The following is a 114486-nucleotide window of genomic DNA, read 5'->3' as shown; positions in this document are numbered from 1 at the left end:
GTCGTAGAGCAACCCGGCCCAGAACGCCGATAGCGCCGGCAGACGGCCCCACGGGCCACCGTCGGAGCCGCGCATCTCGAGATAGCGCTTGAGCCGCACCTCCGGGAAAATCGTCGAAAGATGGTTGGCCCAGTCCGACAGCGTCGGGCGTTCCCCGGGCAAATTGTTGTTGCGGCCATCGAAGAAGGCGCGGAACGAGGAGCCCGAGACGTCGATGTAGTCCTCGTCGCGCTTGACGAAATACATGGGCACGTCGAGCGCGTAGTCGACATAGCGCTCGAAGCCCATGCCGTCCTCGAATGCCCACGGCATCATGCCGGCGCGCGCGTTGTCGGTGTCGCGCCAGATCTCGGACCGGAAGGAGAGAAAGCCGTTTGGCTTGCCCTCGGTAAACGGCGAATTGGCGAACAAGGCGGTTGCGGCCGGCTGGAGCGCGAGCGAGACACGCAGCTTCTTGACCATGTCCGCTTCGGAGGAGAAGTCGAGATTGGTCTGTACCGTGCAGGTCCGGTACATCATGTCGAGGCCGTACTGGCCGACCTTCGGCATGTAATTGGTCATGATCTTGTAGCGGCCCTTGGGCATCACCGGGATGTCGGCGCGCGACCAGGACGGCGTCATGCCGAGGCCGAGGAAGCCGATGCCGAGCGGCGTTGCGATCTCGCGCACCTGCGCCAGATGCGCCATCAGCTCACTCTGGGTCTGGTGCACGTTCTCGACGGGGGCACCCGAGAGTTCGAACTGCCCGCCAGGCTCGAGCGAGATCGCGCCGCCGCCAGTGACGTCGTAGAGGCCGATGATGTTGCCCTTCTCCATGATCGGCTCCCAGCCGAGCAGGAGTTTCATGCCTTCGAGCAGCGCGCCGATACCGCGCGCGCCCTCGTAGGGCACCGGACGGTGGCCTTCGAGCGTGAACGGCGTCTTCTCGTGCTCGGTGCCCATGCGGAATTCGGACGGGTCCTTGCAACCAGCCTCGAACCACGCGACGAGTTCGTCGCGCGATTGCAGCGGCGTCATATCGATCTGGTCTCGCGCCATATCAGACTCTAATCAAAAGCGCTTCGATCGAACGCGCGTGGGTGACAGGGATGGTCCGCGCAGCCACCGGCTGCACGGACGAGCTGGTTTGCCGCGCGATCATCGCAACGGCGTGGTTTCGTTGACGTGGGCAGGCGGCAGTTTCATCTCGCCGCACGAGCAGCCCAGACGGTCGAGCAGACCGCTGAGCTTCACGGCATCCGCATCGGACAGCTTCGAACCGACATATTTCTCGATCGCGGCCGAATAGGCGCCCCACATCCGCTTCTGCAATTCGCGGCCGGCTTCCGTGATCTCCACGAACTGGCCGCGCTTGTCGATCTTGCATTCACGCCGCGAGGCGAGGCCTTCGTCGACCAGGCGGTCGATCAGCCGCGATGTCGAATATTGCGGGATCAGCATCTGCCGTTCGAGTTCGACCGGCCGGAGCTCGCCCGAGGGCGCCCGTGACAGTTCGAGCAGCGCGTCATACCATGCGAGCGGCGGGAAGCCGGCCTTCTTCAGGTCCTGCTCGACGCAATTGAGCACACGGCTCTGCACCCGCATCAAGCGGATCCAGGCGGAAGTCGCCTCGGTCGATGGTTTGCGTTTCATGGTCCCGCTCAAGCTCGTCGCCCGTCTCTTACCCTATTCGATGCACCTGCATCAATCTTGACTATTTCAAGCAGATGCATGTAGTCGTTCTTTCGCCTGAACCAAGCAACAAGAGGAGGAAATTCCATGAAATTGTACTATTCGCCCGGTGCGTGCTCGCTGTCCCCCCATATCGCGCTCCTGGAAGCCGGCCTGCCCTATGAACTGGTCAAGGTCGATATTCGGGCCAAGAAGCTCGAAAACGGTGAGGATTATCTGAAGCTGAACCCCAAGGGCCAGGTCCCTGCGCTGGGCCTCGATAGCGGAGAGATCGTGACCGAAGGCCCGGTGATTGTCCAGATGATCGCCGATCAGGCCTCAGCCAAGGCGCTGGCGCCGGCCCACGGCAGCGCCGAGCGCTACAAGCTGCTCGAATGGCTGAACTTCCTCACCTCGGAGGTCCACAAGAGCTTCGGCCCGATGTTCGCGCCGACGCTGAACGACGAGGCCAAGGCCTTCTTCAAGGACCGCGTCATGGGCAAGCTGAAATACATCGACAGCCAGCTCGCCGGCCGCGACTACCTCATGGGCAAGCAGTTCACGGTGGCCGACGGTTATCTCTTCACGATGCTGACCTGGGGCGACCGGATGAAGTTCGACCTCTCGGCGATGCCGAACCTTGCCGCGTACAAGACCCGCGTCGCGGCGCGGCCGCAGGTGCAGGAAGCGATGAAGAAGGAAGGGCTGATCCAGGCTGCCTGAGGCACACATGCGAAAGGCCGGATCGAGAATCCGGCCTTTCGTATTTTTCATCCCGGCTACGGTTCAGAGAATCACGCCGCCGCCTTCTTTGGCGCGAAGCGGCCGTAGAAGGTCTCGCCCTTCGCCGCCATCTCTTCGAGCAATTTCGGCGGGGTGAAGCGCGATCCGTATTTCGCCTCCAGCTTGTGGCAGAGTTCGACGAACTTCTTGGGACCCATGAAGTCGATGTAGGACAGCGTGCCACCGGTGAACGGCGCAAAGCCGAAGCCGAGGATCGAGCCGACATCCGCTTCGCGCGGATCGGTGATGACGTGGTCCTCAACGGTGCGCGCGGCCTCCACCGCCTGCACTACCAGGAAGCGCTGCTTCAACTCCTCGACGTCGAGGGTATCTGGGTCGAGCTGCTTGGGCTGCAGCGCGGACAAGCCGGGCCACAGGCTCTTCTGTCCCTTGCCCTTCTCGGGGTAGTCGTAGAAGCCCTTGCTGTTCTTGCGGCCCAGACGGCCCTGCTTCTCGACCATTTCCACCATCAGCTTCTTCTGATCGGGATTGATGGCGTTGGGGCCGAGATCGGCTTCCGTCGCCTTCATGATCTTGAGCCCGAGGTCGAGCGCGACCTCGTCCGACAGCGAGAGCGGGCCGACCGGCATGCCGGCCATCTTGGCGCAGTTCTCGATCATCGCCGGCGGCACGCCCTCGAGGAACATCTCGTTGCCCTCGGCGACGTAGCGGCCGACGCAGCGATTGGCGAAGAAGCCTCTGGAGTCGTTGACGACGATCGGCGTCTTGCCGATCTGCCGGACGTAGTCGAGCGCGGTCGCGATCGCGAGATCGCCGGTGTTCTTGCCCTGGATGATCTCGACCAGCATCATCTTCTCGACCGGCGAGAAGAAGTGGATGCCGACGAACCTGCCTTGGTCCTTGAAGGATTCCGCCAGCGAGGTGATCGGAAGCGTCGAGGTGTTGGACGCGAAGATCACGTCCGGCTTCATGTGCTCCTGCGCCTTGGCAAAGGTATCAGCCTTGACCTTGCGGTCCTCGAACACGGCCTCGATGACGAGATCGACGTCCTTGAGCGCGGAATAGTCCGCGGTCGCCGTGATGCGCGCGAGCAGCGCTTCTGCGTCGCCGGGCTTGGCGCGGCCCTTCTTGATCTGCTCCTCGATCACCTTTTGCGCATGCGCCTTGCCCTTGTCGGCGCTCTCCTGGTCGCGATCGATCAGGACGACGTCGAGACCGGCACGGGCTGAGACATAGCCGACGCTCGCGCCCATGAAGCCGGCGCCGATCACGGCGATCTTCTTCACCTTGGTCGGCGGCACATCCTTCGGACGGCGCGCGCCCTTGTTGAGCTCCTGCATCGACAGGAACAGGCTGCGGATCATCGCAGCCGCTTCCTTCGAGCGCAGCACCGAGGTGAAGTAGCGCGACTCGACACGGAGCGCGGCGTCGATCGGCAGCTGCAGGCCCTCGTAGACGCAGCTCATGATCGCGCGTGCGGCCGGATAATTGTCGTAGGTCTCGCGGCGATAGATCGCGTTGCCGGCCGGGAACATCATCATGCCGGCCTTGGAGAACACCGGACCGCCCGGCAGCTTGAAGCCCTTCTCGTCCCAGGGCGCAACAGCCTTGCCGCCGCCCTTGATCCAGTCCTTTGCCGCCTTGACGAGGTCGGCGGCGGGAACGATGGCGTGGATCAGATTCAGCGCCTTGGCTTTCTCGATCGTGACCGGATCGCCCTTGAGCAGGATCGTCATCGCGTCCTGCGGCGGCACCAGGCGCGGCACGCGCTGCGTGCCGCCGGCGCCCGGGAACAGGCCGACCTTGACCTCGGGCAGACCGAGGCGGGTCTTGGGATTCTCCGCCGCCACGCGATAGTGGCAGCACAGCGTAATCTCGAAACCGCCGCCGAGCGCGAGGCCGTTGATCGCCGCCGCCCACGGCTTGCCGGAGGTTTCGATCGAGCGCAGCACCTGCGAGAAGCGCCGGCTCTGCTCGAACAGCATCTGGTTCGCGGCCGTCTCGCCCTGCTCCCCAAACACTTTTGCGTAGGCCTGATTCATGCCCTCGAGCATGGAAAGATCGGCACCCGCGCAGAACGCCTCCTTGGCGGAGGTGATGACGACCCCCTTCACCACGGCGTCGGCCGTGGTCGCCTTGACGATCGCGTCGAGCTCGCTGGTCGATGTCTCGTCGAGCACGTTCATCGAACGGCCCGGGATGTCCCAGGTCACGAGCGCGATGCCGTCGGAATCGGTCTCAACCTTGAAGTTCTTGTAAGCCATGCTGGTTGCTCCCTGCCCTTAGACGCGTTCGATGATGGTCGCGGTGCCCATGCCGCCGCCGATGCACAGCGTCACCAGTGCGGTCGCCTTGTTGGTGCGCTCGAGCTCGTCGAGCACCGTCCCGAGGATCATGGCACCGGTCGCGCCGAGCGGATGGCCGAGCGCGATCGCACCGCCATTGACGTTGATCTTGGCGTTGTCGATTTCGAAGGCCTGGATGTAGCGCAGCACAACCGAGGCGAAGGCCTCGTTGAGCTCGAACAGGTCGATGTCCGACTTCTTCATGCCCGAGCGCGCGAACAGCTTTTCGGTGACATCAACCGGACCGGTCAGCATCATCGCGGGCTCCGAGCCGATATTGGCGAATGCGCGGATCCTTGCACGCGGCTTCAGTCCGTACTTGCCGCCGGCTTCCTTGCTGCCGAGCAAAACGGCGCCGGCACCATCGACAATGCCCGACGAATTGCCGGCGTGGTGCACGTAATTGACGCGTTCGATTTCCGGATGCGACTGCACCGCGACGCCATCGAAGCCGCCCATCTGCGCCATCATCGTGAACGCCGGCTGCAGCTGCGCCAGCGACTGCATCGTCGTCGAAGGACGCATATGCTCGTCCTTGGCGAGGATGGTGAGGCCGTTGATGTCCTTCACCGGGACGACCGACTTGTCAAAGCGGCCTTCTTCCCAGGACTTCGCCGCACGCTGCTGGCTCTGCACCGCATAGGCGTCGACGTCGTCACGCGAGAAGCCGTATTTGGTCGCGATCAGATCGGCCGAGACACCCTGCGGCATGAAATAGGCCGGCACTGCCATCGAGGGGTCCATCGGCCAGGCGCCGCCGGAAGCGCCGATGCCGACGCGGCTCATCGATTCGGCGCCGCCGCCGATCACGAGCTCGTGCTGGCCGCTCATCACCTGGGCTGCGGCAAAATTCACGGCATCGAGGCCGGAGGCGCAGAAGCGGCTGATCTGGACGCCCGGCACCGCTTCGCCGAGGCCCGCCTTCAGCGCGGCAAAGCGCGCGATGTCGGAGCCGGCTTCGCCGACCGGATCGACCACGCCGAGAATGACGTCATCGACGGAATCTTCGGGGAGGTTGTTGCGGTCCTTCAGCGCCTTGAGCGGCACGGTCGCGAGCGCGAGCGCGGTGACTTCGTGCAGCGCGCCGTCCGCCTTGCCGCGGCCGCGCGGGGTGCGGACGTGGTCGTAGATGAATGCCTCAGGCATGACGCCCTCCTGATGTGATGATCTTGTGGTCGTGATCCGGTCGCAGCGAAAGCGGCTTCAGAACGCTTCCGCCGGCAGTTCCATGATGGTGGCGCAGCCGGCCTGGATGCGCGCGAGATTGGCGGCGGTCTCCGGCAGCATCCGCTCCATGAAAAAACGGCCGGTGACGAGCTTGGTCGAGAGATAGGGCGTCGCACCGCTCTCGGCAATCTTGGCTTGCGTCACCTTCGCCATCTTCGCCCACATATAGCCGAGCGCGACGAAGCCGAAGAGATTGAGGTAATCGGTTGCGGCGGCACCGGCATTGTCGGGCTTGGCCATCGCGTTCTGCATCAGCCAGGTGGTGGCCTGCTGGAGATGGCCGAGCGAGGCCGAGAGCGGAGTGATGTAGGGCTTCATCGCCTCGTCGCCGCCGTTCTCCTTGGCGAAGGCCATGACCTCGCCGAAGAACGCCATGATGGCGCGGCCGCCGTCGCGCGGCAGCTTGCGGCCGACGAGGTCGAGCGCCTGGATGCCGTTGGCGCCTTCGTAGATCATGGCGATGCGGGCATCGCGCACGAACTGCTCCATGCCCTGCTCGGCGATATAGCCGTGGCCGCCATACATCTGCTGCGCCTGCACCGCGTTGGCGAAGCCGTAATCGGTGAGAAAGCCCTTCAGCACCGGCGTCATCAGGCCCATGTGATCATCGGCGGCCTGGCGGTCCTTGGGATCCTCGGAGCGATGGGCGACGTCGCTCTTCAGCGCGGTCCACATCACGAAGGCGCGCGCGGCCTCGTTGAAGGCGCGGATCGACAGCAGCGTGCGGCGCACGTCGGGATGGACGATGATCGGATCGGCCGGCTTGTCCGGCGCCTTGGCACCGGTGAGCGAACGGCCCTGGATGCGATCCCGCGCATAGGCGACCGCGTTCTGATAGGCCACTTCCGACTGCGCGAGACCCTGCACGGCGACGCCGAGGCGGGCCTCGTTCATCATCACGAACATGCCCTGCATGCCCTTGTTCTCTTCGCCGATCAGCCAGCCGGTGGCGTTGTCGTAGTTCATCACGCAGGTGGAATTGCCGTGAATGCCCATCTTGTGCTCGATCGAGCCGCAGACCACGCCGTTGCGTGCGCCGACCGAACCATCGGCATTGACCAGGAATTTCGGCACCACGAACAGCGACACGCCCTTGATGCCGGCGGGCGCGCCCTCAATGCGGGCAAGCACGAGGTGGATGATGTTGGGCGCGAGGTCATGCTCGCCGGCCGAGATGAAGATCTTGGTGCCCGTGATCTTGAAGCTGCCGTCGGCCTGCCGCACCGCCTTGGTGCGGAGCATGCCGAGATCGGTGCCGCAATGCGGCTCGGTCAGGTTCATGGTGCCGGTCCACTCGCCCGCCACCATCTTCGGCACGTAGGTCTGCTTCTGCTCCGGCGTGCCGTGGACGATCAGCGCCGCGGTCGCGCCCATGGTGAGGCCGCCATACATCGAGAACGCCATGTTGGCGGAGATCTGGAATTCGTTGACCGCCTGGCTCAACGTCACCGGCAGACCCTGGCCGCCGAACTCGGTTGGTGCCGACAGGCCGAGCCAGCCGCCCTCGGCGACCTGCTTGAACGCCTCCTTGAATCCCGTCGGCGTGGTGACGCTACCGTCATCGGCGCGCTTGCAGCCTTCGAGATCGCCCACGCGATTGAGCGGCTGCAGCACTTCTTCGGCGAGCTTGGCAGCTTCGCCGAGAATGGCTTCGCGCACGTCCCTCGACGCGTCGGAGAAGCCGGCCAGATTGTCGTAGCGGTCGATCTGGAAGACGTCGTTGAGCAGGAAGTTCACGTCTTCGACGGGGGCTTTGTAGATCGGCATGGTGGTCTCCCGGCAGGCCTTGAAGTGACGGTATTGGCTTAGGATTGAGTGGCGGCAAGCTGTTCCGCCATCAGGCGATGCAGCATGTTGATCGCCTTCAGCGGCCGCACCATCACCTTGAAATGCGTGATGCGCCCCTCGCCGTCGAAGCTGATGATGTCGACGCCGTTGATCTCGATGCCGTCGATCATGGTCTTGAATTCGAGCACGGCGCCGCTCTCACTCTTCCATTCACCGACATAGCTGAAGCCGGGACCGCCAAGCACCTTCTCAGCGCTGGCCAGATATTTGAAGGTGATGTCGCGGCCGCGCTGCGGCGCGTGCACGACAGGGCTTTCGAAGACGGCGTCGGGATGGAGCAGGTCCCAGAGCGCTGCCCGGTCATGCGACTTCATGTAGCCGTACCAGGACTCGAGGCCGGTCATTCAGGTGCCTCCCTAAAAGGCTCGGGCAAAAAACGCGAAAACAACCCCATGCACAGTAGCGCGAAGGTTGACTCCATTGGGGTTTTCGGGGCGGTTTTTGCCCTCGTTATCGGGTCGCCTCATATGCACATTGACGCATATGCGCCGATGCGCATAAAGTCAAGCCAATTGGTTAAGATCGACAACAGGAGGACCGGGTCATGGCTTTGGGCGACGCAATCCTCGCTTGCCTGACGGAACGTCCGATGACGGGCTACGAGCTCGCCAAGACATTCGATTCCTCGATCGGCTTCTTCTGGAAGGCCGACCACCAGCAGATCTACCGCGAGCTCTCCAAGCTGCGCGACCGCGGCTACATCCAGGGCCGCGAGGTCGTGCAAACCGGCAAACCCAATAAACTGATCTATACGCTGACTCCGGAGGGCCGAACAGCGCTGCGGCACTGGGCCGCGCGGCCAAGCACGCCCCCTTCCATCAAGGACGATCTCCTGGTGCGGTTGCATGCGCTCGACAGCATCGGCCTCGAGCCCATGCGCACCGACCTGATGGCCCGGCTCGAGCACCACCGCGATCGCCACGAGAACTACGAGCGCATCCTGAAGAAGCGCTTCCCGGAAGGGGCGGCGTCCGGCGTGCTCGACCTCGGTAACCTGCTGCTGCTTCAGCTCGGCGCCCGGCACGAGCAGATGGTGGCCGATTTCTGCGAAGAGGCGCTCGAGGCCCTGTCGGCGATGAGCGCAAGCGGCACCGTGGTGCCGCTGGAGGATGGCAAGCGCGAGGGCAAGGGCTGAGGGGCTGGCCAGACGCCATGACGTGCCGTTGCGTATTATTCCGCTGTCATCGCCCGCCTTGTGCGCAATTGCGCACGGGGGCGGGCGATCCAGTATTCCAGAGGCTGCGCGGCTGGAATCGAGAGGCTGCGGGTACTGGATGCCCCGCTTTCGCGGGGCATGACAGCGGTGGGTGTCGCACCCCGCCGCCCAACTTTAAGACACCGTCAACGGGTTCCTTAACCCGTTATTTACCGTAACAGACAAAAGTCGGTTTTCGAGGCAGACGACCCGCGCCAAATCCGATTGTCTTTGCAACCGGCACGCGAGGGAAGACTGGAGGCGCCGGATGGGGCGCCGGAGTCGGAACCGGACAGAGTCATGAATTCGCGCGTATCGTGGAGTGTTGACGGCATCGATCCATCCGTCCGGGAGCGGGCCGAAGCTGCTGCGCGTCGCGCCGGCATGTCACTCAACGATTGGCTGAACTCCACGCTCGGCGAGACCGCCCCGCCAAACTTTCGCGGACTTTACGACCAGCGTCCGCAAGCCCAGAACGTCCCGAGCCAGGTACCGACTCAAGTACCGAGCCAGGAAAGCCGCGAAGTTGCCGACATCCACCAGCGGCTCGACGCCATCACCCAGCAGATCGAGCGGATTTCAAAGCCCGCGCCGCGGCAAGATTCTTCGCGACAAGATACTCCGCGACAAGACGTTTCGCGCGAGCAGGGCGTTGCGCGCCAGCTCAACGACGCGATCTCGCGGCTCGATGCAAGGCTGTCGCAAATCTCAAAGCCGCAGCAGGCTCCGGCACCACGACAGGCCCCCGTTGAAACGCGCCAGCGCCAGGCCGATGCGGTCGAGCGCGCGGCAGCACAGGTCTATCGCAACTCACCGCCCCTGAGCCCCGCTTCGTTCGACGTCGCGGTGGCCGAGATCACCGCACGGCAGAGCGAGCTCGACGGCTTTACGCCCAGGCAGATGCCGCCGCGCGCCGCGCCGCCGATCGCGCCCGCGGCAGCTCCTTACGCGCCCCCGATGGCGCCGCCCGCGCCTGCCTATGCTCCGCCGCCACCCCAGCCGGGGCCGGATTTCTCTGCGCTTGAGCGCCATCTGCTCAAGATCACGAGCCAGATCGAATCGCTGCAGCGCCCTGACAATACCGAGCAGGCGATCAACACGTTCCGCAGCGAGCTTGCGGAGATCCGCAACGCCATCACCGAGGCGATGCCGCGCCGCGCGATCGAATCGATCGAGAACGAGATCCGCTCGCTGCATCGGCGCATCGACGAGACCCGCTCCAACGGCACCGACGGTCAGGTCCTGTCCGGCATCGAGCACGCGCTGTCCGAGATCAAGCAGGTGCTCCGCACGCTGACGCCGGCCGAGCAGCTCACCGGCTATGACGAGGCGATCCGCAATCTCGGCGCCAAGCTCGATCTGATCCTGCGCGCCAATGACGATCCGTCGACGGTCCGCCAGCTCGAAGGCGCGATCTCGGCGCTGCGTGGCATCGTCTCCAACGTTGCCTCCAACGAAGCGCTGGCACGGCTCTCGGACGACGTGCAGCTGCTGTCGTCCAAGGTCGACCAGGTCACCCGTGCGTCCGGCCAAGGCGACAGTTTTGCGGTGCTGGAACAGCGCATCGCGGCGCTCACCGCCGCTCTGGAAACGCGCGAGCGCCCTCAACCATCCGAGAGCAGCGAGCAGCTCGAAAGCGCGATCCGCGCCCTGTCTGACCGTTTCGATCGCATGCAGGTCGGCAACGACTCGGCTTCGACCTTCGCTCATCTTGAACAGCGGGTCTCGTATCTGCTGGAGCGGCTCGAGGCCGCCTCCGATCCGCGCAACGGCAATTTCAGCCGCGTCGAGGACGGGCTGCACGACATCCTGCGCCACCTGGAGCGGCAGCAGGCGACCTATTCCGCGCTGGCCGAGAGCCGCAACTCCGCGCCGCCCGCCGATTCCGGCATGGTCGATCTCGTCAAGCGCGAGCTCTCCGACATCCGCTTCAGCCAGGCCGAGACCAACCGGACCACCCAGGATTCGCTGGAGGCCGTCCACAACGCCCTTGGCCACGTCGTCGATCGTCTCTCGATGATCGAGGGCGATCTTCGCAATGTGCGCACCGCGCCGCCCGCCCCTGCGGCGCAGCCGATGCCGATGCCGATGGCCGCTCCCATGGCGCCCGCGCCGATGGCGCACGAGCCGCGGCCGCAGCAACAGCAGCACCCGAAATACGATCCGAAGCCCGAGCTGCCCAATCCAGCCGCCGCGCAGGCGGCGCACGCCGCCTTCGCCGCCGCGCCGCGCGAATTCCAAGCCGCCGCGCCGGCGGCGCCGCCGCCGATGCCGATGGCACCGCCGGTTCCGCCACGCGCGATCAGCGAAATCCTGGAGCCGCATACCGCGCCCACGCGCGCCGCGCTTGCGCCCGAACTGCCGCCGGATCATCCGCTCGAGCCGGGCACAAGGCCGGGTGCACGCATCGCCACGCCGTCCGAGCGCATCGCTGCGTCCGAAAGCGCAATCAGCGAAATCCCGGCCGCGCCCAAGGAGCCGGTGTCGTCGTCGAGCTTCATCGCTGCCGCGCGCCGCGCAGCGCAAGCCGCCGCCGCGCAGCCACCCGAGAAAACCGGCCGGGCCGCCAAGGCGTCTGCCGGTCGCGCCAAGGACAAGGGCCAGGAAGGCGGGTCGACCATCACCTCGAAGATCCGCTCGCTGCTGGTCGGCGCGAGCGTGGTCGTGATCGTGCTCGGCACCTTCAAGATGGCGATGAACCTGCTCGATGGCAGCAGCTCGTCGCCAGCGCCGCAGGCGATGGAGAATACGTCGAGCGAGCCCGCGCCGCGAGCCCTGCCGTCCATTGAGAACAAGCCCGCCGCGCCAGAGCAGGTCACGCCCTCGATGACCTCGCCGACGCCGATCGGAAAGCAGTCGCAGAACAATGCCGCGCCGGGGTCCGTGACGAGCCCGAGCGGCACCGCTTCGGTCGAAATCCCGCAAACCGCGGCGCCAACCCCGCCTGCGGCGTCGAGCGACGTCACCGGCGCGCTGTCGGGCACGAGCCGCGCGAAACTCGCGATGATCCAGGTGCCGCCGACCGAAAAGCTGCCTGACGGCATCGGTGGCCCCGGCTTGCGCACCGCCGCGATGAAGGGCGATGCGACCGCGGCCTACGAGATCGGCGTGCGCTTTGCCGAGGGCAAGGGCGTGGCCGCGAATTACGACGAAGCCGCCAAATGGTACGACCGTGCGGCGCAGGCCGGCGTCGTGCCCGCAACCTTCCGCCTCGGGACACTCTACGAAAAGGGTCTTGGCGTGAAGAAGGACGCCGACATCGCCCGCCGCTACTACACGCAGGCGGCCGAGCGCGGCAACGCCAAGGCGATGCACAATCTCGCGGTGCTCGACGCCGATGGCGGCGGACGCGGAGCCAATTACAAGAGCGCGGCACTGTGGTTCCGGAAGGCCGCCGACCGCGGCGTCGCCGACAGCCAGTTCAACCTCGGCATCCTCTATGCCCGCGGCATCGGGGTCGAGCAGAACCTCGCCGAGTCCTATAAATGGTTCACGCTCGCCGCCGCCCAGGGCGATGCGGACGCGGCCGGCAAGCGCGACGACGTCGCCAAGCGGCTCGACCCGCAATCGCTCGCCGCCGCCAAGCTCGCGATCCAGACCTTCAGCGCCGAACCGCAGCCCGACGACGCCGTCAATGTTGCGGCCCCGAACGGCGGCTGGGACAGCGCCCCGCAGGCCAACGCGAAGCCTGCGCCGAAGCCGGTTGCCGCCAAGCGCGCGGCCTCGGCTGTGCATTAATCGGTTTAGTACGCTTTCTCCTCTTGTCGTCGCCCGGCTTGACCGGGCGACCCAGTATTCCAGAGGCGTCGGTTGGATACGGAGAAGCTGCGCCATAGTGGATGCCCCGGTCAAGCCGGGGCATGACGGCGGAGAAGGTGGCGGAATGCTCGGTTCGCTGCGAGCCGTGATCTGATCTCTCTTAGCCCATTCACCACGCCTGAAATTCCTGGTCCCGCCGGCCACCGAATTCCGCTATTGAAGGGCGCGGCAATCGTTCTGCCCTCCTGCGAGCATTCCGCGCAATCGATCCGTCTCGCGGGAAGCGTGGTCTCTCGATGCAGCTCTATCTCCCGATCGCCGATCTTCCGGTCAATGTCTTCCTCGTGCTAGCGATGGGCGCGGCGGTCGGCTTCGTCTCCGGCATGTTCGGGATCGGCGGCGGCTTCCTGATGACGCCGCTTCTGATCTTCATCGGCATCACGCCGGCGGTCGCGGTCGCCTCCGTCGCGAGCCACATCGCCGCCTCGTCCTTTTCCGGCGCGCTCGCCTATTGGCGGCGACGCGCGATCGACCCGGCGCTGGCAAGCGTGCTGTTATGCGGCGGCGTGACCGGGACGGCGCTGGGCGTGTGGACCTTCACGCAGCTGCGTGCGCTCGGCCAGCTCGATCTGATGATCGCACTGTCCTACGTCGTGCTGCTCACCACCGTCGGCAGCCTGATGTTCTCCGAAGGCCTGCGCGCCCTAATGCGGACCCGGCGCGGCGCGGTGCCGCCACGACGCACCCACAACTGGATCCATGGCCTGCCGCTGAAGATGCGGTTCAAGCGTTCCAAGATATACCTCTCGGTCATTCCGGTCGTGATCATCGGCGTCCTGATCGGCTTCATCGGCGCCATCATGGGCATCGGCGGCGGCTTCATCCTGGTGCCGATCATGATCTATCTGCTGCGGGTGCCGACCTCGACGGTGATCGGCACCTCGATGGTCCTGACGCTGGTCACGATGCTGTTTGCGACCCTGCTGCATGCGGTGACCAATCACCTCGTCGACGCGGTGCTGGCGCTGATCCTGATGGTCGGCGGTGTCACCGGCGCGCAGTTCGGCGCACGCGCCGGTCAGAAGATCCGCGGCGAGCAGCTGCGGCTGCTGCTCGGCCTCTTGATCCTCTCGGTCGGCGTTCGCTTCGCCATCGAGCTGGTGATCCGGCCCGAAGACCTCTTCACCATCCGCGAGCTGGGGGTGAACGGATGATGCGCACAGCTCTCGCGGTCCTGCTCGTTCTGCTGCTCGGCTCCGTCGCACGCGCCGAGCGGCTGATCGTGTCGGTCTCCAACCATCGCGTCACGGTGACGCCGAATTATTCCGGCGAGGAGCTGGTGCTGTTCGGCTCGGTCGAGAAGGACGCCTCCACGCCCGCCGATCGCAAGAGCTACGATCTCGTCGTCACCGTGATGGGCCCGCGCGCCGAGATGGTGACGCGGCGCAAGGAGCGCACCTTCGGGATCTGGATCAACACCGACTACCGCCAGTTCCTGGAGGTGCCGAGCTATCTCGCGCTATTTGCCAACCGCTCCTTCGATGTCATCACCTCGCCCGAGATCGCGCGGCGTCAGCAGATCGGGCTTAACAACGTGCTGCTGACCCAGCGTGTCAGCGGCGACTATGCCGATGTGGTGCCTAACGACGTGTTCCGCTCCGCCTTCATCCGCCTGCGCACCCAGCGCGGTCTCTACCGCGAGGATCCGAGCGCGGTGACATTCCTGACGCCGACGCTGTTCCGCACCGGCATTCCGCTGCCGGCGGAGGTGCCGATCGGCACTTACGAGGTGGAGATCAAGCTGTTTGCCGACGGCGCGTTCATCGGCAAGACCGAGACCGCGTTCGAGATCGTCAAGGTCGGCTTCGAGCAGTTCGTCGCCACCACCGCGCGGCAGAACGGCCTGATCTACGGCCTCGTCACCGCCGCGATGGCGCTGATGACGGGATGGATGGCTTCGATCGTGTTTCGCAAGGATTGAGGAGACTACGCTCTCTCCTCTCGTCGTCGCCCGGCTCGACCGGGCGACCCAGTATTCCAGAGGCCTGCGTTAGGCGACTCGCTCTCACAATTACCGCCGCGGCGTACTGGATGCCCCGGTCAAGCCGGGGCATGACAGTCGGGGCTACGGCGCCTGCACCACCGTCGGCACGCCGGGCTCGAGCAATCGCAGCCGCGTCCCGAAGCCGAGCACGTCGAAGGTCTTGCGTAGATCCTCGCTGTTCTGGCGGAAATGCGCCCAACCCTCCGTATGAACCGGCACGATCATCGCATCGGGGAAGGCGCGCGCGGTCTCGATGGTGTCGTTGGTGTCCATGGTCAGATGGAACGGCCCGCGCGTTTGCGCGGCGCCGGCGAAAGGCATCACCACGCCGCATTTGAAACGGCGCGCGACCTCGGCGACGCCGTCGAACCAGGTGGTGTCGCCGCTGATGTAGACCGATGTGGTGTCGGTCCGGCTCGACGACACCACGAAGCCGATGACGTCGCCTGACAGCGGCTCGATGCCGGCCGGCCCGTGACGCGCCGGGGTCGCAGTAATCGTCAGCGAGTTGCCGTCACGATCTTTCAGATGCGCCGTGCCCCACGGCGCCAAACCTTCGACATGCCCGCCGAGGCGCTGCGCGCCGGCCTCGGTGGTCAGCACGCGCTTCACATGTTTGAGAAAGTCGCGGCCGGAATTGTCGAGATTGTCCGAATGCTGGTCGTGGCTGAGCAGCACGGCATCGATCGGGCCGATCGCATCGGCCTTGAGCGCAGGGCCGATCGTCTTCTCCAGCTTCACATGCGGCAGCTGATAGGCGGTGTGCGCGTCATCGAAGGTCGGATCGGTGAGCAAACGGAAGCCATCGATCTCGATCAGCGCAGTGGGACCGCCGATCAGGGTGATGGAAATGGGCATGATGGACTCCTCTTACGAGACGGATTTGGCGGGCCGCGTCACCAGGTAGATGCCGAGTGCGACCGGGATGATTCCGAGCAGATCGCGCGCCTCGACATGTTCGCCGAGCACGAGATACGCAAACAGCATGCCGAGCGGCGGCATCAGGAAATGATAGGCACTGGCAGCCGTCGCGCCACACACTTTCAAGAAATGAAACCAGAGCCAGTACGCCAGGATCGAGCCGCCGAGCACGAGGAAGGCGAAGGCGCCGATCAGGCCCGGCGTGAAGTCGATGGCATGAACGTCGGCGAAGGTGAGCGCCACCGGCGTCAGCACGATGCCGGCGGCAAGATTCTGCACGCCATTGCCGACCCACAGCGAGCCCTTCGGCGCGAGCAGCTTGAACAAAATGGTGCCGGCAACGAGAGAGGCGAGCGAGGCCAGCGTGAACACGATGCCGTGCAGCGAGTCGGTGCCGACCGCCAGGCGGTGCCAGACGATCAAGGTCACGCCGATGATTCCGAGCAGGAGGCCGCTCGCCTTGCGCCAGGTCATGCCTTCGCCGAGCAGAAGCGCGGCGAGGCCCGCCGTGAACACCGGATTGGCCGACACGATCAGGCCGCCGAGGCCGGCGGAGACCGATTGCAGTCCGGTGTAGCCGAGGCCGAGATAGAGCGCGTTGTTGGCGACGCCGAGCACGGCGAAGATCGCGGCATCGCGCCAGGACAGCGACCAGTCGTCGCCGCGGACCAGCGTGGCACCGAGGATCAAGATGCCGGCGAGCGAGAAGCGCGCGGCGAGCAGGATCAGCGGCGGGCAATGGGTCACGCCGATCTTGCCGGCGACGAAGGCGTAGCTCCAGAGCAGGCAGAACAGGCCGATGGCCAGCGGCAGCGTGTTGAAGCGGCTGCGCGGAACGGCAAGCGAAGGGGCGAGCGACATGAGGGGCATTCTCCTGAGCCCTCGATCTAGGGAGCCGGCTTGTCATTTGGAAATTAAATGATTAACTTCCAGCCAGTGGATTTTCGAATGGAGGCAGCCATGCTCGATCTGGAGCTCCTGCGCAGCTTCGTGTCGGTGGTCGATGCCGGCGGCTTCACCCGCGCCGGCGAGCGCGTCCATCGCACCCAATCGACCGTCAGCCAGCAGATCAAGCGGCTGGAGGAGGATGTCGGCCAGGTCCTGCTGCATCGCGACGGCAAGGACGTGCGCCCCACCGAAGCCGGCGAGCGGCTGCTGTCCTATGCGCGGCGGTTGTTGTCGCTTGCGGAAGAGGCGCGCGACGTGCTGCGCCAGCCCGACGGCGAAGGCGCAATCCGGCTCGGCATCCCCGAGGACTTTGCGGCGTATCGGCTGGCGAAACTGCTCGGCGCGTTCTCGCGCTCGCATCCGGGCCTGCGGCTCGATGTGCGCGCCGACCAGAGCAAGAATCTCGCCCGCGACCTCGATCGCGGCGAGCTCGATCTGGCGCTGTTCAAGCGCGCGGCCGGTGAGAAAGGCGCGATTGCGGTGTGGCCGGAGCAGGTGCACTGGGTGACCAGCAAGAGCCATCCGATCCACGCCGATGTCGCCTCCGTGCCGCTGATCGGCTTTCCGCTCGGCTGCCTCTACCGCGCCGGCGCCATCCATGCGCTGGAAAGCGCGGGCCGCATTTGGCACATGTCCTATACGTCATCGAGCCTGGCCGGCATCCAGGCCGCGGTCGCGGCCGGCATGGGCTTGAGCATCCTGTCGGAGATGGCGATCCAGTCCGACCACCGCGTGCTGAGCGCGAAGGACGGCTTTGCGCCGATCAACCGGACCGAAGTGGCGCTGATGGCCGCGCCGGGCGCAAGTCCCGCGACGTTGCGGCTGGCAGATCGGCTGGCGGAGTTCTGCGACGACGTGCAGGCGAAAGCGGCTTAGCTGCACCGTGACGCGGCGATCGCGTGGACGCGGCGGTCGCCGAGCAGGTGCGCGACAAAACCGTTCATTGGAAAGATCTTTGCAAACGCCACATCGCGGATGCTGAGGCCGCCGGCGTAGGCGCCGAAGGCGGGCATCACGGCACGCTCGCCGTCACAGGCGAAACAGCGGCGCTCCATCGAGCGGCCGCGCGCGGAGACACGCGCCTTGGGATGAAGATGGCCGGCGATCTCGCCGCTCGCGCCCGTCGGCTCGTGGCGGAAGGTGATCGGACCGATCGCAACTTCGTCGGCGACGGTGCCGCCGAGATCACGCGGCAGCGCCGGATCGTGATTGCCTGAGATCCAGATCCAGTCGCGGCCAGCCTGCAAGGCGGCGACCGCGTCGCGATCCTCCGCCGACAGCCGTCCATGCGCCGTGCGATCGTGAAAACTGTCGCCGAGCGCGATGACGATTCGGGGATCATGGCGGGAGATGACAGCAGCGAGACGACTGAGCGTCGCGATGGTGTCGTAAGGCGGCAGCAGCACGCCGCGCATGGCGAAGCTGGAACCTTTTTCCAGATGCAGGTCGGAGACGACGAGCAGGCGCTGCTCTTCCCAGAATAGCGCGCCGGAGAGATCGGCCGCGAAGGTCACGCTGCTGATGCTGACATTCGAAACGCGCATGTCCTCGATATCCCCTGAAACCAGCGCGCCTGCCCCCACGTCAAAACCTGCTGTTATCCCATCGCCTCTTTGACGAGCTCGTCGGCGGCCTCCGCCAGGAGCTCGTCTCCAGCTTCGCCATAGACTGACTCGCGGCCGATTTCCAGCATCACGGGGACGGCGAGCGGGGAGACGTGGTCGAGTTCCCGATGCGTGATGCGGCCCCGGATGCGGGTGAGCATGTCGCTGAGGCGTCGCAGATCGAGCAGGCCAGTGGCGGCATCGGCACGGGCGGCGCGCAACAGCACGTGATCGGCCTGGTGCTTGCGCAGGACGTCGTAAACGAGATCGGTCGAGAACAGCACCTGACGGCGGCTCTTCTCCTCACCGGTGTGCCGCCGCGCAATCAGGCCGGAGATGATCGCGCAATTGCGGAACGTGCGCTTCATCAGCGCGGATTCGGCAAGCCACGCTTCGAGGTCGTCGCCGAGCATGTCGGGATCGAACAGCGCGTCGAGGTCGATCCTGCCGTCCCGGATCATGGAGGACATGTCGCCGAGCGCCCAGACCGCGATCGCATATTCATTGGCGACGAAACCGAGCGGCCGGGCGCGGGCGCGCTCCAGCCGGCGCGTCAAGAGCATGCCGAGCGTCTGATGCGCGAGACGGCCTTCGAAGGGATAGCAGACGACGTAATGCTTGTTGGCGCGGGGAAAACTCTCGACCAGCAGCTCGCGCACCGCCGGCACGCGCGAGACGTCCTTTTGCAGCGACAGCCAGTCGCGCACCTGCTCCGGCAAGGCGCCCCACGCGCGCCCGTCATCGAGCAGGCGGCGAACCCGTTCGGCAAGATAGGTCGAGAGCGGAAACTTGCCGCCCATATAGGACGGCACCTTCGGGTCCTTGTCGTTGGCGCGCGAGACATAGACCTGGTCTTCGACCAGGGTTTCGTAGCGCACCACCTCTCCTGAGAACACGAAGGTGTCGCCCGGGCTGAGACCCTCGATGAAGGCTTCCTCGATCTCGCCGAGCAGCCTGCCGCCGCGCGCGATCACGCCGGTCGACCCGCCTGCTTTTCCTTGACCTCCGCCGCGCGAGCGCACCAGCCGCACCTTGAGCATGTCGTCCTCGACGATGGTGCCGACATTCATCCGGTAGCTCTGCCGCACCCTGGGATTGGCGACGCGCCAGCGTCCCTCCTTGTCCTGCTTGATCCGCGCGAAACGCTCATAGGTCTTCAGCGCGTAGCCGCCGGAGGCGACGAAATCGACCACGTCGTCGAAGTCCTGCCGCGTGAGATCGGCGTAGGGCGCGGCGGTGCGGACCTCACCGTAAAGCTCGTCGGAGAAAAACGGCTCGCCGCAGGCGCAGCCGAGCACGTGCTGGGCCAGCACATCGAGCGCACCCAGGCGCAGCGGCGGCGTGTCCTGCGCATTCTCCGCGATGGCGTCGATCGCGACGCGGCACTCCAGCACCTCGAATCGGTTCGCGGGCACCAGCACCGCGCGCGAGGCTTCGTCGAGCCGGTGGTTGGCGCGGCCGATGCGCTGCATCAGGCGCGAGGAGCCCTTGGGCGCGCCGATATTGACGACGAGATCGACGTCGCCCCAGTCGACGCCGAGATCGAGCGAGGAGGTACAGACCACGCCGCGCAGTTTGCCCGCCGACATCGCGTCTTCGACCTTGCGGCGCTGGGCGACGTCGAGCGAGCCGTGATGCAGCGCGATGGCAAGATTGTCGTCGTTCATGCTCCAGAGATTCTGGAACAGCATCTCGGCCTGGCTGCGGGTGTTGACGAAAACCAGCGTGGTCTTGTTCGCCTTGATCAGCTCGTAGATCTCGGGAAGTGCGTGGCGCGCACTGTGGCCGGCCCAGGGCAGGCGTTCGCGCGTGTCCATCATCTCGACCAGCGGCGGTGCGGCGCCGCCGGCAAGGACGATGTCGGCCGCCGCTTCCTTGCCGCCGGGCTGCGGCACCAGGAAGCGCGCCAGCGATTCAGGCTCGGCCACGGTCGCCGACAGGCCAATCGCCCGCATCTGCGGCGCCAACCGCCACAGCCGCGCGAGTCCAAGCGACAGCAGATCGCCGCGCTTGGACGTCACCAGCGCGTGCAGCTCGTCGAGCACGATGCGCTTCAAGGAGGAAAACAGGAACGGCGCGTCGTCGGAGGACAGCAGCAGCGCAAGCTGCTCCGGCGTCGTCAGCAAAATGTCCGGCGGATAGCGCCGTTGCCGCTGCCGCCGCGACGTCGGCGTGTCGCCGGTACGGGTCTCGATCTTGATCGGCAGCGCCATCTCGGCGACGGGGCGCTCGAGGTTGCGCGCGATATCGACCGCGAGCGCCTTGAGCGGCGAGATGTAGAGCGTGTGCAGGCCGCCGGTGCGTTGCAGACTGCGGCCGGTGGAGATCACCGATTTCGCCGAAGCTTTGGGCGCGGAGCTCAGCTCGACCAGCGTCGGCAAGAATCCCGCCAGCGTCTTGCCGGCGCCGGTGGGCGCGATCAGCAATGCGGATCGGTCCTCGTGCGCCTTCTCCAGCAGCGCCAATTGATGCGCGCGCGGCGACCAGCCGCGGGCCGCGAACCACGCCTTGAAGCGGTCGGGCAGCAGCGCGGCAGGTTCGACCGGGATTTTGCGGATGCGGGGCGGCACGGCATCACAGGTAAGCCGTGGGGACGGGTTCGTCGAGGGGGTGAACGACGAGGGCGATACTGCCGTTCCCTCTCCCCTTGTGGGAGAGGGTGGATCGCCGCGAAGCGGCGAGACGGGTGAGGGGTATCTCTCCGCGAAAGAGCATCGTTCGAGTACGCGGAGAAAGCCCCCTCATCCGGCGCTTCGCGCCATCTTCTCCCACAAGGGGAGAAGAAAGCGCCCCTACTCCGACATCGGCTTGTCGGAGATGTCCCAGTCCTTGCCGGTGAAGGTGGAGATGAAGAGCGTCTTCATCGGCGTGTAATCGTCAGGCGTGTAGTCGTAAGTGACGCCGTCGAGGAAATAAGGCGAGTGGAAGCCTTTGAGGTTGGAAGCCTGCTTCAGCACGTTGGCGCGGGTGAGCTCGTCGCCGCAGCGGCGCAGGATCTCGCCCATGGTGACGGCCTGGCCGTAGCCGGCGAAGGCGATGGTGTTGTCTTGATCGATCGCCGGCGTGTACTTCTTGCGCAGCTCCTCGAACGCCATGACGTCGGGGTCCTTCTCCCATTTGGGCAGGCCGACTTCCTTGTTGTAGCGGATGGCGACGATGCCGGCGGCGTTCTCGAGGCCCGCGGCATTGAGGATGGAGCGGCCGGTCGAGCCGGCCGACAGCAGCTGCAGCGGCTTCCAGCCGAGCTCGGCTACTTTCCGGATCGACTGCGACGAGGCCTTGCCGGTGGAGATGTTGTAGAAGACGTCCGCACCCGACTTCGAGAGGTTGATGAGCTGGGAATCGACCGTCGGATCGGTCAGATCGTAGGTCTGCTCCATGATCACCTTGGCGGTGCCGCCGGCGTCTTCCAGAACCTTCTTGAAGGGGCCGAGGAAGTCGCGGCCGAAATCGTCGTTCTGGTACAGGATGCCGACCTTCGCGTTCGGCTTCACGCTGACGACGTGCCGCGCCAGGATCCGCGCCTCGGTCGGATAGAGCGGCAAGCCAGCCATCGTCCATTTGAACTCTTTCGGGTTATTCCACTTCGACGCGCCGGTGTTGAGCAGCAACTGCGGCACGCCCTTCGAGTTGAGGTATTTGTGCACGGCGGTCTGCGGCGCGGTGCCGAGCGAGCCGTAGAGCGCGAGCACCTCCTCCTGCTCGACCAGGCGCCGCGTCGCCTCGACGCATTTCGGCGCGCTGTAGACATCATCCATGGTGAGGAATTTGACCTTGCGTCCGTTGATGCCGCCCTTTTCGTTCAGCATCTGGAAATAGGCCTCGCCGACGCGCCCGAGCACGCCGTAGAGCGAGCCGGGGCCGGAATGCGGCACGGTCTGCCCGATCTTGATCTCGGTGTCGCTGGCGCCGGAATCGTATTTCTTCTCCGCGGCCCAGACATAGGGCGCGGGCAAGGTGGAGGCCGCGATGGTCGCGAGCGCGGCGGCGCTGAAATCGCGCCGCGATGGATTCCTGGTCATTGTTTGTTTCTCCCTGGTGCGCGCATTGTGCTGGCATCGCCGCACGGCTCGCAAGTGGGAAGTCGCGGCTTTGCGACGCAATGACGCTTAAAGCGCCGCTTATAGCGCCTAAACTCAAGTTTTCTCGGCGACCACGACGAGGCCGCCCACCGGTTCGTTGTTCTCGGTGCGTGGCGAGGCCTGCTCCAATGTGAGGAGCTTGAGGCCGGCCTTCGCCATCGCATCGCGCACATATTCCGCCGAATGGGCATAGCGCAGGCCTTCGCCGAGAACGATGCCGCTGCCGTCATGGGTCTCCAGCGTGAACGCAAGCACGCCGCCGGGCGCGAGCACGCGCCTGGCTTCGCCGAGCACCGGTGCGAGATCGGGGAGATAGACGAACGCATCGGCAGCGACGACGAGGTTTGCGCTCGCCTCGCTCCTGCTGCGCAGGCCTTCGATCATGTCGGCGACTTCGAGCTCGGCATAGAGGCCGGTGGCTCGCGCCTCCTTGACCATGCCGGGCGACAGATCGATGCCGATGAACTGGTCGACCTGTTTGGCGAAGGCGGCGGCCGCGAGCCCCGTACCGCAGCCGAGATCGATGGCGCGCTTGAACAGGGCGGGCTTCTTCGCGGCGACGCGGGCAGCCACCACCGCCTTGAAGATCAGCGACGGCGCGCGATAGCCGAGATCGTTGATCAGCACGTGCTCGAAGCGCGGGGCGTATTGATCGAACAAGGCCTGCACATAGGCCTTGGGCATCTCGGACAATTGCGCATCGCCGAGGCGTATCAGATGCAGATGAGCGCCATGCTGATCGCTCGGGTCGGACTCGCGCGATTTGCGAAAGGCCGCAATGGCCTTGTCGCGCTCGCCGAGTTGCGCGCGGATTTCGCCGAGCGTGAACCAGGCCGAGGTGAAATTCGGCGCAATCTCGATGGTCTGCTCCAGCAGGTCGGCGGCGGCCGCCAGATCGCCCTTGAGCTGGAGGTCGCGCGCGAACTCGAAGCGGCGGTCAGCCATGAGATCGCCGGAGGTCAGGAACAAGCGCAGGGGCATTGTGGGAACCAGGGAACGAAGCGGTGATGACTCGAAGATGCGGGGTCGCGACCTATATAACAGGCATGCGTCCGCAAGACATCCTGCTGCCAGTTGCCGCCGGCCTATGCTGTAAGCCGGGCGGCTTCCATATCGACCCCGTCCGGCCGGTCGAGCGGGCCGTGATCACCCACGGCCATTCCGACCATGCCCGCGCCGGCCACGGCGCGGTGCTGGCGACGCAGGAAACGCTGGACATGATGCGGCTGCGCTATGGCGAGAATTTTGCCGGCTCCACCCAAGCAATCCACTATGGCGAGGAGATCCGGCTCGGCGACGTCAGCGCGAAGTTTCACCCGGCCGGCCATGTGCTCGGTTCGGCGCAGGTCGCGGTCACCTGCAAGGACACCTGCATCGTCGCCTCCGGCGACTACAAGGATGCGCCCGACCCGACCTGCACGCCGTTCGAGCTCGTACGCTGCGACGTCTTCATCACCGAGGCAACGTTCGGCCTGCCGGTGTTTCGCCATGGCGATGCGGCCGACGAGGTCAAGAAGCTGCTGGCGTCGGTGGCGCTATTTCCGGAGCGCGCGCATCTCGTCGGCGCCTATTCGCTTGGCAAGGCGCAGCGCGTGATCGCTCTGCTGCGCCAAGCGGGTTACGACGCGCCGATCTATCTGCATGGCGCGATGGAGAAGATCACGCATTACTATCAGAGCCGCGGAATCGAGCTCGGCGAGTTGCGGCCGGCGAAGGGCGTCAAGAAGGCGGCGCTCGCCGGCACCATCACGCTGGCGCCGCCCTCTGCAACATCCGATCTCTGGACCCGCCGGTTTCCCGATCCCGTCACGGCATTCGCCTCTGGCTGGATGCGGGTGCGCGCCCGCGCGCGGCAACGCGGCATCGAGCTGCCGCTGGTGATCTCGGATCACGCCGATTGGGACGGCCTCACCGCCACGATCGCCGCGACCGGTGCCGGCGAGATCTGGGTTACCCATGGCCAGGAAGACGCGCTGGTGCATTGGTGCCAAAGCAAGGGTTTGCGGTCGCGGCCGCTCGATCTCGTCGGCTATGGCGACGAGGAGGAGACCGAGACGCCGCTCGCTGACGAGGCCGAAGCATGAACCGCTTCGCCGAACTTCTCGACCGCCTCGCCTACGAACCCGGCCGCAACAACAAGCTGCGGCTGATCACGAGTTATTTTCGCGAGGTCGCCGATCCCGATCGCGGCTACGCGCTGGCCGCGCTGACCGGTGCGCTGAGTTTCAAGCACGCAAAACCTTCTCTGCTGCGCGATCTTATCGCCCAGCGAACTGACCCGGTCTTGTTCGGCCTATCCTGGGACTATGTAGGCGATCTCTCCGAGACAATCGCGCTGATGTGGCCGAAGGCCGTGGGTGTCCACAACAACCCACCTCCCCCAACCCTCACCGAGGTGGTCACCACCCTGCGCACCCTCGGCAAGACCGAGCTGCCGAAGCAGCTCGAGCGCTGGCTCGACGAATTGGATGAGACCGGCCGCTGGGCGCTGTTGAAGCTCGTCACCGGCGCGTTGCGCATCGGCATCTCCGCGCGCCTGGCAAAGACCGCGGCCGCCGCGCTCGGCGACAAGGACCCGCATGAGGTCGAGCTGATCTGGCCCGGTCTCGCGCCGCCTTATCTCGACCTGTTCGCCTGGCTGGAAGGCCGCGGCGACAAGCCAGTCAATCGCGATCCCGCGCCGTTCCGTCCTGTCATGCTGGCGCATGCGATCGAGGACACCGATTTCGCTGCACTCGATCCCGCCGACTACATCGCCGAATGGAAATGGGACGGCATCCGCGTGCAGGCGGTGGCCGGCCGCGACGAGCACGGCCACATCACCGCTCGGCTCTATTCGCGCACCGGCGAGGACATCACCGGGAGCTTTCCGGACCTCGTGCCGTCGCTGCGGCTGCCCGGCGCCATCGACGGCGAGCTTCTGATCCTGCGCGAAGGGCGCGTGCAAAGTTTCAATTTTCTGCAGCAGCGGCTCAACCGCAAGGTCGTGTCTCCGAAGCTGATCAAGGAATTTCCGATTCATCTGCGCGCCTACGATCTGCTCGGCGACGACGAGAACGATTTGCGCGAGCTGCCTTTCGCGGAGCGGCGCGAACGGCTGGAGACCTTCATCGGTAAGCTCGACGATCCCCGCATCGATCTGTCGCCCACCGTCGCCTTCGCAAGCTGGGAGGCGCTGACCGCAGCACGCGCCGATCCCGCCAGCGCTGGTGCGGGCGAGGACGCGGACGCCGTCGAAGGCGTGATGCTGAAGCGGCGCGACGCACCCTATCTGCCGGGGCGGCCGAAGGGACAATGGTGGAAATGGAAGCGCGATCCGCACATCATCGACGCCGTGCTGATGTATGCGCAGCGCGGCCACGGCAAGCGCTCGTCCTACTATTCCGACTACACCTTCGGCGTTTGGACCGCAGGGCCGGGCAGTGACGAACTGGTGCCGGTCGGAAAAGCCTATTTCGGCTTCACGGACGAGGAGCTGCTCCAGATCGACCGCTTCGTGCGTCGCAATACCACCGAAAAATTCGGCCCCGTCCGCCACGTCGTGCACGAGCCAGACAAGGGGCTGGTGCTGGAGGTCGCCTTCGAGGGGCTGCAGCGCTCACCACGGCACAAATCCGGCGTCGCGATGCGCTTTCCCCGCATCAGCCGGCTGCGCTGGGACAAGCCGCCGCGGGAGGCCGACCGGCTGGAAACGCTGGAAAAGATGCTGAAAGCGGAGGCGGCCGAGGTTGAGGCTTAAGAAGCCCCGGGCGTGTGCTTGCCCGAATTAAAATCCCGTAAGCCGATTGACGCCCCCTCACAGGTTCCCCATGTCCCCGCCTTGCCCTATGATAGGTCGAATCCCCTGAGGAGTTTGAGATGGCCCACGACGTCAGAGATTTGCCGGCCGGCCGCAGTGACGGCCTGCACCGCTTTCTCGGCGGCTCGCCGCTGGCGGTCGCGTTTCGCCTGGTGCTGCTCTCGATCCTCGTCGGCGTCGTGCTGGCGGCGATCGGCTTCGACCCCTGGAATATCATCTTAAGCATTCGTCTTCTGTTCCAGCGTTTGTGGGATCTCGGCTTCGATACCGTGAACTGGCTGTGGCGCTACTTCCTGCTCGGCGCTGTCATCGTGATTCCGATCTGGCTGCTGATGCGCGTTTTCGGCGCGCCACGCAGGTAAAGGATTTGGAGCTGGCGGCCGATGCAATTGCGCTTTGTCGGCTGCGGCGACGCCTTCGGATCCGGCGGCAGGCTCAATACCTGCTTCCACGTCTCGGGGCGCGAAGCCAACTTCCTGATCGATTGCGGCGCGTCGGCTTTGCCGGCACTGAAGCGGCTGGAGATCGACCGCAATGAGATCGATCTCATCCTGATCACGCATTTCCACGGCGACCATTTTGCCGGGCTGCCGTTTGTCCTGCTCGACGCACAATTCTCGCGGCGGACGCGGCCGCTCACGATCGCCGGCCCCAAAGGCATCGAGACGCGGCTGCGTGAGGTGATGGAGGCTCTGTTCGAGCACTCCTCGAAGACGAAACAGCGCTTCGAGCTGTCCGTCGTCGAGCTCGCGCCCGAGCAGAGCCAAAGCTTCGGCGCGGTGACGGTGACGCCCTATCCCGTCGTGCACGGCGAATCCGGTGGACCGTTCCTCGCTTATCGCGTCGAAGCCGAGGGTCGCACGCTGGCCTACAGCGCCGATACCGAATGGACGGAGACGCTCATTCCGCTGGCGCATGGCGCCGACCTTTTCATCGCCGAAGCCTATATGTACGAGAAGGTGGTCAAGAATCACCTCAGCCTGACGACCTTGGAACAGCACCTTCCCGAAATCGGCGCAAAACGCCTCGTGCTCACCCATATGAGCGAAGACGTGCTGTCGCGCCTCGACGACATCGCCCATCTCGCCGCCGAAGACGGCATGGTGCTCGTGTTCTGACATGCACGCACCCGTTCACTTGAAGATCGGTTCCCGTCAGGTCTTCGCCATCGCAGGCCCGGCGATGGTCGCCAACCTCACCACGCCACTGATCGGCGTGGTCTCGACCACCGCGATCGGACGGCTGGACGACGCCGCGCTGCTCGGCGGCGTCGCCATCGCGTCCGTCATCTTCGATTGCCTGTTCTGGCTGTTCGGTTTCCTGCGCATGAGCACGCTCGCCTTCACGGCGCAGGCGCTCGGCGCCGGCGAGACGCGCGAGCTGACCGCGATCCTGGTGCGCGGCTTCATCGTCGCCGGCTTGATCGGCGTAGCACTGATCGCGCTGCAACTGCCGCTGGCCACCGTGCTGTTCGACCTGATGGGCGGCAGCGAAGGCGTCACGCGCGCGGCGAAAACCTACTTCGTGATCCGGATCTGGTCGGCGCCGCTGGCGCTCGTCAATTATGTTATCCTGGGCTGGCTGGTCGGCCAGGCTCGCGCCAACCCGGCGCTCGCGCTCCAAATCGTCATCAATCTCGTCAACGCGGCGGCGACGATCCTGCTGGTGCTGGTCTACGACACCGGGATCGCAGGTGCTGCGATCGCAGCGCTGCTGTCTGAAGCGGCCGGATTCGGCCTCGGCATGATCGTCTGCCGCCGCTATGCGGACGGTGGGTTCGCGGTGCCGTACGCAGAGCTGTTCGACCGGGCCAAGCTGATGCGGCTGCTGGCCGTGAATTCCGACATCCTGATCCGTACCGCGGCGCTGATCGCCGTGTTCTTGTTCTTCACCGCCAAGGGCGCGCGGGCCGGCGACGTCACGCTGGCCGCGAATTCCGTGCTCAACAATTTTCTGCTGGTCAGCGCCTTCTTTCTCGATGGTCTAGCGAACGCAGCCCAGCAGCTTTGCGGCCGTACGCTCGGCGCACGCGACGCCAGGGGATTTGCTGATTCGACCCGGCTGGTGCTGCTATGGGGGCTCGGCTTCGCGCTGGTCGTGTCCGCGCTATTCGCGGTATTCGGGCCGAACTTAATCGATTTCATGACGGCGAGCGAAAGCGTCCGTCGCGGCGCGCGGGAATTCCTGCCGTTCGTCGTGCTCGCGCCGATTCCCGGCGTGTTCGCCTTCGGCTTCGACGGCATCTATATCGGCGCGACCTGGGCGCGTGAGATGCGCAATCTGATGCTGGCCTCGCTCGCGATCTTCCTCGCCACATGTTGGGCGCTGCAATCGTTCGGCAATGCCGGGCTGTGGAGCGCGCTGATCGCCTCCTACGTCTCGCGCGGCGGCTTGCAGGCCGCGCGCTATCCGGCGCTGTACAGGAAGACGTTTTCGAGGTCGTAGCTCTCGTGTCCCGGACACGCTGCAGGGTGAAACGCTGCTGCGCGGAGCCGGGACCCAGAATGCCGCGAGCGTGGGCCCCGGTTCAGCAGTGCATCACTAACGTGCTGCGCTGCGCTCGGGGCACGAGACCGCCTACATCCCCGGCCAGTCTTCCGCCGTCAGCGTGGCGGCGTCGGAGCCGACGATCTCGGAGAGAGAATCCCGCCCCGTCCGCAATAGGGTCGAGGCGAGGTCACGCTTGATCTCGTCGACGATGCCGAGGCCCTTGTAGACCAGCGACGAATAGAGCTGGATCAGGCTCGCGCCGGCGCGGATCTTCGTCAGCGCGGCGCCGCCCGAGTCCACCCCCCCGACACCGATCAGGGGGAATGCGCCCTCGACGCGCACATAGGTCTCCGCGACCATCCGCGTCGACAGCCGGAACAGCGGCCGGCCGGACAGGCCGCCCTGCTCCTTGGCGCGCATCTCCTCGCGCAGCGTACTCGGCCGCGCGATCGTGGTGTTCGATACGATCATGCCATCGACCCGGCGCGAGCGCGCGACCTGCACGACGTCGTCGAGCTGGGCGAGGCTCAAATCCGGCGCGATCTTGAGCAGCACCGGCGTGTCGCCGGCGCTCTCGCGCACCCGCTGGCGCGCGTCGATCACCCTGGCGAGGAGATCGTCGAGCAGCGCGCCTTCCTGCAGATTGCGCAGGCCCGGCGTGTTCGGCGAGGAGACGTTGACGGTGAAATAGCTCGCGACCGGCGCAAAGGTCTCGATCAGCTTGACGTAATCATTGACCCGATCGGGCGAATCCTTGTTGGCGCCGACATTGACGCCGACGATGCCGCCGTGCTGCGCGCGCGCCGCAAGCCGGCGCAGGGCTGTCTCCGCACCGTCATTGTTGAAGCCCATGCGGTTGATCACGGCCTCGTCGCGCTCCAGACGAAACAGCCGCGGTCGCGGATTGCCGCTTTGCGGCTTCGGCGTCACCGAGCCGATCTCGACGAAGCCGAAGCCGAGCCGCAGCAGCGCATCCGGCACTTCGGCGCTCTTGTCGAAGCCCGCGGCCATGCCGATCGGATTGGGGAAGTTGAGCCCGAACGCACGCACCGCAAGCTTGGGATCGTCAGCGTGCGGCTTGCCCGGCGGCAGGAAGCGCAGGCCCTGGATCGCGAGGCGATGCGCATCCTCCGGATCGAGCCAACGCAGCACCGGCAGCGAGAGAGCGTCGAAAGCGCGGATCACGGGGCAAGCTCCGGAACATCGTGGCCGCCGTCGGAGCGCGTGTTGAGGTTCATCACAGCCATCACCGCGCCGAGATCGAGCTCGCCATAGAGATGCGGAAACAGCTCCTCATTGCGCGAGCGCTCCCAGCGCAACGCGCTGCCGAGCGCATCGCCGTCGACCTCGACCAGGAACAGCGCGCGCTGCCCGACATAATGCTTCTGCAGGGTCTCGGGAACCTGGGCGGCGGTCGAGAAATGGATGAATCCGTCGCGCGAATCGTCCGCGCTGCCGCGATAAACGCCCTGCCGTTCCGCCTCGCGCCAGGCCGAGGCCGGACAGATTTTGTAGATCTTGACCACCGCTTACGCAGCCCTGTTTGCCCGGGGAGACAGCTCTTTGAGTCTCCTGGGGATTTTCGTCTCTCGTGGGTCGTTAAATCCCGGGCGGGACCGTAAAGGCCACCCCTGCCGAACTCAAGACTTAGACGCCGCCTCTTGCACCGAAAACGGAAAACCGATTGATTTGAGGATAGTTTTCCTGAGTTGCGACGGGCTGGACCTTCCATGGTCAGGCAGGCCAAAGCGCAGAGGATGCTCACCCACGACCAGATCTGGGGCGCGCTGGATCGGCTGGCGGCGCGTGCCGGCCTGTCGCCGTCCGGCCTCGCCAAGCGCGCCGGGCTCGATCCCACCACCTTCAACAAGTCCAAGCGCGTTACCTCCGACGGCCGCGAGCGTTGGCCCTCGACCGAATCGATCGCGAAAGCGCTGGCGGCGGCAGATTCGTCGATCGACATTTTTGCCAGGCTGGTCGGCGACGAGGCAGGCGGCGGCCGTTCGGTGCCGCTGCTCGGCTTCGCACTGGCGGGCGCGAGCGGCGCCTTCGACGAGTCCGGCTTTCCCGTCGGCAAGGGCTGGACCGAATTTGCCCTTCCCGCCTTCGAGGGCAACCATAGCTTCGCGCTGCAGATGTCCGGCGAAGCGCTTGCGCCCGCCTATCGCGACGGCGACATCATCCTGGTCGCGCCCGGCGCGCCGATCCACAAAGGCGATCGCGTGGTGGTGAAGACCAACGCGGGCGAGCTGACGGTGGCGACGCTGAAGCGCCGCACCGCAAAGGCTCTGGATTTGCAGCCGCTCGATGCGACGCAGGCCGAACGCAGGATGGCGGCGAGCGAGGTGGTGTGGATCGCGCGGATCGTGTGGGCAAGCCAGTGAGGCCTCGGTGTCGTCCTGGCGAAAGCCAGGACCCATTACCTCGGGAGAAGTTGTGGCACCAATTGGCCACTCCGAGTCTCCGTAACCACATCCGGCGGTGGCTATGGGTCCTGGCTTTCGCCAGGACGAATCGGGGAGATAGGTCGCGCCTACAACTCAGTTCCGTAGCCCTCACGCACTCCGCGCCAGCGCGCCGTCGATCATGTTGACCGCGTTCTGCACGCCATACACCGCGACAAAGGAGCCGAAGCGCGGGCCCTTTTCCTGGCCGAGCAGCACCTGGTAGAGCATGTTGAACCAGTCGAGCGTCACGCCCGGACGGCCGTCCTTGCCCTTCTTGACCTGGTCGAGGAACGGCTCGCGGCGGCCGATCTCGTAGACGACGTTCTGGATGTCCTCGGCCGAGGCGTCCTGCGGAAGCTGCGATAATGCATCCCGCAAATCCTGCAGCGCCGCGCGCTCGGTCTCGGTCGGTTCGCGGAACGTCTTCGTCGGCGCGACGAAGTCGCGATAATAGTTGATGGCATAGCCGACCATCGCGTCGAGCTTGGGATGCGTCTGCGGGCTCACACCGGGTCGGTAGCGACCAATGAAACCCCACAGTGTCTCGGCATTCTCCGCATTCGACGACGACACCAGCGTCAGCAGGAGCTGGAACGTGACGGGCATGTCGAACTTCGGCGGATGGCCATTGTGGACATGCCAGACCGGATTGCCGAGCTGCTGCCTGGCGTCCTGCTTCGCAAAGCCGTCGATGAACTGCTGGTAGTCGTCGACATTGCGCGGGATGACGTCGAAATACAGCCGCTTGGCCGCCTTCGGCTCGCGATACATGAACAGCGACAGCGATTCCGGCGAGGCGTAGCGCAGCCATTCGTCGATGGTCAGCCCATTGCCCTTCGACTTCGAGATCTTCTGGCCCTTGTCATCGAGGAAGAGCTCGTAGTTGAAGCCCTCCGGCGGCGTGGCGCCGAGCGCCCTGGCGATCGCGCCGGAGAGTTTGACCGAGTCGATCAGGTCCTTGCCGGCCATCTCGTAATCGACGCCGAGCGCGACCCAGCGCATCGCCCAATCGGCCTTCCATTGGCACTTGACGTTGCCGCCGGTGACCGGCGTCTCGACTTCCTGGTTGGTATCGGGATCGAGGTAGGTCACCGTGCCGGCCGCAACGTCGCGGCGGATCATCGGCACCTGCAGCACGACACCCGTGGTCTTGCTGATGGGGAGGAACGGCGAATAGGTCGCGCGGCGGTCGGGACCGAGCGTCGGCAGGATGATCGCCATCACCTTGTCGTAGGCCGCGAGCATTTTGAGCAGCGTCGCGTCGAAACGGCCGGACGTGTAATAGTCGGTCGAGCTCGCGAATTCGTAGTCGAAGCCGAAATGATCGAGGAAGGCGCGCAGCCGCGCATTGTTGTGGTGCCCGAACGACGGGTATTCGTTGGAGAACGGATCCGGCACCCGCGTCAGCGGCTTGCCGAGATGCGCGGCCAGCATCTCCTTGTTGGGGACGTTGTCGGGCACTTTCCGAAACCCGTCCATGTCGTCGGAGAACGCGAGCAGGCGGGTCTTGATCTTGTTCTCGGTCAGCACATGAAAAGCGTGCCGCACCATCGAGGTGCGCGCGACCTCGCCGAAGGTGCCGATATGCGGCAGGCCTGATGGCCCGTAGCCGGTCTCGAACAGCACCTCGTCCTTCGGGCTTTTCTTCAGCCGCGCGACAATGGCCTTCGCCTGCTCGAACGGCCAGGCGTTGGATTGTTCGGCGAGCGCACGCAGATCGCTCGGATTCGCGGCAAGATCGATAACAGACATCTAAGGGGCCTCCGGGCCGCGGAAAATAGCGATTTCCGGGCAGAATGCAATTTTGTGAGACCCTCATCCTGAGAGCTTGTGACGCTTTTGCTCGTTCGGAGCGCCTCCGCAGCGCATAAATGATAACTCATTGACGAACTCAGAGCCGCCATTTACCGCGATAAACAGCCCCACTCCGGCGGCAGCTAGAGGTCGGTGCCGTGCTTGGATTAACGAGCGCTCCATAGGAGCGGGTCTCGAAGGATGCCCGTGAAGGGCGGGCCGCGCTCCCCACCATGAGGGTCTTCTTGCGCCTCACGTCCCGCGCGGCTTGACCCGCCGGGTCGGCAGCGCATTCGCCGGATCTTCCGGCCAGGGATGGCGCGGGTAGCGGCCGCGCAAATCGGACCGCACGGCACTGTAGCTGCCGCGCCAGAAACCGGGGAGATCGCGCGTCACCTGCACCGGGCGCTGCGCCGGCGACAGCAGTTCCAGCACCAGCGGCACCTTGCCGGCGGCGATCGAGGGATGGGTGTTGAGGCCGAACAATTCCTGCAGCCGCACCGCGATGGTCGGCCCCTGCTCGGCTTCATAGTCGATCGCGAGCACGCTGCCGGTCGGGGCCTCGAAATGCGTCGGCGCCTCGCGGTCGAGCCGCGCGCGCATCTCCCACGGCAACAAAGCCATCAACGCGTCGGAGAGATCGCCGGCGGAAATATCCTTCAGCGCGATCATGTCGTAGAGCGCCGGCACCAGCCAATCGTCGCGCCGCGCGATCAATCCGTCGTCCGAGAGATCGGGCCAGCTGTCGCCTTCGGCCCTGCGCAAAAACATCACGCGATCGCGCCATTGTTTGGCTACCTTCGACCAGGGCAGCCGGTCGAGTCCGGCGGCGATCAACCCGTCGGCGAAGATGCGCGCAGTGTCCCCCGAGGGCGACACGGCGAGCGTCGCCTCGGAGAGCGTGATCGCGTGCAGCGCGCGCTTGCGCCGCGCCCGCAGCGCCATCGCGCCGCGATCGAACGAGATCTCCTCGACGGATTCGATATGCTCGGCGAAATGCCGCTCGATCTCGTCCTGCGAGATTTGCGCCGCGAGCAGAATGCGCCCGCTCGCCGCCGTGCCGGTCATCTCGCCGACCGCGATATAAGGCGTGCGCGCGAGCGACGAGGTCTGATCCACCGCAGCACCCCGGCCGTTGGCGAGCACGAAGCTGCCATTGCCGCGGTTGCGCGCGACGCGATCCGGGAAGGCGTAGGCGAGCATCAGGCCGGTCGAGAGGTCACCTTCTGCGGTCGCCGCCTTCTCTGACGCCGCCACCTGCGAAGCCCAGCGCCGGGCGAGGTCGCGCGCGCTTGCGGCACGCGGGGAACGGTCGCGGCGGAACTGATCGCGCCGGTGCTCGAGATCGACGCTGTCGCCGCCGAGCCCGCGCTCGGTGATGATGGCCGCGATCTCGGCGGCGGCCTCGCCTTCGCCGGCACGGTGCGAATCCACGATCATGCGCGCGAGCCGCGGCGGCAGCGCCAGCGCGCGCAGGCTCTTGCCCTCCGCGGTGATGCGGCCATCGCCATCGAGCGCGTTGAGCTCGGAGAGCAGGCTTTTTGCTTCCTTCCAGGCCGGCTGCGGCGGCGGGTCGAGAAACGACAGCGCGGCAGGATCGGCGACGCCCCATTGCGCGAGATCGAGCACCAGCGAGGACAGATCGGCGCTGAGGATCTCGGGCTGGGTGTAGGGCGCTAGCGAGGCTGTCTGAGGTTCGTCCCAGAGCCGGTAGCAGACACCGGGCTCGGTGCGGCCGGCGCGGCCGCGGCGCTGGTCCGCCGCCGCGCGGGAGACGCGCACGGTCTCGAGCCGGGTCAAGCCGATGTCGGGCTCGTAGCGCGGCACGCGGGCGAGACCGGAATCGACCACGATGCGCACGCCCTCGATGGTGAGCGAGGTCTCCGCGATCGAGGTCGCCAGCACCACCTTGCGCGTGCCCTTGGGCGCCGGCGAGATGGCACGATCCTGCACGGCGGCGTCGAGCGCGCCAAACAGCGGCACGATTTCAATGCTGGAATCGTGTATGCGTTCGGCGAGGAAATTCTGGGTGCGGCGGATTTCGGCGGCGCCCGGCAGGAACGCCAGCACCGAGCCGGCATCGGCCCGCAGCGCCGAGGCGATCGCATCCGCCATCTGCCGCTCGATCGGCGCGTCAGCCTTGCGGCCGAGATAGCGCGTCTCGACCGGAAAGGCGCGGCCCTCGCTTTCGACGACGGGCGCTTCGCCCAGCAATTTTGCCACGCGGGCGCCATCGAGCGTTGCCGACATCACGAGGATGCGCAAATCCTCGCGCAAGCCCAGCTGCGCGTCGCGCGCCAGCGCCAGGCCCATGTCGGCATCGAGCGAGCGCTCGTGGAATTCGTCGAACAGCACGGCGGCGATGCCCGACAGTTCGGGATCGTCGAGAATCTGGCGGGTGAAGATGCCCTCCGTCACCACCTCGATGCGGGTCGCGCGCGAGATCTTCGAGCCGAAGCGGACGCGATAGCCGACAGTCTCGCCGGCGCGTTCGCCGAGTGATTTGGCCATGCGGTCGGCGCTGGCGCGCGCCGCGATGCGCCGCGGCTCCAGCACGATGATCTTCTTGCCTTTGGCCCAGGGGGCATCGAGCAGCGCCAGTGGCACGCGCGTGGTCTTGCCGGCGCCAGGAGGGGCCACCAGCACGGCGGCATGATGCGCCTCCAGCGTGCGCGAGAGGTCGTCGAGCACGGCATCGATCGGGAGGGGCGTGTCGAAACTGAGGGGCAAGGCCTGTCCATTCGTCACGCCCGAGCAAAAAGCGCGAAGCGCGTCTTCGCACGGAAGTCGCCGGGCATCCACGTCGTCACACTAGAAAACAGACGTGGATGGCCGGGACAAGCCCGGCCATGACGGAATCGTTGCGAGGTCGGATCGCTAGCCCTGCACCGGCGGCCGTCCAACACTCTCATAGACGAAGCCGGCCGCAGCCATCTCCTCGGGGCGGTAGATGTTGCGCAAGTCGACAATGACGGGCTGTGCCATGGTTGCCTTCAGCCGGTCGAGGTCGAGCGCACGGAACTGCACCCATTCGGTGACGATCACGATCGCATCGGCGCCTTCCGCGCAGGAATAGGCGTCTTCGCAATAAGTGATGCTGGGCAGCTCAGTCTTCGCCTGCTCCATGCCGACGGGATCGAAGGCCTTCACCTTCGCGCCCATGTCGATCAGGCCGGTCACCAGCGGGATCGACGGCGCGTCGCGCATGTCGTCGGTGTCGGGCTTGAAGGTGAGCCCGAGCACGGCGATGGTCTTGCCGCGCAGCGAACCGCCGAGCGCCTGGCTCACTTTTCGCGCCATCGCCCGCTTGCGGTTCTCGTTGACCGCGAGCACGGATTCGACGATGCGCAAGCTCACGTCGTAGTCCTGCGCGATCTTGATCAGCGCCTTGGTGTCCTTTGGGAAGCAGGAGCCGCCGAAGCCCGGACCGGCGTGCAGGAACTTGGTGCCGATGCGGTTGTCCAGGCCAATGCCGCGCGCGACCTCCTGCACGTTGGCGCCGACCTTTTCGGAGAGGTCCGCGATCTCGTTGATGAAGGTGATCTTGGTCGCGAGGAAGGCGTTGGCGGCGTATTTGATCATCTCGGCGGTGCGGCGTTCCGTGAACATCAGCGGCGCCTGGTTCAGCGACAGCGGACGATAGATATCGCTCATCACCTTGCGGCCGCGCTCGTCGGAGGTGCCGACGACGATGCGGTCGGGGAATTTGAAGTCGCGGATCGCCGCGCCCTCGCGCAGGAATTCGGGATTCGAGGCGACGACGACGTCGGCTTTGGGATTGGTCTCGCCGATGATGCGCTCGACCTCGTCGCCGGTGCCGACCGGAACGGTCGACTTGGTCACGACGACGGTGAAGCCGGACAGCGACTGCGCGATCTCTTTCGCAGCGGCATAGACGTAGGACAGATCAGCATGGCCGTCGCCGCGGCGCGACGGCGTGCCGACCGCGATGAAGACAGCATCGGCATCCGCAACCGGCTTGGACAAATCGGTGGTGAACTCCAGCCGCTTGGCCTTGACGTTGGTCGCCACCAGCTCGTCGAGCCCAGGCTCGTAGATCGGGATCTCGCCGCGATGAAGGGCCGCGATCTTCTTCTCGTCCTTGTCGACGCAGATGACGTCGTGGCCGAAATCCGCAAAGCAGGCTCCGGACACCAGTCCCACATAGCCCGTGCCGATCATAGCAATGCGCATGAAAAACCCTGTTTGGCTTGGTTAACAAAACCCCAATTCCACGGCGGTTTAGCATTTTCCCGGGGTGAGGGAACAGCCCGCGTGCAAAAAACGGCACAGCAATTGTACCAGTAAAGAAATCGTAAGCCGCAAGGCGGCAAACTGCTCCGCGTTCACACAGATGCTGGCGGAACACGCCTCGAAAAGAGACACCATGGCACCATCAGGCACAATCGCCGCGAGCGGGGGACTCAAGGCCCCGGCTGCTGCGCGCGTCGATTGGGTCGATTACGCCAAGGGCATCTGCATCGTCATGGTCGTGATGATGCATTCGGTGCTGGGGGTCGAGCTTGCCGCCGGCGAGACCGGTTTCATGCATGTTTTGGTGGCCTTCGCGAAGCCATTCCGGATGCCGGATTTCTTCCTGATTTCGGGTCTGTTCCTGTCACTGGTGATCGACCGGGACTGGCGAACCTATCTCGACCGCAAGATGGTGCATTTCGCCTATTTCTATGTCGTCTGGGTGACAATCCAGTTCGGCTTCAAGGCCCCCGCATTCGCAGCGGAAACGAGCTGGCGCGACGCCGGATTGCTATATCTGGAATCCTTCGTCGAGCCGTTCGGCACGCTATGGTTCATCTACCTCCTGCCGATCTTCTTCGTCGTCACAAAACTGACACGGCGCATGCCGCAGCCCGCGATATGGCTCGTCGCGGCCGCGCTGGAGACGGCGCGCATTTCGACCGGCTGGACCGCGATCGACGAGTTCTGCGCGCGCTTCATCTATTTCTATTCGGGCTATCTGTTCGCGCCCTACGTGTTCGCGCTGTCGGACCGCGCGCGCAATCATCCCGCATGGGCGCTGACAGCGCTCGCGACATGGGTGCTGGTCAATGCCGGCCTCGTTGCGCTCGGCGCCAGCGAATGGAAAATCGTATCGCTCGTGCTCGGCTTCGCCGGCGCCTGCGCCATCATCACGATGGGCACGCTGCTCGCGCGCGTGCAATGGCTGAATGTCTTCCGCTTCTGCGGCGAGCATTCGATCGTGATCTATCTCGCCTTCTTCCTGCCGATGGCGGCGACACGGACGCTGCTCTTGCGCACGGGCATCATTCCCGACATCGGTGCGGTGTCGCTGATCGTGACCATCGCCGGCGTGATCGGCTCGCTCGCAATCTGGCAGATCGCACTGCGCCTTGGCGGCAACTTCCTGTTCGAGCGGCCCGATGCGTTCTGGATCGCGCCGAAGAAGACAAGCGCGGTGTTGCAGGCGGCGGAGTGATACTCTGCTGTCATCCCCGCGAAGGCGGGGATCCAGTATTCCAGAGGGCAGCAGTCGTATACGGAGAAGCCGCAGCGTACTGGATTCCCCGCCGTCGCGGGGAATGACAGCGGGGGATGCGGGAAATGACAGTGGGGATAGCGGCATCCGCAAGCCAAAAATCCACCTCCCAAGGCTGTCAAATCCCGCAAAAATTCATACATTGCGGCCATGCCCAAGAGCTCCCCAAAGACCACCGCCCAAGCTGACACCAAGGCTGCCGCGCCCAAGGCCGCCGAAACCAAGCCCGCTGCTGCGACAGCTGCTGCCAAGCCCGTTGCCGCGAAGGCGGCCGGCAAGGGCGATCATGTCTTCCTGGTCGACGGTTCCGGCTACATCTTCCGCGCCTACCATGCGCTGCCGCCGATGAACCGCAAGTCCGACGGCTTGCAGGTCAATGCCGTGCTCGGCTTCTGCAACATGCTGTGGAAGCTGTTGCGCGAGATGCCCGAGGACAACCGGCCGACCCATCTGGCGATCATTTTCGACAAGTCGGAAATCACCTTCCGCAACAAGATCTATCCTGAGTACAAGGCACACCGGCAGCCGGCCCCGGACGATCTGATCCCGCAATTTTCGCTGATCCGCGAGGCGGTGCGCGCCTTCGACCTGCCTTGCCTGGAACAGGTGGGCTTCGAGGCCGACGATTTGATTGCGACCTATGTACGGCAAGCCTGCGAGCGCGGCGCAAGCGCGACAATCGTGTCCTCCGACAAGGACCTGATGCAGCTCGTCACCGACTGCGTCACCATGTACGACACCATGAAGGACCGCCGCATTGGCATCCCCGAGGTGATCGAGAAGTTTGGCGTGCCGCCGGAGAAGGTGGTGGAAGTGCAGGCGCTGGCCGGCGATTCCACCGACAACGTTCCTGGCGTGCCCGGCATCGGCATCAAGACCGCGGCGCAGCTGATCGTCGAATATGGCGATCTCGAGCAATTGCTGTTCCGCGCCACCGAAATCAAGCAGCCGAAGCGGCGCGAGGCGCTGATCGAGAACGCCGAGAAGGCGCGCATCTCGCGGCAGCTCGTATTGCTCGACGACAAGGTCGACCTCGACGTCCCGTTGGACGATCTCGCCGTCCACGAGCCCGATGCGCGCAAGCTGATCGCGTTCCTGAAGGCGATGGAGTTTTCCACGCTGACGCGCCGCGTCGCCGAATTCTCGCAGATTGACCCGGCCAACGTCGATGCAGATCCCGGCTATTCCAGCGGCGCCAGCGTCTTCTCGCCGCTGCCGCCTTCGGACGTCGTGCCGGCCCCGGGACCCGGCGCGCCGGCGCAAGTTCCGGTGGGCCAGCGCAACCCTTCGGCGAGCAAGGAGGACAAGGCCGCGAGTCCGAAGGGCGCGCCGATTTCGCTCGCCGCCGCGCGGGAAGAGGCTTTGCGCAAGCTTCCGGTCGACCGCAGCAAGTACCAGGCCATCAAGACGCTCGCGGAATTGAACGCGTTCATCGCGCGCATTCACGATGCCGGCCATGTCGCGGTCGAGATCCGGGGAAACTCGATCGATCCGATGCAGGCCGACCTCTGCGGTATCGCGCTGGCGCTGGCGCCGAACGAGGCCTGCTACGTGCCGCTGGCGCACAAGCAGTCCGGCGGCGGCGCCGGCCTGTTCGACGCGGGCCTCGCGCCCGACCAGGTCAAGCACACTGATGCGATCGAAGCGTTGCGGCCGGTGCTGGAATCACCAGGCATTCTCAAGATCGGCTTCGAAGTCAAATTCACCGCGGTGATGCTGGCGCAGCACGGCATCACACTGCGCAACACCGATGATGCGCAGCTGATCTCCTACGTGCTCGATGCCGGCCGCGGCTCGCACGCGCTGGAGCAACTGTCCGAGCGCTGGTTCGGTCACGCGATGCTCAAAGACAACGAGCTGCTCGGCAGCGGCAAGGGCAAGATCACGTTCGACCAGGTGCCGATCGACAAGGCCGCGTCGCTGTCGGCGGAAGGCGCCGACGTGACCTTGCGCGTCTGGCGCGTGCTGAAGCCGCGCCTCATCGCCGAGCACATGACCACGGTCTACGAGACGCTGGAACGCCCGCTGGTCGCGGTGCTCGCACGCATGGAGCGGCGCGGCATCTCGATCGATCGTCAGGTGCTGTCGCGTCTCTCCGGCGACTTCGCCCAGACTGCGGCCCGTGTCGAAGCCGAGATCCAGCAGATCGCGGGCGAGCCGGTCAATGTCGGCAGCCCGAAGCAGATCGGCGACATCCTGTTCGGCAAGATGGGACTGTCGGGCGGCACCAAGACCAAGACCGGCGCGTGGTCGACCACCGCTCAGGTGCTCGACGAACTCGCCGAGCAGGGCCACGAGCTCCCGCGGAAGATCCTGGAGTGGCGCCAGGTCTCTAAGCTGAAATCGACCTACACCGACGCGCTGCCGACCTACGTCAATCCCCAGACCCACCGCGTCCACACGACCTACGCGCTGGCCGCGACCACGACGGGCCGACTGTCGTCGAACGAGCCGAATTTGCAGAACATTCCGGTGCGCACTGAGGACGGGCGCAAGATCCGGCGCGCCTTCATCGCAACGCCAGGGCACAAGCTGGTCTCCGCCGACTATTCACAGATCGAGCTGCGGCTGCTCGCCGAGATCGCCGACATTCCCGTGCTGCAGCAGGCGTTTCGCGACGGTCTGGACATTCACGCCATGACGGCATCGGAAATGTTCGGCGTGCCGATCAAGGGCATGCCGAGCGAAATCCGGCGCCGGGCCAAGGCGATCAATTTCGGCATCATCTACGGCATTTCGGCATTCGGCCTTGCCAACCAGCTCGGCATCGCGCGCGAAGAGGCCTCCGCCTACATCAAGAAATACTTCGAACGCTTCCCCGGCATCCGCGCCTACATGGACGAGACGCGCGACTTCTGCCGGAACCACGGCTACGTCACCACGCTGTTCGGACGGAAGATGTACTATCCCGACATCAAGGCTTCGAACGCCTCGGTGCGCGCCTTCAACGAGCGCGCCGCGATCAACGCCCGGCTCCAGGGCACCGCCGCCGACATCATCCGCCGCGCCATGACGCGGATGGAGGATGCCCTGGTCCTGAAGAAACTGTCTGCGCAGATGCTGCTGCAGGTGCATGACGAATTGATCTTCGAGGTACCGGACGCGGAGGTCGAGGCGACGCTCCCCGTCGTGCAGCACGTGATGCAGGACGCGCCGTTCCCGGCCGTGCTGCTCTCGGTGCCGCTGCATGTCGATGCACGCGCAGCGAACAATTGGGACGAGGCGCATTGATCGGACGGTACCGCCCCGGCGAAGGCACACGCACAAGCTGAATTGTCCTCCGAGCAATTGCGCGATGGCCCCACTGCGCCACGCATATTAGAACCGTGCCGTCTCCCGCACCGGTTCAGCCATGCCCCACGCCTCCGCCCTGCTCGGCTTCGCTCTCGTCTGCCTCGGCCTCGTGCTCACGCCCGGGCCGAACATGATCTACCTGATCTCGCGTTCGATCACGCAAGGGCCTGCGGCGGGCATCGTCTCGCTCGGCGGCGTGGCGCTCGGCTTCTTGTTCTACATGCTGTGCGCGGCATTCGGCATCACGGCGCTGCTGCTCGCCGTTCCCTTCGCCTATGACGCGCTGCGCTTTGCCGGCGCGGGTTATCTGTTGTGGCTGGCCTGGCAGGCAGTGAAGCCGGGCGGGCGCTCGCCGTTCCAGGTGAAGCAGCTTGCGATCGACAGCCCGCGCAAATTGTTCGCGATGGGGTTCGTCACCAATCTGCTCAACCCGAAGATCGCGATGCTTTACCTCGCGCTGCTGCCGCAGTTCATCGATCCCACCGCCGGCAGCGTGCTGGCGCAGTCAGTGGTGCTCGGCGCGATCCAGATCGCGATCAGTGTCAGCGTGAATGCGATGATCGCGCTCGCGGCCGGGTCGATCGCGCTGTTTCTCGCAAGCCGGCCAAGCTGGATGCTGGTCCAGCGTTGGCTGATGGGCACGGTGCTGGCCGGGCTTGCGGTGCGGATGGCGGTGGAAGCGCGGAAGGTGTGATTTTCCCCTCTCCCCGCTTGCGGGGAGAGGGAGAGAAAGATCAATCTAGCTTCGCCTCCATGCCCCGCTTCACCGCCGGGCGGGCCATCAGGGCCTCGTACCAGCGCTTGACGTTGGGAAAGTCGGCCAGGTCAACCTTGTGGCGAGGGTGACGCCAGGCCCAGCCCAGGATGGCAAAATCGGCGATCGAGAGCTCGCCGGCGACGAAATCGCTGGACTCCAGCCGGCGGTCGAGGACGCCGTAGAGCCGTCGCGTCTCGGCCATGTAGCGCTTGAGGCCGTAGGCGCGGTCCTGCTCGTTCTCGAGCGCGATGAAATGGTGCACCTGGCCCGGCATCGGCCCGAAACCGCCCATCTGCCACATCAACCATTCATAAACGGGAATGCGGCCCGAAAGCGATTTCGGCAGAAATTTGCCGGTCTTTTCGCCGAGATACAGCAGGATCGCACCCGACTCGAAGATGCTGACGGGCTTGCCGTCCGGGCCATCAGGATCGACGATCGCGGGGATCTTGTTGTTGGGTGAGAGCTTCAGGAACTCCGGCGCCATCTGTTCGCCCTTGCTGATATTCACCGGGATCCCCTTGTAGGGCAGCCCCATCTCCTCCAGCGCGACCGAGATCTTGCGGCCGTTCGGCGTGTTCCAGGTGTGCAGCTCGATGGTCATTTGTCGCGTGTCCTTGCCCAGCCTTCTTGCAGGTTTTCTTGCCCGAGATATCCGGCATCCACCTACCCCAGAACGTTGCACCCCCACAACCGGCCGCCCGGGATGGCCGATCCCTGTTGACGGGGGAAGCCCCCTCTGGAATGTCGAGGCCGTCGCGGATAAATTCCGCCACCTCCAAAAATGCTCCCGAGGGCCCGCCGTGTCTAAATCAGCCTCCCGCGCCCGCCTGTTCGAGATCATCCGCCGGCGCTCCTTCGGCCGCGGCGAGGTGACGCTCGCGTCGGGCCGCAAGAGCGACTTCTACTTCAACCTCAAGCCGACCATGCTCGACCCGGAGGGTGCGACCCTGCTCGCCGAGTTGACCTATGAGGCGCTGAAGGATGACCAGCTCGATTTCATCGGCGGGCTTGAGATGGGCGCGGTGCCGCTGGCCGGCGCGCTGGCGCAGATCTCCTGGATCAAGGGCCATCCCATCGCGGCCTTCTTCGTGCGCAAGAAGCCGAAGGAGCATGGCGCGAAGCTTGCGATCGAGGGGCTGCCCAGGGGCGAGACGCTGGAGGGCAAGCGCGTCGTGATCGTCGAGGATGTCACCACCACCGGCGGCTCGGCGATGAAGGCCGTGGAAGCGGTGCGCGAGACCGGCGCGGAAGTGGTGCTGGTGCTGACCATGGTCGACCGCGAGGAAGGCGCCGACGACACCTTTGGCGCGGCCGGGCTGCCGTTCCGCTCGCTGTACAAGGCGTCGGAGTTCTTGAAGGCTTGAGCGGCTAGACTTTTTCCGCCGTCGTGCCCGGGCTTGACCGGGCATCCACGTCTTTGCCGCACCAGAGATCCTGGATGGCCGGGACAAGCCCGGCCATGGACGAGGTCCACCCGTCCGGCGACACCGCTCCTCCCCCCTCAACCGCTCATTTACCATCCCGCCTTATGGTGAATCATGTGCTGAGACCTGATGGTCCCGGCCGGTTGGGTAGCGCCGGGTGGAGTAAGCGTTTGCGTACAGTCATGTCCCATGCGCGCCGGTGGCGTCGCGCGATGCTCGTAGCCGCCACATTGGCAGCACCGCTGGTTGCGGCTCCGGCCCCGGTTTCGGCCGAAGGCCTGTTCGACTTCTTCTTCGGCGGAATGCAGCAGCAGCAGCGGCCGCAGCGTGAGGTGCCGCAGCAGCCGAGCTCCTACGCCGATCCATTCACCGGCCAGCAGAACGGCGCAAGTCCGCCATACGTGCCGCCGACACGTTCGGCTGCGGCCGGCGGCTCGGGACCGGCGTTCTGCGTGCGCAGCTGCGACGGCAAATATTTTCCGCTGATGCGCGGTCTCACCTCGCCCGCGCAGATGTGTCAGGCGTTCTGTCCTGCAAGCGCCACCAAGATCTATTTCGGCTCCTCGATCGACGGCGCGGCGTCGCAGACCGGCGAGCGCTATGCCGATAGCGAGAACGCGTTCGCCTATCGCAAGGCGCTGCGCGCCGACTGCACCTGCAACGGCCGCGAGCCGGTCGGCCTTGCTCCGGTCGATCTGGCGCTGGACTCGTCGCTAAAGCCCGGCGACGTGATCGCCACCAGCGACGGTCTCGTCGCCTATACCGGCATCCGCGTCGGCAACGACCAGGCCGCGGACTTCACCCCGGTCGCCTCCTATCCCGGTCTCACCGCGCAGGTCCGCGCACGGCTCGGCGAGATGAAGGTGGCGCCGGTGCGCGCCGACACGGTGGCGGCGGATGCCCCTGCCGCGGAGATCGTGCGCGAGACGCTCCCCGACGTGACGGTGCCGAAAACGCAAAAGCCGGCGAAGCGGGCTGGGCTGGACTAGCTCAGGCTCGTCTGTAGCCAAGCCGTCATTGCGAGCGACTTGTCCGCCGAAGCTCGAAGAGCGAAGGCGGAAGCGAAGCAATCCAGTCTGGCTCCGTGGAGGCACTCTGGATTGCTTCGTCGCAAGAGGCTCCTCGCAATGACGGAGGATGGTGGGTCACCGTCCGATGATCACGCCGATCACGTTCGGCGCCGCCAGATATTTCTCCTCGATCGCCGCGCGCGCGGCGGCGCGGTTGTCTGCCGTGAGCAGGCCGCGCTTCTCGGCTAAAATCATCCAGCAAAAACCCCACCAGTCGGTGAGCATGCCTTGGTCGTCGACGAGATCATAACCCTGCTCGGCGGCGAAGATGCGCGCATGCGCTTCGTCAAGCGTGTCGAGGAACAGATGGTCCTGCGCCGAAAACAGATCGTCGCTGACGTCGTCGATGGTGTAGCCCCAGATCGACTGGCACACCGCGTTGAACTCGCGGTCGAACTGGTCGTCGTCGACCGCGTGGCGCCGCGCCGCCTGATGCAGCCGCGACAGCGAGCGCGCGAAATCGGCGATCCTGGTGAGGGCAAATTGATCGAAGGCAATGGTGGACATGTAGTCCTCGCGAAGTCTGGCAGACGCTAGATATGGTGTCGGCAACACGCCGAATCACAATGATATATCAAAGACTTGCTAAAGTGTTCTTAATTTGTTCTGATGTTAGGCGCGATTGTTGGAGAGCGTCGTCCTGGCGAAAGCCAGGACCCATTACCCCGGTCAGTGTTGCTTTTGCGGGTTGGGCCATGAGCACGAGCAGCTACTTCGTCTACATTCTCGCAAGCCGCCATCACGACACGATCTATATCGGAATCACCAACGACGTCCGCGCGCGGCTTGAGCTACATCGTTCGGGTCGCGGCTCGAAGTTCGTGCACAAGTATAAAATCTTCCGCCTCGTTCATGTCGAAGCCTACGCAACACTGCAGGAGGCGATCGCGCGCGAGAAGCAGCTCAAGTTCTGGAAGCGGGACTGGAAGATCAAGCTGATCGAGGAAGAAATCCCGATTGGAATGATCGGTCAGGCCTCATCTGACAGGCGGGTAATGGGTCCTGGCTTCCGCCAGGACGACACCTTCTTCGTTGCACCAGCCCCTGCTCAATTCGCCGCTGACATCAACTTATCCCCGCACGCGCTTGCGTAAAATTTGCCGCCGCATTGGCGCTTGATGGCGGCGCAGCGGGCGGCGGAGGATGCGTTTTGCGGAAGCGTGACGGCGCAGCTCAGGCCGTCGGCGCTGCGGCCGATCTTGCCGGCGGCGAAGGCGGCGCTGGACGCGGTGATGCAGACGACGAGGAAGGTGGCGGTGGCGATTTCGATCAGCCGTCGCGTCACAGGTCTCATCAGAGAGTTCATCGGGCGCCTCCTCCACACTGATGGCTGAATTGGCCGCCATTCTAGCACCAAATCCACGTTTCCCCGTATGCGTCCGGGTTCCCAAATCGGCCCGTTCCTTGCATAATTTTACGCCAAACGCAGTGCACGGTCGCACCAGCAATGGTTCCGTACAGAGGCAAGATGCGTAGGGTCAGTAGTGTTCTCGCGACCAGGAAGTGACGACTTTGCAAGATTCATCGTTCCAGCCCAAATTCTCCGCCCCCAACCAGCCCATCGACGAACTCGCTCTGGCTGAGATCAAGGGCGCGATCCTGGCGAAGCTGCGCCTTGCCATCGGCAAGGATGCGGGCATGGCCACCAAGCACGACTGGTACCAGGCCGCGGCGCTGGCGCTGCGCGATCGCATCGTGCATCGCTGGCTCACGGCCGAGAAGCACAGCTACGATGCGGGGCGCAAGCGGGTCTATTATCTCTCGCTCGAATTCCTGATCGGCCGCCTCTTCAGCGACGCGCTGAACAATATGGGGCTATTGAAGATCTTCGAGGTCGCGCTCGGCGATCTCGGCGTTTCCTTGCCTGAGCTGCGCAAATGCGAGCCGGACGCGGCGCTCGGCAATGGCGGCTTGGGCCGTCTCGCCGCCTGCTTCATGGAAAGCATGGCGACGCTGTCGATCCCTGCGATCGGCTACGGCATCCGTTATGATTACGGCCTGTTCCGTCAGATCATCAATCAGGGCTGGCAGCAGGAATATCCGGACGAATGGCTCGGCTTCGGCAACCCTTGGGAATTGCAGCGGCCCGAAGTGATCTATGACATTCGCTTCGGCGGCGGTGTCGAGCATGTCGAAGACAAGGGCCGCGATCGCGCGATCTGGCATCCGTCCGAGACCGTGCAGGCGATGGCCTATGACACGCCGATCGTCGGCTGGCGCGGCCAGCACGTCAACGCGCTGCGGCTGTGGTCGGCACGCTCGCCCGATCCGTTGAAGCTCGATGCCTTCAACACCGGCGACTATGTCAGCGCCAGCGCCGAGCAGTCGCGCGCGGAAGCGATCTGTAAATTCCTCTACCCGAACGACGAGAGCCCGGCGGGCCGCGAGCTGCGCCTGCGCCAGGAATATTTCTTCGTCTCGGCTTCGCTGCAGGACCTGATCAAGCGGCACCTTGCGTCGGACGGCCAGCTTCGCAGCCTGTCGAGCAAGGTCGCGGTGCAGCTCAACGACACCCATCCGAGCCTGGCCGTCACCGAGCTGATGCGGATCCTGATCGACGACCACAATTTCCGCTGGGACGAGGCCTGGAAGATCACGGTCGCCACGCTGTCCTACACCAACCACACGCTGCTGCCTGAGGCGCTGGAGACCTGGCCGGTCGAGCTGTTCGAACGGCTGTTGCCGCGGCATCTCGAGATCATCTACCGCATCAACGTGCAGCATCTCGCGCTCGCAGAGGCGCGCGCCCCCGGCGACATCGACTTCCGCGCCTCGGTGTCGCTGATCGACGAGCGGAGCGGCCGGCGCGTGCGCATGGGCCAGCTCGCCTTCGTCGGCTCCCACCGCATCAACGGCGTCTCGGCGATGCATTCGGACCTGATGCGGGAGACCGTGTTCCACGACCTCAACCATCTCTACCCCGGCCGCATCACCAACAAGACCAACGGCATCACCTTCCGCCGCTGGCTGATGCTGGCGAACCCGAAACTGACCGATCTGTTGCGCGAGACCTGTGGCGACGCCGTGCTCGATGATCCGACGCAGCTCAGCCTGATCGAGGCCCGCGCCAGCGACGTCGAATTCCAGAAGAGGTTCCGCGCAGTCAAGCTTCACAACAAGACGGCGCTGGCGCGCCTGATCGGCGAGCGCCTCGGCATCAAGGTCGACCCGAACGCGCTGTTCGACGTGCAGATCAAGCGCATCCACGAATACAAGCGCCAGCTTCTCAATGTCATCGAGACGGTCGCGCTGTACCAGGCGATCAAGGACGACCCCAACGGCAACTGGGTGCCGCGGGTGAAGATCTTTGCGGGCAAGGCGGCGGCGAGCTACCGCTACGCCAAGCTGATCATCAAGCTGATCAACGACGTTGCGGAAGTCGTCAACAACGACCCCGCGATCGGCGGCAAGCTCAAGGTCGTCTTCCTGCCCGACTACAATGTCAGCCTCGCCGAGGTGATCATTCCCGCGGCCGACCTCTCCGAGCAGATCTCGACGGCCGGCATGGAAGCCTCCGGCACCGGCAACATGAAGCTGTCGCTCAATGGCGCCCTCACGATCGGCACGCTCGACGGCGCCAACATCGAGATCCGCGACCATGTCGGCGCGGAGAACATCGCGATCTTCGGCATGGAAGCCGGCGATGTCATGATCCGGCGCAAGCAGGGGCTGGACGCCTCCGACGTGATCCGCAATTCGCCGAAGCTCCAGCGCGCCATCAATGCGATCGGCGCCGGCGAATTCTCGCCCGGCGATCCCGGCCGCTTCGAATCGATCGCGCATGCGCTGCGCTATCTCGACCATTACATGGTCAGCGCCGACTTCGATTCTTATTACGAGGCGCAGCGCAGCGTCGATGCGCGCTGGCAGGTGGCGCCGGCCTGGACCCGCGCCTCGATCCTCAACGTCGCGCGCATGGCGTGGTTCTCCTCCGACCGCACCATTCGCGAATACGCCGAGGAGATCTGGAACGTGCCGGTCAACCCCACCACGCCGCTGCTGCCGACCTTGCGCGACGTCGCGGGCTGAATTTCCGCGACGTGAAATCGGTTACTCACGAGGTAATTGCACAAGCCGGCGGCGGACGTGATATGACGTCCGTCATTGAACGCCGGATCGAATAATGCACGCCAAGCTCCCGCACCCTTTCGACGACGCCACCCGCGTCACCGCCGGTGACTCCAGCTGGCAGGGACACACCAGCGACGATTACTGGGCCTTTGTCGGCCCGTTCGGCGGCGCCACCGCCGCGACTATCCTGCGTGCGCTGATCGAGCATCCGGAACGTGCCGGCGACCCGCTGGCGCTCACCGTGAATTACTGCGCGCCGATCGCGAAGGGGCCGTTCGATCTGGACGTGCGGCTGGTGAAGGCTAATCGCTCCAGCCAGCACTGGAGCGTCGAACTGTCGCAAGGCGGCGGCGAGGTCGCAACGCTCGCCACCGCCGTGTTCGCCGAACGCCGGCCGTCCTGGGAGCACAGGGTGGCGCAATATCCCGATGCAAAGCCGTTCGAAGAGACGATGCCGTTCCCGAAGATCGCGGCGTCCTGGGCCAACCAGTACGAATTCCGCTTCGTCGAGGGCGAGATGCGGATCGGCCCGCTCAAGCCCGAGCTCGCCAGCACTTACTCAAAGCTCTGGATCAGTGATCGCGAACCGCGCAAGCTCGACATGCCGTCGCTGATGTCGATGTCGGACGCCTTCTTCGGCCGCATCTTCCACGCGCGACGCGAGCTGGTTCCGTTCGGCACGGTGTCGCTGACGACGTATTTCCACACTGACAGCGAAGAGCTCGCCGCCGAGGACATCACGCGCGTGCTGGCGACGGCCGATTCAAAGATCATGCACAAGAGCTACGCCGACCAGAACGCCGAGCTGTGGTCGCCGAACGGAAGACTGCTCGCGACCACGACGCAGATCGCCTATTTCAAGGCGTAGCTGCTTCCGCGAGTTCGCCATCAATCCAGACTGTTTCCGCGGAGGGATTCTGGATTGCTTCGCTGCGCTCGCAATGACGGTGGAGAGACATCTTGAAAAGCAAAAGGGCGGCCTCGCGGCCGCCCTTTCGAATTTCAAACGACGCAAGCTTACTCCGCCGCGAGCTTCACGTCCGGTGCAGCGGCGCGGACCTCGGCGTCGACCTGGGCTTCGAACTTGGCAAAGTTCTTCTGGAACATGCCGACCAGCGCGCGGGCGGTCTTGTCGAACTCGTCCTTGTCCTTCCAGGTGTTGACCGGGTTGAGGATCTCGCTCGGCACGCCCGGCAGCGCGGTCGGGACCGCGAAGCCGAAATATTTATCGGTGCGGAATTCGACGTTGCGAAGCGAGCCGTCGAGGGCCGCGGTCAGCAGCGCGCGCGTCACCTTGATCGGCATGCGCGAGCCGGTACCGTACTTGCCGCCGGTCCATCCCGTGTTGACCAGCCAGCAGTCGACATTGTGCTGGGCGATCAGGTCGCGCAGCATGTTGCCGTAGACGGAGGGGTCGAGCGGCAGGAAGGGCGAGCCGAAGCAGGTCGAGAATTCCGGCTGCGGCTCATTGCCGAGACCGCGCTCGGTGCCAGCGACCTTGGCGGTGTAGCCCGACAGGAAGTGATACATCGCCTGCGCCGGCGAGAGCTTGGCGATCGGCGGCAGCACGCCGAAGGCGTCGGCGGCGAGCATCACCACGTTCTTCGGCTGCGGTGCGCGGCCGGTGCGCGAGGCGTTCGGGATGAACTCGAGCGGATAGGCCGAGCGCGTATTCTCGGTCTTGGAGCCGTCGTCGAAATCGACCACGCGGGTGTCTTCGTCCAACACGCAGTTCTCGAGCACCGCGCCGAAGCGGGTCGAGGCGGCATAGATCTCGGGCTCGGCTTCCTGCGACAGCTTGATGCACTTGGCGTAGCAGCCGCCTTCGAAGTTGAAGACGCCGTTCGGGCCCCAGCCGTGCTCGTCATCGCCGATCAGCGTGCGGTTCGGATCGGCTGACAGCGTGGTCTTGCCGGTGCCGGACAGGCCGAAGAAGATCGCCGCATCGCCCTTGGCGCCGACATTGGCCGAGCAATGCATCGGCATCACGCCGCGCTCGGGCAGATAGTAGTTCAGCGTGGTGAAGACCGACTTCTTCATCTCGCCGGCATAGTAAGACCCGCCGATCAGCACGATCTTGCGGGCGAAATCGATCGCGACGACATTCTCCGACTTGCAGCCATGGCGCTTCGGATCGGCGCGGAAGCTCGGCATGTCGATGATGGTGAGCTCGGGCACGAACGCCGAGAGCTCGATCGCCTCGGGACGGATCAGCAGCGTGCGGATGAACAGCGAGTGCCAGGCGAGCTCGGTGAAGACGCGGGTCTTGATGCGATAAGCCGGATCGGCGCCGCCATAGAGGTCCTGTGCGAACAGCGACTTGCCTTCGGCGTGCTTGAGGAAGTCCTGGTAGAGCGTCTCGAACTGCTCTGCGGTGATCGACTGGTTGCCGGCCCACCACATCTTCTTGTCGGTGGTGGCGTCACGCACCGTGAATTTGTCCTTGGGGCTGCGGCCGGTGAACTCGCCGGTGTCGGCGCAGAGCGCGCCATCGGCCGACAGCACCGCCTCGCCCGCGGAGAGCGCGTATTGATAGAGTTGCGGCGCACCGAGGTTCCAGTGAACCTGCTTGAGATTCTTTAAGCCGAATTTGTCGGCGCCGAAGGCACCGTTGCGCACGCCCGTCTCTTGCACGAAAAATCCTCCTAGAACCCACTCAGCGCGATCATGCTTGGCGCCGCCGCGGTCACCGTGATTACAGGCCGTTCGGCCTCGGTTGGAACGACCTAATACTGATGAACGCTGGCGTTGCCAAGCTGATCCCTTAGGATTTGGTTTATTCAAGGACCGCGCCAAACGTCGCGCATGTCAGCTCTGAGCAGGCGCATCAAAAAATCGACAATGATCGCGCAACCAAATGTGCGTTTCGGCGTTTCCTGAGGTTATTGCAACGCACAATGTCCAAGACAGCTGAAGGACAATCGCAGCCCGCCCTATCGTACCGCGCCTTCGCCGATGAGCGCGAAGGGCCCCCACATCGCTGGATAGGCGTTGCGCGGAGACGAGGTGTCGTCAACGTAGGTTAACATCGCGCGGCGCAAGGCTTCGGCACGCCCGATTTGTGGTTCGTTTTTGAGCAGCTCGAAAGTCATCGTGGTCAGGCGGGTGGCAGCTTCCGAATCCACGGCCCAATGCGAGACCAGGAGCGCGCGCGCACCGGCGTAGAAGAACGAGCGCGCCAGTCCCGACAGGGCCTCGGCGCCGGGCTTGTCGCCCGCGATGGTGTTGCAGGCCGACAGTACAACCCAATCCGCATTGAGCTTGAGCTGAGCGACTTCACTCGCGGTGAGTAGACCGTCGTCGAGTTCAGTGGGCTGATCGGGAATGGAGAGCGCGAGCGAGGGCTCACCCAGTCCCTTGATGTCGCCGGCAACGAGGCCGTGGGTGGCAAAGTAGATGATGCCGTATTGAGCAAGCGCTGCACGCTTGAGCGTCGTCTCGCTGGCGTCGCGGCCGAGATGAATGTCGGCCTCGGAAGCCCCGACATCCCTGGCCACCGCGTTCAACTCATCGGCGGTGTCGGGCAGTTGCGGCAGCGCCTGCGCAAGCCGCGCGCGATCGACGCCGGCACCGCGCCAGAAATCACTATAGGCGATGGTCGCGATGCTGCGCGCGGCGACCTTGCCGTTCGCGGCGCGCCGCTCGGCGGGCCCTTCCAGTGCAGGATTGAACACGGGATCGCCGAAGCCGGTCATCGGCTTCACGCTTTGATCCCGACGCGCGAAGGCCCGCAGCGATTTCAGACTGCCCACCGACGGCAGCACCGAGACGGCCTGGCGCCGCAGCAGCCAGGCGGCGCCGCGATAGCCTTCGAGCGTGTCCGGGATCGCAGCCTGCGGCTTCTCCGTGACGAGCAGATGAAACGGCAATGCGGTCAGCGCAGCCGACGGCACCACCAGCAGGCTGTGCTTGTGCTTTGTCAACGCCTCGACCGGACCGAGCAGCGCGACATGGAGCTCGTTGGCGAGCGCCAGATCGAACAATCCGGATTTGCCGGAGGCGTCGCGCGCTTTGCCGACGTCGAGTCCCTTGCGGAATGCCGTCACCTTCTGCGTCAGCGCATCCGCGCCGAGTGGGATGGCCTTCCAGTCGACGCCCTCGCGCGTGATCGCGATGACACAGCTCTGCTTGTCGACGACGGAATAGAGCACCATCGCCTCGTCGGCCGACAGCAGCAGCCGGATGTCCTTTGCCGTCAACGGCAGCGGATTGGAGAGTGACGCGTAGTCGGGAAACTCGACCGCGAGCGTCTTCTGCAAGCCCGCACGCTCGTTGGCAATCATTGCAATCCGCGCGCGGCTGCGCTGTTCGGTTGCGAGATCGCGCTGCGCGGATTGCTTCGACACTGCGGCAACGATCGCCTTGTCGAGTGCCTCTGACTCAGCCGCGAGATCCTGATCCCGGCGCACCAGCTCGGCGAGCCGGTCGCTGCCGGCGGCAAGCCGAACCGCGAGCTTGTTCACGGCGGATGCGGCGGAGGATTGCGTGCCGCGCTGGATCGCGGCGAGGGCCTCGTCGAGCGCCTTGTCGCCGGACAGCAGATCTTGTTGGCGCGCGGCGAACAGGACCGGCAAGACGATGCGCAACTGGGCGCGATCGCCCCGAAGAGTCCTTTCCGCGAACGGCAATGCGTCCGCGGCGCGCCCGGCCACGTAGAGGAAATAAGCCAGATTGCCGGTCGAGGTCATGACCTCGGGATGATCGGGCCCGAGTGCATTTTCGCGGATGACCAGCGCGCGACGATAGAGCGGCTCGGCGTCACCGTAGCGCTGCTGGTGCTCGTAGAGGCCGGCGAGATTGTTCAGCGAGCGGGCGACGTCGGGATGATCCGGTCCCAGCACCTTATCCCGGATCGCGAGCGAGCGCTTGATCGGCGCTTCCGCGTCCGCATCGCGATTGAGATCGCGATAGACCTGGCCGAGATTGTTCAGGACGGTGGCCACCGCCGGATGCTCGGAGCCGCCAGCCTTCTGGTAGATCGCGAGCGCCCGCTGAAACAGCGGCTCGGCTTCGGCATAGTGCTGCTGCTTCACATAGAGCGTGGCGAGATTATTGAGTGACTGGCCGACATCGGGATGCTCGCGCGACAATCCCTTCTCGCGAACGGCGAGCGCGCGCTTGAACAGCGGCTCAGCCTCGGCGTAGCGGCTCTGCCGCTGGTAGAGCGCGGCGAGGTTGCTCAGTTCGGCTCCGATCAACGGGGTTTCGAGACCGAGCGACTTTTCCATCAGCATGATGGCGCGCTTGTAGAGCGGCTCCGCCAGATCGTCGTGGCCCTGACCGGCATGAACCTGGCCGAGGTTGTTCAGCGCGGCGGCGAGTTCGCGACCTGTGTCGCTCTTCTCCAGGTTCGCGACCATACCTTGCGCCAAAGGCAGTGCTTCCGAATATCTGCCGGCGCTCATGAGGGTGTTGATCCGCGCGCTCTCCGCGGCGAGACCTTTCTGGGCGACGCTAGGCGTGACAAGCGATGCGGTGATCGCGAGCGTCAAACCCGCAACCAGCGTCCGTCTATTCCATTCTGTCATGACGCTCTCGCCGCCGCCTTCTGACCGGTAACGAACTTGGGTCGCGGCGATGGGCAGCAGCGTTCAATGTGTTGCGCTCTGGTTCATCCTGGTGCGCGCTTCGCCGGCGAGGCGAACCAGCATCTTGCGCAGCGCCGTGCCATCAGCCACCCGCTCCGGAAAATCCAGCCGCAAGACGGTCTGGCCGTCCTGCATGTCGAGGCCCTCCGGGTCGCAGCCGGTGCAGCGCCAGTCGCCCGCGGCAGCACCGAGCAGTTTTGTTGCATAGAGGCCCATGGCCTCGCGGTGGTCGGCATTCATGTGCTCCACCGCGCCCTCCTCCGCCGTCAGCAAGTCCTCGGCCCCCGTGAGGTCGGTCAGGAATTGCTCCGGCTTGAGGTCGACGATCCGGCCGAAGCCGGCGACCAGATGGGTTCCCGTAGGCCGGATCCGAAAGAAAGAGAAATCTTTAAAGGAAACAAAGGCTCCCGCTGAGGGATGAGCATTGAGATACCGTCGCCGGAGCAGATCCTTGTCGGCATCGGCCGGCTCGGCATGGCCGGACAGCATGATCCGGGCACCTTCCAGCGGATCGCCCGCCGCCCGCTCGTCCAGCATCAAGGACACCCGGCTGTCGGCCAGGATGTTCCTGGTGTGCACGGCCAATCCTGAGATCAGCAGGATCGGAGAGCCATCCGGATGGCTCGCCAGATTGACCAGGGAACAATAAGGATCGCCGCTGCCGGCCATCAATGTCGCCAAGGCCCCCTGCCGTGACCGCCGCAGCAGCGATTTGGCGAGCTTTCCGGGGTCGAAGTCGGGGGTCGGTTGCATCGGCTTTCTCGGGTCAGGTGGTTGCATGGAGGGCCTTTTTTCGGGTAAACCGGGGCCCGGTTATGGGTCGAGATGCGGCGAATCTGCCGTGTTTCGTGGAACTTGGTCACACTTCAGCCTAGCTTGCATTGCTCGGTGACAAGGTTCGAATGCCAACATCGGCACCCATGTATGCGGCGCATCAGTGGATTGCTCGCCGTTTTCAAGCCACGACCCAAACGGAAAGCAGAAAGCAGAGGCTCATGCCCACAATCGCTTTGGTCGACGACGACCGCAACATTCTCACATCCGTCTCGATCGCGCTGGAGGCCGAAGGCTATCGCATCATGACCTATACCGACGGCGCCTCAGCGCTCGACGGTTTCCGCACCACCCAGCCCGATCTTGCCATCCTCGACATCAAGATGCCGCGCATGGACGGCATGGAGACGTTGCGCCGGCTGCGGCAGAAATCCGACCTGCCGGTGATCTTCCTGACCTCGAAGGACGAAGAGATCGACGAGCTGTTCGGCCTCAAGATGGGCGCCGACGACTTCATCCGCAAACCGTTCTCGCAGCGCCTGCTGGTCGAGCGCGTCAAGGCGGTGCTGCGCCGTTCGGCGCCGAAGGACCCGACCGTCACGCCGAAGGAGAACGACGCCAAGGCGCTCGACCGCGGCCTGCTGCGCATGGATCCTGAACGGCACACCTGCACCTGGAAAAACGAGCCGGTGACGCTGACCGTCACCGAATTCCTGATCCTGCAGGCGCTCGCGACCCGGCCCGGCGTGGTGAAGAGCCGCAACGCGCTGATGGACGCCGCCTATGACGACCAGGTCTATGTCGACGACCGCACCATCGACAGCCACATCAAGCGGCTGCGCAAGAAGTTCAAGGTGGTCGACAACGAGTTCGAGATGATCGAGACGCTCTACGGCGTCGGCTACCGCTTCAAGGAAGCCTGAGGCGCACGCGCCTCCACGAAAGACCGAGAGCATCGCCGGTTCTGATTCCATCGGGACCGGGATGGCTCTAGGATGCGGGGACCTTCGCACGAGCTGTCCTAACGCGGGCGTGAGCATTGCTTGACCGAACGCAGCCTGACGAGAACCAGAACGCCGAGGACGTCACCGCCCACGGCGCTCCGGATCAATTGGCTGAGGACAAGCTGGCCGTGCGGGGCTGGCGTCCACTGAACTGGTTGAAGCGCGCCGGGCAGTTCTTCTTCGCGCTGTCCTTCTCGAGCCTGACCCGCCGCATCGTCTCGCTCAACCTCGCCGGCCTGGTCGCGCTGGTGGCGAGCATCCTCTATCTGTCGCAATTCCGCGCCGGCCTGATCGACGCGCGCGCGCAGAGCCTGCTGGTGCAGGCGGAGATCATCGCCGGCGCGATCGCGGCGTCCGCGACGGTGCAGACCAACGCCATCACCATCGACCCCGACCGGTTGCTCGACCTCAAGCCGGGCGAGACCTATGGCGGCTCGGACGAGTATTCCCCGCTGGATTTTCCGATCAATCCGGAGCGCGTGGCACCGGTGCTGCGCACGCTGATCTCGCCGACCAAGACGCGCGCCCGCATCTACGACCCGAACGGCAGCCTGCTGGTCGATAGCCGCAGCCTCGATACCGTGGTGCGCTTCCCCCTGCCGTCAGTGTCCGCCGAGAAGCCTGGCATGGTCGAACGCGGCATGGTCGCGGTCCGTACTTGGCTCAATCGCGGCGACCTGCCGCTCTATCGCGAGCTCGGCCCCGAGAACGGCAATGGCTATGCGGAGGTCGGCGACGCGCTCCAGGGCCAGAAGCGCTCGATGGTGCGGGTCAATGCGCGCGGCGAGGTGATCGTCTCTGTCGCGGTCCCCGTGCTGCGCTCGCGCGCCATCCATGGCGCGCTGATGCTGTCGACGCAGGGCGACGACATCGACCAGATGGTCACCGCCGAGCGCCTCGCCATCCTCAAAGTGGGCGGCGTCGCCGCCGCGGTCATGATCATGCTGTCGCTGCTGCTCGCCAGCACGATCGCAGGTCCGGTCCGCCGGCTCGCCGATAGCGCCGAGCTGATCCGCCGCCGGATCAGGACCCGCGTCGAAATTCCCGACTTCACCCGTCGTCGCGACGAGATCGGCCATCTCTCCGGTGCGCTGCGCGACATGACCAGTGCACTCTACAGCCGCATCGAAGCGATCGAGATGTTCGCCGCCGACGTCGCGCACGAATTGAAGAACCCGTTGACCTCGTTGCGCTCCGCGGTCGAGACGTTGCCGCTGGCGCGCAACGAGAACAGCCGCGCGCGCCTGCTCGAGGTGATCGAGCATGACGTCAAGCGGCTCGACCGGCTGATCTCGGACATCTCCGACGCCAGCCGTCTCGATGCAGAACTGCAGCGCCAGGATGCGATTCCGGTCGACCTGCGCCGCCTGCTGACGACGCTCGTCTCCGTCGCCAATGAAACCAAGCTCGGCCATGACGTCGCGGTCGAAATGCGTTTCGAGGGCCGCAGCCCGACCGACAATTTCGCCGTGACCGGCCACGATTCGCGACTCGGACAAGTGGTCTCCAACCTGCTCTCGAACGCACAGTCCTTCTCCGAGCCCGGCAACAAGGTGCGCCTCACCTGCCGCCGCGTACGCGGAGAGATCGAGATCGTGGTCGACGACGACGGCCCCGGAATCCGCGACGACGCGCTGGAGCGCATCTTCGAGCGCTTCTACACCGACCGCCCTCATCAGGGCTTTGGCCAGAACTCCGGCCTTGGCCTGTCGATCTCCAAGCAGATCGTCGACGCACATGGCGGACGCATCTGGGCGGAGAACCGCCTCGGCCCGGCGGACGAGGACGGCGCGCCCAGTGTTGTCGGCGCGCGTTTCGTGGTGAGGCTGCCGGCGCTATGAGCGACGGTGGCCCCAGCGTTCACGCCTCGGCGGTCAAGGTTGGAGATCTGGCGGTGCTGATCCGCGGGCCCTCGGGCTCCGGCAAGTCGCGCCTTGCCTTCGATTTGATCATGGCAGGACGCAGCGGCGTGCTCGAAACGGCCGTTCTGGTCGGTGATGACCGTGTCCATCTGGCGACAGTCGGCCGCGAAATTGAGGTCCGCCCCGCCCCGGTTCTGGCCGGCCTGATCGAGATCCGGGGGCTGGGAATCCGCCGCTGCGACTTTGTGGAGCATGCGACCGTCGGCCTCGTGGTCGATCTGGACGCCGCGGATGCGGAGCGGCTGCCGCCGGCCCAATCCCTGAAAACAGCCATTTTAGGTGTCGAAATACCACGAATCCCAGTCGGCCGCGACTATTTGCCCCTTCCTCTGGTTGTCGCGGCCTTGACCACTACCAAGAGTTCATCTCCCGTTAACCCTTCAGGCGATTGTTTGAAGGGAAATGGTAACCATATGAACCCCACACTCGCGACCGAATAGACCGGCGCAGCTCCCCTTATCCATCCGTCTAGATTCAGGGAGATACGCAACATCCCCTCTTGCGCGGGGGCTCTGGATGGTCAAAGTGGCGCGTTCGTGCGGTGCACCAAAAGCGCCCGCGAGGAGTTTTCCGATGATTGGTCTAGTACTTGTGACCCACGGGCGCCTTGCCGACGAATTCAAGGCAGCGCTTGAACATGTCATGGGCCCACAAAAGCAAATCGAAGCGATCACGATCGGCGCCGAAGATGATTCCGATCTCTGTCGAAGCGACATTATCGAGGCGGTTAACCGCGTCGATTCCGGCGACGGCGTCGCGATCCTCACCGACATGTTCGGCGGCACGCCGTCCAATTTGGCAATATCCTGCATGAGCCGGCCGAAGGTCGAAGTGCTCGCGGGCATCAACCTTCCCATGCTGGTGAAGCTCGCCAAGGTGCGCGAGGAGCGTCCGCTCCCCGACGCGATCGCGATGGCCCAGGAAGCCGGCCGCAAATACGTCACCATCGCCAGCCGCGTCCTCGCCGGCAAATGAGCGACGAGGCGCCGCAAGCCGGGACGGGCGTGCCCGCGGGCGCGATCTCCAAGGACCTCCTGATCATCAACAAGCGCGGCCTGCACGCGCGGGCCTCCGCCAAGTTCGTTCAGGCCGTCGAGCGTTTCAGCGCGCAGGTCTGGGTGACGCGCGGCGGCGAAACCGTCGGCGGCACCTCGATCATGGGCCTGATGATGCTCGCCGCCGGTCCCGGCACCACCATCACGGTCGCCGCGTCCGGCGATGATGCCGAGGCCGCGCTCGCGGCGATCACCGAACTCGTTGAAAGCAAATTCAACGAGGAAGGGATTTAGGCGGATTCGCTTCGATCAATTCCCCGGCGGCGCGATGTAGATGTTCCAGCTCATCGACGGACCGGCTTTGCCGTGAGTGAAACGGCGCGTCGTCATTACGATGCGCTCGGCCTTCGGCGCAACTTCGGACACCCATTTTTCGAACGCCGGCAGGCGACCATCGGCCGGGTCGAACACGCCGATGAAGCCGTATCGCTTGACGTCATCGGGCGAAATCAATCCGGACCCCCAGGCCTCGAGCGGCGTGAACGCGGCCGGATGATCCGGGCTGTAGAACACCATCGGCTGGATCGATTCCATGGTGCCGGCGACGACCGCCCAGTGCGAGGCGAAGCGCGCGTGCCAGGCCTGCGTCAGCTCGCGCGCGAGATCCGAGCGCGCGCCGTAAGTCGCCGTATTGCCGGCATTGGCCGCCATCTCGCGGGCGGCGATCCAGGGCGAGGCAATGAGCGTGGCAACGCTGAGCACGAGCCAGATCGCGACAATGTTGAACAGCGCAGCGCTCTGCACCCGCAACGCCGGGATCGCGACCAGCGCCAAGGGCACCAGGAAGAACAGCGAGATGCCCCAATCGGTCTTCATGTAGATGCTGAAGGCCAGCGCGCCGAGCGCGGGGCCGACCGCGACGATGATCTGGATGAGCCAGACGTTGCGCGCCTGCGAAAGGTTCACGCTGGAATTCGCGCCGCGCGCCCAGTCCCGCGTGACGATGCGCAAGGGCGCACGCAGGAGCAGCCTGAACCAAGGTGGCACCAGCGCCATCGCCAGCGCGGCCAGCGCCACCGGCAATGCCAGCAGCGCGACATTATGCAGGGCATAGCCGGTCACGAGCTGATGCACCTGGCCGCTGTCCTCGAGGCTGTAGGTATCGCCGGCATAGGTCAGCGGCACGAAATGCGCGTCCGCCAGCCACACGATGTGCGGGATCATCGCCACCACCATCGTCGCGATCGCAACCCACGGTGCCGGCGACGACAGGAATCTCATTCGCTCCGGATGGATCAGCGCGGCAAGCCCGATGGCGCCGATCATGGTCAGCACCCAGTATTTGGTCATCAGCGCCAGCGCGCCGGCAAGGCCGAGCAACACTCCGGACTGCCAGCTCCGCTTCTCGAACGCATTGAGATAAGCGAGCACGAGGAGCGGCAAGGTGACGAGCTGGAGCAGGTCGGGATTGTACTTGAAACCCTTGAAATTGAAGATCGGGTAGAGCGCGACCATCACCACGACCAGGAACGCGCGCCGCGCATCCACGACGCGCAGCGCGATGAGCCAGCAGATCACCATACCGGTGCCGACGGTCGCCATCGCCAGCGCATAGGTCGCCCAGTCCGTCGGCGGGAACACTGTGAACCAGAGGCCGGCGACCCAGCCCGACAGCGGCGGGTGCTTGCCATAGCCCCAGAGGAATTTCTGCCCCCAGCCCCAGGCTTCCGCGACGTCCATGTGAACGTCCTGCGCTGCCTTGAGATTGATCAGGATGAAGGTCCAGAGCACCGCATGCAGGATGGCGAGCTGGATCACCAGCCAGAGGCGCGCCTCGGGGCGGGTCGCGCTGGCAACCAGCCAGGCGCGAAAGCGGGCATAGCTCACCCGGGTCTTCGCGCGCGCTCGGGCAGACGGGATCGAGGTCGTCGTCATGGGCCTGGACATCAGGCGTTGCGTAGCGCGTTTCGGGCCTTCGTGGAATCAGCTTGGCGTGAACAAAGGCCCTGAAATTACAGCAATATGGTTGCCGCACGGGGGTGTGAGTGGTATCCCGCGCCCATGACGACCGTCCCCATTTCCAACATCCGCAATTTCTCCATCGTCGCCCATATCGACCATGGCAAATCGACGCTGGCCGACCGCCTGATCCAGATGACCGGCGGCCTCACCGACCGGGAAATGGCGGGCAAGGAGCAGGTGCTCGATTCCATGGATATCGAGCGCGAGCGCGGCATCACCATCAAGGCGCAGACAGTGCGCCTCGCCTACCGCGCCAAGGACGGCAAGGATTACATCTTCAACCTGATGGACACGCCCGGCCATGTCGACTTCGCCTACGAAGTGTCGCGGTCGCTGGCGGCCTGCGAGGGTTCCCTGCTGGTGGTCGACGCCAGCCAGGGCGTGGAGGCACAGACGCTCGCCAACGTCTACCACGCGCTCGATGCGGGGCATGAGATCGTTCCGGTCCTGAACAAGGTCGACCTTCCCGCCGCAGAGCCGGAGAAGGTCAAGCAGCAGATCGAGGACGTCATCGGCATCGACGCCTCCGAGTCCGTGATGATCTCGGCCAAGACCGGCCTCGGCGTGCCCGATGTGCTGGAAGCGATCGTCACCCGCCTGCCGCCGCCGAAGGGTGATCGCGAAGCGACGCTGAAGGCGTTGCTCGTCGACAGCTGGTACGACGTCTATCTCGGCGTGGTGGTGCTGATCCGCGTCGTCGACGGCGTCATGAAGAAGGGCAGCCGGGTCCGCATGATGGGCACGGGCGCGGCCTATGACATCGAGCGCGTCGGCTTCTTTACCCCGAAGATGACGCAGGTCGACGAGCTCGGCCCCGGCGAGATCGGCTTCATCACCGCCGCGATCAAGGAAGTGGCCGACACCCGTGTCGGCGATACCATCACCGACGACAAGAAGCCGGTCACCGAGATGCTGGCGGGCTTCAAGCCGGCCATTCCCGTGGTGTTCTGCGGCCTGTTCCCCGCCGACGCCGACGACTTCGAGACCTTGCGCGCGGCGATGGGCAAGCTGCGCCTCAACGATGCCAGCTTCTCCTACGAGATGGAGACCTCGGCCGCACTCGGCTTCGGCTTCCGCTGCGGCTTCCTCGGGCTGTTGCACCTGGAGATCATCCAGGAGCGTCTGTCGCGCGAATTCGATCTCAACCTGATCGCGACCGCGCCGAGCGTGATCTACAAGATGAGCCTGACCGACGGACAGGAAATCTCGATTCACAATCCCGTCGACATGCCTGATGTGGTCAAGATCGCGGAGATCCAGGAGCCCTGGATCGAGGCCACGATCCTCACCCCCGACGAATATCTCGGCAGCGTGCTGAAGCTGTGCCAGGACCGCCGCGGCTCGCAGAAGGAGCTGACCTATGTCGGCTCCCGCGCCATGGTGAAATACGATCTGCCGCTCAACGAGGTCGTGTTCGACTTCTACGACCGCCTGAAGTCGGTCTCCAAGGGCTACGCCTCGTTCGACTATCATCTCACCGACTACAAGCCGGCCGATCTGGTCAAGATGCAGATCCTGGTCAACAACGAGCCGGTCGACGCACTCTCGATGCTGGTGCATCGCACCCGCGCCGAGGGGCGCGGCCGCGCCATGGTTGAGAAGATGAAGGATTTGATCCCGCCGCACATGTTCCAGATCCCGATCCAGGCGGCGATCGGCGGCAAGGTGATCGCGCGAGAGACGGTGCGCGCGCTGCGCAAGGACGTCACCGCAAAGTGCTACGGCGGCGACATCACGCGTAAGCGCAAACTTCTGGAGAAGCAGAAGGAAGGCAAGAAGAAGATGCGGCAGTTCGGCAAGGTCGACATCCCGCAGGAAGCCTTCATCGCCGCGTTGAAGGTGGACAGCTGAGGCGACGGCTTTAGGCCGCCGCGAGCGCGGCGAGACAGGTCCGGTCCGCGCTTTTCGGGACCGAAAACAAAAAAACGCGAAAACAACCCCATGCACAGTAGCGAGGGGCTTGTTCGGATTGAACTTTTGATTTTCAGAATTTCGTTTGACTCGTCGGGCAAAACAGGGGCATGATGGCATCATGCAGCACGTGGCAATGCCGTGCGCATGAGAGGCAGCATCGGCCTCCCGACGCTTTGGGAAGATGTGGGCTTCAGGCGAATTGCTTCTACGCCGGTGGAAGCATCACTCCCGTCAACTCGCCCAGCCTGTCCAGAAGCCGCTCCTGAAAATCGGGATCAACTGCTTCGTGCGCCGGCTCTTGTTGCCGGAGGTCATGCCAGTAACGACCGCTGACCAGGGCGGCGGGATCATCGCTCACAGCGAGCCAGGTCTGCGTCCGTTGTCCGGTGGCCACGCCGACCGGCGCTCCGGCACCGCCCATTTTGGTGCGCGCCCAGCCGGGATCGACGGCGTTGCTCAGCACCTGCGGCCAACGCCGCGCCAAGGCAAAGGCCAGTGCGACCATGTGCAGTTTGCTCTCCGCGTACGCCTTGGCCGGATCCCAGGTTCGCCTCGTCCAGTCGAGATCGCTCAACGATCCCTCTCCGCCGCGATGTAGTCCGCTGCTGAGATACACCAGCCGATCGGGGCGCTTCATCAGGGCGGTGAGCAAATAGGGCGCGAGCGTGTTGATTGCCAGGGTGGTGGCGTGGCCTTCGGGCGTCGGGCCGCGGCTGCGCTCGGTATAGACCCCGGCGTTGTGGATGACCGCGTCCATTCGTCCGATTGCGTTGACCTGATCTGCCACGTGTCTCGTCTGGGCGGCGCTCTTGAGATCGCCGATCACGACCCGTGCGGAATGCGATTCAAGCTCGGAGATTGCGGTCGCACGTTCCGCTGATCGTGCGTGCAGGACGACCTGGTGGCCCTGTTCGAGCAGAGACTGGGCAGCTGCGCGGCCCAGACCGTCCGTGCTGCCGGTGATGAAGACGATTGCCATTGCCGCTCCTGTTCGACCCCCGCTTCGGCGCCTGCGTCGAAACCTCAAGGAGAATGCAACATGTTCGACTGATCATGCCGTGGCGCAAGGAGCGCCGAACGAAGACATCACAACCGAACAATCTTCCGGGATGCGCATTAACATCCGATAAGTTGGGAATGACCGCATGTCGAATTTCGTCATGCTGCTGGTCGAGGACGACTCACTCCAGCGCGAAGTTCTGTCCGACCTTCTCAAGGACGAAGGGTTCGAAGTCGTCGAGTGCGCCACTGCGGAAGCCGCGGAGCTTATCGTGGCCTCGACGGGCACGGAGCTGCGGGCGCTCATCACCGATCACAACCTCGCAGGGAGAATGACCGGGCTTGAGCTCGCAGAATACGCTCGCAGTGCTCATCCGGGGCTCAACATCGTGCTGATGTCCGGGACGGTGATGGCGCCGCTGCCGCCCAACACGACCTTTTTGCGCAAGCCGTTTGCGCCCGCCCATTTGCTGGCGGCCGTGTAGAACCAGGATGCTCTCGAAGGTCATCCGCCCGAATTTTCTGCGCCGACGGTGTTCTCGCTCTCCGGCACCGTTAGCCGGACGGAATGACCCTGCCGCATGGCGAGCGATGCCGCGGCCACAGCCGCCTCGAAAGCGGCTTCCTTGGTCTGGTAAGTGTTCCGGATTTCGCCATCGTGGTCGACGTGCCAGGCACCGTCCCTGCCAACAATATCATAGGCTGCGAGGCCCATAGTCTATCCCTCCTTCATGCGTCCGGTGTTGCCTTGGACGCCTGGGTGCTGCTCACCGGGTCCGACGCCGGGAAACTGTCCTTCAAGCCCTTGTCCAGCTCGTCGTCCCTGGCCTTGTCGCGTCGGATGCCACGCTTGAGATCTTCCGCGTTCTTGTCCGGCGGTGCCGGATCGAATTTCTCGGTCATGCAAGTGTCCTTTCGCTACCTCAAACGCCTTGAGCTCCTGACCGTTCCTTCAGAGGAACCAACGCTGTCCGGTTTGGTGTTGAATGGAAAACCAGAGGGCGCCCGCAGCGCGGGTCTCTTTCATTCAGGTTGCGCCTCCAGCTATAATGCATCCTGAGATAGTATACGCATCGTTCCATCAGGAGAATGCAATGAAAGCGTCGGTTCTTGCGTTAGGGGGCTTGCTGATTTTGTCGATCACATCAGCGAACGCAGCACCCAAAGCCACTGTCGCCCCGACCACGGCGGCCAGTTCGGTCGCATGTTCCACCTCGGGTGGCGGCTTTGGGAGCTATCCGTCAGGCTGCCGAAACGGAGCTAACTTCAAGACCTACAATGAATGCAAGGAATCAGGCGTCAAGCGCGGCTGGAGACACGAAGACATGGCGTGGTACTGCAGCGGTCTGGGACTGCAATAGCGAGCGGTCTTTGTGCTTTTCACGCCGCGAACTGGAGTGGCCCATGGAATGCACAATCCGTCCTGCACTTGAAGATGACGCCGCTCATATCAGCGCGGTCATCGTGCGTGCACTGCGGGAAACCAACGCGAAGGATTATCCGAACGAGGTCATCGAAAGGATCGTGCGCGGCTTCAGTCCGGACGCTGTGCGGCAGCTCATTGGGCAACGCACCGTTTTTGTCGCTACCATCCGCAGCCGCATCGTCGGGACCGCGAGCCTCGACGGGTCCGTCGTCCGCACTGTCTTCGTCGCTCCACACGTTCAGGCCCGCGGCATCGGCAAGCTGCTGATGGCCGAGATCGAGCGTACCGCACGCGAGCGCAACATCCCTTCGCTGACCCTTTCTTCCTCAATCACCGCTGAAACCTTCTACGCCGGCCTTGGATTCAGGGCGGCGCGCGACAGCTATCATGGTGACGAACGCACGATCGTCATGGAGCGATTGCTCGATGGCAGTTCGTAAGATGGGCTTGGCGCTTGCGAAACCCATCGCCCCTCATTGATCCTCCCCGCCAAATCCGCCACGATAGTGCCTCTCGCACTCGCGATGGAATGGAGCAAGGAAAGGCAAATGTCCGAGCTTCCTAGAGCTGGCCTGACTGAGCCGCCGGCGTCGACCATGCAGATGCTCGCGCACGCGCCCATGAGCGACGTCATCGATGCCTTGGCCGGCAGACGGATCACCGCGAGAGCGCTGGCGGAATTCTATCTCGCGCGCATCGCGGCCTATGACCGCGACGGGCCTAAGCTCAACTCGGTCCGTGCACTCAATCCCGATGCGCTCGCCGGCACGAGGCCGTCGGCCCAGCGGCCGCTGGCGGGCGTCCCTATCCTACTCAAGGACAATATCGCGACCGGAGACGAACAGCCGACCACGGCGGGCTCGCTGGCGCTGGAGGGCGCGCGCGCCAGGGATGATGCCACCATCGTCAAGCTGCTGCGGAGCGCCGGCGCGGTGATCCTGGGCAAGGCGAACCTGACGGAGTTCGCCAACATGCTCGCGATCGACATGCCCTCGGGCTATTCATCGCTGGGCGGGCAGGTAAGAACCCCTACGCACCAGGGCTGATGGACGAGCACGGCATCCCGGTTCTGACCCCAGGGGGCTCAAGCTCGGGTTCGGCGGTCGCGGTGGCGGCCGGACTGTGCGCGGCCTCGATCGGTACCGAAACCTCGGGCTCGCTGCTGCACCCCGCCAGCCTGAACGGCCTCGTCACCGTGAAACCGAGCGTCGGGCTGATCAGCCGCGCCGGCATCCTGCCGCTTGCGCACAGCCGGGACACCGCCGGTCCGATGACGCGCACGGTGCGCGATGCCGCGATGTTGCTGAATGTGCTGGCTGCCAAGGACCCGCTCGACCCAGCGACGCAAGAGCAGCGGCGGCCGGCCGACTACACCGCCGGCCTCGTCGCCGACGCGATGAAGGGCGCGCGCATCGGCGTGCCGAGCGACCCCGCTGACCCGCTGAACGATTGCTATTACGGCAAGCTGCCGGCGAAGTCGGCCAAGCTGATGGCTGAGGTGATCAAGGTGCTGGAGGATCTCGGCGCCGTCATCGTGCGCGCCAGCATGCCCACACTTGGCTGGATCGGTGGGCCGGGCACGACCATGGCTGTGCTCAACCGCAATCCGCTCAGCGCCCACAAAGGCACGGTCGCAAGGCCGCCGGTCGTCTTTCTGTACGAGCTGAAGCACGATCTCAATCTCTACCTGAGGGATTGGGCGACCAACACTGACATCAAGACCATGGCCGACATCGTGGCCTTCAACGCAGCAAACGCCGACAATGCGCTGCGTTTCGGACAGGACCACTTCCTCGCCGCTGACTTGACCAGGGGCGATCTGAGCGAGCCCGAGTACAAGTCCGCACGTGCCATGGACCTGCTCTCCGCCAGGACGCGCGGCATGGACGCCTATATGAACCAGCACGAGCTCGACGCGGTGCTATTCCCCGGCGCCTATGGCGCCGCAATCGCCGCCAAGGCAGGTTATCCCAGCGTCATGGTGCCCGGCGGATTCGTCTCGGGGACAGACGACGGCAAAGACACGCCCGACTATCCGCTCGGCGTCACTTTCGCAGGGCGCGCCTGGAGCGAGCACAAGCTGCTGCGTCTGGCGTATGCCTTCGAGCAAGCAGCCAACGCACGCAGGCCGCCGTCGGGTCTGCCCGAGCTGTGATGTCGCCCGTGTCAGCGCGAGCTGGCGAGACCGACGCTAGGACCAGCTTGATCCTCCCCGCCGGATAGACCACGATTGCCTCCTTACCGCTCACACCAAGAATGGGCGAGGAAACGCGCATGAACGCAACTTCCGGATACCAAAGCCGGTATCGCTACCGCCGCGCGGCGAGCACGTTCGAAGGAGGGGTTTGCAACGCTGCGCGCCTCTCGCTGAGCGCATGATCGAACAGTTCGAGCACCAGGCCGAAGGCTGCCAGCTCCTCTTCCTCGATGGCGCCGTCATCGTAGCAGCCAAGTGTTTCGACGATGATGGCGTCGACCTCCTGCTGCATGGCCAATAGCTCGTGGTCGAATTCCGCGGTGCGCACCTTGGAAACCAGCGCCAGAATTCTGTTGCGATGGCCAGTGTTCTCGTCGCGTTCATCCCGATTCAGATATTGACGCAGCCAGGCGCCGGCCGAGCCAATGCCGGAGAGAAGCAGGAGCGCAAACCAGAAGTAGTCGCCATATCTGTCGAGGAAGGTGCGCTCGGTCCCGTCGATCACGGCCGCCGCTCCCCGATGAACCGGCAGCTCGGCTTCCTTCTCGGTGTCCGGCTTGGTGATTTGCGCAGCGCCAGGCACCTGCCTGGCAATCGCCTGCCGGAGGGCAAATTGCTGGCGGTAAAACGCTGACACTGTCGTTTCGGACAAGGCTTTCCGGGCGACGATCAAATGGCTGACACTGACGGTCTCCACCTTGTCATCGGGCCAGGCTGGATTCGCATTGAAAATGCTTGGCGGAATTTCCTCCGATTCATAACGCGGATGCTTCAGGGCGATGGCTTCCGATGCGTCGATCGCGAGAAATTTCGGCTCGCCACGCGCCCGGGCGGTCGCGGCGACGGCGTCGGCAGTTATCTTGCTGTCGAGCGGACCGACAGCCATGAAGGCGTCGAGGCTCGGGTCACGCGCCAGCTCCTCGAGCTGGCCAGTGCCGAATTGAGTGACCGTGACCTTGTCCGGCTCCACACCGGCGGCGCTCAGGATGACTCTCAGCAACGCGGCGTTCGCCGGGGTCGCGCCGATCACCCCCACCCTGCGCCCTGCGAGATCGGCGACCTCCTTGATTTTGGGCGCCGGCTTTCGCTTGGAGCCCTTGCCCGCCGGTCCCGAAGAAGACCACAGCACGACGAAGTTCTTGCGCAAGATGACGACTGTTTGCGCGTCGGCCGGCATTTCCAGATCGCCCCGACCGACCGCAAGGTCGGCCTTGCCGGCACCGAGCAGAGCGAGAGCTTCGGCCGCTCCGGCGGTCGCGATCGGAGACAACCTCACCGTCCTGCTTTCGTTGGCAAAGGCCTCGGTCATCGCCTCGATCACCTTGTGATCGTTGCTTCCCGGCGGTCCGACGGCAATCCGAAGCGTTATCGGCCGCAGCGCGTAATACAACGTGCCCGCAGCGGCACCGAAAACGAGAAATCCGATGGCTAAAATCAGCAATAGGGTCTTCGTCTGTCTCCGCCCTCTGCGGGCTGCGTCACTGCGTTTCATCGGAGCATCAGACGAGGACATTTGCCGCTGCCGGTTGGAGGCCAAAATCGCTGCCTGTTTCGGAACAGTATCATGCTCTTCTGGAAAACGATAATGTCGGAGCAGCCCCAATAGTTTCTTGGCCCGGCGTGAGCCTTTCGAGCTTGCGCGATCATCTCTGATTCCGCACTTCACGTGGCGATGGCCGGATTGACGCCACACCAACTTGATCCCCCTCGCCAAATAGATCACCATCGTGCGATTGACCGCTCACGGTAGAATGGGCGAGGAAACGCGCATGAACGCAACTTCCGGATTTGGCCTCGTCGAGCGGCACGGGCTATTGCGCCGCTGATCGCGCGCGAAGCCGACGAGATCGAGCGGACGCGGCGACTGACCGATCCCGTCGTCGGCGCGCTGATCGAGAACGGGCTCTATCGCGCGCTGCTGCCGCAGAACCTTGGTGGCGCCGAAGCGCCGCCGGAAGCCTTCATGCAGATGCTGGAGGAGATCGCGAAAGCGGATGCCTCCACCGCCTGGTGCCTCGGCCAATGCACGGTCTGCGCCATGATCGCGGCCTCGCTCGACCACGACACCGCGCAGGAGATCTTCAACACGGCGCCGGGCATCCTCGCCTGGGGCGCGATCGCGCATGAGGCGCGGGCGGTCGAAGGCGGCTATCGCGTCACGGCGCGCTGGGATTTTGCCTCCGGCTCGCGGCAGGCGAGCTGGCTCGGCGCGCATGTCCGCATCGTCGGAGCCGACGGCGCGCCGCGGAAAAATGCCGACGGCTCGGCGGAGGTGCGCACCATCCTGTTTCCGGTCGCGAGCGGCGTGCTGCACGACGTCTGGCAGGCGATCGGGCTCGCCGGCACCGGCACCGATTCCTACGAGGTCGCCGACCTGTTCATCCCCGAGCGCTTCACCGCGTTTCGTGACGTGCCGTCCGCGCTACGCGAGCAGGGTCCTCTTTACAGGATCGGCACCGGCTCGACGTTCAGCCTCGGCTTTGCCGCGGTGTCGCTCGGCGTGGCGCGCGCCACGCTGGATGCCGCGATCGCGCTGGCGCGCGGCAAGCATCAGTCGCTGGCGGCAAGCGCCATGCGCGACAACCAGGCGGTCCAGGGCCTGATCGGCCGCACCGAGGGCGACCTGCGGGCCGCGCGCGCCTATCTCTATGCGACGGCAAGTGCGATGTGGCGCGATCTCTGTACGACCGGCGAATTCAGCGCGGCACATCGGGGCTCGGTTCGCCTCGCCGCGACCTGGACCATCCACCAATCGGCCAAAGTGGTCGACACCGCCTATCACATGGCCGGCGCGACCGCCGTATTCCGCAGCAATCCGTTCGAGCGCCGCTTTCGCGACATGCACGCCATCGCTCAGCAGATCCAGGCGCGCGACACGCATTACGAGGATGTCGGTAAGATGATCCTTTCAGGGGACCGCTGACGTCGAGCAGTTACGAAAGTGCACGCACGCTGACCTATATTGAGTTGCCCTCCGGCGTCTTCGTCGCTGAACCTTCGTGAATTTTCTCCGACTAATTTCCATAGCTATAGGAACGACAGCTTTTCCGCTGTAACCGCGCCGACCACATGGAAGTGATGATTCCGAATTCTTCTTAGCGCGCTGGATTTGCGCAAGAGAGGTCCGTTATGGGCCGAACAGCTGGCAGGAAAGTCAGTTGCCATGCCATTCAGGGGCGTTCGCCGGGATGGCACCATGGTGGCATTCTCATTATCGCCATCCTCTGCATCGCATGCACTTTCCTGTTTGCGAGCGAGGCCGCGGCTCAATGCTCGGCGCGAGACGTCCTGCGGAATCACCTGAAGCTCAAGCAAGCGCCGTCTGGGCCGCAAATCCCAATCAAATCCGCCGTCGATGTCCCTGCGTGGAAGACGATCAGGATCGGGACGTTTGCAAACTTCTTCGCCCTCAGTAACGCTTTGGATGCGGCAGGTTGTGGCATCGGAAACTCGGCCGGCGAAATTCTCGCGCGGCCGACGTTTACCGTGAGCGCCACGACAACGAGCGTAGAGCTTTTCACGGTGTCGGCAGCCGAACTGGGCTTTCGGACCGACACTGCGTTGCTGGCAGACATCTACGCGCGCGCCAAACAATTGGGTTTCGGCCTGGCGGCTGCAGAAGTCGGACCACAACTGAGGCTTCAATATTTCGACCAGCCGATCGGTGAGTTTCTCATCATCGGAATGGAGCCAATCAGGACCTGGCAGGGCGCCCCCGTCATCTTGAATGTAGCCAATGGCGGCGCGGGACTTATCCTCATCGGCCAGGATGGCAGCGCCGACGCACAGATCCCCGCGGCATCCCGTTTTGTATTCGTGCGGTCCCATGAAACCGCTCCTGCCGAGGCCGTAACACTTGTCGGCCACTGAATTTCCGGGTTTGTGCATCTCGAGACGCAAGACAACAGGTCAGCACCTTAACCCTAGGCCACCAGCGCGGCGTCCTCGCCTACGCCGTCGATGCCGCGCTGCGCGGCGAGCAGGCTGATGATCTGCGCATTCGGCCGGGCCTTGCTGAACAGAAAGCCCTGGCCTTCGTCGCAGCCCTCAGTGCGGAGGCAGCTCAGCTCGGCTTCGGTCTCGACGCCTTCGGCGGTGATGGTGACGCCGAGGCCTTTGCCGAGGCTGACGATCGAGCGAATGATCGCCTGTGCCTCGCGATTGGCGCCGAGATCGCGCACGAAGGACTGGTCGATCTTGATCTTGTCGAACGGGAAGCTGCGCAGATAGCTCAGGCTGGAATAGCCGGTGCCGAAATCGTCCATTGAGATGCGCACGCCGAGCGCGCGCAGCGCGTGCAGCGTCGCCAGCACCTGGGCGCTTTTCTCCAGCAGCAGCGTCTCCGTGATCTCGAGTTCGAGCCGCCGCGGCGGCAGGCCGGAATGCTTCAGCGCATCCGTCACCACCGAAAGCAGATTGCCGCTGCGGAACTGGAGCGGCGACAGGTTGACGGCGACGCGGACGTCGTCCGGCCAGGTCGCGGCATCGTGACAGGCCCGGCGCAGCATCAGGCCGCCGAGCGGATTGATCAGCCCGGTTTCTTCCGCGACCGGAATGAACTCGGCCGGCGAGACCATGCCGCGCTCGGCATGCGGCCAGCGCACCAGCGCCTCGAAGCCGGTGATGCGGCCGCTCTGGAGGTCGATCAGCGGCTGATAGTACGGCCGCAGCACGTCGTTCTGAATGGCGTCGCGCAGCTCGACCTCGATCTTGCGGCGGGTCTGCGCTTTCGCATCGAGCGCCGCCTCGAAGAACGCGAACGATCCGCGCGCATCCAGCTTGGCGCGCGACAGCGCCATGTCGGCGCTCTTGAGCAGCTTTTCGGAATCGTCGCCGTCGCCCGGCGCCATCGCGATGCCGATGGAGGCACCGACCACCACGGAATGGCCGTCGAGCAGATAGGGATCGGCGATGGCTTCGAGCAGGCGCTTGGCCAGCAGCACCGCATCCTCGGGACGCGTCAGGCCGCTCTGCACGATGGCGAACTCGTCCGAGTTCAGCCGCGCCAGCGCGTCGTTCTCGCGCAAGGTCGAACGCAGCCGCTTGGCGACGCCACGCAGCAGCTTGTCGCCGACCGCGTGTCCCAGCGTGTCGTTGACCGCCTTGAAATTGTCGAGCCCCAGCATCAGCAGGGCGACCTTGTCGGTGCTGCGCCTCGTATGCAGCAGCATCTCGTCGACCTGCTGGCGCAGCAGATTGCGGTTTGGCAGACCGGTCAGCCCGTCATGCTGGGCCATGAAGGCGAGCCGCGCCTCGGCGCGCTTGCGCTCCGTGATGTCCATCAGCGCGAGCAGCACCGCGGGCCGCTCGGCATAGATCAGTTCGCGCGAATAGATCGCAAGGTCGATCAGGGCGCCGTCGGCCCTGACGTGCTTCCAGGTGCGTCCGGCCTGCTCCTCGCCGGCCGCATCGGCGGTCCAGGGCGGCTCACTGTCGAAAGCCTGAAGGGAACGGATCGTCAGCCGCTCGAACTCGGCGCGGCTGTAACCGTAATGGGCGACCGCGGCATCGTTGACGCCGAGGATGCGCTCATCGTCCAGCGCGCAGACGATCATTGGGACGGGATTGCCGTCGAACAGCAGGCGAAACGAGGCCTCGCGCTGCTTCAGCTCGGTGATGTCGACGCGCAGGCCGACGACGCCGCCGTCGTCGGTCAGCCGCTCGTCGATCAGGATGACGCGGCCGTCCGCCAGCTTCTGTTCGTGGCGCGCGCCGGGCTGATAGAGCCTTTGCAGCCGCTCGGCGATCCATTCTTCCTCATGGCCGGCAGCCTCGGGATAGTCGCCGCGGGCGACGCCGATGCGCAGCGTGTCCTCGAGGCGCGCGCCTTCCTCGAACAGATCGGCGGTCTTGCTGTAGATCTCCGCGTATTGCTTGTTCCAGAGGACGTAGCGGCCCTCGGCGTCGAGAAACACGATGCCTTGCGGCAGGATCTCGATGGCCTGGCGCAGGCGCTCATGGGATTTGCGCGCTTCCGCGATCGCGGGCTCAGCCTCGGCACGGCTGCGCAGAACTTCGTCGCGTTCGGACGGAAGATGAGGGGGGCGCGCAAAGCGCGGCTTGCGCGGGTGCAGGCCGCCGAGCACGCTGCCCATTCGCTTTTTCGGCTTTCGAAACCCCAAACTCAACTTCACTCGTCCCAGTCGCACCCAGCCCCGCAACTCTTGGGGCAAGTGTCTGAAAAAAAGGTAATCCTGGGTGGCATGGCGATGGGACGCACGGTCTGGCAGTCTCGACAAAACAGCCCTCATTGCCCGTTTGCAAGGCGCGGCCGTGCCGATGGGCGCTCCAAGCGCATCGCATTGTCGTCATCGGAGAACGAGATGGCGCAAAATTGCGCGCTGCCTTGAATCATTTCCGGGATCCCGCGCGCTTGCATGCAGAAGGGGGTGAGTACGCGTCCCACGCACGAATTTTGGTCAATGCATGAGAGGGTTATCGCATTGTTAAAAACCGGCCGGCCGACGCACCGGGAACTACGACTTCGAGACGATATTTCAGCGGAAGGACTGTTCCTTAACCCTGACGCTGTGTTGGGTTATAAGAATGTCAACATGAGTCCCCGCCGCCTCGCCCCTCTCCTGCTCGTCATGACGCTCCTGGCCGCCGGCGACGCGCTGGCCCAGGACAAGGGCAGCGTCAACCCAAAGCCGCTGCCGCCGCTCGCCAATCCAAACGATCCCACTATCGGCGCCAAGGAGCTGTTCGCGCGAAAGCTGCTGCCGTCGAAGGGACCGGCGCACGTCATCGGCTCCTATGTGAAGGGCTGCATCGGCGGCGCCGAGCAGATGCCGCTCAACGGCGACAATTGGCAGGTGATGCGGCTGTCGCGCAACCGCAGCTATGGTCACCCCGCGATGATCGCGCTGATCAAGCGGCTTGCGGCAAGAGCGCACAAGGACGCGGGATGGCCGGGCATCCTGGTCGGCGACATCGCCCAGCCGCGCGGCGGGCCGGCGCTGTCCGGCCATGCCAGCCACCAGATCGGCCTCGATGCCGACATCTGGCTGACGCCGATGCCTGACCATCGCTTATCGCGCGAGGAGCGCGAGGACATGTCGGCGGTGATGATGGTGCGCCCGGACCGGCTCGACATCGATCCGAAGGTGTTCACGCCGGGCCATGTGCTGGTGCTGCGCGACGCGGCGCAGGAGCCGGCGGTGCAGCGCATCTTCGTCAATGCCGCGATCAAGAAGGCGCTGTGCCGCGAGGCCAAGGGCGACCGTTCCTGGCTGTCGAAGATCCGGCCGTGGTGGGGCCACGACTATCACTTCCACATCCGCATGCACTGCCCGGCGGGCGCGAGCGACTGCGAGGGCCAGCCGTCGCAATCCGAGGACGAAGGCTGCAAGCCCTCCGATCTCGCCTATTGGTTCAGCGACGGCGTGCTGCACCCCAAACCCCCGCCGGAGCCCCCGAAGCCGAAACCGCCGATGACGCTGGCGCAGATGCCGGCGGCGTGCAAGGCCGTGCTGCACGCGGGCAATGCGAAGCCGTAAAACTCTCCGCCAGGATGACGAATTCCTGGTTGGCGCTATGCGAACCGTCGCCTTTGACCTGTTCCGCCACCCTGTTATGATGACCCAGCGATCGCTTGCCGGACCGTAAGTCCGTCGGGCCTGCCGGAACAGCGCTTCCGCCGGTCGCAAGCCTCATTCAACCCACGCCGTCTTGCGCGCGCCGCCTTGCGTGCCCTGAGCGCGCGCATGGAGCGCTGCCGATGTCCCGCCTTTCCGTGCTTTTTTCAGCTTTATTCCTTCTGGCCGCGGGCCTTTCGCCTGCTGGAGCCGAGGACAAGACCATCACCGTGTTCGCGGCCGCCTCGATGAAGAACGCGCTCGACGAGGTCGACGCCGCCTACACCGCCAGGACCGGCGTCAAATTCATCGTCAGCTATGCCGCAAGCTCCGTGCTCGCCAGGCAGATCGAGCAGGGCGCGCCGGCCGATGTATTCGTCTCCGCCGACACCGACTGGATGGATTACGCGATCTCCAAGAAGACTATCAACGAGCCGACCCGGGTCAATCTGCTCGGCAACAGCATCGTGCTGATTGCGCCGAAGGATTCCAGGCTCGACAACGTCCCCATCGGGCAGGGGTTCGACCTCGCAAAACTCGCCGGCGACGGCAGGATCGCGACCGGCGACGTCAAGTCCGTACCAGTCGGGAAATATGCCAAGGCGGCGCTGACGAGCCTGGGCGCCTGGCAGGCGGCGGAGCCGAAATTCGCGATGGCCGAGAGCGTGCGTGCCGCGCTGACGCTGGTCGCGCGTGGCGAGGCCAACCTCGGCATCGTCTATTCCACCGATGCCAAGGTCGAGCCCGGCGTGAAGATCGTCGGCACCTTCCCGGCGGATTCGCATCCGCCGATCATCTATCCCGTCGCTGCGACCGCGACGGCAAAGGGCGACACAAGCGACTATCTCGCCTTCCTGCGCTCGACCGCCGCCAAGACCATTCTCGAAAAATACGGTTTCAAGTTCCTGATCAGCCCCTCTACTTAATTTGCGATTTGATGCTCGACATCTCTCCCGCCGAATGGACCGCGATCCTGCTCTCGCTCAGGGTTGCCGTGATCGCGACGCTGGTGGCAACGCCGTTCGGCATTGCGCTGGCATGGCTGCTCGCGCGGCGTGATTTCTGGGGCAAGTCGGTGCTCGATGCGCTGGTGCATCTCCCGCTGGTGCTGCCGCCGGTCGTCACGGGTTATCTGCTGCTGCTCACTTTCGGCCGCCGCGGACTCGTCGGCGCTTTCCTGGCGGACCATCTCGGCATCGTATTCGCCTTCCGCTGGACCGGTGCCGCGCTTGCCTGCGGCCTGATGGCGTTTCCGCTGCTGGTGCGCCCGATGCGGTTGTCGATCGAGGCGATCGACCGCCGGCTCGAGCAGGCCTCCGAGACCCTCGGCGCCACTCCTTTCAAAGTGTTCTTCACGGTGACGCTGCCCTTGGCGCTGCCCGGCGTGCTCGCCGGCATGGTGCTTGGCTTTGCCAAGGCGATCGGCGAGTTCGGCGCGACCATCACCTTCGTCTCCAACATTCCCGGAGAGACCCAGACGATTTCGTCCGCGATCTATTCGCTGATCCAGACCCCGGACGGCGACGCCGCCGCGGGACGGCTCGTGATCGTCTCGATCGTGCTGGCGCTCGGCGCGCTGATCGCGGCCGAATGGTTCGCCCGCCGCGCCACCGCGCGCCTGCACGGGAATTGACCATGCTGCGCGTCGACATCGAAAAGCAGCTCGGCGAGTTCTCGCTGTCCGCGTCCTTCGCGAGCGAAGGCCGCGTCATCGGACTGTTCGGAGCGTCGGGCGCCGGCAAGACCTCGCTGGTCAACATGATCGCGGGGCTGCTGCGGCCCGACCGCGGCACCATCGTGATCGACGGCGAGACGGTCGACGACAGCGCGGCCGGCATTCATGTGCCGACCTGGCGCCGCCGCATCGGCTATGTGTTCCAGGATGCGCGGCTGTTTCCGCATCTCAACGTCGCGCAAAATCTCGACTATGGCAGGCGGATGAACCACCTCGCGCCCGATCCGGCGCAGCACAAGCGCGTCATCGAGCTGCTCGACATCGGCGCGCTGCAGGGTCGCCGCCCCGGAAAGCTCTCCGGCGGCGAGCGCCAGCGCGTCGCGCTCGGTCGCGCGCTGCTGTCGCGGCCGCGCCTGCTGCTGCTCGACGAGCCGCTCGGCGCGCTCGACGAGGGCCGCAAGCTGGAGATCCTGCCTTATCTGGTGCGGCTGCGCGATGAGGCCAACGTCCCCATGGTCTATGTCAGCCACGACGTCGCCGAGCTGCGCCAGCTCGCGACGCAGATCGTGATGCTGAAGCAGGGCCGCGTGACGTCGTTCGGCGGGGTGAAGGTGCTGACGTGAGGGGTCCGTTGAGCAGGCAACGGATGAGGCAAGCCGCCGGCCCACCCTCCGCCGTCGTCCTGGCGAAAGCCAGGACCCATACCGCGTGATCTATCAGCGGCAGGTGGTGTGCGTACCAGCGAAGAAAACGTAACTGCCGGTGTTCGCAAAACTACTCCCCGGGGTAATGGATCGTACCGCGAGCGGCGATCGCGCTGCATTGGATGGTGGCGGTGCCGGCCGAGTGATCCTCGCCGACACCGCTACCGAGACCCGCCACTACCAGCCGCGATCGACGTTGCGCACCTCACCCGTTCGCGCGTCCACATCGACCTCCATCCAGCGGCCGGCGCGATCACGGCCTTCGATCTGCCATTCGTCGCCGAGGAACTCGGTGTGCGAGACGGTCATGACGCCGATGTCGGTGGCGACGTCGAGCGCGACCTGCATCGAGATCTGATCGCCGGTGTCATAGGCCATCGCGGGCGCGGCCGATCCGAGCCCGATCGCGACGATGGCCGGCAAGATGAGCTTTCGCATGGATTACTCCTGTCGGATGCGTTTACGCCGCTAAGAACGAGCGGCATCGCGGAGCGTTCCGGGAGCAGCGGTCACGAAGACGCGCAAATCTTCGGCGGTTGCGGCGATTTGGGGGCGGTTCCAGCGTTGTCGCGATCGCTCTCCGCCGTCGTCCGGCGAAAGCCAGGACCCATTACCCCAGAGAGGAGAGTGGGTGGGCCAGATCGTCACCACCAGCCTTCGCAAAACAGCTGACGGTGGGTATGGGTCCTGGCGCCTGTGCGCAATTGCGCACTAGGCCAGGACGACGAAGAAGCAGACGTGCGCTTCATCAATGACCGCCAACGCGGATGTGGCGTTAAACCCCAGCCACCGAGCTCCACAGATCCGCCAGCTTGCGCCGCAGGACCTGCCTGCGCGTCAGCGGCGCGGGCGTTTCCTCGTCTTCCGGCAGGCGCAGGCCGACGACGTTGACTCGGCCACCGGAGATGGAGCGCGCCACGAGCACGATCGGATCCAGCACGAGCTCCGCGCCCTCTTTCGGCGCGCGGTCGAGATGGACGTCGAAATAATCAGCGAGCGTGTGCCCGCGCTCGTCCTCGCCGACCTCCACGCCGTAGATCTCCGCGAGCTCGGCGAGCGTGTGCTCGCCGGAGACCATGAAGTCGCCCAGCAGATGCGGGTCCGGCGCTGAGCTCGGCTGCATGTCGACGAAGAAGCGGTCAAGCGATTCGGCCTTTTCCGGCGGCGCCAGCAGATAGATGTAATCGCCGGGCGCGATCGGCTCGGCTTCCGCCGGCGTCAAAATGTTCTCCTTGCGGATCACCAGCGTCGGCTTCGACCAGGACGGGATCAGGCCGCGGCGAAAATACAGGCTCTTGGACCGCACCGGATAGCCGACGAGCTGCTGCTCGAGCTGGCCGGGCAAGTCCAATTCGACACGGCGCGGGCCGCGTTCGGCGCGCGGCAGCGCCACGTGCAGCTTGCGCGCGGCCGGCCCCAGGGTCCAGCCTTGCAGGAGGAGCGAGATGATGACGACGACGAAGGCGACGTCGAAATAGAGATAGGCCTTCGACAGCCCGACCAGCATCGGGATCGAGGCCAGGAAGATCGCGACCGCGCCGCGCAGGCCGGTCCAGGCGATGAAGATCTTTTCGCGCCAGTTGAAGCGGAACGGCGCCAGGCAGACGAACACGGCGATCGGCCGCGCCAGCAGCATCAGGACGAATGCGATCCCGACCGCCGGCAGCACGCTGCCGCCGAGCCGGCTCGGCGAGACCAGCAGGCCGAGCAGGACGAACATCACGATCTGCGCCAGCCAGGTCGCGGCGTCCAGGAAGGCCACCACCGAATTATGCGCGCGGGTCGGGCGGTTGCCGATGATGATCCCGGCGAGATAGACCGCGAGGAAGCCTGAGGCATGCATGATCTGCGAGCCGCCGAAGATGACGAGCGCGGCGGTGGTGACAAACGGCGCATGGAGGCCCTGCGGCAGCGCGACCTTATTGAGCGCGATGACGACCAGACGCCCGCCGATCACCCCGACGACGGCGCCCAGCACGGCCTCCTGGGCGAACTCCATCAGCACATGCGCGGCCGTGCCTGTTCCCAGCGAGATGTACTCGACCAGCATCAGGGTCAGGAAGATCGCGAAGGGATCGTTGGTGCCGGATTCCACCTCCAGCGTCGCGCCGACGCGCGGGCGCAGGCGCAGGCCCTGGGTATGCACCAGCAGGAACACTGCGGCCGCGTCAGTCGAGGCCACCACGGCGCCGACCAGCAGCGACTCCGTCCAGTTGAGGTCGAGCGCATATTTCGCGAACGGCGCCGTGATCAGCGAGGTCAGCAGCACGCCGACGGTCGCGAGCACCATGGAAGGCGCGAGCACGGTGCGGATGCTGGCAAAGCGGGTCCGCAAGCCGCCGTCGAACAGAATCAGGGCGAGCGCGACCGAGCCGACCAGATAGGTGGTTCGGACGTCGTCGAACTGCAGCTGTCCGGGACCGGAATCGCCCGCGAGCATGCCGATCGCGAGGAAGACGAGCAGAAGGGGCGCGCCGAAGCGCAGCGCAAGCAGGCTTGACAGGATCCCGGCCAACACCAGGACGGCACCGAGCAATATGGCGAGGCTGACACTGTCGAGGGAAGCCATCCACCTTCCGGGTACGAAATCGCTGGAATTGCATCCTTATCGTCGGCGGACTCCCACGCCAACCCATTTTCTCCCGCTCGCGGCAATCTGCCCGCATTTTGCGGCCTTAACGCACTTCACTTGGCGGTGTATCGGTGGTCCGGCCGCGCCCTTTGTGGGATTCTCCGGCGCGCTCGAATCAACGCCTCCCGCCCGCTCCCCGACGAGACCGATAGACATGGACCTCAAAGACTTCATGGAGTTCGTGCAGACCACCGCGCGCAGCGTCGGGGCGGAAATCTCCTCGCCCTGGTTCTACCTGCAATTCGGGCTCATTCTGGCCGCGGCCGGCATCGCCTATGCCGCGGAAGCCGCCGTTCGCAGCCGCGTCGACATGACCTCGCTGGCGATGCGCTGGCCGCTGCCGCTCCGGCACTTCGTCCGGGTGATGGTCTCCAGCGCCTCGACGGCGGTTTTCACCCTGCTCGTGATCGTCTCCCGCGTGGTCATGTACCACGCGACCTGGCCGAGCCGCAGCTATCTCCTGATGGTCGCCGCCAAGCTGGGGCTGGCCTGGCTCGCGATCCGGCTCTTGACCTCGGTGCTGCGCAACGCCTTCATCGTCAAGCTGGTGTCGATCACGGCCTGGTTCGTCGCGGCGCTCTCGATCCTCGGCCAGCTCGATGCGACGGTCGACCTGCTCGACTCTTTCGCCATCGTGCTCGGCGGCCTGCGGCTGACGCCGTTGCTCGTGATCAAGGCGGGTGCGCTGCTGCTCATCGCGCTCTGGCTCACCAACATCGCCAGCAATTTCGCCGAGAGCCGGATCAACTCGACCACAGATCTGACGCCATCGGTGCAGGTGCTGCTGGTCAAGATCATCCGCATCGGCCTGCTTGCGGTCGCGATCGTGATCGCGCTCGGCACGGTCGGCATCGATCTCTCGGCGCTCGCGGTGTTCTCCGGCGCGGTCGGCGTTGGCATCGGTATCGGCCTGCAGAAGATCGTCGCCAATTTCATCTCGGGGATCATCCTGCTCGCCGACAAATCGGTGAAGCCCGGTGATCTCGTCACCATCGGCGACAACACCGGGCGGATCAGCGCGATGAAGACGCGCTATATTTCCGTCGCCGCCGGCGATGGCCGCGAATTCCTGGTGCCGAACGAGGATCTGGTGACGCAGAAGGTCGTCAACTGGACCTACACCGACAAGAACACGCTGGTGAAGATCGCCTTCGGCACCAATTACGACGCCGACCCGCGGCTGGTCTGCGAGCTCGCCGCCGAGACCGCGGCCGCTCACCCGCGCGCGCAGAAGGGCAAGCCGCCGAATTCCATCCTGACCGAGTTCGCCGAAGCCGGGATGAAGTTCTCGCTCACCTTCTGGATTGCCGACCCCGACGGCATGGACAACGTCAAGAGCGACGTGATGCTGGCGCTGTGGGACGCCTTCAAGCGCGAAGGCATCCGGGTTCCCTACCCGGTTCGCGAAATCCGCGTCCGCGGCGGCGCCCTGCCGGTGGAAACCATCATGGAAGTCCCGAATTAGGCCCGCTTTCAGGCGCAAGGCAGGGCAGGCCTGACTTGCATGAAGGCGCGCAATCATTAAATTGGGCGCGAAATCAAGCCTTTCCGCCGATATCGAGCCCACCCCAGAAGATTGCGCCCGCATGACCTACGTCGAAGCTACCGATACCTCGCTCCGCAAGACCGGGCAGATCAAGCTGCATGGACCAAGCGCCTTTGCCGGCATGCGCAAGGCGGGAGCGCTGGTGGCGAAGTGCCTCGACGAGCTCACCGACATCGTCGGGCCCGGCGTTCCGACCGACCGCATCGACCAGTTCGTCCGCGACTTCGCGTTCAGCAACAATGCCTATCCGGCGACGCTGATGTATCGCGGCTACCGCTATTCAACCTGCACCTCGCTCAACCACGTGGTCTGCCACGGCATGCCCGGCGACCGTCCGCTGAAAGAGGGCGACATCGTCAACATCGACGTCACCTTCATCGTCGACGGCTGGTACGGTGATTCCAGCCGGATGTATGCAGTCGGCCCGATCGCACGCAAGGCGGAGCGGCTGATCGAGGTGACCTATGAGGCCATGATGCGCGGCATCGCCGCGGTGAAGCCCGGCGCCACCACCGGCGACATCGGCCACGCCATCCAGAGTTTCGTCGAGCCGCAAGCCATGAGCGTGGTGCGCGATTTCTGCGGCCATGGCCTCGGGCGCATGTTCCACGACGAGCCGAACATCATCCATATCGGCCGGCCCGGCGAGGGCGTGCAGCTCAAGCCCGGCATGTTCTTCACAATCGAGCCGATGATCAATCTCGGCAAGCCGCATGTGAAGATCCTCTCCGACGGCTGGACCGCCGTGACTCGCGACCGCTCGCTATCGGCGCAGTTCGAGCATTCGGTAGGCGTCACCGCCACCGGCGTCGAGATTTTCACGCTGTCGGAGCGGCACGGCGAGAAGCAGATCGGGTGATCCCGGCGGCTGACGTTCGCATTCGCCGGCTGGCGTGAAACGGATTTGCCGCCGCAATTGACGGTTGCAAAAACGGTTATCCGCGGCAATGCTGGCGGCCGATGCCCGCCAAGACCGACCACGACAAGAGCAAGCCCGAAGAAGCGCCGCACTATCTCGGCCATCGCGAACGGCTGCGCGAGCGCTTCTACAGCGCGGGTGCGGACGCGCTCAGCGACTACGAGCTGCTGGAGATGGCACTGTTTTCGGCGCTGCCGCGGCGTGACACCAAGCCGCTGGCGAAGTCGCTGATCAAAATTTTTGGCTCGTTCGCCGAGGTCGTGCACGCGCCGGTGGCGCGCCTGCGCGAGGTAGACGGTGTCGGCGAGTCCGCGATCCACCAGCTCAAGCTGCTCGCGGCGGCGGCGCATCGCGTCGCCAAGGGCGGGGTCAACAGCCGCAACGCGCTGTCGTCCTGGAACGAAGTGATCGACTATTGCCGCACCAGCATGGCGTTCGCCGACAAAGAGCAGTTTCGCCTGCTGTTCCTCGACAAGCGCAACCAGCTCATCGCCGACGAGGTGCAGCAGACCGGCACCGTCGATCACACCCCGGTCTATCCGCGAGAGGTGATCAAGCGCGCGCTGGAATTGTCCGCGACCGCGCTGATCCTGGTGCACAACCACCCCTCAGGCGATCCCTCGCCCTCGCAGGCCGACATCCAGATGACCAAGGCGATCATCGACATCGCAAAACCGCTCGGCATCGCCGTGCACGACCACATCATCGTCGGCAAGAGCGGGCATGCGAGTTTGCGCGGGATGCGGCTGATCTAGTAGCAATATCGCGGATCGACCGGGACATAGGAGCCGTCCCGGCGCTGCGCGTAGCAGCCGCGCTGATAGGCGTAATAGCCGGAGCGGCGGCGTTCGCCCTCGGAGGCGATCGCAGCGCCCGTGCCGGCACCGACGACGGCGCCGATGGCGGCGCCGCGGCCTCCGCCGATGGCGCCACCCACGATCGCTCCACCGACGCCACCGAGGATGGCACCGCCAATGGCGTCCTGCGCCGCCGCCTCATGAGCCGGCATCGCGATCACGACCGCCAGACATGCCGCGATAGCGAAACTTCCAATGCGAAGACCTCGAAGCATGCTCGCCCTCCCCTGTGGTCAGACGAGTCATAGCGCCGCAGCCGGATTCGGACCAGAAAAATCACCATTTCGGGACCCGGCGCGTCACGCTATGGCGTCGGAGGCTCGGATCGAAGGCGGCTCAGACCATGGCGCATGCGCAGCACGGGCCGGCCGCTTCATCTCATGCATCGACCCAGCGCTGCACGGCCTCGGCGGTGTCGGCTGGCGTGGTGTTGAAGCAGATCGCGGCGTCGGGCGCCAGGCGGTGGACGAGGTTGAGCACCTTCTCGAACAGCAGCAGACGCTCCCGAGGCTCGCGCAGCCCCGCGCCGATCACGATGCAGTCGAAATTCTCCTCGCGCAACGCTACCGTGACGGCGGCTTCCGCCGCGGCATCGAGATCGATCAGGCAACTCGTGACCTCGTAACCGAGATCGCGCAGGCGCAGCAGCTGCGCATCGATATAGTTGCGCACGAGCTCCGGCGTGAGCTGCGGGAATGCGCTGTAGTCCGCGTTGCCGGGTTCGATGCCGATCGCGAGGACGCGCGTGGTCATGTTGGACTCCCTGGCCAGACTGCCTCGCGTCGCTAACGGGGCAGCGGCCCTGCCGGTTCCGTCGCGGACCGCCGCCCTGATCCCGGTCCTGCCGCTCATTTTCCCGGCGAGGTTGTAACCCACTTCACACGCGGCGCCCCGGCGGCCTGCCAGACTTGCAGGAGATCACGCTGGCCTCACGCCCTGATCACGGCACCTGGTTCATTTCGACTGACGCGCAGTTGCGAAAACTCATTCATTGCGGGAGCGGAAAATGATTTCATTCGAGAGTCTGAAAAGCGAATACGAGCGTAATTGGGCCAATCTCGAGATCCGGCCTTCGCGCCTCTCCGACGCGAACGCGATCGCGCGCAAAGCCATCAACGGCAAGGCGACCTATCAGCAGATCGAGCGGTTGACCGGCGTGCCCTGGTATTTCGCTGCCCTCTGCCACTACCGCGAATCCAATTTCGATTTCGACACCTATCTCGGCAACGGGGAAACGCTCCATCGCGCGACGACGCTCGTTCCGAAAGGACGCGGTCCGTTTGCCACGTTCGTGGACGGCGCCGTGGACGCCTTCAGAATCGAGAATTTTGTCGGCGCTCACGACTGGGGGATCGCGCGGATTCTGTTCCGGCTCGAAGCGTTCAACGGCTTCGGCTATCACGCCAAGGGCTGCAACTCGCCCTATCTCTATGGCGGTTCGACGCTGTATGGCCCGCCCGAGGCAAGGGCCGGAAAATTCGTCCGCGATCATGTGTTCGATTCGAACCACGTCGATTCCCAGCTCGGCACCGCGGTGATCCTGCATGCGATGATGTCGCTGGATTCCTCGATCACCCTCGACGGCAGCCCGCAATTCGCAAGCCGCGCCGAGCCGGAGGACGACGCGGCGTCGACGATCGTCCTCATGCAGCAGGCGCTCAACAAGCTCGGCGCCAATCCGCCGCTCGCGGAGGACGGCATCAGCGGGCCGAAGACCAGGGCCGCGGTCTCGCAGTTTCAGCAGCAGAACGGCCTGAGAGATACCGGACTTCTCGACGGCGCCACCGTCGGCGCCCTCACGCGCGCGGCGCAGTCGGGCCCCACCGGACCGACCGGCGATGTCTCCCGGATCATGAAGCGGCTGGAGGACCTCGCGCAATTGCTGCGGCCGCCGGTCGGCGGTGTGACGCCGGCAACGACGACATCGGGCAATACGCTGCCCGCCACCAATGATCCGATCAGCCTGTTCGAACGGCTCTTTTCCCTCGTCAACAAGTCAGCCCCCATGCCAGGACCAGTCACCCTCACCCCAACCAGCCCCGCTCCCGTCGACCAGTTGAAGCAGGTCGTCGACCTGCTCGGCACCTTGCTCAACCGGGACGGCAAGCCCGTCCTCGGCCAGGTCAATGGCGCGCTCGGCGAGACCATCGGCAAGATGCTCGACGGCAAGAAGACTGCGCTCGGCATCGGCGGCTCGCTGATCACGGCGCTGCTGTCGTCGGTGACGGCGAGCCCCAATGCGGGAGGCCTTGCCGGGTTGCTCGGGACGCTCGTGTCGGCGGTGCCGGGCCTCGGCCAGTTCGCGATGCCGATCTCGCTGGCGCTCACAGCCTGGGGCGTGCTCGGCAAGATGGAGAAGTGGGCCCAAGGCACAGCGCCGCCGCCCAAGCCGACGACGTAGCCTGCCACCATCCTTCGAGACGCCCGCCTATGGCGGGGCCCTCAGGACGAGATTGCGTTTCGCGGCGCTACTGCCGCAGCATGATCAGGGGATCGGCGGTATCGGGGACGCGCCGCCATTGCGCGTTGTCGTCGGCCTCGAACTGCCAGGCCTCGCCGGCCTTCGACAGCAGGATGATCTGGCCGCGGTCTAGCCGCCATTGCGTCGGGTTGAACTGCGCGATGGCCGCATCGCATTTCGGCTTGAGGAAGACCTGGAAATTGTCCGGCCCGGCTTCCGTGTTGGTCAGCGTTAGCCCGCAGACAGGCTGGCCGTTGCCGCGCACGATCGACCAGTCGCCGATCATCTGGTCCATCGACTTCGCCATCGAGCGGGCGGCGGCGAGGTCTTGCAGGATGTAGACGCCCTCGCCCTGCCGCAGGCCCTCGAAGATGCCGGCCTCGACCTCGGTGAAGTCGATCACGGCCTCACCGCTCGCATCCTGCAAGCGGACGATGTCGAGACCCCTGACGCTCCAGGCGACGATGTCCTTGGTGAAAGGCAGCGCGGCCTTGCAGGCCGGCTCCAGCTCGAGCTTGAAGCCCTGCGCCGCGGCGTCGGCCTTGAGCGTGACGACGCAGGTCTTGCTGCGCTCGGTGGTCGAGAGCTCCCACTGCCCGGGCATCTCCTTCTTCAGGGTCGTCGTATCCTGCGCCTGCGCGATGCCGATCGCGGCCAAGCAGGCCACGACGGCGAATGTAACGACGCGAAGAACTCCCATCAGCGTCCCTTGAACGGCGTTTCGGCAACCGGCGTCAACGGCGCCTTGCCTGAGAACCAGGACTTGAGATTGTCGACCACGAGCTGATCCATCGCGTTGCGCGTCACCACCGAGGCCGAGCCGATATGCGGCAGCAGCACCACATTCTGCATGGCCTTGAGCTCGTCCGGCACGTTCGGTTCGGCCGCGAACACGTCGAGGCCGGCCGCGAGGATGGTGCCGGACTTGAGCGCCTGGACCAGCGCCGGTTCGTCGATCACCGAGCCGCGCGCAACGTTGACCAGCACCCCGCGCGGGCCGAGCGCCTTCAGCACCTCGGCGTTGATCATCTTGTTGGTCGAGGCGCCACCGGGCACGATCACCATCAGCGTGTCCACCGCCTTCGCCATCTCGATCAGGTCGGGGTAGTGCTTGTAGGAGACGTCCTTGGACGGGTTGCGGGTGTGATAGACCACCGGCACCAGCGAGGCATCGAGCCGGCGCGCGATCGCCTGTCCGATCCGGCCCATGCCGACGATGCCGACCTTGCGGTCGCGCAGCGAGCCGACGCTGAGCGGATAGTTCTGGGTCTGCCAGAGACCGGAGCGCACATAACGGTCGGCCTTGATGAACTCGCGCACCGTGGAGATCAGAAGCCCCATCGCGACGTCGGCGACCTCCTCGGTCAGCACGTCGGGCGTATTGGTGACGATGATGTTATGCTCGGCGGCGTATTTGGCATCGACGTGGTCGTAGCCGACGCCGAAGCTCGCCACCATCTCGATCTTGGGCAATTGCGACAGCGAATCCCGGTCGGCGCGCACGGTGTGATAGGTCACCGCCACGCCGCGGATCTTTTCGCGGATCGCCGGCGTCAGCCGCTCGAGATCGCCCCGCGTCTCCGCCTTGTGCACGACGAAATGATCGGAAAACCCGTTCTCGAGGATCGGCCGGACCGGCCCATAAATCAGAAGGTCGATCTTTTCGGACGAAATCGAACCGGTGGTCATCAGTTGTCCTTTCCAAGCGCGCTCTCGTGCCAGCGCCGTAAGACGAGGTGGGAAACTAGCGCCAGCACCCCATAGATGACAATCCCGGCCAGCGACAACAGCAGCAGCGCTGCGAACATGCGGGGTATGTTCAAGCGGTAGCCGGATTCTGCGATCCTGTAGGCGAGCCCGGAGCCGGCGCCGGCCGTTCCCGCCGCGATCTCGGCCACGACCGCGCCGATCAGCGACAGGCCGCCGGCAATGCGCAGGCCGCCGAGAATATAAGGCAGCGCCGCCGGCAGCTTGAGATAGCGCAGGGTCTGCTGTGGCGAGGCGCCATAGAGCTGGAACAGGCCCGCGAGGTTGCGATCGACCGAATTGAGCCCGAGCGTGGTATTGGACAGCACCGGGAAGAAGGCGACGATGAAGGCGCAGACCACGACCGCGGTCTGCTGCTCCAGATAGATCAGCAGCAGCGGCGCGATCGCGATGACCGGCGTGACCTGAAGCACCACGGCATAGGGGAATAGCGATGCTTCCACCCATTTGGACTGGTTGAACAGCAGCGCCAGCGCGATGCCGCCGACGCTGGCCGCGACAAAACCTTCAAGCGTGGTCAGCAGCGTCGCGGCAAGCGATTGCGACAGCACCGCCCAATCCTTGATCAGTGTCGCGAATATGACCGAGGGCGCCGGCAGCACGTAAGGCGGGATGTCCTTGATCCGGACCACGAGCTCCCAGGCGAGCAGTCCCGCCGCGAACACGATGACCGGTAGCGCGAAGCGCACCGCGCGTTGCGCGCCGGACGGCTTCGCAGTGACGGAAGCTTGCGCGTTCATAGCGTCGACTGCCCTGCATAGGACGGCGCCAGCGCCGCCGACACTTTCCGGCAATAATCGGAATAGGCGACTGAAGTGCGAAACTCCTCGCCACGCGGCTCGACCGTCTCGACGCGGAAGTCGGCCTGGATGCGGCCCGGCCGCGCGGTCATGACCACCACGCGCTGCGACAGATAGACGGATTCGAACACCGAATGCGTGACGAAGATGACGGTCTTGCCGAGCCTGCGCCACAGCGCGAGCAAATCGTCGTTGAGGCGGAAGCGCGTGATTTCGTCGAGCGCCGCGAACGGCTCATCCATCAGGAGGATATCAGGGTCTGTGACGAGCGCGCGCGCCAGCGACACCCGCATCTTCATGCCGCCGGAGAGCTCGCGCGGAAAGGCGTCGGCAAAATCGGCAAGCCCGACGCTTGCGAGCGCCTCATCGGCGCGCGCGCGCGATTCCGCCTTCGGAACGCCTGAGAGCTTCAGCGGCAACCGCACATTCTCGCGCACGCTGGTCCAGGGCATCAGGGTCGGTTCCTGAAACACGAAGCCGATGCCATGACCTGGGTGAACATGACCTGGCTGCGGTGTGCCCTCACGACGCGCCAGCCGGACGATTCCTGACGACGGCGCGCTGAGTTCGGCGATCAGCCGCAGCGCCGTCGACTTGCCGCAACCTGACGGCCCCAGCAGCGAGATGAACTCGCCCTTGCGCACCGCAAGATCGAGCGGGCCGAGCGCCATCAGGCCGTTGTCATAGGCCTTCGTCACGCCGCGCAGGCTGACAGCCAGAGCCGTCAGGCCGGTCTCGACCCCCGCCGACGTTTGGACTGATGACATCGGCCCTGCGCTACGGCTTGCTCGGGCGCAGCTCGGCGCCGACGCCCTTGTTGACGAAGCGCAGCGTATAGGATTTGCGGAAATCGAGGTCCGCCTTCACCACGCCCGCCTTCACCATCTTGTTGAAGAAGGAGGTGTAGCGCTCGTCGCTCATCGCGCCGATGCCGTTCTTCAGCGAATCGCCGGAATCGACGATGCCGTATTCCTTCATCTTGGCGACGGAATAGGCGAGCAGCTCGTCCGTCATCTCCGGATTGAGCTTCTTGATCATGGCGTTGCCCGCTGAATTGTCGCGGTAGATGTAATTGTACCAGCCGACCATGGAGGCATCGACGAAGCGCTGCACCAGGTCGGGCTTCTTCTCGACGACGTCGCGGCGGCTCTCGATCAGGGTCGAATAGGTGTTGAAGCCGTAATCGGCGAGCAGCAACACGTTGGGCTTGAAGCCCGCGGCCTTCTCGACCGCGAAGGGCTCCGAGGTGACGTAACCCTGCATCGCGCTCTTGGGATTGGCGATGAAGGGCTGCGGATTGAAATTGTAGGGGCGAACGTTCTTCTCGCTGAAGCCGTATTCGGACTTCAGCCACTGGAAATAGCTGGTCATGCCCTCCTTGGAGACGAACAGCGTCAGCGGCTTGAGGTCCTCGATCTTGGCGACCTTGGCATCGGGCTGCGTCAGCATCACCTGCGGATCCTTCTGGAACACCGCGGCGATGGTGACGACCGGGACGTTGTTGGCGACTGCGTCGAACGACATCAGCGTGTTCGCGGCCATGAAGAAATCGATCTTGCCGGCGATCAGCAGCATCCGGTTGTTCTCGTTGGGCCCGCCGGGCACGATGGTGACGTCCAGCCCGTATTTCTTGTAAGTGCCATCGGCGACGGCCTGGAAAAAGCCGCCATGCTCGGCCTCGGCGACCCAATTGGTGCCGAACATGACCTTGTCCAGGGTTTCGGCGCGGGCCGGGACGACCGAGACGAAAGCGGCCATCAGGCCCGCCGTTAAGGCTCGCCGCAGATGAGAGGGGCTCATGATGGGACTCCGTCGATCGCTTCTAGCCGATGTCCAAGCAACGCGATAAAACCGCAAGACATTCGGGGACGCGAGCCGGCCTGGCCCGCGTCCCCTGATACCCTAAATTACGCGACAAATTCGGGCAAAGAAACCTTGATGACGCCTTCCCGCGATTGGACCGAGATTCGCTGGGCCGATGCCAGCCTCGCGGAGGTTTCGCGCTGGATCGCGGTGCTGCCGCTGGCCGCGACTGAGCAGCACGGCCCGCATCTGCCGCTCGAGACCGACGTGCTGATCGCGGACGCCTATCTCGCGCGCGTGCGCGAGCTCCTGCCCGAGCGCGCTCCGGCCACTTTCCTGCCCGTTGAACCGATCGGGATTTCCACCGAGCATATCGACTATCCGGGCACGCAGACGCTGCCGACTGACATCGCGTTGAAAAAATGGACCGCGATTGGCGAGGACGTCGCGCGCCGCGGAGTGAAGAAGCTCGTCATCGTCACCAGCCATGGCGGCAACAGCGCGGCCATGATGCTGGTCGCGCAGGATCTTCGCGCGCATCGGAAACTGTTCGTGGTGACGACGTCGTGGTCGCGGCTGTCGGGCGCGGACAAGCTGTTCCCGGCCGACGAAGTGCGCCACGGCATCCACGGCGGCGCCATTGAAACCTCGATCATGCTGGCGCGCTATCCCGATCGGGTGCGCATGGATGCGATCGCGAATTTTCCCGCGAGCAGCATCGCGATGGAGCAGCAATATCGCTGGCTGTCGACGCAGCGACCCGCGCCGTTCGCCTGGCAGGCGCAGGATCTCCACGCGAGCGGCGCCGCCGGCAACGCGACGCTAGCCGTGGCCGCGAAGGGCGAGCAGCTGATCGACCAGGGCGCCCGCGCTTTTTGCGAGCTGCTTGCCGAGGTTGATAACTTCGACGTGAACAGGCTCGCAAAAGGCCCGCTCGGCTAGCGCTCATCCTTCTGGAATCATTCAGGAAAGAGCCAGACTCGAGCTCCGCCTTTGCCGAGTTCGAACCGGACGCGCGGAGCCTCCGTCCAACTCGGTACGCGGGCCACAAGGGACCGCCTCAACCCGGATGGAGTTTCACATGTCGATTAAGACCAAGATTTTCGCAGTTGCCCTCACCGCGCTCACCCTGACCGGCAGCGTCGTGGCCACCACCTCGCAGGCGCAAGCCAAGCCGCTCGGCTGGGGCGTCGGTGTCGGCCTGGGCATCGCCACCGCCGCCGTCGTCGGCTCCGCGATCGCCGCCAGCAACGATCCCTATTACAACGGCTATCACCGCTGCGGCTGGGCCGCCCAGTACAACGCCTTTGGCCAGTACGTCGGCCGCGTGCGTACCTGCTTCTGATTTGAGTCCCTGAGGCCGATCTCACGTGGATCCCGCGTCCGACACGGGCGCCTCATCCACCCCGTGTCGTGCCCCCGACCCCGCCCGGATGTCCCCCCGGGCGGGGTCAACCGTTTTGGACCTTGGAATTTGTTGCAGTCCCGTCACATCGCGGTGCGAACCATCTCCTGCGACAATCCGCACTAGTTGCTACTGCGAATTAATCGCAATAAGGTTTCCAGAGACTCAGGGGCTTGGGAAGAAATCGCGCCGGATCGAGATCATCTCGACCGATCGCGGAGCACCTAATCCTGATGACAGGGTCGCCGCGAATCGGCAGGGATAGTGCGGCGAGTGGACACACTCGCTTTGGGGGCGTGCGTTTTGACGTTGAGGGGTCACCGTTACAGGTATTTGCGAACGGCCGCGGCGATTGCCACGGGCGTCTTGACTTTGCCCGCCAGCAGCCGCGCGGCTGATCTGCCGCTGAAGGCACCGGCGCTGAAGGCCGTCTATGACTGGACCGGCCTCTACATCGGTGCGCATGCCGGCTACAGCCTCGGCTCGTCGCGCTTCGCGCTGAACGACGGCACAGGCATTAGCGACAGCGGCGACTTCAGCGGCATGATCGGCGGCGTGCAGGCCGGCTACAATTACCGGCTCAATTCCGGCTGGCTCCTCGGCGTCGAAGGCGATTTTTCGTTTCCGAACTACATCACTTCCAACTCGATCGTGTCCTTCCTGGCGACACCCGCCAACACCGTCACGCAGCAATGGGACTACACTGCGAGCCTGCGCGGCCGCGTCGGCTACACCAGCGGTCCCTGGCTGGTCTACGCCACCGGCGGCTTTGCATGGATGGGCGAGCGCTATTTCGACACGCCGGCCGCAGGCGAAGCAGTCCCGAAAATCCTGAACACGCGGCCCGGCTGGATCGCGGGTGCCGGCATCGAATACGGCTTTGCGCCGCATTGGAGCGCACGGCTCGAATATCTCTATAGCCGCTTCGACGGCGCCAATGTCGCCTTCTCCACAGGTGCCCAATACAATTCGTCGTCGCTCGACTTCCAAACGATCCGGCTCGGCCTCAACCGCAAGGTCGATTGGCCGGGCATGCCGGGCTACAATCCCAAGAGCTTGGGGATCGGCTCGCTAATCGACACCGAATCGGATCGCTGGGAGATCCACGGCCAGAGCACTTATCTGCCGCAAGGCTACCCGTCGTTCCCCGCCCTCTACACCGGGCCGAATTCGCTCTCGCCATCAAGGCAGGCCAAGGCGACCTGGAGCAACAGCCTGTTCCTGAACGCAAAGCTGTGGGACGGCGGCGAGGTCTACTACAATCCCGAACTGCTGCAGGGATTTGGATTGAACGACACGGTCGGCGCGGCCGGTTTCCCCAACGGCGAGGCGCAGAAGTCGAACTTCCCCTATCCGCACTACAACACATCGCGCCTGTTCGTGCGCCAGACATTCGGCTTTGGCGGCGAGCAGGAAGAGCTCGCGAGCGGCCAGTTGCAGCTCGGACAGAAGGTCGACGTATCCAGGCTCACGGTGCAGGCCGGCAAATTCCCCGTGATCGACGTGTTCGACGGCAACGCCTACGCCAAGGACACCCGCAAGGACTTCATGAACTGGTCGCTGTGGGCGCCAGGCGCCTTCGACTATTCAGCCGACAAGGTCGGCCTCACCTACGGCGTCACCGCCGAGCTGAACCAGAAGCAGTGGGCGCTGCGCGGCGGCTACTTCCTGATGGTCGCCGAGTCCAATTCGAATCATTTCGACACCAGGGTCGGCGAGCGCGGCCAGTACGTGCTCGAGCTCGAAACGCGCTTCTCGCTCCTTGGCCAACCCGGCAAGCTCAGGACCATCGGCTGGCTCGACAGCGCCAATATGGGCAGCTTCCGCGAGACGCTGGACAATCCCGCGCTCAACCTTGACATCGCGCAGACCCGACGCGGCCGTCTGAAGTATGGCTACGTGCTCAACCTCGAGCAGGCGATCACCGACGATGTCGGTCTGTTCAGCCGCTGGAGCTGGAACGACGGCAAGACCGAGACGCTGGCCTTCACCGACATTCACCGCAGCCTGTCGGCGGGATTGTCGATCAAGGGCACGAAATGGGGCCGGCCGGATGACGTGATCGGCGTCGGCGGCGCCATCAATGCCATCTCGCAGGATTATCGCGACTTCCTGGCCGCCGGCGGCCTCGGTGTTCTCATCGGCGACGGCGCGCTCAACTACCGCCGCGAGCGCATCCTCGAAACCTATTACGCCTACGCGCTGAACAAGAGTCTCACCCTCACCGCCGACTACCAGCTGATCGTCAACCCCGCCTACAACGCCGATCGCGGCCCGGTGTCGGTATTTTCCGGGCGGCTACACGGCGAGTTCTGAGCGCTTCCGGCTACGTGACTTACGCAGCCCGGATCGCGTCCAGGAACTTCCCGACCTCGACCTTGAGGCGGCCGCTCTCGCCGGACAGCGACTTCGCTGACGCGAGCACGGTGGAGGAGGCCGATCCGGTCTGGCTCGCGCCGCGCTGCACGTCGACGATGCTGGCGGAGACCTGTTGGGTGCCGCATGCCGCCTGCTGCACGTTGCGGGAAATCTCCCGCGTCGCCGCGCCTTGCTGCTCGACCGCGGAGGCGATCGCCGATGCGATCTCGGACATGCGGGTGATGGTGTCGCCGATCGACTTGATGGCGCCGACGGAATCCTGCGTCGCGCTCTGGATTCCCGTGATCTGCTGGCTGATCTCGCCGGTGGCCTTGGCGGTCTGCTCGGCGAGCGCCTTGACCTCGGAGGCGACCACGGCGAAGCCGCGCCCGGCCTCGCCGGCGCGCGCCGCCTCGATCGTTGCATTGAGCGCCAGAAGATTGGTCTGGCCCGCGATCTGGCTGATGAGCTCGACCACGTCGCCGATCCGGCCGGCCGCCTTGGCGAGTTCGCCGACATAGTCGTTGGTACGCGCAGCCTGCTGCACCGCTTCGCCGGCCACCCGCGCGGAGTCCTGGACCTGCCGGCTGATCTCGTCGACCGAGGACGCCATTTCCTCCGCGGCCGCGGCGACGGTCTGCACGTTGCTGGAGGCCTGCTCGGAGGCGGCCGCAACGGTCGCGGTGACCTTTTCCGATTGATCGGCGGTGCTCGTCAGCGTTCCCGCCGACACTTCCAGCTCCGACGATGCCGACGACACGGTGTTGATGACGTCGCCGATCAACGCTTCGAAATCGCGTGCGATCTGGTCCATGCGCTGGCTGCGCCGGAGCTTCGCCTCGGCTTCCACCGCGGCGGCCTCATCGGCGGCCTTCTTGGCGGAGAGCGAATCTTTGAAGTGCTGGAGCGAGCCCGCCACCTGGCTGATCTCGTCATTGCGGCCGGTCACGGGAATCTCGACCTCGTGCTGCCCGGCGGCAAGAGTTGCGATCACGTCCGCGAGCCGGCTGAGCGGCGTCACCACGCGCCTGCGCAACATCATCGTCACGCCACCGAGTGTCCCCAGCAGCGCCAGCACCGCCACGCCCGCGAGCGCGAGCATCGCCAGCGCGCCGTCGCGCGCGGCCGAGGCGCGCTCGGCAGCTTCCGCCAGCGCGGCATCGCGGACGCCGTAGAACATCTGGATGGCTCGGACGATGATGTTGGCCAGCTCTTCGGCATTGATGCCGTACTTGCCGTCGCCACGCGCCGCGAGCATCTCCTTGTCCACGGCAGCGGCTGCTTTCCCGAAATAGGAATCCGTCGCCGCCTTCAGCGCGGTGGCGATCCGGGGCGGGCTTCCGAGCTGGTCGATGCCGGCCTCGATGCGCTCGCGGTCGGCCTCGACACGTCCCTGCATCCGATCCATCAGCGACAATTCGGCCGCCGTGAGCGGTCGGCGAGCGCTCAGCGCCGGCGACAGCGTGGCGGCGCGGCTGCCGGCCGAGACGCGCAGATCCTGCGCCGTTCGCGCCAGGCTCAACAGCGCCGCAAGCGAGGAATCGGCATTGATGACCTTGGCTTCAAGCCGGTTCATGATCGGCTCGATATTGCCGATGACCTCGGCAACGCCTGGAAGGAAGCCCTTGATTACAGCGCCGTCGCGCGTCGCCAGGGGCACGCTCATCGCGCGATCTGCCGCCGTGATGATATCCTTGAGCCGCCGCGCAGTACGGTCCAGGTTTTCGATCATCGCTCCGGAATCATCCAGCACCATGATGGCGCGCCTTGCGCCCTCGAACGCGCCATCGACCGCTTTCGCCGCCTTTGCGGCGGCTTCGATCTGGACCTGCGTCGCAGAATTCTCCTGGAAGATCGGGGAAATGTAGGGAGCACGAAGGCCGGCAACGTGCTGACTGACCATCAGGGTCGCACCGAAGGCCTCGACCGTCTTGATCGCATCGGAGCGGTTCGTGAAGATGCGCGCCTGGGGTATCAGCACCTCGGCGCCAAGGATGACTGCAAACACCGTCACCGTCAGCATCGACAGCGCAAAGAGCTTCCCGATCCGCATTCTGATCCCCGAATACATTCCTGCAAATGCCGAGACCTAGCTGGTGGCCGCTAAGAGCCCGTTAAGCAACGGCATGCCCGTAGTTCCGCGGGGTATTGGGGAGTGCCTTCGGGGACGGGGTCGCCGAAGTTCCTTCGCGATGCCCGATGGGACAGAATCATCGGCATTTCTTCCTCGAATACCTATATCAAGACCTGTGCGGCCATCCGCGCCACACTCCCTTACCTCGGAACATCAATGCTCTCCGCCGAACTCGCCATCGTCGTCGTCCTGATCGTCATCAACGGCTTGCTGTCCATGTCCGAGTTGGCCGTGGTCTCGTCGCGCCCGGCCCGGCTGTCGATGCTCGCCGCCAAGGGCGTCCGCGGCGCCGAGCGGGCGCTGACGCTCGCGGCCGATCCCGGCAAATTCCTCTCGACGGTGCAGATCGGGATCACGCTGGTCGGCGTGCTCTCCGGCGCGTTCTCGGGCGCGACGCTCGGACAGCGGCTGACGCAATGGCTGCTCGAGCTCGGCCTGTCCGCAGGAATTGCCGACATCGTCGGAGTGGGGCTGGTCGTCACGCTCATCACCTACGCCACCCTGATCGTCGGCGAGCTGGTGCCGAAGCAGGTGGCGCTGCGCGACCCCGAGAGCATCGCGGTCAGGGTTGCACCCGCGATGCACGTGCTTGCGAAGGTCTCGCTGCCGCTGGTCTTCCTGCTCGATCTCTCCGGCAAGCTGATCCTCACGCTGCTCGGCCATGGCGGCAAGTCTGAAGAAAAAGTGTCAGAAGATGAGATCCATCATCTCGTCAGCGAAGCCGAAAACGCAGGCGTGCTCGAGTCAGGTGAAAAGGAGATGATCGCGGGCGTGATGCGGCTCGGCGACCGGCCGGTCGGCGCGATTATGACGCCGCGCACGGAGGTCAACGAGATCGACCTGAACGATACGCCGGAAAGCATTCAAGCGACCATCGCCAAGAGTCCGCATTCGCGCTTTCCGGTGTCCGACGGCGACCGCGACAAGCCGATTGGCGTGCTTCAAGCCAAGGACCTGCTGGTGGCCTTCATGAACGAGCGCACGCCGGATTTGCGCGTGCTGGTCCGCGAGGCGCCCGGCATTCCCGCCTCGGCCGATGCCCGCGACGTGCTGGCGATCCTGAAGGCTGCACCGGTGCATGTCGGCCTCGTCTACGACGAATACGGCGCCTTCGAAGGCATCGTGACGACGGCTGACATTCTGGAATCCATTGTCGGTGCCTTCCATTCCGAGGAAGGCCCGCCGGAACCGGCCTACGTCAAGCGCGCGGACGATTCGCTGCTGGTCTCAGGCTGGATGCCGGTCGACGAATTCGGCGAGCTGCTCGGCATCGAACTGCCGCCGCACCGCTACAACACCGTCGCCGGCCTCGTGCTGCAACAGTTCAACGTGCTGCCTGATGTCGGCGACGCCTTCGACTTTGGCGATTGGCACATCGAGGTGGTCGATCTCGACGGGCGGAGGATCGACAAGATTCTGGCGAGCCGGCGGAGCGAAGTAGAGACGGGGTGAGCCACTCTCGTCGTCCCGGAAGCGCAGCGAAGCGGAGCGCAGATCCGGGACCCATAGCCACAGGATTGAGCTTGGCGAAGACTGGTAGTTGCGCGGTGCTGCTGTCTGCGCATGATCGACAGATCACGCGGTATGGGTCCCGGATCTGCGCTGGCGCTTGTCCGGGACGACGGCGGAGTTTGTGGTTAGAGCTTGCGCCAAACTCTAGACCCTCACCCGAACCTCACCCCGATCCGCTTTTCCTTGCGCCAGATCACGGTGCAGGCGAGATGTTTTCCGTCGGCCCGCACAAGCAGGCTGAAATGGTCGGGGATGCCGACGGGACTGCTGACGTCGAGCGCGGCGCCGGTATCTGACAGGTTGCGGATAGTGCAGTCGATCGCGCCGCCGCCGCCGAACTCGATCGTTCCGGCCTTCAGCACGCGATGCCTTGCCTTGTCGCGCCGCTCGTCCATGGGAACAATCTACACCCAAAGTTGAATCAAACGTTAAACGCACCCCCCTCGCGATGCTTTTGCGCGCGCGGCCGCGGCCCTGCAAGTGGACCGGCGTCCTACAGCGCCGGCTGGAACGTCTCCGTCCGTGCCATCCGCCAGGCGTCCCGGAAGCGTGGGTCTTCGGTGCCTTCGAGCAGTTCGCCCGGACGCAGCGACGGATAAAGCTGCGCGAAGGATTTCACGTCCGTCGTCGAGGTGCGCTGGGAGAAGTGGATCGGGCGCAGCTGCTGCGGATGTTCGAGACCGGCCGCGGCGATCAGCTCGGTCAGCGAGTGCAGCGTCGCCAGGTGATAATTGTGCACGCGGTCGATCTTGAGCGGCACATAGAGTGCGCGCGCCCGCGTCGGGTCCTGCGTCGCGACGCCGGTCGGGCAGCGGTCGGTGTGGCAGCTCAGCGACTGGATGCAGCCGAGCGAGAACATGAAGCCGCGCGCCGAATTGCAGTAGTCCGCGCCGATCGCCATGGCGCGCGCCATGTCGAACGCGGTGGCTATCTTGCCGGAGGCGCCGATCTTGATGCGGTCGCGCGCGTTGATGCCGATCAGCGCGTTGTGGACGAAACTGACGCCCTCGCGCATCGGCATGCCCAGATGGTCCATGAACTCCAGCGGCGCGGCGCCGGTGCCACCCTCGTTGCCGTCGACAACGATGAAGTCGGGATAGATGCCGGTCTCGATCATCGCCTTGCAGATCGCCAGGAATTCCCACGGATGACCGATGCACAGCTTGAAGCCCGTCGGCTTGCCGCCGGAGAGCTTTCGCATCTCGCCGATGAACTTCATCATGCCGACAGGCGTCGAGAAGGCGCGATGCGAGGCCGGCGAGATGCAATCCTCGCCCATGGCGACCCCGCGGATCTTGGAAATCTCCTCCGAGACTTTCGCCGCCGGCAGCACGCCGCCATGACCGGGCTTGGCGCCCTGGCTGATCTTGAGCTCGACCATCTTGATCTGGTCCTGGGTCGCGACGCGCGCGAAGGCTTCGGGATCGAAGGCGCCGTCGAGATGACGACAGCCGAAATAGCCCGAACCGATCTCCCAGATGATGTCGCCGCCCATCTCCGCGTGATAGGGGCTGAAGCCGCCCTCGCCGGTGTCGTGCGCGAAGCCGCCCTTCTTGGCGCCGGCATTCAGCGCGCGCACGGCGTTCGGGCTGAGCGCGCCAAAACTCATGGCGGAAATGTTGAATACCGAAGCCGAATACGGCTTGGCGCAATCCGGGCCGCCGATAGTGACGCGGAATTTCTCCTCGGCATGCGTCTTCGGCGAGACCGAGTGATGCATCCACTCATAACCCTGGCGGTAGACGTCCTCCTGGGTACCGAACGGACGCTTGTCGAGCTGCATCTTGGCGCGCTGATAGACCACCGCACGGATGTCGCGCGAGAACGGCATGCCGTCCTTCTCGCTCTCGAAGAAATACTGCCGCATCTCCGGGCGTATCTCTTCGAGCAAAAAACGGATATGGGCCGAGATCGGGTAGTTGCGCAGAACGGCGTGGCCCTTCTGCATGAGGTCGCGGACGCCAAGCGCCGTCAGCGCGCCGAAGATCAGGATCGGGATCAGCAGAATGTCGAAGATCTTGCCATCGGCAAATCCGATGCCGGTCAGCAGCGCAGTGACCACCGCGCAGATCGTCAGGACGATGAAGCGCGGAGAGAATGGCAGCAGCAGGGTTTCCATGATCCCCTCTTCCGCCAGCGGCAGCCGTTTGACCGACGGGTTGGGCGATTCCTGCGTTTTGTTCTCGTCGGCCACGATTCCCATCCTCTCGCCAGCATGAGGCGGTACGATACGCCCGCGCCTGTCATACGGATATGACGCGGCGGTTGTTTCACGCTAGCGAATTCGGCGGGGACAAATCAATCAGCCCGATGGGCGGGCTGCTGCGGTGCAGCAGGGCTCGGGAGGGACGGGCATTAACCGGTCAAGGCGCTTTACTCAGGCAAGCGTCCTGGCTTTTGCCAGGACGAGACCGAGAGGGCCTACCGCTCGACGAACGCCTTTTCGATCACGAAATGGCCGGGCTTGTTGCCCGAGCCCTCGACGAAGTCGCGGCCTTCGAACATCAGTTTCAGCTCTTCGAGCATCGCCGGGCTGCCGCACATCATGATGCGGTCGGTCGCGATGTCGAGCGGACCCTGGCCGATGTCGTTGAAGATCTGCTCGGAGCTGATGAGGTCGGTGATGCGGCCGCGATTCTTGAACGGCTCGCGGGTCACGGTCGGGTAGTAGATGAGCTTGTCCGCGAGCAACTCCCCGAACAGTTCGTCCTCGCGAAGACCGGCGACGAGCTTCTCGCCATAGGCGAGCTCGGAGACCTGGCGGCAGCCGTGCACCAGCACGATGCTGTCGAACTGGTCGTAAACCTCGGGATCCTTGATCAGGCTGGCGAAGGGCGCGAGGCCGGTGCCGGTCGAGAGCAGCAGCAGCCGCTTGCCGGGAATGAGATTGTCCGTGATCAGCGTGCCGGTCGCCTTGCGGCCGACCAGGATGGTGTCGCCTTCCTTGATCTTCTGGAGACGCGACGTCAGCGGGCCGTCCTGAACCTTGATCGAGAAGAACTCGAGCTCTTCCTCGTGATTAGCGCTCGCCATGCTGTAGGCGCGGAGCAGCGGGCGGCCCTCAACCTCGAGGCCGATCATCGCGAACTGGCCGTTCTGGAAGCGGAAGCCGGAATCGCGGGTTGCGCGAAAGCTGAACAGGGTGTCGGTCCAGTGCTGGACGGAAAGAACCTTCTCTCGGTAAAACGCGCTCATGATTTTCGATATTCCGAATAATTGCGGTTTTAGGGCAAAAGCGTTGCCCGGCCCCTGAAAGCGGAGCGGACACCATTGCCATGGCGGAGGATTTCGCGAGTGTGATCTACGCCATTGAGACCAATAATCAACCTCGTTCCGGATGCAATTGATGCCGGTCAAACCGGCATTTGCGGCGGAAATGGTCACATCATTAATGGATCTGCTGTCCAGCGCATTCGGAAGGCAATTTCTTTTCCCTCCCAGGCTCGAATACAGCACTTAATCGTAGCGCTCGCGAGAATTTCATTAAGAATAGCTCTGATTTCACCCCCGTTTAGCGTCGTTTCCCCGATTTTTGCGGCTTTTGGCGCCAAGATCGACCGGAACTGGCGACTAGGACCGGCGACAGAGACAGATGGCGAGCGGCGAGCGGATCTTCGTGCAGGCGATCAAGCGCTATTGCGTAACCCATGGCATCGCGCTCGATGTCCGCGCCGATGGCTGGCTGCTCGCGATGCGCCGGGGCGAGCAGCGCCACTTCGCGTTCGGCTACGACATCGGCCTCAACAGCGCCATCGCGCACCGCCTGGCCAATGACAAATCGGCCACCGCCGAGGTGCTGGCGCTCGAGGGCGTGCCCTGCATTCCCCATCGCCTGTTCCTCAATCCGAAGTTGGGCGAGAAGGTTGTCGGCGTTGGCTGGCGAGAGGCAATGCTGGCGCTGCTTGGCGACAATCCGCAAGGCGTGGTGGTGAAGCCGAACGAGGGGACGTCGGGACGATCCGTCTTCAGGGTCACGACGGAAACAGAGCTCGATCATGCGGTTGGCGAAGCCTTTTCGATGAGCGCCGGACTCGTGATCTCACCCTATGCCGTGATCGAGGACGAAGTACGCGTGGTCCTGCTCGATGATGTGCCACTCGTCGTCTACAGCAAGCAGCGTGGCTCGGGTTGGCGGCACAATCTCGATGCGGGCGCGAAGCCCGTGCTGATGCAGGACGGCGATCTTCGCACAGCCTGCGCAAAGCTCGCCATCAACGCCGCCAAGGCCATCGGCATCACCTTCGCCTCGATCGACCTCGTGCACGTCGACGGCGTCTGGCGCGTGCTCGAGATCAATTCCGGCGTGATGATGGAGGCGCTGGCGAAGCTGCATCCGGAGCTGGTGCAGACGACGTACGATGCGGCGCTGGATCGGGTGTTTGGGGACAAACACTGAGCGACACGCGCGCTGGCGGCTTCAACCAATCGCCAACCGATACGCAGCCTTCGCATTCACGCCGAACGCCTTCTCCCGCACCTGCGGCCCGAGCTTCATCAGGCAGGCCCCCAGCGCGCCCGTGATCTCACCATAGCTCCCCGCGAGCAAACATACCGGCCAGTCCGAGCCGAACATCAGGCGATCCTCGCCGAAGCATGTCGCGGCGTGCGCGACGAACGGAAACAGCCGTTCCGCATTCCAGTCGCTCCACACCGCTTCCGTCGCCAGCCCCGAGACCTTGCACCAGACATTGCCGCAGGCCGCGAGTGCCGCGATGCCGTTGGACCATCCAGTGCTTCCGCCATCGGCGATCGGCGGCTTGGCTGCGTGGTCGAGCACGAAGCGCGCCTGCGGGAACGCTTGCGCGGTTGCGATCGCGGCCGGCAGCTCGCGGGTGCGGACCAGGAAATCGTAGGCGAGATCGTGCGCGAACACGGCCGTGAGGCCGCGCTGAACGTCCTCGCGCAACAACCAATCCGAGTCGGCCTCGTCATGGACCTGGTGGCGGATGCCGACCAGCTTGTCGCCGCCGGGCGAAGCACGCAACTGCTCCAGCGTATCGCCAAGTGCAGCGTCGGTCAGATCGGCCCAGCCGACGACGCCGATCACCGAGGGCGTCGCATGCGCGATCCGCAGGAATTCCTCGGTCTCAGCCAGCGCGGAGCGGCACTGCACCAGGATGCTCGCGTCGATGCCGTTCGCGCTCAAAAGCGGCGCGAGATCGGCCGGACCGAAGGCACGCCGGATCGGCGTGAGCTCGGGCGCGTCCATCCAGGGATAGTCGGCGCGCGCCGGATCCCAGAAATGCTGGTGAGCGTCGACGATCATGCCTTACGCTCCGGCCGGCAATGGCGCGCGGGCGTCGACGAGTTTTCGCCCACGCAGCTCCTGCCAGAACGCCGCCGGCACCGCCATCTCCGACATCGCGATGTTGTCGGCAATTTCCGCGGCGTTGCGCGCGCCCGTCACGGCGACCGTGACTGCCGGATGGGCCATGCAGAACTGCAGCGCGGCGGCTTTCAGCTCGGTGCCGTGCTTGCGGCAGAGCTCGTCGAGCGTGAGCGCGCGGGCGACGAGTGCCGCATCGGCATCCTGATAATTGAACTTCGCGCCCGTGTGCGGATTGGCCAGGATGCCGCTGTTGTAGATGCCGCCGAGCAGGATGCCGATATTCTTCGCCGCGCAGACCGGGAACAGCGCATCCAGCGCGCCCTGGTCGAGCAGCGTGTAGCGGCCGGCGAGCAGGAAGCAGTCGACCGGAACGGCCTCTGCAAACCGGACCAGCATGTCCGACTGGTTCATGCCGGCACCGATCGCCTTGACGGTACCGTCCCCGCGCAGGCGCTGGAGCGCGCGGAAGGCGCCGGCGACGGCGTCGTCATAGTGATCGTCGGGATCATGCACGAGCAGGACATCGACGCGGTCGAGCCCAAGCCGCGCCAGGCTTTCCTCCACCGACCGCATCACGCCGTCATAACTGAAATCGAACACCGGCCGCTCGCGCGACGTGCCCTTGTAATGCTCGTCCTCGGCGGCAGCGCCATCGGGCGCACGCAGTAGACGGCCGACCTTGGTCGAGATCGCGTAGGAGTCACGGGGTTGTTGCCGCAGGAATGCGCCAAGGCGTCGCTCCGCGAGGCCAAAGCCGTAGAGCGGCGCGGTGTCGAAGAAGCGGATTCCGAGCGACCAGGCGCTTGCGATGGTCGCTTCCGCATCGGCATCGCTGACGGGGGTGAACAATCCGCCGAGCGGGGCAGAACCGAGGCCGAATGAGGTGACATCGAGCGAGCCGAGCCGCGACCTTTTCATTCCCATTGCCTCAACAGTCCTCCCCAACAGCCAAAATCATCTCTCCCGCTTGCGAAAATCGCAAGCGGGAGAGGCACGCAGGAGCGTGGGGCTGGCGACGCTCCTACTTCAACATCTGCGCAACGTTGTCCTTGGTCACGAGATCGAGGCCGGTATAAACGATCTCCGGCACCTTCTCGCCCCTCTTGATGGCGAGCAGCGTGTCCATCGCCTTCTCGCCCATCTCGAACGGACGCTGGCCGACCAGCGCATTGGCGTAGCCATCGCGCAACAGCTCGAGCTGCATCTTCAGCGTATCGGCCACGACAAGCGTGAACTTGCCGGAATCGATATCCTTCTTGTACCTGGACGCGAAGGCCTTGAAGCCTTCGGGGGCGAACATCGGCCAGCCGCCGATGGGAACGATTGCGGCGAGGTCGGGCGTCGCGGTACGCATGTCAGTCATCTGCTGAACCGCCAGCGCGGGATCGTCGTTGCAGAACGTTGGAGAGCCCGCGACCTCGGTCCATTTCGAGCCCTTCAGCGCCTCGCGCACGCCGTCAACGCGTTCGGCGAGGTTCTTGGCGCCGGGACCACCCGAAACCATGGCGTATTTGCCGCCGTCGGGCCGCAGCTTCAGGAGCTCCTTGCCGAGGGCGACGCCGAACTCCTTGTTGTTGGTGCCGATATAGGCGATGCGCTTGGCGCGGGGCGCATCGGCGTCGAAGGTGATGACAGGGATGCCGGCCGCGGTCGCCGCGTCGATCGACTTGGTCATCGCCGCGACGTCGGCAACCGAGATGGCGAGGCCGTCGACCTTCTGGGTGACGAAGTCCTGGATGATCTGGGCCTGCGTCGCCGGCTCGTGCTCGACCGGCCCCTTGTAGATGCACTCGATATTGCCGAGCTCCTTGGCACGCTTCAGGCAGCCGTCGCGCGCGAAGTCGAAGAACGGATTGTTCATCGCCTTGGGCACGATCACGAACCGGTAGTTTGCGGCAAACGCCGGCGTAGCCATCATCGCCACCGCGATGCCGGCAAGTAGAAATTTCCTCATCGTCTCCTCCACCCTTCTTTGGCGCCTGTCCTCTCAAGATCGTCCGGGAAGTGGACAGGCGGCATTTTCGTTGCCGTCCCGGAACGACGTCGTTTCAGATCATCCGCGAGCGGATGCGGTCGACCAATACGGCCAGGATGATGATCACGCCCACCAGCGTCTGCTGCCAGTAGGAGCTGACCTGGGCGAGCACGAGGCCGTTGCGGATCACCTCGAGCAGCACGCAGCCGACGATGGCGCCGAGTGGACCACCGATGCCGCCGGCGAGATTGGCACCGCCGATGACGGCCGCAGCGATCACGTTGAGCTCGTAGGACGTCGCCATGTTGGCCGGCGCCGATCCGAGCCAGCCCGAGATGATGATGCCCTGGAGGCCTGCGGCGAGCGCGCAGATCACATAAACCTCGATCTTCACCCGCACGACCGGGATGCCGGTGAGTTCGGCCGCCTTCTCGTTACCGCCGAGCGCGAACACGTGACGGCCGAACGAGCTGTGGTGCAGCACCACGGCCATCGCCAGCGCGAGGACGATCAGATAAATGAATGGCACGGGCACGCCGAGCACGTCGCCGGAGGTGAGCGCGTAGAAATAACCGGCATCCGGCCCACCGGGAAAGCTGCCCCGTCCGTTGGAGACGACATAGCCGAGCCCGCGCACGATCGAGAGCATGCCGAGGGTGGTGACGAACGGCGACAGGCCGAGCACCGCGATACAGAAGCCGTTGACGAGGCCGGCGAGCAGCGCGACGCCGAGGCCGGCGAGGAGCGAGACCACCAGGATCAGGCCAGGGACATTGGCGAGCACGGTCTTGCCGTCGGCCGCCATGTGCACGAACAGGGATCCCGCCGGCGAGCCGGGCGCCGACAGCTCGGTCATCACCATCGAGGTGATCATGGCGGAGAAGCACATCATCGAGCCGACCGACAGATCGATGCCGCCGGTGATGATCACGAAGGTGACGCCGAGGGTAGCGATAGCGATGAAGGAGAAATTCTTCGCCACGTTCTGCATGTTGCCCTCGGTGAAGAAGTACGGGCTGGCGAAATGCATGACCACCAGCAGCACCGCCAGCGCGAGCAGGACATAGCCGGTCTGGGACGCGAAAATGCCGCGCTGCCACCATCTAATCTTGCCGATGTTCGAGAAGGTGATCGGAGATTCCATGGGCATGGCCATCACGCCGCCTCCTTCGCGCCGGTGATCAGGGCGGTGACTTCCTCGGGGGAGGTCTGGTGGATGGGCTTGTCGGCCCGCTTTTCGCCGCGGCGCATGACGATGACGCGATCGCACACCGCGAACACGTCGGGCATGCGGTGCGAGATCAGCATCACGGCAACGCCCTGCTCCTTCAGCCGGTGAATCAGGCCGAGCACCTGCTCGACCTGGCGGACCGAGATCGCGGCCGTCGGCTCGTCCATCATCACCAGCTTCGCGTTGGAGAGCCGCGTCCGCGCGATCGCAACCGCCTGGCGCTGGCCGCCCGACATCTGCTTGACGAGATCGTCGGGGCGCGTCTCCGAGCGCAGCTCGCCGAACAGCTCCAGCGCACGCGCCGCCATTGCCTTGTGGTCGAGCAACGCGAACGGCCCGATCCTGCGCTTCAGCTCGCGCCCGAGAAACACGTTGGCCGCTGCGGTGAGATTGTCGGCGAGCGCAAGGTCCTGATAGACCACCTCGATGCCGACGCCGCGGGCATCGACGGGCCGGTTGAAATGGACGGCGCTGCCGGCGAAGCGGATTTCGCCGTGGCTGGGGCGGAAATTGCCGGCGATGATCTTGACCAGCGTCGACTTGCCCGCGCCGTTGTCGCCCATCAGGCCGACGACTTCGCCGGGGAGGACCTGCATGTCGACATCATGCAGCGCGCGGATCGCGCCGAACTCCTTGCCGATGCCGGTCAGCTCGAGGACCGGTGTCGCTTGTGCATTTGTCATCAGCGGCCTTCCTCAGACGTAGCGGTTGACGAGGGATTCCAGATATTCCTGCCGGCCCGAGCGCGGCTGCGGGTCAAAGCCCGGGCCGTGCGCGCGGTCGGCAAGTTCGGCAAGCGAGCGCTGGCCGCCGAGAATGGCGCGGCCTTCAGGCCCGGCCCATCCCTCGTAGCGTTTCGCGAGCGGCCCAGTGAGCACGCCGGCGTCGAGCATGTCCGCAGCGGCGAGCAACGCCCGCGCGCAGGCATCCATCGAGCCGACATGGGCATGGATCAGATCGTCGGGATCGATCGACTGGCGGCGGATCTTGGCGTCGAAATTGAGCCCGCCGGAGCTGAAGCCACCGCGGCTCAGGAGCTCGTGGAACACCAGGGCAAGCTCGGGCACGTTCATCGCGAACTGGTCAGTGTCCCAGCCGAGCAGATCGTCGCCGCGGTTGATGTCGAGCGAGCCGAACACACCCAGCGCCTCCGCCAGCGCGACCTCGTGATGGAAGGAGTGGCCGGCGAGGATGGCGTGGTTCTGCTCGATGTTGAGCTTGACGTCCTTCAGCAGGTCGTAACGCGCGAGGAAGCCGTAGCAGGTGGCGACGTCGAAATCATATTGGTGCTTGGTCGGCTCCTTCGGCTTCGGCTCGATCAGGATCGGTCCCTTGAAGCCGATCTTGTGCTTGTGCTCGACCACCAGCGAGACGAAGCGGCCGAGCTGGTCGAGCTCGCGCTTGAGATCGGTGTTGAGCAGCGTCTCGTAGCCCTCGCGCCCGCCCCACAGCACGTAGTTCTGGCCGCCGAGCCTGTGCGTCACCTCCAGCGCGGCGCGGACCTGGCCGGCGGCATAGGTGAATATCTCCGGGTCTGGATTGGTGGCCGCGCCCGCCATGTAGCGGCGATGCGTGAACAAATTGGCGGTGCCCCAGAGCAGGCGCACCTTGCTTGCGGCCATCTTCGCTTCGAACAGATCGGCGATGGCATTGAGGTTGGCAACAGATTCGCCAAGCGAGTTGCCTTCCGGCGCCGCATCGACGTCGTGGAAGGTGAAGAAGGGCACGTCGAGCAGGCGAAACAGCTCGAAGGCGACGTCGGCCTTCGCGCGCGCCTGCGCCATCGCATCGGCGCCGTGATGCCAGGGCCGCAGGAACGTCTCGCCGCCAAAGGGATCGCCGCCGGGCCAGCACAACGAGTGCCAATAGCAGACCGCAAAGCGCAGATGGTCTTCCATCCTGCGGCCATGGACGAGGCGGTCCTTGTCGTACCAGCGGAAGGCAGGCGTGTTGCCGGCATCTCCGCCGGCGAAGGCGACAGGTACGCTTGTATCGAAGAATTTCACTGACGCAGTCACTCAGGCACACTCCTTCAACGCGGGATAAAGTTCGCGCCAGCGGCGATAGGCCTCGTCATAGGCCGCGCTGACCGATGCGCGAGGCGTAAAGCTCGCGAGCCGCCGCGGACGGGTGCAAACCGCAGCCGCGTCTTCGCCGGTGGCGGCGAGCCGTCCGAGCCTGGCGGCGCCGAGCGCCGCTCCGACCTCGCCCTCCTCGACGCGGTGGACGGGGATGCCGAGCACATCGGCGCAGATCTGCGCCCACAGCGGCGAGCGCGAGCCGCCGCCGACGAGATCAACCTCGGGAAGCGGCCCGCCCGCCGCGCTCAGTGCCGCCAGATTGTCGCGCGCAGCGAAGGCGACGCCTTCGAGGACGGCCTGAACGATCTGGGAGCGCCCGGTCGCACCGCGCAGGCCGACGAAGGCACCGCTGGCGGCGGCATCGTTGTGCGGCGTGCGCTCGCCGTCGAGATAAGGCAGGAATTTGACCGGACTCGGTCCATCGACGCGCTCGCCGAGCGGCGCCAGCAGCGCTGGCGCCGGCGTCTCCATCACGCCCGCGAGCCAGGCCAGCGAAGCCGCCGCCGACAGCATCACGCCCATCTGATGCCAGCGGCCGGGCAGCGCGTGACAGAACGCATGGACCGCCGCGGCCGGCGCCGGTGCAAACCGATCGGTGACGCGGAACACCACGCCGGATGTGCCAAGCGACAGAAACGCATCGCCCGGCGCGATGGCGCCGAGCCCGATCGCGCTCGCGGCATTATCGCCGGCGCCGCCGGCGACCACGACATCCCTAGTCATGCCCCAGCGTTGAGCGTAGTCCGGCGCGAGCGTCGCGCTGACGTCGCTGCCCTCGACCAGGCGTGGCATGTGATGGAGATCGAGCCCGGTGGCATGCAGCAGCAGGGGCGACCAGCGGCGCAGACCGACGTCGAGCCATAGCGTGCCGGCCGCGTCCGACATGTCCTCGACCATCTCGCCGGTCAGGCGATAGCGGACATAGGCCTTCGGCAGCAGCACCTTTGCGACGCGCGCGAAGATTTTCGGCTCGTGCCTGGCGACCCAGAGCAGCTTCGGCGCGGTGAAGCCGGGCATGGCCAGATTGCCGGCGATCGTATGCAACGACGGGCAGCGCCGCTCCAGCGCGACGCATTCGGCATGCGAGCGACCGTCGTTCCAGAGGATCGCGGGACGCAGCGGCGCTCCGTCCTCGTCCAGCAGCGTCGCGCCATGCATCTGGCCGGATAGTCCGATGCCGCGCACCCGCGCGACCTCGCGGGGATGGCGGGCGGCAAGATCGTCGACCGCGCCGACCGCCGCATCGACCCAGGCATCGGGATCCTGCTCGGACCACAGCAGCGCCGGATGCGACAGCGCAAGCTCGCGCGCCGCCGTCGCGACAACAGCGCCGGCTTCGCTGACGAGCACCGCTTTCACACCCGATGTGCCGATGTCGATTCCGAGATACACGCCGTCCTCCCTTTCGCCTGTTGCGGTGCGCGAACTCAAAGTCGCCTTACCCGCAACGGGTCGTTTTGAATTCCACCTGCCGCTAAGGCAGATTGTCCCGCATCACGATGTCGATCCTGATCTTCTCCTGTTCGCGCAAGATCGGCTCGCCACGGGCGAGCGCGAGCAGCACACGTACGGCGGCGCGCGCTTCATGTCCGGGGTTCTGCGAAATCGCGGCATGCATCACGCCCTGCAGCAGCAGCCGACGCGTCAACGCGGTGAGGTCGTGTCCGACGAACACCGCCTGCTTGTCGCGACTGGCATCGCTCAACGCCTTTTCATTCAACGCGTTGGCGACGCCTTGCGTACCGGCGCCGACATTATAAAGACCCACGATGTCGGCATGCCGGCTCAACAGCCGCGTCAACACCTGCTCCGAACGCGCGTCCTCGTCGCGCCCTTCGAGCACCGGCAGCACGGTGAGGCCGGGGAATTCCGACGCCATCACCTGGTTGAAGCCAAAAATGCGCTCGGCATGATCGCGCAGGCCCTGCGAGCCCGCGACGATCGCGACCTTGCCGGACTTTTGTCCGACCAGCCGCCCGACCAGCGCGCCGGCAGTCCGCCCCGCAGCAATGTTGTCGATGCCGACATAATGGTGCCGGCGCGACGACGGCACGTCCGAGACCAGCGTCACGACCTTGGCGCCGGCATCGACGAGATCGTCGATCGCGGCGCGGACCCTGGGATGATCCAGCGCCACCACAGCGACACCGTCGTAATCATCCGAGAGCCCTTCCAGGGATGCCGCGAGCATGGACGGATCGAACACGTCGGTCGCGACGGTCTCGACGCCAAGGCGGCGGGACGACAACCAGCCCGACATCTCGCCGAGATAATCCTGGATCTGCTGCATGAACGGGTTCGGCCCCGACGGCATCACGAAGGCGAAACGGCGGGCGCGGCCGCGGGCGAGCTCGGCGGCGGCCACGTGCGGCTGGAACGAATTGCGCTCGATCGCCTCCTTGACGCGCCGGACCGTATCCGGCCGCACGCCCGGCCGATTGTGCAGGACGCGGTCCACCGTCGCGAGGCTGACGCCGGCCTGGCGGGCGATGTCCTTCAGCGTCAGCGCGGTCGTGGTGAGCGTCTCGGCCATGGCTGAAGGCTAGCAGAGGTGTTTTGAGGTACGCAACTCATTTTGAGAGGCGGCAGCATTTTCCCGCAGCTCAGCCCAGGAACAGCCTTTCCCGTCCGCCGTTGCCGCCCTGTGCATAACGATATCACCCATGATCCGGGCGAGGGATTGAGCCCGACGCTCGAGCGCAACATCCAGGCTCTGGTCGAGCGCCGCCGCCGGGAGCAGCGCGCTGCCAAGGGTCAGGAAAAGCTTGCCGATGCGATCACGGCGTTCACCGGCAGCATGGCGTTCGTCTATCTCCATGTCGCTGTGTTCGGCTTCTGGATCATCGCCAATCTGCATTGGCTGCCGGGAATCCCGGCCTGGGACGAGAGCTTCGTAGTGCTGGCGATGATTGCTTCGGTCGAGGCGATCTTCCTGTCGACATTCGTGCTGATCTCGCAGAACCGCATGAGTGCAGCAGCGGACAAGCGCGCCGATCTCGATCTCCAGATCAGCCTTCTCGCCGAGCACGAATTGACCAAGGTTGCCCGCCTCCTTACGCAGATCGCCGAGCGGCTCGATGTCCAGCCCGACTCGAAACGGGATCTGGAGGAGGCAAGCCGCGACATCGCTCCCGAGCGCGTGCTCGACAGGATCGAGGAGACGCGCTCCTGAGCTATCGGCTGGCCGACAGGTCGAGGGTCAGGAACAGGCTGTTGGGATCCTCGACATAGCCCTCGAACGGGCCGCAGAGGACAAAGCCATGCGCCCGGTAGAGCGCGAGCGCCGGCTTGAAATAGTCCCACGAGCCGGTCTCGAGGCTGAGCCGCGCCATGCCGCGCGCGCGGGCTTCTGTGACGATGTGGCGGAGCATCTCACCGCCAAAGCCGCGCCGCCGCGTGGTCTGGAGCGTGTGCATCGACTTCACCTCGCCGTGCTCGGCTGACAGCGTCTTCAGCGCACCGACGGCGACCAGCGTCTCGCCGTCCCAGCCGGTCCAGAACGCGATGTCGGGCGCGCGCAGTCCGGAGAGATCGAGCGCATGGGCGCTGCCCGGCGCGGTCTGCGCCCGCGCCGCCGTGACGTGATGATCGAGCAGCGCGATGACGCGCGGATCAAAGGTGTCGCCGGTGCGGATCTGCATCGTCACGGTCTCACATCTTGCCGTAGGACGCGCCGCGGCGCGTGATGATGACGTAGCGCGCGTCCTGTCTGGTCTCGTTCTCGAAGATCACCGCGCGCATCACATCGAAGTCGAGACAGTCGCCTTCGCGCAGGCGAACCGCCTTGGCGTCGATGTGCACGGCGATCGCGCCCTCCAGCATCAGGAGCTGCTGGGTGAAGGCATTGCGGCCCCAAGGGCTGTATGGCACCCGCGCACCGGCCGGCAAATCGACGACGATGATCTCGATGCCGCTCGCCGCGTCCGTGGGCGACGCGTGACGGCGGCGATAGCCGCTGTCGGGATCGCGCCAGTGCGGCTGGTCGGCGAGCCGCACCAGCCGCTCCGGCGGCTTTTCGGCCAGCGCGACGACGTCGCTGAGCGACACGTCGAGCGCGGCGCAGAGTTTTCCCAGCAGCGCAGCCGTCGCGCTGCTCTGCGCCCGCTCCACCCGCCCGATCATCGCCCGGCTGACGCCGGAGCGGCCTGCGAGCTCATTCAGCGTCATGCCGGCCTGCGTCCGCAGCGTCTTCAAGCGACGACCGATCGCGCGATCGAGTTTCTGCTGGTCCATTTTCTTTACAGGTCCTGGTCTCTGATCCGAACATTGCCGACACGAGGACCGCACCCATCAGGGCCGCGAGAAGCTTAAGCTGGGCGATGCGTGCGTGCCGGAAGCGAGGGGCCAATATATTAGAAACTTTGCGGAGCCTATAGGGCCGACTAGGATAGACCCAACGACGATGACCGGGAGGCGGCGACATGGGCGAACCGACGCAGCGGACGATCAAGGCCAACGGCATCAGCCTCAACGTCGCCGAGCAGGGCAAGGGGCCGATGGTGCTGCTCTGCCACGGCTTTCCGGAAGGTTGGTACTCCTGGCGTCACCAACTCGAGGCGCTGGGGGCAGCCGGTTTCCACGCGGTCGCCCCTGACATGCGCGGCTACGGCAAGAGCGACCGGCCCGAAGCGATCGACCAGTACACGATCCTCCACATGGTCGGCGACCTCGTCGGCGTGCTCGACGCTTTCGAGGCGAAGGACGCCGTCATCGTCGGGCACGACTGGGGCGCGACGATCGCCTGGCACACGGCGCGCCTGCGGCCCGACCGCTTCCGCGCCGCCGCCATTCTTAGCGTGCCCTATCGACCACGCAGTCCGGTGCGGCCGACGAGCGTAATGCCACAGACGGCGGATGCGCAGTTCTATCAACTGTATTTCCAGGAGCCGGGTGTCGCCGAAGCAGAATTCGAAAGGGATACGCGCGCAACGCTCGGCGCGATGCTCTATGGCGGTTCCGGCGAAGGCGCGGCGGTGATCCGCGCCAATGCCGAGCGTCAAGGGCGGACCGCCGGTGTCGGCATGGTCTCTCGCAAGGACGGCATGCTGCCGAAGGTGCAGGTGCCGCTGCCGTCGTGGCTGAGCAGCGCGGACCTCGACTATTACGGCGCCGAATTTGCCCATAGTGGGTTTCGCGGACCGCTCAACTACTATCGCAACATCGATCGCAACTGGGAGCTGATGGGCGCCTTCGAGGGCGTCAAGGTGGTCGTGCCCTCGCTCTTCATCGCCGGCGACTACGACATGGTCATGGCCTTCCCTGGCGCCGCCGAGCACGTTGCCAACATGAAGCAATGGGTGCCGCAATTACGCGAGATCAAGATGCTACCGGGGTGCGGACACTGGACGCAGCAGGAACGGCCGGCGGAGGTGAACGCGGCGATCGTGGAATTTCTGCGGAGCCTGCCGAACTAAAGGATGGAGCGGGCGAAGGGAATCGAACCCTCGTATGCAGCTTGGGAAAACGATCCGTAAACCATCTGCGAAGGCCGAGCACCTTCGTTAATGCGTTGAAAATACGTTGAAATCCATGATACAAGGCATTCGAAGGCCTCGTGAACGGAAGCCCGCTTTTTTAGCTGTCATTGTACGATTGTTGTACGAGATTTTGCCCATGGCATCCGCCGCAAAATACGAGCGCCAATCCTTTCGTTTCTCCGACAGTGTCGTCGGCAGCGCGCAGCACGCAAGTAGGGACAAAACGCTCGGTACTACGGTCCTGGAATGGCGGGACGTCGGCACCGTTGGCCTGACCATTCGCATCACCAAGAAGAAGGCCATCTGGTACATCCGCAGGCGGGATATCACCATCCGCCTCTGCGAAGTCCGCCAGCTGCCGTATGAGCAAG

Annotated in this window: 97 protein-coding genes and 3 pseudogenes (1 of these 100 only partly in view); 48 read left to right on the top strand and 52 right to left on the bottom strand. The window is 64.9% G+C overall.

Features of this window, described 5'->3' with window-relative positions:
- Both IVB42_RS04060 and IVB42_RS04055 read right to left on the bottom strand, forming a co-directional pair.
- A protein-coding gene (locus IVB42_RS04060; protein ID WP_018460014.1) for a glutamate--cysteine ligase crosses the window boundary here: on the bottom strand, nt 1-1038 show its 5' portion. The gene continues 333 nt to the left of window position 1, outside the view; only the first 1038 of its 1371 coding nucleotides appear in the window; its start codon is at nt 1036-1038; its stop codon lies beyond the left edge, outside the window.
- A gap of 99 nt (nt 1039-1137) precedes the next feature.
- A complete protein-coding gene (locus IVB42_RS04055) occupies nt 1138-1632 on the bottom strand; it encodes a MarR family winged helix-turn-helix transcriptional regulator (RefSeq protein WP_007599417.1) in 495 nt (164 codons plus the stop codon).
- Nucleotides 1633-1758: 126 nt separating this feature from the next.
- On the opposite strand from IVB42_RS04055, the gene gstA reads away from it, so the two are divergent.
- Complete coding sequence (gene gstA, locus IVB42_RS04050; protein ID WP_018460015.1) at nt 1759-2373, top strand: glutathione transferase GstA; 615 nt, start codon at nt 1759-1761, stop codon at nt 2371-2373.
- A 71-nt stretch (nt 2374-2444) separates the two neighbouring features.
- Here the strand turns inward: gstA and IVB42_RS04045 are convergent, their stop codons facing one another.
- The 4 genes from IVB42_RS04045 to IVB42_RS04030 are packed head-to-tail and all read right to left on the bottom strand — an operon-like array spanning nt 2445 to nt 8158.
- Entirely contained in the window at nt 2445-4658 is a 2214-nt protein-coding gene (locus tag IVB42_RS04045; protein ID WP_085351979.1) for an FAD-dependent oxidoreductase, read from the bottom strand.
- An 18-nt stretch (nt 4659-4676) separates the two neighbouring features.
- Nucleotides 4677-5885 (bottom strand): acetyl-CoA C-acetyltransferase, encoded by a 1209-nt coding sequence (locus IVB42_RS04040; RefSeq protein WP_247393472.1) that lies wholly within the window; start codon nt 5883-5885, stop codon nt 4677-4679.
- 57 nt (nt 5886-5942) lie between these two features.
- Nucleotides 5943-7733 (bottom strand): acyl-CoA dehydrogenase C-terminal domain-containing protein, encoded by a 1791-nt coding sequence (locus tag IVB42_RS04035; RefSeq protein WP_247469766.1) that lies wholly within the window; start codon nt 7731-7733, stop codon nt 5943-5945.
- Between the two features lie 38 nt (nt 7734-7771).
- The gene (locus IVB42_RS04030) at nt 7772-8158 is read right to left on the bottom strand and encodes a nuclear transport factor 2 family protein (protein ID WP_018460019.1); all 387 of its coding nucleotides are present in this window, start codon (nt 8156-8158) and stop codon (nt 7772-7774) included.
- A gap of 200 nt (nt 8159-8358) precedes the next feature.
- Between IVB42_RS04030 and IVB42_RS04025 the strand changes: the two genes are divergently transcribed.
- From IVB42_RS04025 to IVB42_RS04010, 4 genes are all read left to right on the top strand, one after another.
- On the top strand, nt 8359-8949 hold the full coding sequence (locus IVB42_RS04025) for a PadR family transcriptional regulator (RefSeq protein ID WP_018460020.1): 591 nt from the start codon (nt 8359-8361) through the stop codon (nt 8947-8949).
- Between the two features lie 360 nt (nt 8950-9309).
- Nucleotides 9310-12747, top strand: coding sequence for a tetratricopeptide repeat protein (locus IVB42_RS04020; protein WP_247364182.1), 3438 nt, complete (start codon nt 9310-9312; stop codon nt 12745-12747).
- A gap of 317 nt (nt 12748-13064) precedes the next feature.
- A complete protein-coding gene (locus IVB42_RS04015) occupies nt 13065-13982 on the top strand; it encodes a sulfite exporter TauE/SafE family protein (RefSeq protein WP_018460022.1) in 918 nt (305 codons plus the stop codon).
- Nucleotides 13979-14749 (top strand): TIGR02186 family protein, encoded by a 771-nt coding sequence (locus IVB42_RS04010; protein WP_018460023.1) that lies wholly within the window; start codon nt 13979-13981, stop codon nt 14747-14749. The genes IVB42_RS04015 and IVB42_RS04010 overlap by 4 nt, the downstream gene beginning before the upstream one ends.
- A gap of 144 nt (nt 14750-14893) precedes the next feature.
- Here the strand turns inward: IVB42_RS04010 and IVB42_RS04005 are convergent, their stop codons facing one another.
- Together IVB42_RS04005 and IVB42_RS04000 are read right to left on the bottom strand one after the other, a co-directional pair.
- Nucleotides 14894-15670 (bottom strand): MBL fold metallo-hydrolase, encoded by a 777-nt coding sequence (locus tag IVB42_RS04005; RefSeq protein WP_018460024.1) that lies wholly within the window; start codon nt 15668-15670, stop codon nt 14894-14896.
- A gap of 12 nt (nt 15671-15682) precedes the next feature.
- Nucleotides 15683-16594 (bottom strand): DMT family transporter, encoded by a 912-nt coding sequence (locus IVB42_RS04000; protein WP_018460025.1) that lies wholly within the window; start codon nt 16592-16594, stop codon nt 15683-15685.
- Nucleotides 16595-16693: 99 nt separating this feature from the next.
- Between IVB42_RS04000 and IVB42_RS03995 the strand changes: the two genes are divergently transcribed.
- Nucleotides 16694-17557 carry a LysR family transcriptional regulator gene (locus IVB42_RS03995; RefSeq protein WP_026233925.1) on the top strand — a complete coding sequence of 288 codons (864 nt, stop codon included), beginning with the start codon at nt 16694-16696 and terminating at the stop codon, nt 17555-17557.
- On the opposite strand, the gene pdeM is transcribed toward IVB42_RS03995, so the two are convergent.
- The 4 genes from pdeM to IVB42_RS03975 all read right to left on the bottom strand — a co-directional run bounded on the left by pdeM (nt 17554) and on the right by IVB42_RS03975 (nt 23348).
- Nucleotides 17554-18225, bottom strand: coding sequence for a ligase-associated DNA damage response endonuclease PdeM (gene pdeM, locus IVB42_RS03990; protein ID WP_018460027.1), 672 nt, complete (start codon nt 18223-18225; stop codon nt 17554-17556). The two genes, IVB42_RS03995 and pdeM, sit on opposite strands and share 4 nt — an antisense overlap.
- Nucleotides 18226-18278: 53 nt before the next feature.
- Nucleotides 18279-20855 (bottom strand): ligase-associated DNA damage response DEXH box helicase, encoded by a 2577-nt coding sequence (locus IVB42_RS03985; protein WP_247393469.1) that lies wholly within the window; start codon nt 20853-20855, stop codon nt 18279-18281.
- Nucleotides 20856-21077: 222 nt separating this feature from the next.
- Entirely contained in the window at nt 21078-22307 is a 1230-nt protein-coding gene (locus IVB42_RS03980) for an ABC transporter substrate-binding protein (RefSeq protein WP_247393467.1), read from the bottom strand.
- Nucleotides 22308-22421: 114 nt separating this feature from the next.
- On the bottom strand, nt 22422-23348 hold the full coding sequence (locus IVB42_RS03975; RefSeq protein ID WP_018460030.1) for a methyltransferase domain-containing protein: 927 nt from the start codon (nt 23346-23348) through the stop codon (nt 22422-22424).
- A 65-nt stretch (nt 23349-23413) separates the two neighbouring features.
- Between IVB42_RS03975 and IVB42_RS03970 the strand changes: the two genes are divergently transcribed.
- The 5 genes from IVB42_RS03970 (at nt 23414) to IVB42_RS03950 (ending at nt 28611) form a co-directional block, all read left to right on the top strand.
- Nucleotides 23414-24451 carry a ligase-associated DNA damage response exonuclease gene (locus tag IVB42_RS03970; RefSeq protein ID WP_018460031.1) on the top strand — a complete coding sequence of 346 codons (1038 nt, stop codon included), beginning with the start codon at nt 23414-23416 and terminating at the stop codon, nt 24449-24451.
- On the top strand, nt 24448-26106 hold the full coding sequence (locus IVB42_RS03965) for an ATP-dependent DNA ligase (protein WP_018460032.1): 1659 nt from the start codon (nt 24448-24450) through the stop codon (nt 26104-26106). The genes IVB42_RS03970 and IVB42_RS03965 overlap by 4 nt, the downstream gene beginning before the upstream one ends.
- A 119-nt stretch (nt 26107-26225) precedes the next feature.
- On the top strand, nt 26226-26528 hold the full coding sequence (locus IVB42_RS03960; protein WP_018460033.1) for a DUF6460 domain-containing protein: 303 nt from the start codon (nt 26226-26228) through the stop codon (nt 26526-26528).
- Between the two features lie 21 nt (nt 26529-26549).
- A complete protein-coding gene (locus tag IVB42_RS03955) occupies nt 26550-27284 on the top strand; it encodes an MBL fold metallo-hydrolase (RefSeq protein ID WP_018460034.1) in 735 nt (244 codons plus the stop codon).
- A gap of 1 nt (nt 27285) precedes the next feature.
- On the top strand, nt 27286-28611 hold the full coding sequence (locus IVB42_RS03950) for an MATE family efflux transporter (RefSeq protein ID WP_026233928.1): 1326 nt from the start codon (nt 27286-27288) through the stop codon (nt 28609-28611).
- Between the two features lie 132 nt (nt 28612-28743).
- Here the strand turns inward: IVB42_RS03950 and IVB42_RS03945 are convergent, their stop codons facing one another.
- Both IVB42_RS03945 and IVB42_RS03940 read right to left on the bottom strand, forming a co-directional pair.
- Nucleotides 28744-29841 carry a quinone-dependent dihydroorotate dehydrogenase gene (locus IVB42_RS03945; RefSeq protein ID WP_018460036.1) on the bottom strand — a complete coding sequence of 366 codons (1098 nt, stop codon included), beginning with the start codon at nt 29839-29841 and terminating at the stop codon, nt 28744-28746.
- Entirely contained in the window at nt 29838-30182 is a 345-nt protein-coding gene (locus tag IVB42_RS03940; protein ID WP_018460037.1) for a DUF952 domain-containing protein, read from the bottom strand. The genes IVB42_RS03945 and IVB42_RS03940 overlap by 4 nt, the downstream gene beginning before the upstream one ends.
- 204 nt (nt 30183-30386) lie before the next feature.
- Here IVB42_RS03940 and IVB42_RS03935 point away from each other — a divergent pair, with 204 nt between their 5' ends.
- Complete coding sequence (locus IVB42_RS03935; protein WP_018460038.1) at nt 30387-31040, top strand: helix-turn-helix transcriptional regulator; 654 nt, start codon at nt 30387-30389, stop codon at nt 31038-31040.
- Between the two features lie 171 nt (nt 31041-31211).
- Here IVB42_RS03935 and IVB42_RS03930 read toward each other — a convergent pair whose 3' ends face one another.
- The 3 genes from IVB42_RS03930 to IVB42_RS03920 all read right to left on the bottom strand — a co-directional run bounded on the left by IVB42_RS03930 (nt 31212) and on the right by IVB42_RS03920 (nt 37091).
- Nucleotides 31212-32855 carry a lysine--tRNA ligase gene (locus IVB42_RS03930; protein WP_018460039.1) on the bottom strand — a complete coding sequence of 548 codons (1644 nt, stop codon included), beginning with the start codon at nt 32853-32855 and terminating at the stop codon, nt 31212-31214.
- A gap of 294 nt (nt 32856-33149) precedes the next feature.
- Entirely contained in the window at nt 33150-35627 is a 2478-nt protein-coding gene (hrpB, locus tag IVB42_RS03925; RefSeq protein WP_026233929.1) for an ATP-dependent helicase HrpB, read from the bottom strand.
- Between the two features lie 147 nt (nt 35628-35774).
- On the bottom strand, nt 35775-37091 hold the full coding sequence (locus IVB42_RS03920) for a UDP-glucose/GDP-mannose dehydrogenase family protein (RefSeq protein ID WP_018460041.1): 1317 nt from the start codon (nt 37089-37091) through the stop codon (nt 35775-35777).
- Nucleotides 37092-37284: 193 nt separating this feature from the next.
- On the opposite strand from IVB42_RS03920, the gene IVB42_RS03915 reads away from it, so the two are divergent.
- The 3 genes from IVB42_RS03915 (at nt 37285) to IVB42_RS03905 (ending at nt 42400) form a co-directional block, all read left to right on the top strand.
- Complete coding sequence (locus IVB42_RS03915) at nt 37285-38352, top strand: acyltransferase family protein (RefSeq protein ID WP_026233930.1); 1068 nt, start codon at nt 37285-37287, stop codon at nt 38350-38352.
- 210 nt (nt 38353-38562) lie between these two features.
- Nucleotides 38563-41643 (top strand): DNA polymerase I, encoded by a 3081-nt coding sequence (gene polA / locus IVB42_RS03910; protein ID WP_018460043.1) that lies wholly within the window; start codon nt 38563-38565, stop codon nt 41641-41643.
- Nucleotides 41644-41764: 121 nt separating this feature from the next.
- The gene (locus tag IVB42_RS03905) at nt 41765-42400 is read left to right on the top strand and encodes a LysE family translocator (RefSeq protein ID WP_018460044.1); all 636 of its coding nucleotides are present in this window, start codon (nt 41765-41767) and stop codon (nt 42398-42400) included.
- Between the two features lie 40 nt (nt 42401-42440).
- On the opposite strand, the gene IVB42_RS03900 is transcribed toward IVB42_RS03905, so the two are convergent.
- Nucleotides 42441-43067, bottom strand: a complete 627-nt coding sequence (locus IVB42_RS03900; RefSeq protein ID WP_018460045.1) for a glutathione S-transferase family protein — start codon at nt 43065-43067, stop codon at nt 42441-42443.
- 199 nt (nt 43068-43266) lie between these two features.
- Between IVB42_RS03900 and pyrE the strand changes: the two genes are divergently transcribed.
- Together pyrE and IVB42_RS03890 are read left to right on the top strand one after the other, a co-directional pair.
- On the top strand, nt 43267-43830 hold the full coding sequence (gene pyrE / locus IVB42_RS03895) for an orotate phosphoribosyltransferase (RefSeq protein ID WP_018460046.1): 564 nt from the start codon (nt 43267-43269) through the stop codon (nt 43828-43830).
- A gap of 272 nt (nt 43831-44102) precedes the next feature.
- On the top strand, nt 44103-44879 hold the full coding sequence (locus IVB42_RS03890) for a DUF2865 domain-containing protein (protein ID WP_083926594.1): 777 nt from the start codon (nt 44103-44105) through the stop codon (nt 44877-44879).
- A gap of 156 nt (nt 44880-45035) precedes the next feature.
- Here IVB42_RS03890 and IVB42_RS03885 read toward each other — a convergent pair whose 3' ends face one another.
- Complete coding sequence (locus IVB42_RS03885; protein WP_018460048.1) at nt 45036-45467, bottom strand: hypothetical protein; 432 nt, start codon at nt 45465-45467, stop codon at nt 45036-45038.
- A gap of 188 nt (nt 45468-45655) precedes the next feature.
- On the opposite strand from IVB42_RS03885, the pseudogene IVB42_RS03880 reads away from it, so the two are divergent.
- Nucleotides 45656-45945 (top strand): annotated as a pseudogene (locus tag IVB42_RS03880) (GIY-YIG nuclease family protein).
- 63 nt (nt 45946-46008) lie between these two features.
- Here the strand turns inward: IVB42_RS03880 and IVB42_RS03875 are convergent.
- Nucleotides 46009-46254 carry a hypothetical protein gene (locus tag IVB42_RS03875; RefSeq protein ID WP_247393477.1) on the bottom strand — a complete coding sequence of 82 codons (246 nt, stop codon included), beginning with the start codon at nt 46252-46254 and terminating at the stop codon, nt 46009-46011.
- A 209-nt stretch (nt 46255-46463) separates the two neighbouring features.
- Here IVB42_RS03875 and IVB42_RS03870 point away from each other — a divergent pair, with 209 nt between their 5' ends.
- A complete protein-coding gene (locus IVB42_RS03870; RefSeq protein ID WP_247469765.1) occupies nt 46464-48989 on the top strand; it encodes a glycogen/starch/alpha-glucan phosphorylase in 2526 nt (841 codons plus the stop codon).
- A 94-nt stretch (nt 48990-49083) separates the two neighbouring features.
- Nucleotides 49084-49899 (top strand): thioesterase family protein, encoded by an 816-nt coding sequence (locus tag IVB42_RS03865; RefSeq protein WP_018460051.1) that lies wholly within the window; start codon nt 49084-49086, stop codon nt 49897-49899.
- A 149-nt stretch (nt 49900-50048) separates the two neighbouring features.
- On the opposite strand, the gene IVB42_RS03860 is transcribed toward IVB42_RS03865, so the two are convergent.
- The 3 genes from IVB42_RS03860 to IVB42_RS03850 form a co-directional block, all read right to left on the bottom strand.
- Nucleotides 50049-51665, bottom strand: coding sequence for a phosphoenolpyruvate carboxykinase (locus IVB42_RS03860; protein ID WP_018460052.1), 1617 nt, complete (start codon nt 51663-51665; stop codon nt 50049-50051).
- A gap of 299 nt (nt 51666-51964) precedes the next feature.
- Complete coding sequence (locus tag IVB42_RS03855) at nt 51965-54559, bottom strand: CHAT domain-containing tetratricopeptide repeat protein (protein ID WP_026233933.1); 2595 nt, start codon at nt 54557-54559, stop codon at nt 51965-51967.
- A gap of 63 nt (nt 54560-54622) precedes the next feature.
- The gene (locus tag IVB42_RS03850; protein ID WP_026233934.1) at nt 54623-55372 is read right to left on the bottom strand and encodes a DUF2470 domain-containing protein; all 750 of its coding nucleotides are present in this window, start codon (nt 55370-55372) and stop codon (nt 54623-54625) included.
- A 242-nt stretch (nt 55373-55614) separates the two neighbouring features.
- Between IVB42_RS03850 and IVB42_RS03845 the strand changes: the two genes are divergently transcribed.
- From IVB42_RS03845 to IVB42_RS03825, 5 genes are all read left to right on the top strand, one after another.
- The gene (locus tag IVB42_RS03845) at nt 55615-56316 is read left to right on the top strand and encodes a response regulator transcription factor (RefSeq protein WP_007597749.1); all 702 of its coding nucleotides are present in this window, start codon (nt 55615-55617) and stop codon (nt 56314-56316) included.
- Between the two features lie 116 nt (nt 56317-56432).
- Entirely contained in the window at nt 56433-58238 is a 1806-nt protein-coding gene (locus IVB42_RS03840; protein ID WP_018460056.1) for a sensor histidine kinase, read from the top strand.
- Nucleotides 58235-58759, top strand: a complete 525-nt coding sequence (locus IVB42_RS03835) for an HPr kinase/phosphatase C-terminal domain-containing protein (protein WP_018460057.1) — start codon at nt 58235-58237, stop codon at nt 58757-58759. The genes IVB42_RS03840 and IVB42_RS03835 overlap by 4 nt, the downstream gene beginning before the upstream one ends.
- A 133-nt stretch (nt 58760-58892) precedes the next feature.
- Nucleotides 58893-59294, top strand: coding sequence for a PTS sugar transporter subunit IIA (locus IVB42_RS03830; protein WP_007597752.1), 402 nt, complete (start codon nt 58893-58895; stop codon nt 59292-59294).
- Nucleotides 59291-59608 (top strand): HPr family phosphocarrier protein, encoded by a 318-nt coding sequence (locus IVB42_RS03825; protein WP_018460059.1) that lies wholly within the window; start codon nt 59291-59293, stop codon nt 59606-59608. The genes IVB42_RS03830 and IVB42_RS03825 overlap by 4 nt, the downstream gene beginning before the upstream one ends.
- A 15-nt stretch (nt 59609-59623) precedes the next feature.
- Here the strand turns inward: IVB42_RS03825 and IVB42_RS03820 are convergent, their stop codons facing one another.
- Entirely contained in the window at nt 59624-61249 is a 1626-nt protein-coding gene (locus IVB42_RS03820) for a glycosyltransferase family 39 protein (RefSeq protein WP_026233935.1), read from the bottom strand.
- A 126-nt stretch (nt 61250-61375) separates the two neighbouring features.
- Between IVB42_RS03820 and lepA the strand changes: the two genes are divergently transcribed.
- Nucleotides 61376-63187, top strand: a complete 1812-nt coding sequence (gene lepA, locus IVB42_RS03815; RefSeq protein ID WP_018460061.1) for a translation elongation factor 4 — start codon at nt 61376-61378, stop codon at nt 63185-63187.
- A gap of 268 nt (nt 63188-63455) precedes the next feature.
- On the opposite strand, the gene IVB42_RS03810 is transcribed toward lepA, so the two are convergent.
- Entirely contained in the window at nt 63456-64229 is a 774-nt protein-coding gene (locus IVB42_RS03810) for an SDR family NAD(P)-dependent oxidoreductase (protein WP_018460062.1), read from the bottom strand.
- 166 nt (nt 64230-64395) lie between these two features.
- On the opposite strand from IVB42_RS03810, the gene IVB42_RS03805 reads away from it, so the two are divergent.
- Nucleotides 64396-64734, top strand: a complete 339-nt coding sequence (locus tag IVB42_RS03805) for a response regulator (RefSeq protein ID WP_018460063.1) — start codon at nt 64396-64398, stop codon at nt 64732-64734.
- 20 nt (nt 64735-64754) lie between these two features.
- On the opposite strand, the gene IVB42_RS03800 is transcribed toward IVB42_RS03805, so the two are convergent.
- Nucleotides 64755-64964, bottom strand: coding sequence for a hypothetical protein (locus tag IVB42_RS03800; RefSeq protein WP_085352004.1), 210 nt, complete (start codon nt 64962-64964; stop codon nt 64755-64757).
- Between the two features lie 14 nt (nt 64965-64978).
- The gene (locus IVB42_RS03795; protein WP_007604975.1) at nt 64979-65152 is read right to left on the bottom strand and encodes a hypothetical protein; all 174 of its coding nucleotides are present in this window, start codon (nt 65150-65152) and stop codon (nt 64979-64981) included.
- Nucleotides 65153-65653: 501 nt separating this feature from the next.
- On the opposite strand from IVB42_RS03795, the gene IVB42_RS03790 reads away from it, so the two are divergent.
- From IVB42_RS03790 to IVB42_RS03785, 3 genes are all read left to right on the top strand, one after another.
- Nucleotides 65654-66115 carry a GNAT family N-acetyltransferase gene (locus IVB42_RS03790; protein ID WP_018460065.1) on the top strand — a complete coding sequence of 154 codons (462 nt, stop codon included), beginning with the start codon at nt 65654-65656 and terminating at the stop codon, nt 66113-66115.
- Nucleotides 66116-66223: 108 nt separating this feature from the next.
- Complete coding sequence (locus tag IVB42_RS41865; protein ID WP_253075158.1) at nt 66224-66721, top strand: amidase family protein; 498 nt, start codon at nt 66224-66226, stop codon at nt 66719-66721.
- A complete protein-coding gene (locus IVB42_RS03785; RefSeq protein WP_253075159.1) occupies nt 66721-67830 on the top strand; it encodes an amidase family protein in 1110 nt (369 codons plus the stop codon). The genes IVB42_RS41865 and IVB42_RS03785 overlap by 1 nt, the downstream gene beginning before the upstream one ends.
- A gap of 154 nt (nt 67831-67984) precedes the next feature.
- Here the strand turns inward: IVB42_RS03785 and IVB42_RS03780 are convergent, their stop codons facing one another.
- Complete coding sequence (locus IVB42_RS03780; protein WP_051113073.1) at nt 67985-69364, bottom strand: TAXI family TRAP transporter solute-binding subunit; 1380 nt, start codon at nt 69362-69364, stop codon at nt 67985-67987.
- Nucleotides 69365-69641: 277 nt separating this feature from the next.
- Between IVB42_RS03780 and IVB42_RS03775 the strand changes: the two are divergent.
- Together IVB42_RS03775 and IVB42_RS03770 are read left to right on the top strand one after the other, a co-directional pair.
- Nucleotides 69642-70795, top strand: a pseudogene (locus tag IVB42_RS03775) (acyl-CoA dehydrogenase family protein).
- A 206-nt stretch (nt 70796-71001) separates the two neighbouring features.
- Nucleotides 71002-71742 carry a hypothetical protein gene (locus IVB42_RS03770; RefSeq protein WP_247393463.1) on the top strand — a complete coding sequence of 247 codons (741 nt, stop codon included), beginning with the start codon at nt 71002-71004 and terminating at the stop codon, nt 71740-71742.
- Nucleotides 71743-71795: 53 nt separating this feature from the next.
- Here IVB42_RS03770 and IVB42_RS03765 read toward each other — a convergent pair whose 3' ends face one another.
- A complete protein-coding gene (locus tag IVB42_RS03765; protein ID WP_247469764.1) occupies nt 71796-73967 on the bottom strand; it encodes an EAL domain-containing protein in 2172 nt (723 codons plus the stop codon).
- Nucleotides 73968-74426: 459 nt separating this feature from the next.
- Between IVB42_RS03765 and mepA the strand changes: the two genes are divergently transcribed.
- From mepA to modC, 4 genes are all read left to right on the top strand, one after another.
- Nucleotides 74427-75371 (top strand): penicillin-insensitive murein endopeptidase, encoded by a 945-nt coding sequence (mepA, locus tag IVB42_RS03760; RefSeq protein WP_026233938.1) that lies wholly within the window; start codon nt 74427-74429, stop codon nt 75369-75371.
- Between the two features lie 221 nt (nt 75372-75592).
- A complete protein-coding gene (modA, locus tag IVB42_RS03755) occupies nt 75593-76375 on the top strand; it encodes a molybdate ABC transporter substrate-binding protein (RefSeq protein WP_018460072.1) in 783 nt (260 codons plus the stop codon).
- Between the two features lie 11 nt (nt 76376-76386).
- Entirely contained in the window at nt 76387-77082 is a 696-nt protein-coding gene (modB, locus tag IVB42_RS03750) for a molybdate ABC transporter permease subunit (RefSeq protein ID WP_018460073.1), read from the top strand.
- Between the two features lie 2 nt (nt 77083-77084).
- Nucleotides 77085-77747: a molybdenum ABC transporter ATP-binding protein gene (gene modC / locus IVB42_RS03745; protein WP_018460074.1), complete on the top strand. Its 663-nt coding sequence runs from the start codon at nt 77085-77087 to the stop codon at nt 77745-77747.
- A gap of 258 nt (nt 77748-78005) precedes the next feature.
- Here the strand turns inward: modC and IVB42_RS03740 are convergent, their stop codons facing one another.
- Nucleotides 78006-78266: a PepSY domain-containing protein gene (locus tag IVB42_RS03740; protein WP_018460075.1), complete on the bottom strand. Its 261-nt coding sequence runs from the start codon at nt 78264-78266 to the stop codon at nt 78006-78008.
- Nucleotides 78267-78603: 337 nt separating this feature from the next.
- A complete protein-coding gene (locus IVB42_RS03735) occupies nt 78604-80397 on the bottom strand; it encodes a potassium/proton antiporter (RefSeq protein WP_018460076.1) in 1794 nt (597 codons plus the stop codon).
- A gap of 211 nt (nt 80398-80608) precedes the next feature.
- On the opposite strand from IVB42_RS03735, the gene IVB42_RS03730 reads away from it, so the two are divergent.
- The 3 genes from IVB42_RS03730 (at nt 80609) to radC (ending at nt 83680) form a co-directional block, all read left to right on the top strand.
- Nucleotides 80609-81925 carry a mechanosensitive ion channel domain-containing protein gene (locus tag IVB42_RS03730; RefSeq protein WP_247469769.1) on the top strand — a complete coding sequence of 439 codons (1317 nt, stop codon included), beginning with the start codon at nt 80609-80611 and terminating at the stop codon, nt 81923-81925.
- Between the two features lie 121 nt (nt 81926-82046).
- Nucleotides 82047-82865, top strand: a complete 819-nt coding sequence (map, locus tag IVB42_RS03725; RefSeq protein WP_247469763.1) for a type I methionyl aminopeptidase — start codon at nt 82047-82049, stop codon at nt 82863-82865.
- Nucleotides 82866-82966: 101 nt separating this feature from the next.
- On the top strand, nt 82967-83680 hold the full coding sequence (gene radC / locus IVB42_RS03720) for a DNA repair protein RadC (protein WP_018460079.1): 714 nt from the start codon (nt 82967-82969) through the stop codon (nt 83678-83680).
- Here radC and IVB42_RS03715 read toward each other — a convergent pair.
- Together IVB42_RS03715 and IVB42_RS03710 are read right to left on the bottom strand one after the other, a co-directional pair.
- Nucleotides 83677-83997, bottom strand: coding sequence for a glycine zipper domain-containing protein (locus tag IVB42_RS03715; RefSeq protein ID WP_026233940.1), 321 nt, complete (start codon nt 83995-83997; stop codon nt 83677-83679). The genes radC and IVB42_RS03715 overlap by 4 nt on opposite strands.
- Before the next feature lie 163 nt (nt 83998-84160).
- Nucleotides 84161-84535 (bottom strand): hypothetical protein, encoded by a 375-nt coding sequence (locus IVB42_RS03710; RefSeq protein WP_018460081.1) that lies wholly within the window; start codon nt 84533-84535, stop codon nt 84161-84163.
- A 253-nt stretch (nt 84536-84788) separates the two neighbouring features.
- On the opposite strand from IVB42_RS03710, the gene IVB42_RS03705 reads away from it, so the two are divergent.
- Entirely contained in the window at nt 84789-86183 is a 1395-nt protein-coding gene (locus IVB42_RS03705; protein ID WP_018460083.1) for a peptidoglycan-binding protein, read from the top strand.
- Nucleotides 86184-86250: 67 nt separating this feature from the next.
- On the opposite strand, the gene IVB42_RS03700 is transcribed toward IVB42_RS03705, so the two are convergent.
- The 5 genes from IVB42_RS03700 to IVB42_RS03680 are packed head-to-tail and all read right to left on the bottom strand — an operon-like array spanning nt 86251 to nt 90610.
- On the bottom strand, nt 86251-86943 hold the full coding sequence (locus IVB42_RS03700) for an AprI/Inh family metalloprotease inhibitor (protein WP_026233941.1): 693 nt from the start codon (nt 86941-86943) through the stop codon (nt 86251-86253).
- A complete protein-coding gene (locus IVB42_RS03695; RefSeq protein WP_018460085.1) occupies nt 86943-87932 on the bottom strand; it encodes a 2-hydroxyacid dehydrogenase in 990 nt (329 codons plus the stop codon). Before IVB42_RS03695 ends, IVB42_RS03700 begins: the two co-directional genes overlap by 1 nt.
- On the bottom strand, nt 87932-88750 hold the full coding sequence (locus IVB42_RS03690) for an ABC transporter permease (RefSeq protein WP_018460086.1): 819 nt from the start codon (nt 88748-88750) through the stop codon (nt 87932-87934). The genes IVB42_RS03695 and IVB42_RS03690 overlap by 1 nt, the downstream gene beginning before the upstream one ends.
- Complete coding sequence (locus tag IVB42_RS03685) at nt 88747-89577, bottom strand: ABC transporter ATP-binding protein (RefSeq protein ID WP_085358545.1); 831 nt, start codon at nt 89575-89577, stop codon at nt 88747-88749. Before IVB42_RS03685 ends, IVB42_RS03690 begins: the two co-directional genes overlap by 4 nt.
- A gap of 10 nt (nt 89578-89587) precedes the next feature.
- Nucleotides 89588-90610, bottom strand: coding sequence for an ABC transporter substrate-binding protein (locus IVB42_RS03680; RefSeq protein ID WP_026233942.1), 1023 nt, complete (start codon nt 90608-90610; stop codon nt 89588-89590).
- Between the two features lie 138 nt (nt 90611-90748).
- Between IVB42_RS03680 and IVB42_RS03675 the strand changes: the two genes are divergently transcribed.
- From IVB42_RS03675 to IVB42_RS03665, 3 genes are all read left to right on the top strand, one after another.
- Nucleotides 90749-91555, top strand: coding sequence for a creatininase family protein (locus IVB42_RS03675; RefSeq protein WP_085358543.1), 807 nt, complete (start codon nt 90749-90751; stop codon nt 91553-91555).
- Between the two features lie 139 nt (nt 91556-91694).
- The gene (locus IVB42_RS03670; RefSeq protein ID WP_007597808.1) at nt 91695-91958 is read left to right on the top strand and encodes a hypothetical protein; all 264 of its coding nucleotides are present in this window, start codon (nt 91695-91697) and stop codon (nt 91956-91958) included.
- A gap of 393 nt (nt 91959-92351) precedes the next feature.
- The gene (locus IVB42_RS03665; protein ID WP_247393475.1) at nt 92352-94334 is read left to right on the top strand and encodes a carbohydrate porin; all 1983 of its coding nucleotides are present in this window, start codon (nt 92352-92354) and stop codon (nt 94332-94334) included.
- Between the two features lie 19 nt (nt 94335-94353).
- Here the strand turns inward: IVB42_RS03665 and IVB42_RS03660 are convergent, their stop codons facing one another.
- Nucleotides 94354-96429 carry a HAMP domain-containing methyl-accepting chemotaxis protein gene (locus IVB42_RS03660; RefSeq protein WP_247469762.1) on the bottom strand — a complete coding sequence of 692 codons (2076 nt, stop codon included), beginning with the start codon at nt 96427-96429 and terminating at the stop codon, nt 94354-94356.
- A 237-nt stretch (nt 96430-96666) separates the two neighbouring features.
- Between IVB42_RS03660 and IVB42_RS03655 the strand changes: the two genes are divergently transcribed.
- On the top strand, nt 96667-97962 hold the full coding sequence (locus tag IVB42_RS03655; RefSeq protein WP_085349708.1) for a hemolysin family protein: 1296 nt from the start codon (nt 96667-96669) through the stop codon (nt 97960-97962).
- A 212-nt stretch (nt 97963-98174) separates the two neighbouring features.
- Here the strand turns inward: IVB42_RS03655 and IVB42_RS03650 are convergent, their stop codons facing one another.
- The 3 genes from IVB42_RS03650 to IVB42_RS03640 all read right to left on the bottom strand — a co-directional run bounded on the left by IVB42_RS03650 (nt 98175) and on the right by IVB42_RS03640 (nt 101217).
- Nucleotides 98175-98417, bottom strand: coding sequence for a PilZ domain-containing protein (locus IVB42_RS03650; RefSeq protein ID WP_018460093.1), 243 nt, complete (start codon nt 98415-98417; stop codon nt 98175-98177).
- Nucleotides 98418-98515: 98 nt separating this feature from the next.
- Nucleotides 98516-100225: an FMN-binding glutamate synthase family protein gene (locus tag IVB42_RS03645; protein WP_198957634.1), complete on the bottom strand. Its 1710-nt coding sequence runs from the start codon at nt 100223-100225 to the stop codon at nt 98516-98518.
- A 218-nt stretch (nt 100226-100443) separates the two neighbouring features.
- A complete protein-coding gene (locus tag IVB42_RS03640; RefSeq protein ID WP_018460095.1) occupies nt 100444-101217 on the bottom strand; it encodes a ferredoxin--NADP reductase in 774 nt (257 codons plus the stop codon).
- A gap of 397 nt (nt 101218-101614) precedes the next feature.
- Here IVB42_RS03640 and IVB42_RS03635 point away from each other — a divergent pair, with 397 nt between their 5' ends.
- Nucleotides 101615-102418, top strand: coding sequence for a RimK-like protein (locus IVB42_RS03635; protein WP_018460096.1), 804 nt, complete (start codon nt 101615-101617; stop codon nt 102416-102418).
- A gap of 21 nt (nt 102419-102439) precedes the next feature.
- Here IVB42_RS03635 and IVB42_RS03630 read toward each other — a convergent pair whose 3' ends face one another.
- The 8 genes from IVB42_RS03630 to IVB42_RS03595 form a co-directional block, all read right to left on the bottom strand.
- Nucleotides 102440-103288 (bottom strand): amidohydrolase family protein, encoded by an 849-nt coding sequence (locus tag IVB42_RS03630; protein WP_018460097.1) that lies wholly within the window; start codon nt 103286-103288, stop codon nt 102440-102442.
- A 3-nt stretch (nt 103289-103291) separates the two neighbouring features.
- Entirely contained in the window at nt 103292-104269 is a 978-nt protein-coding gene (locus IVB42_RS03625; RefSeq protein WP_018460098.1) for an aldo/keto reductase, read from the bottom strand.
- A 103-nt stretch (nt 104270-104372) separates the two neighbouring features.
- On the bottom strand, nt 104373-105305 hold the full coding sequence (locus tag IVB42_RS03620) for a sugar-binding protein (protein ID WP_026233945.1): 933 nt from the start codon (nt 105303-105305) through the stop codon (nt 104373-104375).
- A 94-nt stretch (nt 105306-105399) separates the two neighbouring features.
- Nucleotides 105400-106482 carry an ABC transporter permease gene (locus IVB42_RS03615; protein WP_018460100.1) on the bottom strand — a complete coding sequence of 361 codons (1083 nt, stop codon included), beginning with the start codon at nt 106480-106482 and terminating at the stop codon, nt 105400-105402.
- A complete protein-coding gene (locus tag IVB42_RS03610) occupies nt 106482-107240 on the bottom strand; it encodes an ATP-binding cassette domain-containing protein (protein WP_007597833.1) in 759 nt (252 codons plus the stop codon). The genes IVB42_RS03615 and IVB42_RS03610 overlap by 1 nt, the downstream gene beginning before the upstream one ends.
- A gap of 12 nt (nt 107241-107252) precedes the next feature.
- Entirely contained in the window at nt 107253-108575 is a 1323-nt protein-coding gene (gene xylA / locus IVB42_RS03605) for a xylose isomerase (RefSeq protein ID WP_026233946.1), read from the bottom strand.
- Nucleotides 108576-110030, bottom strand: coding sequence for a xylulokinase (gene xylB, locus IVB42_RS03600; RefSeq protein ID WP_018460102.1), 1455 nt, complete (start codon nt 110028-110030; stop codon nt 108576-108578).
- An 82-nt stretch (nt 110031-110112) separates the two neighbouring features.
- On the bottom strand, nt 110113-111171 hold the full coding sequence (locus tag IVB42_RS03595; protein ID WP_018460103.1) for a LacI family DNA-binding transcriptional regulator: 1059 nt from the start codon (nt 111169-111171) through the stop codon (nt 110113-110115).
- A 111-nt stretch (nt 111172-111282) separates the two neighbouring features.
- On the opposite strand from IVB42_RS03595, the gene IVB42_RS03590 reads away from it, so the two are divergent.
- On the top strand, nt 111283-111810 hold the full coding sequence (locus tag IVB42_RS03590; protein ID WP_018460104.1) for a DUF1003 domain-containing protein: 528 nt from the start codon (nt 111283-111285) through the stop codon (nt 111808-111810).
- Nucleotide 111811: 1 nt separating this feature from the next.
- Here IVB42_RS03590 and IVB42_RS03585 read toward each other — a convergent pair whose 3' ends face one another.
- Nucleotides 111812-112279 carry a GNAT family N-acetyltransferase gene (locus tag IVB42_RS03585; protein WP_085384941.1) on the bottom strand — a complete coding sequence of 156 codons (468 nt, stop codon included), beginning with the start codon at nt 112277-112279 and terminating at the stop codon, nt 111812-111814.
- Nucleotides 112280-112289: 10 nt separating this feature from the next.
- A complete protein-coding gene (locus IVB42_RS03580) occupies nt 112290-112871 on the bottom strand; it encodes an XRE family transcriptional regulator (protein WP_018460106.1) in 582 nt (193 codons plus the stop codon).
- Between the two features lie 188 nt (nt 112872-113059).
- On the opposite strand from IVB42_RS03580, the gene IVB42_RS03575 reads away from it, so the two are divergent.
- Together IVB42_RS03575 and IVB42_RS03570 are read left to right on the top strand one after the other, a co-directional pair.
- Nucleotides 113060-114052, top strand: coding sequence for an alpha/beta hydrolase (locus tag IVB42_RS03575; RefSeq protein ID WP_018460107.1), 993 nt, complete (start codon nt 113060-113062; stop codon nt 114050-114052).
- Between the two features lie 199 nt (nt 114053-114251).
- Nucleotides 114252-114486, top strand: a pseudogene (locus IVB42_RS03570) (hypothetical protein); the annotation flags it as partial.

The organism is Bradyrhizobium sp. 45, from assembly GCF_023073155.1.
Lineage (GTDB): Bacteria > Pseudomonadota > Alphaproteobacteria > Rhizobiales > Xanthobacteraceae > Bradyrhizobium > Bradyrhizobium canariense_D.
The sequence above is the reverse complement of the archived record's forward strand: the minus strand, read 5'-3'. Positions and strand labels throughout refer to the sequence as shown.

Bases quoted from the DNA above. Each gene is read 5' to 3' on its own strand.
- IVB42_RS04055 (WP_007599417.1), bottom strand. From the start codon at position 1,632: ATGAAACGCAAACCATCGACCGAGGCGACTTCCGCCTGGATCCGCTTG.
- gstA (WP_018460015.1), top strand. From the start codon at position 1,759: ATGAAATTGTACTATTCGCCCGGTGCGTGCTCGCTGTCCCCCCATATC.
- IVB42_RS04045 (WP_085351979.1), bottom strand. From the start codon at position 4,658: ATGGCTTACAAGAACTTCAAGGTTGAGACCGATTCCGACGGCATCGCG.
- IVB42_RS04040 (WP_247393472.1), bottom strand. From the start codon at position 5,885: ATGCCTGAGGCATTCATCTACGACCACGTCCGCACCCCGCGCGGCCGC.
- IVB42_RS04035 (WP_247469766.1), bottom strand. From the start codon at position 7,733: ATGCCGATCTACAAAGCCCCCGTCGAAGACGTGAACTTCCTGCTCAAC.
- IVB42_RS04030 (WP_018460019.1), bottom strand. From the start codon at position 8,158: ATGACCGGCCTCGAGTCCTGGTACGGCTACATGAAGTCGCATGACCGG.
- IVB42_RS04025 (WP_018460020.1), top strand. From the start codon at position 8,359: ATGGCTTTGGGCGACGCAATCCTCGCTTGCCTGACGGAACGTCCGATG.
- IVB42_RS04020 (WP_247364182.1), top strand. From the start codon at position 9,310: ATGAATTCGCGCGTATCGTGGAGTGTTGACGGCATCGATCCATCCGTC.
- IVB42_RS04015 (WP_018460022.1), top strand. From the start codon at position 13,065: ATGCAGCTCTATCTCCCGATCGCCGATCTTCCGGTCAATGTCTTCCTC.
- IVB42_RS04010 (WP_018460023.1), top strand. From the start codon at position 13,979: ATGATGCGCACAGCTCTCGCGGTCCTGCTCGTTCTGCTGCTCGGCTCC.
- IVB42_RS04005 (WP_018460024.1), bottom strand. From the start codon at position 15,670: ATGCCCATTTCCATCACCCTGATCGGCGGTCCCACTGCGCTGATCGAG.
- IVB42_RS04000 (WP_018460025.1), bottom strand. From the start codon at position 16,594: ATGTCGCTCGCCCCTTCGCTTGCCGTTCCGCGCAGCCGCTTCAACACG.
- IVB42_RS03995 (WP_026233925.1), top strand. From the start codon at position 16,694: ATGCTCGATCTGGAGCTCCTGCGCAGCTTCGTGTCGGTGGTCGATGCC.
- pdeM (WP_018460027.1), bottom strand. From the start codon at position 18,225: ATGCGCGTTTCGAATGTCAGCATCAGCAGCGTGACCTTCGCGGCCGAT.
- IVB42_RS03980 (WP_247393467.1), bottom strand. From the start codon at position 22,307: ATGACCAGGAATCCATCGCGGCGCGATTTCAGCGCCGCCGCGCTCGCG.
- IVB42_RS03975 (WP_018460030.1), bottom strand. From the start codon at position 23,348: ATGCCCCTGCGCTTGTTCCTGACCTCCGGCGATCTCATGGCTGACCGC.
- IVB42_RS03970 (WP_018460031.1), top strand. From the start codon at position 23,414: ATGCGTCCGCAAGACATCCTGCTGCCAGTTGCCGCCGGCCTATGCTGT.
- IVB42_RS03965 (WP_018460032.1), top strand. From the start codon at position 24,448: ATGAACCGCTTCGCCGAACTTCTCGACCGCCTCGCCTACGAACCCGGC.
- IVB42_RS03960 (WP_018460033.1), top strand. From the start codon at position 26,226: ATGGCCCACGACGTCAGAGATTTGCCGGCCGGCCGCAGTGACGGCCTG.
- IVB42_RS03955 (WP_018460034.1), top strand. From the start codon at position 26,550: ATGCAATTGCGCTTTGTCGGCTGCGGCGACGCCTTCGGATCCGGCGGC.
- IVB42_RS03950 (WP_026233928.1), top strand. From the start codon at position 27,286: ATGCACGCACCCGTTCACTTGAAGATCGGTTCCCGTCAGGTCTTCGCC.
- IVB42_RS03935 (WP_018460038.1), top strand. From the start codon at position 30,387: ATGGTCAGGCAGGCCAAAGCGCAGAGGATGCTCACCCACGACCAGATC.
- IVB42_RS03930 (WP_018460039.1), bottom strand. From the start codon at position 32,855: ATGTCTGTTATCGATCTTGCCGCGAATCCGAGCGATCTGCGTGCGCTC.
- IVB42_RS03920 (WP_018460041.1), bottom strand. From the start codon at position 37,091: ATGCGCATTGCTATGATCGGCACGGGCTATGTGGGACTGGTGTCCGGA.
- IVB42_RS03915 (WP_026233930.1), top strand. From the start codon at position 37,285: ATGGCACCATCAGGCACAATCGCCGCGAGCGGGGGACTCAAGGCCCCG.
- polA (WP_018460043.1), top strand. From the start codon at position 38,563: ATGCCCAAGAGCTCCCCAAAGACCACCGCCCAAGCTGACACCAAGGCT.
- IVB42_RS03905 (WP_018460044.1), top strand. From the start codon at position 41,765: ATGCCCCACGCCTCCGCCCTGCTCGGCTTCGCTCTCGTCTGCCTCGGC.
- IVB42_RS03900 (WP_018460045.1), bottom strand. From the start codon at position 43,067: ATGACCATCGAGCTGCACACCTGGAACACGCCGAACGGCCGCAAGATC.
- IVB42_RS03890 (WP_083926594.1), top strand. From the start codon at position 44,103: ATGCTCGTAGCCGCCACATTGGCAGCACCGCTGGTTGCGGCTCCGGCC.
- IVB42_RS03885 (WP_018460048.1), bottom strand. From the start codon at position 45,467: ATGTCCACCATTGCCTTCGATCAATTTGCCCTCACCAGGATCGCCGAT.
- IVB42_RS03875 (WP_247393477.1), bottom strand. From the start codon at position 46,254: ATGAGACCTGTGACGCGACGGCTGATCGAAATCGCCACCGCCACCTTC.
- IVB42_RS03865 (WP_018460051.1), top strand. From the start codon at position 49,084: ATGCACGCCAAGCTCCCGCACCCTTTCGACGACGCCACCCGCGTCACC.
- IVB42_RS03855 (WP_026233933.1), bottom strand. From the start codon at position 54,559: ATGACAGAATGGAATAGACGGACGCTGGTTGCGGGTTTGACGCTCGCG.
- IVB42_RS03850 (WP_026233934.1), bottom strand. From the start codon at position 55,372: ATGCAACCGACCCCCGACTTCGACCCCGGAAAGCTCGCCAAATCGCTG.
- IVB42_RS03845 (WP_007597749.1), top strand. From the start codon at position 55,615: ATGCCCACAATCGCTTTGGTCGACGACGACCGCAACATTCTCACATCC.
- IVB42_RS03835 (WP_018460057.1), top strand. From the start codon at position 58,235: ATGAGCGACGGTGGCCCCAGCGTTCACGCCTCGGCGGTCAAGGTTGGA.
- IVB42_RS03830 (WP_007597752.1), top strand. From the start codon at position 58,893: ATGATTGGTCTAGTACTTGTGACCCACGGGCGCCTTGCCGACGAATTC.
- IVB42_RS03825 (WP_018460059.1), top strand. From the start codon at position 59,291: ATGAGCGACGAGGCGCCGCAAGCCGGGACGGGCGTGCCCGCGGGCGCG.
- IVB42_RS03820 (WP_026233935.1), bottom strand. From the start codon at position 61,249: ATGACGACGACCTCGATCCCGTCTGCCCGAGCGCGCGCGAAGACCCGG.
- lepA (WP_018460061.1), top strand. From the start codon at position 61,376: ATGACGACCGTCCCCATTTCCAACATCCGCAATTTCTCCATCGTCGCC.
- IVB42_RS03810 (WP_018460062.1), bottom strand. From the start codon at position 64,229: ATGGCAATCGTCTTCATCACCGGCAGCACGGACGGTCTGGGCCGCGCA.
- IVB42_RS03805 (WP_018460063.1), top strand. From the start codon at position 64,396: ATGTCGAATTTCGTCATGCTGCTGGTCGAGGACGACTCACTCCAGCGC.
- IVB42_RS03800 (WP_085352004.1), bottom strand. From the start codon at position 64,964: ATGGGCCTCGCAGCCTATGATATTGTTGGCAGGGACGGTGCCTGGCAC.
- IVB42_RS03795 (WP_007604975.1), bottom strand. From the start codon at position 65,152: ATGACCGAGAAATTCGATCCGGCACCGCCGGACAAGAACGCGGAAGAT.
- IVB42_RS03790 (WP_018460065.1), top strand. From the start codon at position 65,654: ATGGAATGCACAATCCGTCCTGCACTTGAAGATGACGCCGCTCATATC.
- IVB42_RS41865 (WP_253075158.1), top strand. From the start codon at position 66,224: ATGTCCGAGCTTCCTAGAGCTGGCCTGACTGAGCCGCCGGCGTCGACC.
- IVB42_RS03785 (WP_253075159.1), top strand. From the start codon at position 66,721: ATGGACGAGCACGGCATCCCGGTTCTGACCCCAGGGGGCTCAAGCTCG.
- IVB42_RS03780 (WP_051113073.1), bottom strand. From the start codon at position 69,364: ATGAAACGCAGTGACGCAGCCCGCAGAGGGCGGAGACAGACGAAGACC.
- IVB42_RS03770 (WP_247393463.1), top strand. From the start codon at position 71,002: ATGGGCCGAACAGCTGGCAGGAAAGTCAGTTGCCATGCCATTCAGGGG.
- IVB42_RS03765 (WP_247469764.1), bottom strand. From the start codon at position 73,967: ATGGGCAGCGTGCTCGGCGGCCTGCACCCGCGCAAGCCGCGCTTTGCG.
- mepA (WP_026233938.1), top strand. From the start codon at position 74,427: ATGAGTCCCCGCCGCCTCGCCCCTCTCCTGCTCGTCATGACGCTCCTG.
- modA (WP_018460072.1), top strand. From the start codon at position 75,593: ATGTCCCGCCTTTCCGTGCTTTTTTCAGCTTTATTCCTTCTGGCCGCG.
- modB (WP_018460073.1), top strand. From the start codon at position 76,387: ATGCTCGACATCTCTCCCGCCGAATGGACCGCGATCCTGCTCTCGCTC.
- modC (WP_018460074.1), top strand. From the start codon at position 77,085: ATGCTGCGCGTCGACATCGAAAAGCAGCTCGGCGAGTTCTCGCTGTCC.
- IVB42_RS03740 (WP_018460075.1), bottom strand. From the start codon at position 78,266: ATGCGAAAGCTCATCTTGCCGGCCATCGTCGCGATCGGGCTCGGATCG.
- IVB42_RS03735 (WP_018460076.1), bottom strand. From the start codon at position 80,397: ATGGCTTCCCTCGACAGTGTCAGCCTCGCCATATTGCTCGGTGCCGTC.
- map (WP_247469763.1), top strand. From the start codon at position 82,047: ATGACCTACGTCGAAGCTACCGATACCTCGCTCCGCAAGACCGGGCAG.
- radC (WP_018460079.1), top strand. From the start codon at position 82,967: ATGCCCGCCAAGACCGACCACGACAAGAGCAAGCCCGAAGAAGCGCCG.
- IVB42_RS03715 (WP_026233940.1), bottom strand. From the start codon at position 83,997: ATGCTTCGAGGTCTTCGCATTGGAAGTTTCGCTATCGCGGCATGTCTG.
- IVB42_RS03710 (WP_018460081.1), bottom strand. From the start codon at position 84,535: ATGACCACGCGCGTCCTCGCGATCGGCATCGAACCCGGCAACGCGGAC.
- IVB42_RS03705 (WP_018460083.1), top strand. From the start codon at position 84,789: ATGATTTCATTCGAGAGTCTGAAAAGCGAATACGAGCGTAATTGGGCC.
- IVB42_RS03700 (WP_026233941.1), bottom strand. From the start codon at position 86,943: ATGGGAGTTCTTCGCGTCGTTACATTCGCCGTCGTGGCCTGCTTGGCC.
- IVB42_RS03695 (WP_018460085.1), bottom strand. From the start codon at position 87,932: ATGACCACCGGTTCGATTTCGTCCGAAAAGATCGACCTTCTGATTTAT.
- IVB42_RS03690 (WP_018460086.1), bottom strand. From the start codon at position 88,750: ATGAACGCGCAAGCTTCCGTCACTGCGAAGCCGTCCGGCGCGCAACGC.
- IVB42_RS03685 (WP_085358545.1), bottom strand. From the start codon at position 89,577: ATGTCATCAGTCCAAACGTCGGCGGGGGTCGAGACCGGCCTGACGGCT.
- IVB42_RS03680 (WP_026233942.1), bottom strand. From the start codon at position 90,610: ATGAGCCCCTCTCATCTGCGGCGAGCCTTAACGGCGGGCCTGATGGCC.
- IVB42_RS03675 (WP_085358543.1), top strand. From the start codon at position 90,749: ATGACGCCTTCCCGCGATTGGACCGAGATTCGCTGGGCCGATGCCAGC.
- IVB42_RS03670 (WP_007597808.1), top strand. From the start codon at position 91,695: ATGTCGATTAAGACCAAGATTTTCGCAGTTGCCCTCACCGCGCTCACC.
- IVB42_RS03660 (WP_247469762.1), bottom strand. From the start codon at position 96,429: ATGCGGATCGGGAAGCTCTTTGCGCTGTCGATGCTGACGGTGACGGTG.
- IVB42_RS03655 (WP_085349708.1), top strand. From the start codon at position 96,667: ATGCTCTCCGCCGAACTCGCCATCGTCGTCGTCCTGATCGTCATCAAC.
- IVB42_RS03650 (WP_018460093.1), bottom strand. From the start codon at position 98,417: ATGGACGAGCGGCGCGACAAGGCAAGGCATCGCGTGCTGAAGGCCGGA.
- IVB42_RS03645 (WP_198957634.1), bottom strand. From the start codon at position 100,225: ATGGGAATCGTGGCCGACGAGAACAAAACGCAGGAATCGCCCAACCCG.
- IVB42_RS03640 (WP_018460095.1), bottom strand. From the start codon at position 101,217: ATGAGCGCGTTTTACCGAGAGAAGGTTCTTTCCGTCCAGCACTGGACC.
- IVB42_RS03635 (WP_018460096.1), top strand. From the start codon at position 101,615: ATGGCGAGCGGCGAGCGGATCTTCGTGCAGGCGATCAAGCGCTATTGC.
- IVB42_RS03630 (WP_018460097.1), bottom strand. From the start codon at position 103,288: ATGATCGTCGACGCTCACCAGCATTTCTGGGATCCGGCGCGCGCCGAC.
- IVB42_RS03625 (WP_018460098.1), bottom strand. From the start codon at position 104,269: ATGAAAAGGTCGCGGCTCGGCTCGCTCGATGTCACCTCATTCGGCCTC.
- IVB42_RS03620 (WP_026233945.1), bottom strand. From the start codon at position 105,305: ATGAGGAAATTTCTACTTGCCGGCATCGCGGTGGCGATGATGGCTACG.
- IVB42_RS03615 (WP_018460100.1), bottom strand. From the start codon at position 106,482: ATGGCCATGCCCATGGAATCTCCGATCACCTTCTCGAACATCGGCAAG.
- IVB42_RS03610 (WP_007597833.1), bottom strand. From the start codon at position 107,240: ATGACAAATGCACAAGCGACACCGGTCCTCGAGCTGACCGGCATCGGC.
- IVB42_RS03595 (WP_018460103.1), bottom strand. From the start codon at position 111,171: ATGGCCGAGACGCTCACCACGACCGCGCTGACGCTGAAGGACATCGCC.
- IVB42_RS03585 (WP_085384941.1), bottom strand. From the start codon at position 112,279: ATGCAGATCCGCACCGGCGACACCTTTGATCCGCGCGTCATCGCGCTG.
- IVB42_RS03580 (WP_018460106.1), bottom strand. From the start codon at position 112,871: ATGGACCAGCAGAAACTCGATCGCGCGATCGGTCGTCGCTTGAAGACG.
- IVB42_RS03575 (WP_018460107.1), top strand. From the start codon at position 113,060: ATGGGCGAACCGACGCAGCGGACGATCAAGGCCAACGGCATCAGCCTC.